This window comes from Rhizobium sp. R711 (assembly GCF_002211365.1).
Taxonomy (GTDB): Bacteria; Pseudomonadota; Alphaproteobacteria; order Rhizobiales; family Rhizobiaceae; genus Rhizobium.
Genome location: NZ_LOKZ01000001.1, coordinates 460,865 through 576,207, shown reverse-complemented (window position 1 = coordinate 576,207; position 115,343 = coordinate 460,865). Strand labels below are relative to the sequence as shown.

General features: G+C 58.5%; 100 protein-coding genes and 3 pseudogenes (2 of these 103 running past the window's edge). 49 read left to right on the top strand and 54 right to left on the bottom strand.

Annotation, left to right across the window (positions count from 1 at the left end; genetic code table 11):
• The 4 genes from ATY80_RS02680 to ATY80_RS02665 all read left to right on the top strand — a co-directional run.
• Window positions 1-593: the 3' portion of a GntR family transcriptional regulator gene (locus ATY80_RS02680; RefSeq protein ID WP_088690926.1), read on the top strand. Its footprint begins 127 nt before the window's first position; only the last 593 of its 720 coding nucleotides appear in the window; the start codon falls outside the window, past its left edge; its stop codon occupies window positions 591-593.
• 410 nt (window positions 594-1,003) lie between these two features.
• A complete protein-coding gene (locus ATY80_RS02675) occupies window positions 1,004-1,843 on the top strand; it encodes a DUF6030 family protein (RefSeq protein ID WP_088690925.1) in 840 nt (279 codons plus the stop codon).
• 571 nt (window positions 1,844-2,414) lie between these two features.
• Window positions 2,415-2,780, top strand: coding sequence for a hypothetical protein (locus tag ATY80_RS02670; protein WP_141105533.1), 366 nt, complete (start codon window positions 2,415-2,417; stop codon window positions 2,778-2,780).
• Window positions 2,781-3,211: 431 nt separating this feature from the next.
• Window positions 3,212-4,489 carry a DUF3422 family protein gene (locus tag ATY80_RS02665; RefSeq protein WP_088691471.1) on the top strand — a complete coding sequence of 426 codons (1,278 nt, stop codon included), beginning with the start codon at window positions 3,212-3,214 and terminating at the stop codon, window positions 4,487-4,489.
• Window positions 4,490-4,588: 99 nt separating this feature from the next.
• Here the strand turns inward: ATY80_RS02665 and ATY80_RS02660 are convergent, their stop codons facing one another.
• The 4 genes from ATY80_RS02660 to gabD form a co-directional block, all read right to left on the bottom strand.
• Window positions 4,589-6,130 carry a SpoVR family protein gene (locus ATY80_RS02660; RefSeq protein WP_088690923.1) on the bottom strand — a complete coding sequence of 514 codons (1,542 nt, stop codon included), beginning with the start codon at window positions 6,128-6,130 and terminating at the stop codon, window positions 4,589-4,591.
• Window positions 6,131-6,139: 9 nt separating this feature from the next.
• Window positions 6,140-7,456: a YeaH/YhbH family protein gene (locus ATY80_RS02655; RefSeq protein ID WP_088690922.1), complete on the bottom strand. Its 1,317-nt coding sequence runs from the start codon at window positions 7,454-7,456 to the stop codon at window positions 6,140-6,142.
• A gap of 25 nt (window positions 7,457-7,481) precedes the next feature.
• Window positions 7,482-9,431, bottom strand: coding sequence for a PrkA family serine protein kinase (locus ATY80_RS02650; RefSeq protein ID WP_088690921.1), 1,950 nt, complete (start codon window positions 9,429-9,431; stop codon window positions 7,482-7,484).
• 408 nt (window positions 9,432-9,839) lie between these two features.
• The gene (gene gabD / locus ATY80_RS02645; protein WP_088691470.1) at window positions 9,840-11,294 is read right to left on the bottom strand and encodes an NADP-dependent succinate-semialdehyde dehydrogenase; all 1,455 of its coding nucleotides are present in this window, start codon (window positions 11,292-11,294) and stop codon (window positions 9,840-9,842) included.
• Window positions 11,295-11,521: 227 nt separating this feature from the next.
• Between gabD and ATY80_RS02640 the strand changes: the two genes are divergently transcribed.
• The 4 genes from ATY80_RS02640 to ATY80_RS02625 all read left to right on the top strand — a co-directional run bounded on the left by ATY80_RS02640 (window position 11,522) and on the right by ATY80_RS02625 (window position 13,845).
• Window positions 11,522-12,214, top strand: coding sequence for an RNA polymerase sigma factor (locus tag ATY80_RS02640; RefSeq protein WP_088690920.1), 693 nt, complete (start codon window positions 11,522-11,524; stop codon window positions 12,212-12,214).
• A gap of 87 nt (window positions 12,215-12,301) precedes the next feature.
• On the top strand, window positions 12,302-12,826 hold the full coding sequence (locus tag ATY80_RS02635; RefSeq protein WP_088690919.1) for a DUF4142 domain-containing protein: 525 nt from the start codon (window positions 12,302-12,304) through the stop codon (window positions 12,824-12,826).
• Window positions 12,827-12,837: 11 nt separating this feature from the next.
• Window positions 12,838-13,155 carry a cupredoxin domain-containing protein gene (locus ATY80_RS02630; RefSeq protein ID WP_088690918.1) on the top strand — a complete coding sequence of 106 codons (318 nt, stop codon included), beginning with the start codon at window positions 12,838-12,840 and terminating at the stop codon, window positions 13,153-13,155.
• A gap of 102 nt (window positions 13,156-13,257) precedes the next feature.
• Window positions 13,258-13,845: a YigZ family protein gene (locus ATY80_RS02625; protein ID WP_088690917.1), complete on the top strand. Its 588-nt coding sequence runs from the start codon at window positions 13,258-13,260 to the stop codon at window positions 13,843-13,845.
• Window positions 13,846-13,862: 17 nt separating this feature from the next.
• Here ATY80_RS02625 and ATY80_RS02620 read toward each other — a convergent pair whose 3' ends face one another.
• The 14 genes and pseudogenes from ATY80_RS02620 to ATY80_RS02555 all read right to left on the bottom strand — a co-directional run bounded on the left by ATY80_RS02620 (window position 13,863) and on the right by ATY80_RS02555 (window position 30,175).
• The gene (locus ATY80_RS02620; protein WP_088691469.1) at window positions 13,863-14,885 is read right to left on the bottom strand and encodes an LLM class flavin-dependent oxidoreductase; all 1,023 of its coding nucleotides are present in this window, start codon (window positions 14,883-14,885) and stop codon (window positions 13,863-13,865) included.
• 129 nt (window positions 14,886-15,014) lie between these two features.
• Entirely contained in the window at window positions 15,015-16,559 is a 1,545-nt protein-coding gene (locus tag ATY80_RS02615; protein WP_088690916.1) for a DHA2 family efflux MFS transporter permease subunit, read from the bottom strand.
• A 46-nt stretch (window positions 16,560-16,605) separates the two neighbouring features.
• Window positions 16,606-16,983 (bottom strand): VOC family protein, encoded by a 378-nt coding sequence (locus tag ATY80_RS02610; RefSeq protein ID WP_088690915.1) that lies wholly within the window; start codon window positions 16,981-16,983, stop codon window positions 16,606-16,608.
• Window positions 16,984-17,370: 387 nt separating this feature from the next.
• Window positions 17,371-17,592, bottom strand: coding sequence for a hypothetical protein (locus ATY80_RS02605; protein WP_088690914.1), 222 nt, complete (start codon window positions 17,590-17,592; stop codon window positions 17,371-17,373).
• 439 nt (window positions 17,593-18,031) lie between these two features.
• Window positions 18,032-19,126: a helix-turn-helix domain-containing protein gene (locus ATY80_RS02600; RefSeq protein WP_245306765.1), complete on the bottom strand. Its 1,095-nt coding sequence runs from the start codon at window positions 19,124-19,126 to the stop codon at window positions 18,032-18,034.
• A 138-nt stretch (window positions 19,127-19,264) separates the two neighbouring features.
• Window positions 19,265-19,603 (bottom strand): hypothetical protein, encoded by a 339-nt coding sequence (locus tag ATY80_RS02595; RefSeq protein ID WP_088690912.1) that lies wholly within the window; start codon window positions 19,601-19,603, stop codon window positions 19,265-19,267.
• Window positions 19,604-19,621: 18 nt separating this feature from the next.
• A complete protein-coding gene (locus tag ATY80_RS02590) occupies window positions 19,622-20,176 on the bottom strand; it encodes an ATP-binding protein (RefSeq protein ID WP_088690911.1) in 555 nt (184 codons plus the stop codon).
• A 4-nt stretch (window positions 20,177-20,180) separates the two neighbouring features.
• Window positions 20,181-22,538 carry a SpoIIE family protein phosphatase gene (locus ATY80_RS02585; RefSeq protein ID WP_088690910.1) on the bottom strand — a complete coding sequence of 786 codons (2,358 nt, stop codon included), beginning with the start codon at window positions 22,536-22,538 and terminating at the stop codon, window positions 20,181-20,183.
• Window positions 22,535-23,713: a class I SAM-dependent methyltransferase gene (locus tag ATY80_RS02580; protein WP_088690909.1), complete on the bottom strand. Its 1,179-nt coding sequence runs from the start codon at window positions 23,711-23,713 to the stop codon at window positions 22,535-22,537. Before ATY80_RS02580 ends, ATY80_RS02585 begins: the two co-directional genes overlap by 4 nt.
• Complete coding sequence (locus tag ATY80_RS02575; protein WP_189637091.1) at window positions 23,710-24,168, bottom strand: ubiquinone biosynthesis methyltransferase UbiE; 459 nt, start codon at window positions 24,166-24,168, stop codon at window positions 23,710-23,712. The genes ATY80_RS02580 and ATY80_RS02575 overlap by 4 nt, the downstream gene beginning before the upstream one ends.
• 59 nt (window positions 24,169-24,227) lie before the next feature.
• The gene (locus tag ATY80_RS02570) at window positions 24,228-25,970 is read right to left on the bottom strand and encodes an EAL domain-containing protein (RefSeq protein WP_088690907.1); all 1,743 of its coding nucleotides are present in this window, start codon (window positions 25,968-25,970) and stop codon (window positions 24,228-24,230) included.
• 428 nt (window positions 25,971-26,398) lie between these two features.
• Window positions 26,399-26,529 (bottom strand): annotated as a pseudogene (locus tag ATY80_RS29375) (LysR family transcriptional regulator); the annotation flags it as partial.
• Between the two features lie 364 nt (window positions 26,530-26,893).
• Window positions 26,894-28,090 (bottom strand): 2-oxo acid dehydrogenase subunit E2, encoded by a 1,197-nt coding sequence (locus tag ATY80_RS02560; RefSeq protein WP_088690905.1) that lies wholly within the window; start codon window positions 28,088-28,090, stop codon window positions 26,894-26,896.
• A 3-nt stretch (window positions 28,091-28,093) separates the two neighbouring features.
• Complete coding sequence (locus ATY80_RS02555; protein ID WP_088690904.1) at window positions 28,094-30,175, bottom strand: transketolase C-terminal domain-containing protein; 2,082 nt, start codon at window positions 30,173-30,175, stop codon at window positions 28,094-28,096.
• A gap of 345 nt (window positions 30,176-30,520) precedes the next feature.
• Here ATY80_RS02555 and ATY80_RS02550 point away from each other — a divergent pair, with 345 nt between their 5' ends.
• From ATY80_RS02550 to minE, 4 genes are all read left to right on the top strand, one after another.
• A complete protein-coding gene (locus ATY80_RS02550) occupies window positions 30,521-30,658 on the top strand; it encodes a DUF1127 domain-containing protein (protein ID WP_088690903.1) in 138 nt (45 codons plus the stop codon).
• A gap of 359 nt (window positions 30,659-31,017) precedes the next feature.
• Window positions 31,018-31,740: a septum site-determining protein MinC gene (gene minC, locus ATY80_RS02545; RefSeq protein ID WP_088690902.1), complete on the top strand. Its 723-nt coding sequence runs from the start codon at window positions 31,018-31,020 to the stop codon at window positions 31,738-31,740.
• 32 nt (window positions 31,741-31,772) lie between these two features.
• The gene (gene minD, locus ATY80_RS02540) at window positions 31,773-32,591 is read left to right on the top strand and encodes a septum site-determining protein MinD (RefSeq protein WP_088690901.1); all 819 of its coding nucleotides are present in this window, start codon (window positions 31,773-31,775) and stop codon (window positions 32,589-32,591) included.
• The gene (minE, locus tag ATY80_RS02535) at window positions 32,588-32,848 is read left to right on the top strand and encodes a cell division topological specificity factor MinE (RefSeq protein WP_088690900.1); all 261 of its coding nucleotides are present in this window, start codon (window positions 32,588-32,590) and stop codon (window positions 32,846-32,848) included. Before minD ends, minE begins: the two co-directional genes overlap by 4 nt.
• 57 nt (window positions 32,849-32,905) lie before the next feature.
• Here the strand turns inward: minE and ATY80_RS02530 are convergent, their stop codons facing one another.
• Window positions 32,906-33,499, bottom strand: a complete 594-nt coding sequence (locus ATY80_RS02530) for a TetR/AcrR family transcriptional regulator (protein ID WP_088691468.1) — start codon at window positions 33,497-33,499, stop codon at window positions 32,906-32,908.
• A 231-nt stretch (window positions 33,500-33,730) separates the two neighbouring features.
• On the opposite strand from ATY80_RS02530, the gene ATY80_RS02525 reads away from it, so the two are divergent.
• Genes ATY80_RS02525 through ATY80_RS02515 form a run of 3 tightly spaced genes read left to right on the top strand, consistent with a single transcriptional unit; the run spans window position 33,731 to window position 37,475 of the window.
• Complete coding sequence (locus ATY80_RS02525; protein WP_088690899.1) at window positions 33,731-34,204, top strand: (2Fe-2S)-binding protein; 474 nt, start codon at window positions 33,731-33,733, stop codon at window positions 34,202-34,204.
• Entirely contained in the window at window positions 34,204-35,187 is a 984-nt protein-coding gene (locus tag ATY80_RS02520) for a xanthine dehydrogenase family protein subunit M (protein ID WP_088690898.1), read from the top strand. Before ATY80_RS02525 ends, ATY80_RS02520 begins: the two co-directional genes overlap by 1 nt.
• Window positions 35,184-37,475, top strand: a complete 2,292-nt coding sequence (locus tag ATY80_RS02515; protein WP_088690897.1) for a xanthine dehydrogenase family protein molybdopterin-binding subunit — start codon at window positions 35,184-35,186, stop codon at window positions 37,473-37,475. The genes ATY80_RS02520 and ATY80_RS02515 overlap by 4 nt, the downstream gene beginning before the upstream one ends.
• 307 nt (window positions 37,476-37,782) lie before the next feature.
• Here the strand turns inward: ATY80_RS02515 and ATY80_RS02510 are convergent, their stop codons facing one another.
• Window positions 37,783-37,992, bottom strand: coding sequence for a cold-shock protein (locus ATY80_RS02510; RefSeq protein ID WP_088690896.1), 210 nt, complete (start codon window positions 37,990-37,992; stop codon window positions 37,783-37,785).
• Window positions 37,993-40,146: 2,154 nt separating this feature from the next.
• Here ATY80_RS02510 and ATY80_RS02500 point away from each other — a divergent pair.
• From ATY80_RS02500 to ATY80_RS02475, 6 genes are all read left to right on the top strand, one after another.
• Window positions 40,147-40,614: an MEKHLA domain-containing protein gene (locus ATY80_RS02500; protein ID WP_088690895.1), complete on the top strand. Its 468-nt coding sequence runs from the start codon at window positions 40,147-40,149 to the stop codon at window positions 40,612-40,614.
• Window positions 40,615-40,750: 136 nt separating this feature from the next.
• A complete protein-coding gene (locus ATY80_RS02495; RefSeq protein ID WP_088690894.1) occupies window positions 40,751-41,896 on the top strand; it encodes an extracellular solute-binding protein in 1,146 nt (381 codons plus the stop codon).
• 11 nt (window positions 41,897-41,907) lie between these two features.
• Window positions 41,908-42,786 carry an ABC transporter permease subunit gene (locus tag ATY80_RS02490; RefSeq protein ID WP_245306741.1) on the top strand — a complete coding sequence of 293 codons (879 nt, stop codon included), beginning with the start codon at window positions 41,908-41,910 and terminating at the stop codon, window positions 42,784-42,786.
• Window positions 42,786-43,610, top strand: coding sequence for an ABC transporter permease subunit (locus tag ATY80_RS02485; RefSeq protein ID WP_088690892.1), 825 nt, complete (start codon window positions 42,786-42,788; stop codon window positions 43,608-43,610). The genes ATY80_RS02490 and ATY80_RS02485 overlap by 1 nt, the downstream gene beginning before the upstream one ends.
• A 37-nt stretch (window positions 43,611-43,647) precedes the next feature.
• The gene (locus ATY80_RS02480; protein WP_088690891.1) at window positions 43,648-44,730 is read left to right on the top strand and encodes an ABC transporter ATP-binding protein; all 1,083 of its coding nucleotides are present in this window, start codon (window positions 43,648-43,650) and stop codon (window positions 44,728-44,730) included.
• Entirely contained in the window at window positions 44,723-45,574 is an 852-nt protein-coding gene (locus ATY80_RS02475; RefSeq protein WP_088690890.1) for a glycerophosphodiester phosphodiesterase family protein, read from the top strand. Before ATY80_RS02480 ends, ATY80_RS02475 begins: the two co-directional genes overlap by 8 nt.
• Here the strand turns inward: ATY80_RS02475 and ATY80_RS02470 are convergent.
• From ATY80_RS02470 to ATY80_RS02445, 6 genes and pseudogenes are all read right to left on the bottom strand, one after another.
• Window positions 45,565-46,410: an inositol monophosphatase family protein gene (locus ATY80_RS02470; RefSeq protein ID WP_088691467.1), complete on the bottom strand. Its 846-nt coding sequence runs from the start codon at window positions 46,408-46,410 to the stop codon at window positions 45,565-45,567. The genes ATY80_RS02475 and ATY80_RS02470 overlap by 10 nt on opposite strands.
• Before the next feature lie 92 nt (window positions 46,411-46,502).
• Window positions 46,503-47,081, bottom strand: coding sequence for a L,D-transpeptidase (locus tag ATY80_RS02465; RefSeq protein ID WP_088690889.1), 579 nt, complete (start codon window positions 47,079-47,081; stop codon window positions 46,503-46,505).
• Between the two features lie 311 nt (window positions 47,082-47,392).
• Window positions 47,393-48,530, bottom strand: a pseudogene (locus tag ATY80_RS02460) (IS3 family transposase).
• Between the two features lie 82 nt (window positions 48,531-48,612).
• On the bottom strand, window positions 48,613-49,320 hold the full coding sequence (locus ATY80_RS02450) for a DUF3471 domain-containing protein (protein WP_189637066.1): 708 nt from the start codon (window positions 49,318-49,320) through the stop codon (window positions 48,613-48,615).
• A 95-nt stretch (window positions 49,321-49,415) separates the two neighbouring features.
• Window positions 49,416-49,697, bottom strand: a complete 282-nt coding sequence (locus ATY80_RS28835; RefSeq protein WP_189637065.1) for a MerR family transcriptional regulator — start codon at window positions 49,695-49,697, stop codon at window positions 49,416-49,418.
• Between the two features lie 447 nt (window positions 49,698-50,144).
• Entirely contained in the window at window positions 50,145-50,807 is a 663-nt protein-coding gene (locus ATY80_RS02445; RefSeq protein ID WP_088690888.1) for a DUF4157 domain-containing protein, read from the bottom strand.
• A 450-nt stretch (window positions 50,808-51,257) separates the two neighbouring features.
• Here ATY80_RS02445 and ATY80_RS02440 point away from each other — a divergent pair, with 450 nt between their 5' ends.
• From ATY80_RS02440 to ATY80_RS02410, 7 genes and pseudogenes are all read left to right on the top strand, one after another.
• Window positions 51,258-52,493: a DNA repair exonuclease gene (locus ATY80_RS02440; protein WP_088690887.1), complete on the top strand. Its 1,236-nt coding sequence runs from the start codon at window positions 51,258-51,260 to the stop codon at window positions 52,491-52,493.
• A gap of 3 nt (window positions 52,494-52,496) precedes the next feature.
• Complete coding sequence (locus tag ATY80_RS02435) at window positions 52,497-55,943, top strand: YhaN family protein (protein ID WP_088690886.1); 3,447 nt, start codon at window positions 52,497-52,499, stop codon at window positions 55,941-55,943.
• A 150-nt stretch (window positions 55,944-56,093) separates the two neighbouring features.
• A complete protein-coding gene (locus tag ATY80_RS02430; RefSeq protein WP_088690885.1) occupies window positions 56,094-56,354 on the top strand; it encodes a transposase in 261 nt (86 codons plus the stop codon).
• Window positions 56,282-57,119, top strand: a pseudogene (locus ATY80_RS02425) (3'-5' exonuclease). Before ATY80_RS02430 ends, ATY80_RS02425 begins: the two are co-directional and overlap by 73 nt.
• A gap of 1,024 nt (window positions 57,120-58,143) precedes the next feature.
• The gene (locus ATY80_RS02420) at window positions 58,144-59,892 is read left to right on the top strand and encodes a type I secretion system permease/ATPase (protein ID WP_088690884.1); all 1,749 of its coding nucleotides are present in this window, start codon (window positions 58,144-58,146) and stop codon (window positions 59,890-59,892) included.
• The gene (locus tag ATY80_RS02415) at window positions 59,889-61,196 is read left to right on the top strand and encodes an HlyD family type I secretion periplasmic adaptor subunit (protein ID WP_088690883.1); all 1,308 of its coding nucleotides are present in this window, start codon (window positions 59,889-59,891) and stop codon (window positions 61,194-61,196) included. The genes ATY80_RS02420 and ATY80_RS02415 overlap by 4 nt, the downstream gene beginning before the upstream one ends.
• Before the next feature lie 58 nt (window positions 61,197-61,254).
• Window positions 61,255-62,691, top strand: coding sequence for a family 16 glycosylhydrolase (locus ATY80_RS02410; RefSeq protein ID WP_088690882.1), 1,437 nt, complete (start codon window positions 61,255-61,257; stop codon window positions 62,689-62,691).
• Window positions 62,692-62,753: 62 nt separating this feature from the next.
• On the opposite strand, the gene ATY80_RS02405 is transcribed toward ATY80_RS02410, so the two are convergent.
• On the bottom strand, window positions 62,754-63,545 hold the full coding sequence (locus tag ATY80_RS02405) for a FadR/GntR family transcriptional regulator (protein WP_088691466.1): 792 nt from the start codon (window positions 63,543-63,545) through the stop codon (window positions 62,754-62,756).
• A gap of 227 nt (window positions 63,546-63,772) precedes the next feature.
• Between ATY80_RS02405 and kduI the strand changes: the two genes are divergently transcribed.
• From kduI to kduD, 3 genes are read left to right on the top strand one after another with little or no spacing between them, the layout of a single operon-like run.
• Complete coding sequence (kduI, locus tag ATY80_RS02400) at window positions 63,773-64,615, top strand: 5-dehydro-4-deoxy-D-glucuronate isomerase (protein ID WP_088690881.1); 843 nt, start codon at window positions 63,773-63,775, stop codon at window positions 64,613-64,615.
• Between the two features lie 9 nt (window positions 64,616-64,624).
• Window positions 64,625-64,963 carry a cupin domain-containing protein gene (locus ATY80_RS02395; RefSeq protein WP_088690880.1) on the top strand — a complete coding sequence of 113 codons (339 nt, stop codon included), beginning with the start codon at window positions 64,625-64,627 and terminating at the stop codon, window positions 64,961-64,963.
• Between the two features lie 7 nt (window positions 64,964-64,970).
• Window positions 64,971-65,723 carry a 2-dehydro-3-deoxy-D-gluconate 5-dehydrogenase KduD gene (kduD, locus tag ATY80_RS02390; protein WP_088690879.1) on the top strand — a complete coding sequence of 251 codons (753 nt, stop codon included), beginning with the start codon at window positions 64,971-64,973 and terminating at the stop codon, window positions 65,721-65,723.
• A 405-nt stretch (window positions 65,724-66,128) separates the two neighbouring features.
• On the opposite strand, the gene ATY80_RS02385 is transcribed toward kduD, so the two are convergent.
• Both ATY80_RS02385 and ATY80_RS02380 read right to left on the bottom strand, forming a co-directional pair.
• Window positions 66,129-66,341 carry a hypothetical protein gene (locus ATY80_RS02385; protein WP_088690878.1) on the bottom strand — a complete coding sequence of 71 codons (213 nt, stop codon included), beginning with the start codon at window positions 66,339-66,341 and terminating at the stop codon, window positions 66,129-66,131.
• Window positions 66,342-66,450: 109 nt separating this feature from the next.
• A complete protein-coding gene (locus ATY80_RS02380) occupies window positions 66,451-67,530 on the bottom strand; it encodes a glycosyltransferase (protein WP_088690877.1) in 1,080 nt (359 codons plus the stop codon).
• Window positions 67,531-67,813: 283 nt separating this feature from the next.
• Between ATY80_RS02380 and ATY80_RS02375 the strand changes: the two genes are divergently transcribed.
• The gene (locus ATY80_RS02375) at window positions 67,814-68,593 is read left to right on the top strand and encodes a WecB/TagA/CpsF family glycosyltransferase (RefSeq protein ID WP_088690876.1); all 780 of its coding nucleotides are present in this window, start codon (window positions 67,814-67,816) and stop codon (window positions 68,591-68,593) included.
• 15 nt (window positions 68,594-68,608) lie between these two features.
• Entirely contained in the window at window positions 68,609-69,469 is an 861-nt protein-coding gene (locus tag ATY80_RS02370; protein WP_088690875.1) for a DUF6492 family protein, read from the top strand.
• A 6-nt stretch (window positions 69,470-69,475) separates the two neighbouring features.
• Here ATY80_RS02370 and ATY80_RS02365 read toward each other — a convergent pair whose 3' ends face one another.
• The 3 genes from ATY80_RS02365 to ATY80_RS02355 all read right to left on the bottom strand — a co-directional run bounded on the left by ATY80_RS02365 (window position 69,476) and on the right by ATY80_RS02355 (window position 73,358).
• The gene (locus ATY80_RS02365) at window positions 69,476-70,405 is read right to left on the bottom strand and encodes a glycosyltransferase family 2 protein (RefSeq protein ID WP_088691465.1); all 930 of its coding nucleotides are present in this window, start codon (window positions 70,403-70,405) and stop codon (window positions 69,476-69,478) included.
• A 120-nt stretch (window positions 70,406-70,525) separates the two neighbouring features.
• A complete protein-coding gene (locus ATY80_RS02360; protein ID WP_088690874.1) occupies window positions 70,526-71,881 on the bottom strand; it encodes an O-antigen ligase in 1,356 nt (451 codons plus the stop codon).
• Window positions 71,874-73,358 carry a GumC family protein gene (locus tag ATY80_RS02355; protein ID WP_088690873.1) on the bottom strand — a complete coding sequence of 495 codons (1,485 nt, stop codon included), beginning with the start codon at window positions 73,356-73,358 and terminating at the stop codon, window positions 71,874-71,876. The genes ATY80_RS02360 and ATY80_RS02355 overlap by 8 nt, the downstream gene beginning before the upstream one ends.
• Window positions 73,359-73,565: 207 nt before the next feature.
• Here ATY80_RS02355 and ATY80_RS02350 point away from each other — a divergent pair, with 207 nt between their 5' ends.
• The 4 genes from ATY80_RS02350 (at window position 73,566) to ATY80_RS02335 (ending at window position 78,647) form a co-directional block, all read left to right on the top strand.
• The gene (locus tag ATY80_RS02350) at window positions 73,566-74,648 is read left to right on the top strand and encodes an endo-1,4-beta-xylanase (protein WP_088690872.1); all 1,083 of its coding nucleotides are present in this window, start codon (window positions 73,566-73,568) and stop codon (window positions 74,646-74,648) included.
• The gene (locus tag ATY80_RS02345) at window positions 74,645-76,063 is read left to right on the top strand and encodes an oligosaccharide flippase family protein (protein WP_088690871.1); all 1,419 of its coding nucleotides are present in this window, start codon (window positions 74,645-74,647) and stop codon (window positions 76,061-76,063) included. The genes ATY80_RS02350 and ATY80_RS02345 overlap by 4 nt, the downstream gene beginning before the upstream one ends.
• A gap of 156 nt (window positions 76,064-76,219) precedes the next feature.
• Entirely contained in the window at window positions 76,220-78,010 is a 1,791-nt protein-coding gene (locus tag ATY80_RS02340; RefSeq protein WP_245306740.1) for an alpha/beta fold hydrolase, read from the top strand.
• A gap of 277 nt (window positions 78,011-78,287) precedes the next feature.
• Window positions 78,288-78,647 carry an SPW repeat protein gene (locus tag ATY80_RS02335; RefSeq protein WP_088690869.1) on the top strand — a complete coding sequence of 120 codons (360 nt, stop codon included), beginning with the start codon at window positions 78,288-78,290 and terminating at the stop codon, window positions 78,645-78,647.
• Window positions 78,648-78,773: 126 nt separating this feature from the next.
• On the opposite strand, the gene ATY80_RS02330 is transcribed toward ATY80_RS02335, so the two are convergent.
• The gene (locus tag ATY80_RS02330; RefSeq protein WP_088690868.1) at window positions 78,774-79,904 is read right to left on the bottom strand and encodes a calcium:proton antiporter; all 1,131 of its coding nucleotides are present in this window, start codon (window positions 79,902-79,904) and stop codon (window positions 78,774-78,776) included.
• Window positions 79,905-80,259: 355 nt separating this feature from the next.
• Here ATY80_RS02330 and ATY80_RS02325 point away from each other — a divergent pair, with 355 nt between their 5' ends.
• Together ATY80_RS02325 and ATY80_RS02320 are read left to right on the top strand one after the other, a co-directional pair.
• Window positions 80,260-80,706, top strand: a complete 447-nt coding sequence (locus ATY80_RS02325) for an SRPBCC family protein (protein WP_088690867.1) — start codon at window positions 80,260-80,262, stop codon at window positions 80,704-80,706.
• Between the two features lie 54 nt (window positions 80,707-80,760).
• Window positions 80,761-81,819, top strand: a complete 1,059-nt coding sequence (locus ATY80_RS02320) for an adenylate/guanylate cyclase domain-containing protein (protein ID WP_088690866.1) — start codon at window positions 80,761-80,763, stop codon at window positions 81,817-81,819.
• 11 nt (window positions 81,820-81,830) lie between these two features.
• On the opposite strand, the gene ATY80_RS02315 is transcribed toward ATY80_RS02320, so the two are convergent.
• The 6 genes from ATY80_RS02315 to ATY80_RS02290 form a co-directional block, all read right to left on the bottom strand.
• Window positions 81,831-82,268, bottom strand: coding sequence for a GFA family protein (locus ATY80_RS02315; RefSeq protein ID WP_088690865.1), 438 nt, complete (start codon window positions 82,266-82,268; stop codon window positions 81,831-81,833).
• A gap of 121 nt (window positions 82,269-82,389) precedes the next feature.
• Complete coding sequence (locus tag ATY80_RS02310; RefSeq protein ID WP_088690864.1) at window positions 82,390-82,968, bottom strand: sugar transferase; 579 nt, start codon at window positions 82,966-82,968, stop codon at window positions 82,390-82,392.
• A 43-nt stretch (window positions 82,969-83,011) separates the two neighbouring features.
• Entirely contained in the window at window positions 83,012-83,923 is a 912-nt protein-coding gene (locus tag ATY80_RS02305; protein ID WP_088690863.1) for an NAD-dependent epimerase/dehydratase family protein, read from the bottom strand.
• Between the two features lie 53 nt (window positions 83,924-83,976).
• Window positions 83,977-85,902: a nucleoside-diphosphate sugar epimerase/dehydratase gene (locus ATY80_RS02300; protein ID WP_088690862.1), complete on the bottom strand. Its 1,926-nt coding sequence runs from the start codon at window positions 85,900-85,902 to the stop codon at window positions 83,977-83,979.
• 5 nt (window positions 85,903-85,907) lie between these two features.
• Window positions 85,908-87,200 (bottom strand): O-antigen ligase family protein, encoded by a 1,293-nt coding sequence (locus tag ATY80_RS02295; protein ID WP_245306764.1) that lies wholly within the window; start codon window positions 87,198-87,200, stop codon window positions 85,908-85,910.
• A gap of 74 nt (window positions 87,201-87,274) precedes the next feature.
• The gene (locus tag ATY80_RS02290; protein ID WP_189637064.1) at window positions 87,275-88,054 is read right to left on the bottom strand and encodes a glycosyltransferase family 25 protein; all 780 of its coding nucleotides are present in this window, start codon (window positions 88,052-88,054) and stop codon (window positions 87,275-87,277) included.
• Window positions 88,055-88,513: 459 nt separating this feature from the next.
• Between ATY80_RS02290 and ATY80_RS02285 the strand changes: the two genes are divergently transcribed.
• The 3 genes from ATY80_RS02285 (at window position 88,514) to ATY80_RS02275 (ending at window position 90,883) form a co-directional block, all read left to right on the top strand.
• The gene (locus ATY80_RS02285) at window positions 88,514-89,287 is read left to right on the top strand and encodes a DeoR/GlpR family DNA-binding transcription regulator (RefSeq protein ID WP_088690860.1); all 774 of its coding nucleotides are present in this window, start codon (window positions 88,514-88,516) and stop codon (window positions 89,285-89,287) included.
• Window positions 89,288-89,338: 51 nt separating this feature from the next.
• Complete coding sequence (locus tag ATY80_RS02280) at window positions 89,339-89,797, top strand: YbaK/EbsC family protein (RefSeq protein ID WP_088690859.1); 459 nt, start codon at window positions 89,339-89,341, stop codon at window positions 89,795-89,797.
• Window positions 89,798-89,887: 90 nt separating this feature from the next.
• Entirely contained in the window at window positions 89,888-90,883 is a 996-nt protein-coding gene (locus tag ATY80_RS02275; RefSeq protein WP_088690858.1) for a Tim44 domain-containing protein, read from the top strand.
• Window positions 90,884-90,903: 20 nt separating this feature from the next.
• Here ATY80_RS02275 and ATY80_RS02270 read toward each other — a convergent pair whose 3' ends face one another.
• The gene (locus tag ATY80_RS02270) at window positions 90,904-91,569 is read right to left on the bottom strand and encodes a J domain-containing protein (RefSeq protein ID WP_088691463.1); all 666 of its coding nucleotides are present in this window, start codon (window positions 91,567-91,569) and stop codon (window positions 90,904-90,906) included.
• A gap of 432 nt (window positions 91,570-92,001) precedes the next feature.
• Here ATY80_RS02270 and panC point away from each other — a divergent pair, with 432 nt between their 5' ends.
• Both panC and panB read left to right on the top strand, forming a co-directional pair.
• Window positions 92,002-92,880, top strand: coding sequence for a pantoate--beta-alanine ligase (panC, locus tag ATY80_RS02265; RefSeq protein WP_088690857.1), 879 nt, complete (start codon window positions 92,002-92,004; stop codon window positions 92,878-92,880).
• On the top strand, window positions 92,877-93,698 hold the full coding sequence (panB, locus tag ATY80_RS02260) for a 3-methyl-2-oxobutanoate hydroxymethyltransferase (protein ID WP_088690856.1): 822 nt from the start codon (window positions 92,877-92,879) through the stop codon (window positions 93,696-93,698). Before panC ends, panB begins: the two co-directional genes overlap by 4 nt.
• Window positions 93,699-93,762: 64 nt before the next feature.
• Here the strand turns inward: panB and ATY80_RS02255 are convergent, their stop codons facing one another.
• The 10 genes from ATY80_RS02255 to ATY80_RS02210 all read right to left on the bottom strand — a co-directional run bounded on the left by ATY80_RS02255 (window position 93,763) and on the right by ATY80_RS02210 (window position 104,522).
• Complete coding sequence (locus ATY80_RS02255) at window positions 93,763-94,974, bottom strand: TIGR03862 family flavoprotein (RefSeq protein WP_088690855.1); 1,212 nt, start codon at window positions 94,972-94,974, stop codon at window positions 93,763-93,765.
• A 170-nt stretch (window positions 94,975-95,144) separates the two neighbouring features.
• Window positions 95,145-95,693, bottom strand: a complete 549-nt coding sequence (locus ATY80_RS02250; RefSeq protein WP_088690854.1) for a sugar O-acetyltransferase — start codon at window positions 95,691-95,693, stop codon at window positions 95,145-95,147.
• Window positions 95,694-95,989: 296 nt separating this feature from the next.
• A complete protein-coding gene (gene atzF, locus ATY80_RS02245) occupies window positions 95,990-97,822 on the bottom strand; it encodes an allophanate hydrolase (protein WP_088690853.1) in 1,833 nt (610 codons plus the stop codon).
• Window positions 97,819-98,172, bottom strand: coding sequence for a cupin domain-containing protein (locus ATY80_RS02240; RefSeq protein WP_088690852.1), 354 nt, complete (start codon window positions 98,170-98,172; stop codon window positions 97,819-97,821). The genes atzF and ATY80_RS02240 overlap by 4 nt, the downstream gene beginning before the upstream one ends.
• Entirely contained in the window at window positions 98,165-98,833 is a 669-nt protein-coding gene (locus ATY80_RS02235; RefSeq protein WP_088690851.1) for a cysteine hydrolase, read from the bottom strand. Before ATY80_RS02235 ends, ATY80_RS02240 begins: the two co-directional genes overlap by 8 nt.
• Window positions 98,833-100,383 (bottom strand): ABC transporter ATP-binding protein, encoded by a 1,551-nt coding sequence (locus tag ATY80_RS02230; protein ID WP_088690850.1) that lies wholly within the window; start codon window positions 100,381-100,383, stop codon window positions 98,833-98,835. Before ATY80_RS02230 ends, ATY80_RS02235 begins: the two co-directional genes overlap by 1 nt.
• Complete coding sequence (locus tag ATY80_RS02225; RefSeq protein WP_088690849.1) at window positions 100,380-101,081, bottom strand: isochorismatase family cysteine hydrolase; 702 nt, start codon at window positions 101,079-101,081, stop codon at window positions 100,380-100,382. The genes ATY80_RS02230 and ATY80_RS02225 overlap by 4 nt, the downstream gene beginning before the upstream one ends.
• Window positions 101,082-101,323: 242 nt before the next feature.
• A complete protein-coding gene (locus tag ATY80_RS02220; RefSeq protein ID WP_088691462.1) occupies window positions 101,324-102,250 on the bottom strand; it encodes an ABC transporter permease in 927 nt (308 codons plus the stop codon).
• Complete coding sequence (locus ATY80_RS02215; protein ID WP_088690848.1) at window positions 102,250-103,380, bottom strand: ABC transporter permease; 1,131 nt, start codon at window positions 103,378-103,380, stop codon at window positions 102,250-102,252. Before ATY80_RS02215 ends, ATY80_RS02220 begins: the two co-directional genes overlap by 1 nt.
• A 17-nt stretch (window positions 103,381-103,397) precedes the next feature.
• A complete protein-coding gene (locus ATY80_RS02210; RefSeq protein ID WP_088690847.1) occupies window positions 103,398-104,522 on the bottom strand; it encodes a BMP family ABC transporter substrate-binding protein in 1,125 nt (374 codons plus the stop codon).
• A 340-nt stretch (window positions 104,523-104,862) separates the two neighbouring features.
• On the opposite strand from ATY80_RS02210, the gene ATY80_RS02205 reads away from it, so the two are divergent.
• A complete protein-coding gene (locus tag ATY80_RS02205; protein ID WP_088690846.1) occupies window positions 104,863-105,555 on the top strand; it encodes a GntR family transcriptional regulator in 693 nt (230 codons plus the stop codon).
• 63 nt (window positions 105,556-105,618) lie between these two features.
• Here ATY80_RS02205 and ATY80_RS02200 read toward each other — a convergent pair whose 3' ends face one another.
• From ATY80_RS02200 to ugpC, 4 genes are all read right to left on the bottom strand, one after another.
• On the bottom strand, window positions 105,619-106,416 hold the full coding sequence (locus ATY80_RS02200) for an ABC transporter ATP-binding protein (protein WP_088690845.1): 798 nt from the start codon (window positions 106,414-106,416) through the stop codon (window positions 105,619-105,621).
• 11 nt (window positions 106,417-106,427) lie between these two features.
• Window positions 106,428-107,321, bottom strand: coding sequence for a nitrate ABC transporter permease (gene ntrB / locus ATY80_RS02195; RefSeq protein ID WP_088690844.1), 894 nt, complete (start codon window positions 107,319-107,321; stop codon window positions 106,428-106,430).
• 57 nt (window positions 107,322-107,378) lie between these two features.
• On the bottom strand, window positions 107,379-108,692 hold the full coding sequence (locus tag ATY80_RS02190) for a CmpA/NrtA family ABC transporter substrate-binding protein (RefSeq protein WP_088690843.1): 1,314 nt from the start codon (window positions 108,690-108,692) through the stop codon (window positions 107,379-107,381).
• 893 nt (window positions 108,693-109,585) lie between these two features.
• Window positions 109,586-110,653, bottom strand: coding sequence for a sn-glycerol-3-phosphate ABC transporter ATP-binding protein UgpC (gene ugpC / locus ATY80_RS02185; RefSeq protein ID WP_088690842.1), 1,068 nt, complete (start codon window positions 110,651-110,653; stop codon window positions 109,586-109,588).
• Window positions 110,654-111,006: 353 nt separating this feature from the next.
• Here ugpC and ATY80_RS02180 point away from each other — a divergent pair, with 353 nt between their 5' ends.
• The 4 genes from ATY80_RS02180 to ATY80_RS02165 all read left to right on the top strand — a co-directional run.
• Complete coding sequence (locus ATY80_RS02180; RefSeq protein WP_088690841.1) at window positions 111,007-112,653, top strand: extracellular solute-binding protein; 1,647 nt, start codon at window positions 111,007-111,009, stop codon at window positions 112,651-112,653.
• Between the two features lie 64 nt (window positions 112,654-112,717).
• A complete protein-coding gene (locus ATY80_RS02175) occupies window positions 112,718-113,836 on the top strand; it encodes a sugar ABC transporter permease (protein WP_088690840.1) in 1,119 nt (372 codons plus the stop codon).
• Window positions 113,836-114,747 (top strand): carbohydrate ABC transporter permease, encoded by a 912-nt coding sequence (locus ATY80_RS02170; RefSeq protein WP_088690839.1) that lies wholly within the window; start codon window positions 113,836-113,838, stop codon window positions 114,745-114,747. The genes ATY80_RS02175 and ATY80_RS02170 overlap by 1 nt, the downstream gene beginning before the upstream one ends.
• A 16-nt stretch (window positions 114,748-114,763) precedes the next feature.
• On the top strand, window positions 114,764-115,343 hold the 5' portion of the coding sequence (locus tag ATY80_RS02165; protein ID WP_088690838.1) for a LacI family DNA-binding transcriptional regulator. 446 nt of this gene lie beyond the right edge of the window; the window shows 580 of its 1,026 coding nt (coding positions 1-580); it begins with the start codon at window positions 114,764-114,766; its stop codon lies beyond the right edge, outside the window.

The following is a 115,343-nucleotide window of genomic DNA, read 5'->3' as shown; positions in this document are numbered from 1 at the left end:
GTTTCAATGTCAGCCGCGTGACTGTCCGCCTCGCACTCGATCAGCTTGATAAGGACGGGCTGATCGAGCGCAGGAAAGGCAAGGGCACTTTCGTGGCCGGCAAGCAGGTCCGCCATCAGATCGATACGCTGCGCAGCTTTCACGAGTCGCTGAAAGTGCAGGGCTTTGATGCCACGATGCGGATCGTCGAACTGACAGCGATTGAAACACCGTCGGCGTTTGTCTCGTTATTCGGAGCAAAATGCGCCCTTTTGGAGCGCCTTCACCTGGTGGATGACGAGCCCATTGCCATGGGTCGAAGCTTCTTGCCCGCCGTCATGTCCGAACTGGATTTGGAAACGGTCGAACAACGGCCGACCTATGCACTCCTTCGCGACAAAGCAGGCGCGGATATTGCGTCTGCCGACATCGCGATTGGCGCGCGCGCCGTCCCCTCTCGAATATCGTCACTGATCGGCGCTGCCACGGATGCGGTCTTGCTTGTCCTCGAACGAACCTCATATTTCGATCATGGCGCCTGCGCCGAGTGGTCGGAATTCTTCATCCGGCCCGAGCGATACAAGTTTGTCCTTGGCAGTCGAATGTCCGCCTGATCGAGGACCTTGAGAAAAAAGATCATCTGCCAGCGCGCCTCTGGCATCGCTAACTCAAGATCAATACTTCGTATCCGCTCAAGGCGAGAAAAGAACATACACATAATAGTGGCGAGACCAGAAGTTCGCGAAAATTCACCGAGAAGACCGACGGAGCGTCATCGCCGATTCCCTGTTTGATCAAGCTGACCATGTTGTGACGACGGAGCCACTGCATTCGCGGTAACATCGGCCAGATGTTTGGCCAAAGTCGATGGAATCTCCCTGAAAATGCCTGAGGATGTCGGACACCTTAAGCCAGAGTGCGAACGCCTTACGCAGAGGTTCGCTTGACGGTGGATACGTTCAACACCAAACTTCTGGTGTTGAAAGGTGAGTCGGCTTGCTTAGCTTGGCTTTGGAGGTTCCTCATGCGGAGCAACCGCCGCTGGCTGCTTTGGCCAGCGCTTTTGATACCCTTTTTGCCGCTTTGGGGTATCGTCGTTCATCATAGTGAAATCCGCCAACTCGAAGATACTGTCGGGCTCTTTCAACACGGAACCCTTGACAAGACTGCTCGATCATCTCGCATGGCGGTCCGCCCCGATACGGCCGCTCCTTTTGTGTTTCCCTCGATGGTTATATCGCCGTACCTGATGGAAACCCCGAAGCAGGAGTTGGCAAGTCAGTTTTTGCGGATGTGGCGGGTCTCGGGGCCTCACATATGTGGCGCACTTCGAGAGGCAGGCATCGAGATGAGCGAATGGAAAGCCGCATCGATTCGCAATCGCAATTACGAATGTTATTTTCAACGCATCTATGAGCGGAACGAGACGCGTCCTCTGAGCTCGATCTTCCTCAGGGTTCGCGGAAATCAAATCGGCGATATCCTTGAAATCGGCGCCAAGCTCGTTGGGCCAGACACAGACGCTCAGGGGCGTCTCTCCCCGGCCGTCCTGCGCATTTTCGAGATCATTGTGAAGCAGGCGTGCTGGCGTGATTTTGAGGATGCACTTACGTCGATCCAAAATCTTCGCGCTGTCGAATACGAACGATTCGGGGTGCATCTTAGCTTCATGCGCGAAGCTGGCAGCGAAAATAGCTTTAATTTTGCTCTTGGTCTGAAGGCGACTTCTGGTTCGCAGATGAGGACCAAGACGTATTTTTCGACAGACCGACGGCTGGTCACGAGAGACCCCCGCAGTGTTCCTGCGAACATCATTCCCACGGACAGTCTTGTCACATCCCTATCAGCCAATTGCGTTCATTAACGCGCAAACACCGTCACAATCTGAGATCGAGCTGGGATATCGCCAGCTCCAGCGATCATAAGCGATGAAAGCGTCACGCAGGCCGATCGCTACTCGCCCCTGATTGGGATCGCTCAGTTGCGCTATGGTTGGTTGGCGGTTTCCGTTCCCGATTAAAAGGGAAGAGAATGAATCGATTGATGGACTGATCAACAGAGATTTTTCGCTTTCATAAAAGCAAAAATTCATTCGAGTTGTTCGTCGGGGCGATCCCCCGCGTCTGACTTTTTTCCCTCAGCGTCGCTGAAGGAGGATGTATTTCATATAATGAGATTGTCGACAAGCGAACGGATCTGGCAGTGGCCCCGTGTCGCCGGTTAGCCCTCCTATGCGATCGGTAGGGCAGCACGCTGGAAGGCGGGTTGCTAAGTGCCATGGGTTTTCACAAAACGGCGGGAGTAACAACCGTCGTCGGTGCCGGTAATTGGTCTTGTGACCGCGCTTTTTTGCAACTGACAGGAACCAAATCTTCGTACGGCTGTTGAACTCGAAACGGCAGGGTAAGACCCGGCACCAGGCGCAAGAAGCATTATTGGGCGTTTCGACGCCAAAGAGGCTGGTAAGGCGGCACAGAAAACAAGCGCAACTTATTTCGGTGCTGCAAAAGGGAGCGCAGTGCGGGTTTGATATGACAACCTTCTATTTTACCACGCAGGACAGTGAACGCGCGTTGGACGACGGGGAGAGCTACGATTTGCCTGATCTGCTCTCCGCAATCGATGAGGCGAAAAACGTTCTTTCGGAAATGGCTGCGGACGGCATTCCGCGAAACGACGGCCAACAGCTGCTCGTCGAAATCCTGAATAGTGAGCGTGTTCCGGTGGTGCGTCTGACGTTGGGCTTGGAGATCGCCTTCATTGCAGTTGAAAAGGGAGACGAAGAGCATATTGACCGCTAGCTAGCCGCAATTTCAAAGGGGGCTCGGTTGTGGTTTTGCGGTTGCCTGCCTGGGCGGAACGCCCTCTTGGATATATCCGGGCCCGGGCCGACCGGCACCATGTCAACGACTTCCGGGCAATCCTCATTCGCCAGATCTCACCATGAACGCGAGGCTCCCGGCCTCTGCGCAGACTGTGGCAAACGGTCGCGCGACCTGATCGTGCTAGACAGGCATATGAGGAGATGCTTGCATGCAGCCGGCTGAGGGGCCTATATGGGGATATCATCATGGACATCCGGAATCTCCTTGCGAATGGCAAGGGGCGCACGAACGTGTCAATGCGTATCGAAAGCGAACCGGTCCAGCCTGTCCAGTTGCACTCGAGACCCAAGCCCGGCTACAGCATTGACAGTGATGATCGCAAAACACGCACCGAAAGGAACGCGCGCATGACGCAAGGAAGCTTTGGCTTTCCCCCTGCGGAACTTCGAGGAAGGGCTTTGGGGGAAATTCATGCGCGACCCTATGCGCTCGTTCAGGCACCACGCGTCATCTTACAGCTGGCTTTCTTGACGGAGAGCGCCGGGGATAATGACCATGAGATGCTTGCCGATCTTTCCCGCTCCAGCGGTGTTGCTCCGCCTGCCCGCGAAACCAGTCATCATGCGATAAGCTGGGGCCAGGGAACGCTGCGGTGGGAGCGTCATACCGAGTTTTCGACGTACTTTTGGGATTGTCCGGCACCCGAAAGGTTCGGTGCCGCCATCGCCGTTCATCCGTTCGGAGACGGTTTTTCGCCGCCGGGGCCTTTCATATCGGGAATCCGTCTTGAAATCCGGCCCGATACATCGGAGACGGCGCAGGAGATTGCCGTCTTCGATCCGACGAGCCTGTGTAGAAGCGAACTGAGAAACGGCCAGGCAACGATCCTCACCGACTTTCGCCAGGATGGCGACGGATTGACGAAATTTCTGGTAATCGATCGTGGTATGTCTGACAGTGCGCGCGGCGCCTTGGTCCAGCGCTTACTCGACATCGAAACCTATCGCACGCTGGCAATGGTGGGCCTGCCGCTTGCACAGTCCCTTTCACCCGAAATACGCCAGATCGAGTCTGGCTTGACCGCCATTACCCAGCGCATGAAGCTGCATGCGCGCGACGAGGCGGACCAGATGCTATCGGAGATAACGCGTCTGGCGGCCGAGCTGGAGGCGAACGCGGCGCTCAGCCTCTATCGGTTCGGAGCAAGCCGCGCCTATTACGAGATCGTCCAGGAACGCATTCGAGCGTTGGCCGAAACCGCGATACCAGGCAGCGAGACGCTTGGCTCCTTTCTTGAACGGCGACTGGCTCCGGCGATGCGAACCTGTCAGTCCGTCGAAGAGCGCCAGGCCAATCTTTCGCGCAAACTGGCCCGGGCAACGGCCTTGCTGCGCAGCTGGATCGATGTCGAACTCGAGCGTATCAATACGACGGTGCTAAACTCGATGGATCGTCGGGCGCAGTTGCAGCTACGCCTTCAGCAGACGGTCGAAGGCCTGTCGGTGGCGGCAATCTCTTACTACGTCGTCGGGCTCTTCGGTTACGTTGCGAAGGGTGCGCACAATGTCGGCTTTGAGGTGTCTCCAGAAACGTTGACCGGTATCTCCGTTCCGGTCGTCGTTGCCGGCATGTGGCTTGTCGTGCGAAGCATCAGGCAAAGACATGCCGAAGAGGACAAGCATTGACGCTTCTGTGTCGTCCGCCGCCCGCAAAAGGTGGTCCATTCGGGGACACCAACGCCATTCGCTGATAGAAGACACAGATGTCGGTTTAGCCGCTTGGCTTCAGATCTGCGCTGTCGAACACTCATAGAGAACCGCGCCGGTTGCGGCATCGACTCCGCTCAGGCTGACGTCGTAGCCCCAGAGATGGCGAATATGGCCGAGCGTCGCATCACGGCTGTTCTCTTCCAAGAGGATGCCATTCGTCACGTTGTGCTGAAGCCGAAGCTGCCGATCACCAAGCAAGTCGACGTCGACAACTTGAATGTCGGGCTGTCTAGCGCCGACATCATAGCTGTGGGCAAGTGCCGATCGGATCTTTGAATAGCCGCGCTCGTTGTGGATTGCCGAAACTTCGCAATAGCTGTCGGTGGAGCGGTCGGAGAGCAGGAAGAGGCGGAATTTACGGATCATCGCCGGGCTGAGATATTGCAGCATGAAGGACTCGTCCCGGTGGTTTGCCCAGGCATCGAGTAGTGTCCCCTGCCAATCGCCATTGCCGGCAAACGATGGAAACCAGTCGCGATCTTCCTCCGTCGGTTCCATGCAAATGCGCTCGATGTCCTGCATCATTGCAAAGCCCAAAGCGTAGGGGTTTATGCCCGGAAAACGCGGATCGTCGAAAGCGGGCTGAAACACGACGTTGGAATGGCTCTTCAGCAATTCCAGCATCGCTCCCTCGCTGATCCGGCCCTGATCGAACAGGCGGTTGATGATCGTGTAGTGCACGAAGGTCGCACATCCCTCGTTCATCACCTTGGTTTGACGCTGCGGGTAGAAATATTGGGCGATCACGCGAACGATCCGGAGAAGCTCGCGCTGCCACGGATCAAGGATGAGGCTGTGCTTTTCGAGGAAATAGAGCAGGTTCTCTTCCGGAAGATTGAGAACCTTCTTGCGTTCGGATGCATCGCGTTCGGCGTCTTCCGAGTCGCGGCTTTCGGCTGCCAGCGGCAGCGTGCGCCACAAATCGCTGTAGGTCTGCTCTTCGTATTCCAATCGCTCCCGGGCGCGCTCCCTGACCCTTTCGGAGGAAAGGCGCGGCGGACGACGGTAACGGAATACCCCCTGATCCATCAGGGCGTGCGCTGAATCGAGGATCGCCTCCACCGCGTTCAACCCGTGCCGTTCTTCGCACTTGGCAATGTATTTCTTCGCAAAATCCATGTAGCTCAGAATTGCGCCGGCATCGGTCCATTGTCGGAAAAGATAGTTGTTCTTGAAGAAATGGTTGTGGCCAAAGGCCGCATGTGCGGTCACCAGCGCCTGCATCGCCATGGTGTTTTCTTCCATCAGATAGGTGATGCAGGGATTGGAATTTATGACCAGCTCATAGGCTAGACCGCGCTGGCCCTTCCGATACAGGTTATCCTCGAAGATGAAGCGTTTGCCGAAGGACCAGTGTTGATACATCAAAGGCATGCCGACCGAGGAGTATGCATCCAGCATCTGCTCGGAGGAAATGATCTCCAACTGGTTGGGATAGACGTCCAATCCCATCTCGTCGAGTGCAACCGTCTCGATAGCATCGTAGGCGCGTGAAAGGGTCGCAAAATTCCAATCGGAACCGTCAAACAGCAGGCCTGAACTCGAGCGTCTCGCCATTGGTCGTCCTTACTTGCGCGTGCGCAGGGCTGGCTGTCGGGTAAAGAGCTTGCGGAACACGGGATAGATGTCTGCGGGTCGGGAGATTCGCGTCATCTGAAAATTCGGTACCTCCCCGTCGACGGTGCGATAGGCGCGCCACAGCGACGTGCCGTTGTCGGTCGTTCCGAAGATCTCGGTTTCGCGCTCGTCGATGATCTCGACATAGGCATAATATTGACAAAGACGCATCAGGTGATCGCGAAGCAGCGCCGCACAGCGTTCGGAATCACCGCTGATGTTGTCGCCGTCGGAGGCCTGCGCAGCGTAGATGTTCCACAGATGCGCCGGATAGCGTTCCTCAATCACGCGAAGCATTTCCTCAAGCGCGGTCGAGACGACCGTCCCGCCACTCTGCTTGCTGTAGAAGAACGTCTCCTCGTCGACCTCATGTGCCTCGTCGGTATGGCGGATGAAGACGATCTCGATCCGCTCGTAGCGGCGGGTCAGGAAAAGGTGGAGCAGGACGAAGAAGCGTTTTGCAAGATCCTTTTCCCGCTCTCCCATCGATGCCGACACATCCATCAGGCAAAACATCACGGCGCTGGCATTGGGAAGCGGCTGGCGCTCAAAGCGGTTGAAGCGAATGTCGACCGGATCGACATAGGAGATGCGCTTACGTCGACGCTCCAGCTGCTCCAGTTCCTCACGCAGAGCCTGCAGACGCCGGCGGTTGGCTGCAGACAGCTCCTTGTCGGCCTCCAATGCGGCGATTTCATCGGCAAGTGCTTTCACTGCAGCTTCGCTCGGCCGCTGCAAAGCAATGCGACGGCCGAAGCTGTTGCGCATGGTGCGCCCGACATTGATGTTCGTGGGTGTTCCGGCGGTGCTGAAGCCGACGCGGTGCGACTTGTAGGTCACCGTCTCCTTCAGGTTCAGCTTGACCATGTCAGGCAGCTCAAGATCCTCGAAGAAGAGATCGAGCACTTCGTCGCGCGACAAAATGAACTGGAAGTCATCCTCACTTTCGCCGCGGCCCGCGCCATGGCCGCTGCCGCCCCCGCCGCCCTGGGGCCGCGACAGCTTGTCGCCAGCCATGTATTCCTTGTTTCCTGGCAGAATATACTCGCGCTCTCCGCTGTCCGAGGCGGGCTGAAAGGTCGGCTCGCCCGCGCCGCGTTTGGGCATCGGGACGCCATGGGCAGCGTCCACGTCGGCAATCTTGTCGGACTTGACCTGTTCCTTGATGGCCCGCTTCAGTTCCTCGCGGGCACGCTTCAGGAAACGCTGCCGGTTGCCGAGGCTCTTGTCCTTCGGGTTGAGCCGGCGGTCGATGAAATTCGGCATCTGCCAATCCCTCGGTTCAGCATCGTCAACCGGCCTTGTTGACCCTCATGTACCAATCGACGAGCCGCCGAACCTGCCGAACCGTGTAGCCACGCTGTGTCATGCGCTGGACGAATTCGGCGTGCTGTTTTTCCGTCGAGCTGTCCTTCTTGGAGCCAAAACTGATCACCGGCAGGAGATCCTCCACCTGACCGAACATGCGCTTTTCGATCACTTCGCGAAGCTTTTCATAGCTCGTCCAGGCAGGATTGCGCCCATGGTTCTTGGCACGGGCGCGTAGCGTGAACTTAACGACTTCGTTGCGGAAGTCCTTGGGGTTGGCGATGCCGGCTGGCTTCTCGATCTGCGACAACTCGCTGTCGAGTATCTCCCGATTGAGGATTTGTCCGGTATCGTAATCCTTGAAGTCCTGGTCCTCCAGCCATGCATCGGCATACGCGATATAGCGGTCGAACAGGTTCTGCCCATATTCGCTATAGGATTCCAGATAGGCCTTCTGGATTTCATGGCCGATGAATTCGGCGTAGCGGGCAGCAAGCTCCGACTTGATGAAATCAAGATAGCGCGCTTCTGTTTCCTTCGGAAACTGTTCGCGTCGGATCGCCTGCTCAAGGATGTACATCAGGTGTACGGGGTCAGCAGCCACCTCCTTGGTATCGTAATTGAAGGTTTCCGAGAGAACCTTGAAGGCAAAGCGCGTGCTGATGCCGGTCATTCCTTCGTCAACACCGGCCGCATCACGATACTCCTGTACGGACTTGGCCTTGGGATCGGTGTCTTTGAGGTTTTCGCCGTCATAAACGCGCATCTTGGTGTAAAGCGGTGAGTTTTCATGGACGTGCAGACGTGTTGCAACCGTAAAGCGGCTGAGATTCTCCAGCACCTCGGGGGCACACGGGCTCTTTGCCAATTCGCTTTCGCGTAGCAGCTTCTCGTAAATTTGCCGCTCTTCGGTGACCCGCAGGCAATAGGGCACCTTGACCACGAGGATACGGTCGAGGAACGCCTCGTTGTTCTTGTTGTTCTTGAAGTGCAGCCACTCGGACTCGTTGGAGTGAGCAACGACGATTCCCTGGAAGGGAAAGGCGCCAAAGTTCTCGGTGCCGTTATAACTGCCCTCCTGTGTTGCAGTCAGCAAAGGATGCAGCACCTTGATGGGCGCCTTGAACATTTCGACGAATTCGAGAAGCCCTTGCGTCGTTCTGTTTAGTCCGCCGCTGTAGGAGTAAGCGTCCGGATCGGCCTGGCTGAAGTTTTCAAGCTGGCGGATGTCAACCTTGCCGACGAGCGCCGACACGTCCTGGTTATTCTCATCACCCGGTTCGGTCTTGGCGATTGCGATCTGCCGCAAGCGGGAGGGCGTCAGCTTGACGACACTGAACTTCGAAATGTCGCCGCCGATCTCATCGAGCCGCTTTGTTGCCCAGGGCGAGATCAGGCCGGTGAGCCGCCGCCGTGCAATCCCATACTTGTCTTCCAAAAGCCCTGCCATGCGTTCAGGATGGAAGAGGCCGAGCGGGGACTCGAATATCGGACTGACCTTGCCGTTGACTGCCAAGGTGTAGATCGGACGTTGCTCCATCAGCCTCTTGAGGCGCTCGGCAAGTGACGATTTGCCGCCCCCGACCGGCCCAAGCAGATAAAGGATCTGTTTTCGCTCCTCGAGCCCTTGCGCGGCATATCTGAAGTAGCCGACAATTCGCTCGATCGTATCTTCCATTCCGTAGAAATCAGAGAAGGAAGGGTAAATCTTGACGGTGCGATTGGCGAAAATCCTGCCAAGCCGCTCATCTGCGCTGGTATCAATAAGCCTCGGCTCGCCGATCGCTTCGACCATGCGTTCCTGGGCCGTCGCGTACAGGCTCTTGTCATCGCGGCAGGCGAGCAGGTATTCCTGTAGGCTCAATTCTTCTTGCGCGGCGCTTGTGTAAATTTCCGAAAAAAGATCGAAGACGTCGCTTTCACCTTTTTGCATGATGCTCTCCCGCGGCCGGCTGATTGAAACGGGATCGCTGCCCTGTCGGCGCGCCTGTTGAGAAAACGGCAGAACCTAGTATTCGTTCCTTCAAATACTTAGAGGTGTTCGAAATTGGCTCGGGAAGGCCATAGAGCATCTTGATCGTCTCCATTCTAGCGCTTAATCGCGACTCAAATGATGAGCAGTGCTGATTGCTAATATGGCACGAAAGACGTGCAATAACCATGGCCAAGGTAATCACGCTATCAGTAGGAACAGCGTAATTTCGGTTGATAAGACGCTACGCCGGCGAACAAAATTACACTTTTGACTGGCCGCATTGCTGTGGCGGCAGCCTCAGACCCGCTGCCGTCTCGACTAAAGGAGAGTATCGGGACCGTGCTACCACGGCCCCGTTTCGGGCGTTCAGCTGATGGCGCCGAGGCAGACGTATTTGATCTCCATAAATTCCTCGATTCCATATTTCGAGCCCTCGCGTCCGAGGCCAGACAGTTTGACGCCGCCAAACGGCGCTTCGGCCGTCGAAATCAGTCCCGTGTTGACGCCGACCATGCCGTATTCGAGAGCCTCCGCCACGCGAAAGACGCGGGAAAGATCCTTGGCATAGAAATACGAAGCGAGGCCGAACTCGGTATCGTTTGCCTGAGCGATCACATCGGCCTCGTCCTTGAAGCGGAAAAGCGGCGCCACGGGCCCGAAGGTCTCCTCGCGCGCAACCACCATCTCCTTGGTGACGTCGGCAAGCACCGTCGCCTCATAAAAAGTGCCGCCCAGCGCATGGCGCTTTCCGCCCTGGATGACACTCGCCCCCTTGGCGAGCGCATCGGCAACGTGTTCCTCGACCTTGGCAAGAGCCGGCGAGTCGATCAGCGGTCCGAGAATGACGCCTTCATCGAAGCCATTGCCGGTCTTCAACTTGCCGACGGCTGCCGCAAGCTTCTGCGAAAAAGCATCATAGACGCCATCCTGCACGTAGAGCCGGTTGGCGCACACGCAGGTCTGGCCATTGTTGCGGAACTTGGCGATCAGCGCACCTTCGACGGCAGCATCGAGATCGGCGTCGTCAAAGACGATGAAGGGCGCGTTGCCACCGAGCTCCAGACCGAGCTTCTTGATGGTCGGCGCGCTCTGTCTGTAGAGCTCGGCGCCAATTTCGGTGGAGCCGGTAAAGGTCAACTTGCGGACAGTCGGATTGGCCGTCATTTCGGCGCCAATTTCGCGTGCCGAGCCGGTGACGACGGAAAACAGGCCCTGCGGGAGGCCGGCGCGCTCGGCAAGCACGGCAATCGCGATGGCCGAAAATGGCGTCTGGCTGGCCGGCTTCAAGACCATGGCGCAACCGGCAGCAAAGGCAGGTCCGGCTTTGCGCGTGATCATCGCGTTCGGGAAATTCCAGGGAGTGATGGCGGCGACCACGCCGATCGGCTGCTTCATCACCATGATGCGCTTGTCGGGCTGGTGGCCAGGGATGAGATCGCCATAGACGCGCCGGCCTTCCTCTGCGAACCATTCGATGAAGCTTGCACCATAGACAATCTCACCGGTTGCTTCGCCAACAGGCTTGCCCTGCTCTGATGTCAGGATGCGGCCAAGATCATCCTTGTTGTCGATCATCAGCTCGAACCATTTGCGAAGAATGGCCGAGCGTTCCTTGGCGGTGCGTGCCGCCCAACCCTTTTGGGCAATGCGTGCGGCCTCGATCGCAGCTTTTGTCTCTGCCATCCCAAGCTTCGGCACACGACCGATCACCTCACCGGTCGCAGGGTTGTTGACCTCGATCGCATTCGAAGGTTCGGCCTCGATCCATTTGTCGCCAATGAGAGCTGCCTGACGAAAGAGTGTCGGGTCCTTGAGGTCCATCTTGTCCATCCCATTCAGAAATTATAGCGGTCCGCTTCTGTGAAAGCCTTTAGGCAAGGTCGGCATCTTTTTCGCCGTGTCAAACTCATCCACCTAAAAACGGCTGCTGTATAGAGACAAGCCGCAAGCCTCACGGGGGGGGAGGGGACAGACTGAGGACAAGACGTACGATTTTTCGGGAACCTTTCGGACCGGACGCCATCTACAGTCATGCGAAGGAGATGACGATGTCGCACGCCCGAACCAACCGAGAAGGAGGCGATACGCTTGCCGATGTCGAGCTTGCGCGTCGAGCGATCGCGCGTGATCGCCAGGCATTTCGCGCCATCATGACGACCCATAATCAGCGGCTTTTTAGGCTCGCAAGAAGCATCCTTCGCGATGACGGCGAGGCCGAGGACGTCGTTCAGGAAGCCTACATGCGGGCATTTGCAAATCTCGAGCGCTTCCGCGGAGAGTCGTCACTGGGGACCTGGCTATCACGGATTGTGATCAACGAGGCACTTGGGCGTCTGCGCAAGAAGCGGCGGGCAGCCATTAACGTGAATTCCGCCGAACAAGGCAGCGGCGCGACGATCCTCCAATTTCCTGTCGACGACAGCAGCAGCGATCCGGAGAGGACAATGGCGCAGCGACAAATCCTGCAGCTGGTCGAACAGGCAACCGATGCGCTCCCAGACACCTATCGAACCGTGTTTGTCGCGAGAGTGATCGAGGGGCTGAGTGTGGAAGAAACGGCGCACCTGCTTGGTTTACGCGCAGAAACCGTCAAGACGAGGCTGCATCGCGCCAGGCGCCTGGTGCGGGAGCGCCTCGATGAGCAGATTGGTCCAGTGCTGCTTTGCGCATTTCCCTTTGCTGGTCGCCGTTGCAAGCGTCTGACGGCTGCGGTGATGAGTCGCCTTGGTTTTGTCGACTGATGTTGGGAACCTAATCGTTTGACCAGCATCCAATGTTCGTACCAGGCAATAACACCCGGCCTCGCGGTTCGGGCCAAGGAGGTTCCCATGCATACTCGACAGATTGCAATTCTCGCCGCGCTTTGTCTGCCTGCAATTGCGCCATCGGCATGGCCTGCAGACAAGCCGACGGACGCGCAGATCGCACATATTGCCTATACCGCCGGCAACATCGATGTCGAGGCGGCAAAGCTTGCAATCTCAAAATCCAAGAACAAGGAGGTTGTCGCCTTCGCCGAGGATATGGTGCGCGATCATGAGGCCGTGAACAAGCAGGCCCTCGCATTGGTCAAGAAGCTCAAGGTTACCCCTGAAGACAATGATACAAGCAAGTCGCTGACCAAGGCTGCGACCAAAGAGCGAGCCAACCTTGCCAAGCTTACCGGAGCGAGCTTCGACAAGGCCTATGTCGCCAACGAAGTCGCCTATCACAAGCAGGTCAACGGCGCGCTGGAGACCCTGCTGATCCCGTCTGCAAGCAATAGCGAGCTCAAGGACCTGCTGCAAACCGGGCTCAAGGTCTTCCAGGGGCATCAACAGCACGCAGAACATGTCGCTGCCGACCTGAAATAGGAGATATCAGCATGTTGAAGCGGCATTTGTGGATCATTGCGGTCGCTGCCTCAATCCTCGGTGCCGTTCCGGTGCGGGCGGAAACAGTCACGGTGACCATCGAAAAGATGATGTTTTCGCCCGCAAGGATCAGCGCAAGACCGGGCGATACCATCGAGTGGATCAACAAGGATGTTCTTGCCCATACGGCGACCGCAATGGGTGACTGGGAGGTGATCATCCCTGCGGGTAAATCGGGAAGTGTGGTATTGAAGACAGCCACTTCGGTCGATTATTACTGTCGCTTCCACCCGAATATGAAGGGTCAAATCTCGGCACCGGCGCACTAGCGGGCTTAAGCACCGCTTAGATGCATACGCGACCTCGCCGCGGTCCGCAATCGTTGGACAAACCAGCTTCGCGCAGCGGTCAAGCTGTCCTATAAAGCATTCATGTATTCGCTGGAACGTCCCACATCTTTCGAGCAGATCGTAAAGAAGAGCCGCTTTCTCGCAATCGGCTTGCCAATATCGAGCGAGTTCGAGGCGAAGGAGGCGCTTGGCCGGTGCGCCCATGGCGACGCCAATCACAATTGCTGGGCCTGGCGCATTGGCAAGGCATATCGTTTCAGCGATGACGGAGAGCCAAGCGGAACGGCAGGAAAACCCATATTGCAAGCAATTGACGGTCAATCCGCTGACAAGATACTGGTGATCGTGACGCGCTGGTTTGGCGGCGTTCTTCTCGGCACCGGCGGGCTGATCCGGGCCTATGGGGGTACGGCTGCGGCTTGCCTACAGGCTGGCGAACTGGTCGAGATCGTCCCAACCCTGGAGGGAACGATCAGTGCGGAGTTTTCCGACCTCGCGATCCTGAAGGCAAGGCTCAAGGCCTTTGGAGGCGTGGAGGTCCTCGGCGAGACATTCACCGATTCCGGTGCCCAGATCAGGGCGAGCTTTCCGGAAGCGAAATCGCAGGACATTGCCCGGCTGATCGCCGACACGACAAGCGGCCGCAGCGCGCTTGCCTTGAACCAATAGGGCAAGCGCGTCGGGACTTAACGCCAGCCGAGAGCAGGTGCTACGTACTTGAGGATTGCCTCGATCACGTGGGCATTGTATTCGACGCCAAGCTGATTGGGGACCGTCAAGAGCAGGGTATCAGCTTCAGCAATGGCTTGGTCGTCGGCAAGCTGTTTGACCAGCGCCTCCGGTTCGGCCGCGTAGGAACGACCAAAGATCGCCTTGGTGTTTTCATCGATATAGCCGATCGAATCCTGCTCCTTGCTGCCGCGACCAAAATAAGCGCGATCGCGGTCGTCAACGAGCGCGAAGATGCTGCGACTGACCGACACGCGTGGGGTGCGGTCATGGCCGGCTTCCTTCCATGCCCCGCGATAGGCGCGGATTTGCGCGGCCTGCTGTATGTGGAAGGGTTCACCGGTTTCGTCATCTTTCAAGGTCGAACTTTGCAGGTTCATGCCGAGTTTGGCTGCCCAGATTGCGGTTGCGTTGGACCCCGCACCCCACCAGATGCGCTCGCGCAATCCTTCCGAATATGGTTCAAGTCTGAGCAGGCCTTGTGGGTTCGGGAACATCGGACGCGGGTTGGGCTGAGCAAAACCATCCCCTTTGAGCGCTTCGAGGAACACCTCGGCGTGGCCGCGCCCCATATCGGCGTCTGTCGAGCCGTCACCGGGCTGGTAGCCGAAATAGCGCCAGCCATCGATGACCTGCTCCGGTGAACCGCGGCTGATGCCGAGCTGCAGGCGCCCGCCTGCAATCAGATCCGCGGCTCCGGCGTCTTCAGCCATGTAAAGTGGGTTTTCGTAACGCATGTCGATGACCGCAGTGCCAATTTCCAAGGTCTTTGTTTTGGCCCCGACTGCCGCCAGCAACGGGAAGGGGGAGGCAAGCTGCCGGGCAAAATGGTGAACGCGAAAATAGGCCCCATCCGCGCCAAGTTCCTCCGCGGCTACGGCAAGGTCGATCGACTGGAGCAGCGCGTCGCCCGCAGAGCGGGTCTGCGACTGGGGCGAAGGCGTCCAGTGGCCAAAGGAGAGAAAGCCGATTTTCTTCATGATTTTGCCCTGTTGAATAGCGCCGTTTGCCATGGGATTTGAGACTGCCATAACATGGGAAACGGTGTCTGCGATGAAAAACGATTGAACGCTCTGTTCACGCTTTGGCGTTGGCGCCGGCGAGCCAACTCACTGCGGCGGTGCGACCGGTCTTGCAAACGGCAGAAAGAGCAGTGCGCAGCCTGTCAATACAGCGACGAAAAGCCACGCCTCGTTGATCGCCTGGACGCTTGCTGCCGTCTGGACCAGCGGATCGAGAATGGCGGTGGTGTCTTGATTGAAAGCACCTATGCTATCTAAGATCGTTCCAGACGGAACCCCGATAAACGCTGCCGTGTCCTGGTCGCCGGCACGCAGCTTCTCCCATAATGCCTCCTCAAGCGGCTCCGATCTCGTGTAGATGATCGTATCGATCACAGCGATGCCGATCGCTCCGCCGAGGTTGCGCATCAAGTTGAAAAGCCCGCTTGCGTCAGGCACTCGTGCAGCCGGCAAGGTGCCAAGCGCCAGCCGCGTTGGTGGGAGCAAGCAGAACATGATCGCTGCACCGCGCACCAGCTGCGGCCAGAACATGGCATCATAGTCTGAGCGTGGATCCTGGAATGCGCTCATTGCCAGTCCGATTGCGAACAGTGCGAAGCCTGCCGCCGAAAGCAGGCGTGGATCCGTTCGCTTTTCCAGCAAAACGGCGATCGGTGCGGCGATCAGCTGCGTGATGCCCGTGACCAGCATCGTCGTTCCAATTTCCAAGGCATTGTGCCCTCTGATGAAGGCAAGGAAGACCGGCATCAGATAGACCGAGCCGAAGAGGCCTGTCCCCAGCACGAAGCTGAGGGCAGAGCCGACCAGGAAATTCCGGTCGCGGAAATGATGGAGGTCGACGATCGGGCGCATCGCGCGCAGCGATCGGTATGCAAATGCGCTCCCGGACACCAGGCTGAGCGAAAGCAGGCTCAGGACGTAAGGCGAAGCCCAGCCGCTCGTCGGCGCTTCCTTCAGTCCCAGTTCGAGGCTGGTCAGCGCCAGCGCCATCATGAGGAGCGACAGGGCGTCAAGATGCCGAACTCCGGAGGATTCGTCCTTTTGTCGTGGTAGGAACCGCCATGCCACGAGCGCCGAGATAATCCCGGGGATAATGTTGATGAGAAAGAGCCAATGCCATGAATAGGTCGCGGTCAGCCAGCCGCCGATGATCGGGCCGACCGTTGGGGCAAGGACGGCCAGCACGCCAGCAATGGTCGTGGCAACTGCCTGGCGCTCATTTGGAAACAGGATGAAAACCGCCGAAAACACCGCTGGAATCAAGGTGCCGCCGGAAAAGCCCTGAACCGCTCGCCAGGCAACCAATTCGCCGAAGCCGCTGCTTGCCGCACAGCCCCCGGATGCGACGACAAACAGACCGATCGAGGCGACGAATAGCCATCGCATCGTTAGGATGCGCATGAGCAGACCGGTGAGCGGAATGGCGACTACCTCCGCGATGAGGTAGATGGTCTGGATCCAGCTCATTTGGTCAGGATCGATATTGATGGCTTGTTGGATCGTCGGCAGCGACGTGGCGACCACCTGCACGTCCAGGATCGCCATGAACATGCCGACGCACATCGCAACAAAGCCCACCCAAATCACCGTTGAAGGCGAACGAGAGGAGGTGGGCTCAAGGTGTTGCGACATGGGTTACCTTGCGATGCGTCGTCTTCCCGTCAACCGGCGCCAGCCTTCATTCAGGGTGGTGGAAAAAAGCTTCCAGGCGATAGCCATCGGGATCGATGACGAATGCGGCGTAATAGAACGATGCGTATTCAGGACGTATGCCGGGTTCGCCATTGTCCGTCCCGCCATTGGCTATGCTTTTTGCGTGAAAGCCTCTGACACCTTCCTCGCTGTCGGCAACAAAACAGAAATGCAGTCCCGACTCCATATCAGGCACAACCGGGCGCTCCGCGAGCTTGATCCAAAGCTGTGGCTGTTCTGCGCCGTAACCCAGCCACTTGTCACTCGTTGAAAGCCTCGCATAGCCCAATGGCAAAAGTGCAGCATCGTAGAACTTGCGGGCGCGCTCAAGATCGGACACGCCGATAGAAACGTGATGAAACATCATTCCTCCTTGTAGGCGCGGCGCCATCTTACATTCGAGCCGCGGCCATTGGCTGCTCGCAAACTGTACAGCGTGATATCTGTAAAGCAAATGACTGCATAGCCGGTCTTTCGCATCGATATGGCCAATCGCTCTGATGACCCGCCTGGCCAAACCGGCAGTGAAGCAACAACCGGGCAGACGACGCGATCGCCTACGACTATATCCAATCGCTGCCACACTTAAACTCGAGGGGAGGGCTCGAACAGCTTTGAGCGGGATTTATGCAGTCAAACGACCAAGGCCCACCGCCTCGCATCAATCGCGGAGCGGTGGGCCTCGGCTGCGTTGAAGGGATTGGCATGTCCGCGATCGCCCCCAGCTGCGATACGCGCACGGTACTCAAGACTAGTTTGCCGTAACCCTTCGAGCGAGAGCCATTACATAGTCGTCGGCGATGTCGGCCAAGGTCAGAGCGACCTCCGATTCCTTCCAGCCCGCGGATACGGCTCGCTGCACGAAAGCCCGAAAGGCCTGTGCGAGGACTTCTTCGCGCTCGACGACGCGGTATGGATCATTTGCAGGATATCGAGGATTGCTGATCCGGATCGTAGGATTGGTAGGTTCCATGACATTCCCCTGAAGTTGCTTCAATTACAAAGGACCGCATTGCGATGCGCTCCGGCTACTGACTGCACTGCGATTATGCTTCTTTATTAAGGGCTTACAGGGCGCCTGTCGTTAGCTGCGCATCCAGAAACTTGCAGCAGCGTACATTTCTGCGGCGGTTTGGACCGCGCCACCCCGCTCTTGCCGCTAATCGATACTGGAACGCGAATGCAGGTCAGGTGCGGCCTGGCATGACTAAAGCACGGGCGGGGTCTTCAGCTTCGCTTGTCGCCTTTTAGTGCTTTGTTGTCCCGGATGCCTTTGGCCCGAGATCGGTTCCTGCTTTCGCAAGACGTGCTCTGGTCGAACGGACGCCGCCGCGAGCCGGACCTTTGCATTTGCGGATTGAGTTGGGAAGGCAACCATTGCGCTTCAGCGTCGGACGACACCCTCAACGCGATCAAGATCGGGGACTGTGCCCGAGCGTTCTCAACCATTTGTCGAAGGATTGCGCGCCGTCTGCCTGGCCTGCCGACTCGACCGTGTAGCCGAGATAGGACGGCATGGCCACGGTTCTCGCCTCACGCGGGCTGTAACCGAACTCCTTGCTAAAGGCGCGGCTGAAATGCGCGGGCGAGGAAAAGCCTGCTGCAAACGCGATGTCGACGATCTGTTGCCGGTTGGAAGTATCGCTCAACGCTGCATGGGCCGAAAGCAGCCGTCGTCGTTGAATATAGTGGTGGACCCCCCCGTCTGCCTCGAAAGCCTGATAGAGCCGTGTGCGGGAAATGCCCAGCTCCCGACACAAACGATCGGTCGTGAGGTCAGACGACGTCAAATTGTGCTGGACGAAGCGGTAAACGCGCTCCTTCAGCGGCAGATTGCTATGTGTCTCTTGCGATGAATGGTGGGCTGGCGATGAGGAAACCCAGGTCAGGATCATGTCGCGAATGGTCTGGACAACGTGCGGAAGATCGACCTGCGCCAACTGCGCGAGCTTCGCCTCCACCCCATCCAGATAGTCGACGAGCAGTTTGGCGCGTGTTCCGGAAAGTGCGATGTTGTTCTTGATCCCAGTGGAGGCAGGATGGAGCAGTTCCCGCGGCAGATAAAGGGACAGGGTCTCCGCGTCCGTCGATCGACCGCGAAATGGATGTCCCAAGCTGCGCAACTCCACAGTTCCAGGCTCGCCCTCAGAAACGTTCCCGCCGACTTCCGTCCATGTGCGACCGCTGCGCAACACGGCGACATGCCAGTGGTCGATGGGGCTCGACCTTACCTTCGCTTCCGAACGCATGTAGCTGTGGGCCGGCGTGTTTTGCTGTACCATGAGGATGCCGCCGAGGTTCCAGGCTACGTGGTCGGCCGCAAAGCCCATGGCAGAACCATCCGGGCGCCGGATATCGACAAGCGGCGCGACATAAGCCTGCCATGCGGCAAATTGCTGTTCCCGATCGAGGTCGCGCGTGGAAAACCGCAACGGCCGCAATGCTGGTGGTGGTGCCGGGTGCTCGTCCTGTGATTTCGCTTCTCGAGGAAAGCGACGACGTTCCATCTGCACAGCCCTGCCGTCGTCGCCGACGCCGGCATCGGCTTGTGAAGGGGCGGAGCGCGATCGTTCGTCGTCTGGCAATTCGGCCTCCATTTTCGATCAGGCGAGCACTGCCCTCTCTTTTCACTCGGTCGTCTGCCGTCAGGTCATCCGCAGGTCCACGCCCGGATGCAGTTTCTTCAGGTTGGGCAGTGACTTCGTCTGCCATGAAATCTGCGATGACCCCAAAACAGTCAGGTGAATATCCGGGCGCTTGCGGGCTTCGATCGTCAGCTTGGCGAGCAGGTTGATGCCGGAGGAATTAAGGAACTCCAGGCCCGTCAGGTCCAAGGTGGTTTTGTCGCCTCCATTTTCGAGCGCCTTCATCGCGAGTGCTTGGACGGGCGCATACGCATCCGGTCCAGACAATCGCATTGTCCCATCAAAATAGACGGTGCTGCCTTCAGACCAGACGCGGTAGGCTTCTTCTTTAATTTCCATGGCGCACCTCTTGCCGTTTCATGCCGGAATTGCCATCGCGGCATAGGTTTCAAGCCTTGTTCGTTCGCGAGAACCATCCTCCTCGAAGAGCCAGGCAAACTGCACCTCGTAGTCGCTCATCAAGGTCAGCAAACCCAATCCAGACGCATCACCGGTTGCGGCCGTGGCATTTGCCTCGATCTGCCTGATAAGCAGATCGCCCGGGTCGCCGCTTGTGACCTTGCCGAGCAGCTGCTTAAATCTGTCAGCCGTTTCGCTATCGACGAAGTTTGACACCCTGAGTCGAAAGCAATCTGGTTGTGCAAGTGCTTCTACCACGACTTCTCCTCGAAGGCGAAACTTAATGGCGTTTTCGATCAGTTCGTTGGCGAGATAGCCGATGTCCTGTTTGAGCTGATTATGGATGCGCCTCGAGGGACGAAACCTCGGCGCCATCATCTCGGCGATGAAATCGGACGTCATGCCGGAGTGCTTCCAGGCAAGATCAAGCGGACCGTCAAGCAACCGAAGTCGGAAGGCGTGGGTCGCATCGGGAATAGTGAGATGTTCCTGCCCAAAGACCATGATCGTCATGTCATTACCTATGCCGCATGACAACCAACGTGATGTCATCATGTATTTTTTGTGTTCCGATATAGGCCATCAACCCGTCGATAATGCCGTCCTTTACCTCCTCGGCGGTTTGGCCGTGCAAGCGCTGAGCGCTTTGACAAAGCCGATCGATACCGAACAACTCGCCCCGTGTGTTTTCGGCTTCCGTGACACCGTCCGTGTGAAGCACGATGAGGTCGCCCTTCTCGAAGGCTATCTCGCGGGTATCGACAAAAGGCGAAATATCCGATTCAAGTCCAACCGGTAGGCCGAGGTCACCGGTATCGATCCGCTCGACCTCGCCAGTCTGGCGAATGACAATCAGATCCTCATGCTGTCCGGAAATTGTGAGGCGCTCACCATCGTAGTCGAGAAAAGACAGGCTGAGGTGCTTGTTGGTCCTCGTCCGCTCGATATTCTTGAAGATTGCCCGGTTGAGATGTGCGAGGAATTTCGAAGGATCCGTTTCGCCAGCCTCCAGCAAGGCTCGCGCGACCGATTGCACCATCAGCATCAACACGCCGCTTTCAAGGCCGTGACCTGTAACGTCACCAATGCCGATCTTCAGGCTCCTGCCATTTTGCAGGACGTCGTAGTAGTCGCCGCCAACCTCGTCAGCAGGACGCATGTAGGCGGCAATCTCCAGATGCGCAACGGCGCCGAGCTCGCTTGCGCGCGGCAATACCATCATCTGGATATGCCTGGCCACATCGAGTTCGGCGCCCAGCCGCAGGTTTTCGCTCTTCAGCTGCGTATTCAAGACCGAGATTTCTTCCTTTGCCGCTTCGATCTCCTTGGTGCGCTCCTCGACCAGATTTTCGAGGTTCTCGGTGTGGAAGCTGATCTGTTCGGCCATGCGATTGAAGGCAAGTCCGGCCTGGGCGACCTCATCCTTGCTGGTGATCGCCACACGCACTGAATAGTCCTTCGCTTCAATGCGCTTTGCGGCGGCCGCCAGAGCACTGATCCCGCTGGTAATGCGCTTGGAGGCGGCAAATACCGCAATCGCAACGATGAGCAATGACACGAGCACTGCGAGGATCTGGTAGAGCAGAATGCGGTTGGTTGCCCGCGCTATCTGTTCCCTGGCAGCGATAAGCGAGGCGTAAATCTCCCGCTCCGGTACGACAATGCCAAGCGACATGACCTCGCGCTGAACGGGCCCCTTGACCCATAGATTGGATGGACGAAGCTGCTTGGTGACCACCAGATAGGGCACGTCCTCGCCGTTTTCGCTGAGTGAAATGTGTTGAACGACGCCATCGGCGTCGAGCGGAAGCGAGGCGATGGCTTTTTGCGAACTTTTTCGCAGCGAGCGGTCAACCCCGGTTACGCCTTGGTTGGTCGCCTCGCTTGCCGCGCGCAAGCCGATGATCTTTTCTCCAGTTCGGTTGATTGCGGCAACATTGCCGTTTGACATGGCGAGGAAGCCGAAACCGCTTTCTGCGACCTTCACGTGTTCCACGATTTCGGCCAGCTGATCGAGCGTTATATCCGCGCCGGCGATCCCGGCTACGTCGCGGCGGTCGGCCGTCCACAGAGGGTGGAAGAAACTGACGATCAGCTTGCCTGTGATGGCATCCGTGTAGGGGGCAGTCTGGGTGATGTCTTCGGGCACGGGGCGCGAGGCTGGATTGCGCGCCCACTGCTGCCAGGACTCGTAGATGCCAGGAAAGAAGAAGTCCCAGAAGTTCGCCCCATTGTGGCCGGGATAGAGCTTGTCGAAGGTCTGCGCCTGATCTGTATAGGGAGCCGTCCTAAAGATCGGCCGCTCTTTCGGGCCGATATAGTACATCTGAAGCTTGGAGGCCCCGTTTTGCAGGAGGTTCGGGGCCACGAGATCAAGAACGGCGCTGGTTTCGATGTCGGCCTGCACTTGCGGCAGCGGACGATGATCCTTGTCGAGAAGGTAACCCCAGACACTGACGACGGATGGTGAACCGGGTGCGTTCTGGGCCCAGCCGCCGGCGCTGTCGAAAGCGACGGTTACAGCATCGGGATCAGCTTTGGCCATTGCCGCCCCGATCACATTGTTTCTCGTCGGCCGATCGATCTGCGCCTGTAACACGCCGGCAAGTGCCTTGACGTCGGAATGCACCTGGTCGAGAAGCAGGCCAACCTGCGCAACCGTCGAATCGGTGGACGAGCGGATATAATCCTGGCTTGCCCTTTCAAGGCCTTCGCCGACCTGAGTGGTCGCGTCGCGCGACAGCCGTTGCACGTTCCAGAGCGCAAGGCTGCCGCTGACAAGAAGGTCAAAAAGCACGGCGCCGCCGACGACGATGATGAATTTCGTCCGAAACGAACGCAATCCGAGGCTTGGCTTTGTTGACGTACCAGTCATAGCGGCTTTTGCCCCGAAGCTGCCCAGATAGGCCAGCCGGTATAGCCTCTCGGGTGAAGTGCCGCAAAGATATGATCCCTGAAGCCCTGCCGGAATCGTGCGATGAACTCAGGAGAGTCGCCGCGCCTGACGGACATCTCGCCTGCGTAGACATCCTCCCATGCTTCGATGACGTCCGCAAACTCCTGTGGGTCGCCGTCGAGGTTGGTGACCATGAAACTTTCGATCCTCACATCCTCGAAACCAGTATCCAGCAACAGGCGCGAGCCCTTCGGTCCCATTTCCACGTCCATGTCGAAATGGCGGAAGAGCTTGGCAACCTCGTTATAGGTCCACTGAATGCTATCGGCGCGTGGCTCGCCCAGGCAATGAGAGTTCTTTTCGTTCGTGATATAGACCCGGCCGCCTGGCTTGCATATCCGATAAAGCTCCCTCAAGAGGAGTTCGGGCCGGTCGAAGATCTGCAGGGAGTGCCGGCACGTCACAAAATCGAACTGGTCGCTTTCAAACAGCATCTGCGATGCATCGCCATAGGTGTATTCGATATCGCGGACACAGAAGTCGTCCGCAACAGAGCGCGCATAGTCGAGGCTTGCCGTGGAATGGTCGAGCGCCACGATTCTCGCCGGATCGAATTCCTTCCTGACAAGCATCGCGAAATCACCGATGCCACAGCAAATGTCGGCGATTGCCATGCCGCCGCGCAGTCCATGACGCGGCAAAATTTCCCGTTCGTGACGCCATGTCATTTTTGTCTGGGTCCGGAGAATCGGGATAAAGCTCTTGTCCTCGACAAATGTCTGACCTGGATAAAAGGCAGAGTCATAGATCTCCATGGAGATATTCGGCGAGAGCTCGTTCAGATGCCGAAACATCTGCGTCGCCCAGGTGACAACACTCGATGTGAGAACCACAATCTTGAGTTCCGGCCGCGATCGGGAGGCGTCGACCAGGACCCGCGCCAGGGCGCGGAATGCCATGCTGTTCATATGCGTGACGCGTTTCAAATTGACGTAGAAGACCCCTTGGACCGTTTCAATCTTGTCTCGCAGCAGCAAAAGATCATCCGCGATGTCGGCGACCGAGCGGGGCCGAAAAACGCCGGTTGCTGCAAATTCCTGATTGCTGGTATCGAATCTCGTCGTGAAGCCGGGTGACGAACTGTTCGGGGTCAATTGAGAAGCCTCGCAAGCGGTAGGTCGACCACGAAGGTGAGCGCGTCGGCTTTCGAAGCGCGCAACTCTATGTCTGCGTCATAGTTGACCGCCAATCCCAACAGGATTGCCTTCTCCAGGGGAACTGTCTCGTCGGCGATGACCTCCACGTAGTTTGCCAGATTTGCGCCGTATTTCAGAGCCTCGACAAGTTCAGAATAAAAGCGGTGCTGTTGCGACGGGCACGGAAAGCTCAGCTCGATGCGCTCGATTTGTTCATGACGATAAAAGGCGCATATCAGTGCACCCTCTTGCGCGTCCGAACGAAACGACATCTCGAGGAGCTCGTTAAGGGCCGAGGAAAGAAGGTTGGAATGGCGCAGCGGATCACGGCGGTCATGACTGACCATTCGGGCGACATAGTTCGAGAGCTGGTCGCAATGCAGCCAGTCGGCGGTGAAGGTTGCCATTTCCATTTCCAGATTGAGGAGTTGCTGGAAAGCCGCCTCTGCCGTCGCCGTCGCCTCCTGCTTTTTCAACCCGCACCTCCTTGGCCGATCGCCATCCCGGCCCCCTCCGGTCCCGTCATGGCTCTCGACCCGCCGCTGTTGCCCCGCCGCACTTTCGGCGGACCGAGGAATTGGCCAATACGATCCACATGCATCGGTGGGCTCAGGAAGTGCCCCTGCAGTCTGTCACAACCCTCCTCCAAGAGCCATGCGGCCTGTTCGGCCGTCTCCACCCCTTCGGCCGTGACGCGCATGCCGAGCCCGTGGGACAGGGCAATGACGGACCGCACGATCGTCCGGCTCTTTTCGTCGCCCATGAGATCGTTGACGAAATACTTGTCGATCTTGATATTATCGAAGGGAAAATTCTTCAGATAACTTAAGGATGAGTACTCCGTCCCAAAGTCATCGAGGGATATTTGGATGCCAAGGACGTTGAGGATGTTCAAGGTATCGAGATTGTTGGTGGTACGCTCCAGAAGGACGGTTTCGGTAATTTCGAGTTCCAGACGTTCGGCGGGAAAGCCGATAAGATCGAGCGTTTGCGACACGCGGTCCGTGAAGCCTGCTGTCAAGAACTCCGCCGGGGATAGATTGACCGCAACTGTGTAATGGTCCGGCCAGTTCAGAGCCTGCCGACACGCCTCTTCAAGCGCCCATTGGCCGATTTCGCTCATTAGCCCATCGGCCTCTGCCATCGGGATGAACGCGATCGGAGGAATCACACCGAGCCTTGGATGGCGCCAGCGCAACAGAGCCTCGAAGCCGGTCACCGTGCGTGAACGGTCGAAAAGAGGCTGATATTCGAGGAAGAACTCGCCATGCTGGAGCGCGACCCGGAGGCTGCGCCTTAGCAACTCCCGCTGTTCCAGCACCACCAACATGCTGGGGTCAAAGGTTCGCGCGCGACGGCGTCCCTCCTTTTTGGCAGCGTAGAGCGCGACGTCGGCCGCTTTCATCAATTGCTCGCCCTCATCACCATCGCGAGGCGCAATCGCAATGCCGATACTGGCTCCGACAAAGACAGTGATACCGTCTACGACGAACGGCTTTTTGAATTCCCCAACCAGTGCATCAGCCAGCCGCTCCGCCTTCCCCGGCTGCTCTTGAGCCGTCTGTATGATTGCGAATTCGTCTCCGGCAAGACGAAAGGCTGTCTCGTCCATGCCGAGCACGCTCCGGATCCGGCCGGCGGCAAGCTTCAGAACAATATCTCCAGCGCCGTGCCCAAGCGTGTCGTTGACCGGCTTGAAGTCGTCCAGGTCGATCTGCATCAGCGCAAGACCGCTCTTGTCGTTGGTAGGGAGAAGCCGCCCCAATTCATCGCTAAACTGCCGGCGGTTGGGCAGTCCCGTCAGCACGTCGTGGGTTGCCTGATGCAGAAGCAGCGCTCGTTCCTGCTCGTGCGCCGTTGCCGTCTCGTTGCGATCGGCAGCGCCGATCTCGACGATGGCCAATCCCTCCTTGGCCGGCAACAGCAGCAGGTCATAGCGATCGTCTGTCGATGCAGCCAATCGAACGGATTGCGGACGGCCGGTGCTGATGACGCGTTGTACGAGATCTGCGGCGGGAGGTTTTGCCAGCGCTGGATAGATATCACCCAACTTCGTTGGCGACTGCTCACTGAAGGCCGAGCGCGCCGCGAGCTTTTCGGACCAATCGACAAGAACGAGATCAAGATCCCAAAGCGAGAAGGCTGCCTCCGCGCGGCGAAAGAATTCGGATCCTTGTGGAACCAGCTTAGGCCAATTCGCACGATTTTCCGGCATATGGGTTAAGCCTCCTCGTTGCGCCTGCGCCTAAGTGCGATAAATCCCCACCAATGCGGAATCAGTCATTTGTATAACAGCTAGCGCATGCCGTGTTGTAGTCAATCAAAAACGCTACCATAGGGCACCATTGTGCCTATTCATCTGTTGAAGATGTGGAATGTACGCAAAGATTGCCCTCACGGTCATGAGAACGACCACACGAGAGCAACGGCCACGCCGCCAGCAGTCTTTGCGTTGGAGCACTCACATGTTCGCGCTTATGTGCCCGCAAATTCTTGGGATCTAAGGGTCTGTCTTGATGCGATCGCCCGGCTGCAGTCGTGACCGGCGTCGGATAAATGTGGCTGAATACCGCATGTCGACAATCTGGCCGATCGCACCTCCGCCATCAGCAAGTGCAGTGATACCTGCCTTATGCGAGGCATTTAGGCGGGGAATTCGCGCAGGCACTTCATCACTTCCCGCAGCCTTTGGTGAGGTGCTTGTCCCGTGGCAAGACAATACCGAGTTGACGCATGAGGCGTGGCCTGACCGGCGACGTCGTGAGAAATCCCGAGCCCTTGCTTCAAGGCAAGAGAGAAAATGTCGACAGACCTCAGGACGGAACTGGATTGGAAACGCGATGGCGCTTCACTGCGAAGCGCTCTCGCAGACGTGCTGGCGTTTCTGTCTTCGCACTTGGAGAAAGGTCGAAGCCGACAAGCGATCGCGCAAGCGACCAGGGATCAGCTTGAAGATATCGCATGACGCCGCAAGAGGCTTCGGTCGAGATCGGGAAATCCTGGTTCTGGATGTCGGTACCTCCACCAGTCCGCCATGCGTGGCACATAAATCCGGCACTGACCGTCCGCCAGCCAAGTGACGGCAAAGCGCCGTCACTTCCTTATGCGCCCCTTTTTCTTTTTTGCGCAGTACCGATGCTACCCGCGCCAACCTTCCAGGGTTTCGACGAAGCGCATCAGCCAGGCATTTGTCTGATGCGCGTCAATCGCGCGATGGTCGATTGTCAACGATACATAGGCCATCGGTCTGATCTGGATGGTATCGACACCGTCGACCTCGCGAACGACAACACGCTTTTCCACCTTTCCGACGCCGAGGATCGCCGATTGCGGCTGGTTGATGATGATGGGGGTTGCGACCAACGAGCCCGATACGCCATGATTTGAGATGGTAAACGTGCCGCCGCCCATGTCCGCTTTGGTGAGGCCGCCCGCCCTTCCGCGGTTCGTTAGTTCCTGAAGTTTGGCGGCGATGGCAGACAGTGAAAGATTCTGTACCTGCTGGACCACCGGAACGACCACCCCCCTGTCACCGAGCGCCATGCCGATGCCGATGTTGATATCGTCGAAGATCTCCAGATGATCGTCATGCCAACGGCTGTTGATCTCAGGCACGGCCTGCATGGCCGCCACGCAGGCGCCAACGACATAGGCGGTATAGGAAAGGTTGATCCCCTCGGCTGCAAACGCTGCCCGGTTGCTTTCGCGATGCTTGATGACTGCGGTGAAATCCGTCTCGAAGATTGATGTGACATGCGGGGCCGTTGTGATCGATTCCAGCATGTGCCGGGCGATCGAGAGCCGCATCGGCGTATGGGCAACCATGCGCGAGCGAGAGCTGATCGGATCGCGGGCTACGATACGAGACCCGGATGGCTCTTGATCGCTCGGCTGCGCTGCCTGAACCGCGGCATCGATGTCGGCGCGTGTCACGCGACCGTCCTTGCCGGTGCCGGCCACTTTGGCAGGATCGATACCGTATTGCTTTGCGGCGCTTCGAACTGAGGGCGAGAAGCGTTCGCTGCCAGCGTATCCTGTGTCGCCAGAAGCCGAGCGCCGGGCCTCCGGCCGGCGAACCTCGCCGGCGGGCGCTGCATTCAGACGAATACGACCGAGAACTGAACCCGGCACGACATCGGCGCCTGAGGCCATGACAATCTCGTCTAGGATTCCGGCTGCGGGTGCAGAAATCTCCTGCGTGACCTTGTCGGTTTCAAGCTCGACGAGCGGATCGTCCAGCGCGACAGTGTCTCCAGGTTGCTTCAGCCAGTTGCGCACAACTGCCTTCGTGCCCTCCTGCTCGGCGGGGACGAGGACTTCGGCGAAATCGACCATGTTTCAGTACTCCAAGAGCGTCGTGATTTTCTGTCTGATGCGGTCGGCCGATGGCAGCGCCCAATCGAGGAGGGCTGGGTTATGGGGGCTCGGGATATCTGGCATCGTCAATCGCGAGACCGGCGCGTCCAGATCGATAAACGCTTCGTCCGCAACAACGGCGGCAATTTCCGCGCCGAAGCCAGCCGTTCCAAGATCCTCATGGACGATCAGACAACGCCGTGTGCGGCGAACTGATGAAATGACGCTTTCGTGATCCCAGGGCATCAAGGTACGAAGATCGATGACATCGGCGTCAATGCCGTCAGCCGCCTCCTCGCAACGCGGAACCATCGCGCCCCAGGTCACGATCGTGATCGCATCGCCTTGGCGTGTGAACCGCGCCTTTCCAAAGGGAAGGGCATAATTGTCACCGGGGTAGGGTCGGCGTGCCCACTGATGATCAAGCATGGCACGGTGCTCGAAGAAGATCACCGGATCGTTGCCGCGCAACGCAGTGCGTAAGAGCCCGACGGCATCTTCTGCGTTCGAGGGAACGGCGACCTTCCAGCCTGGTTGATGGACAAAGGCGACCTCGTTTGTCTGGCTATGCCAAGGATCGCCACACTTGAAGAAGCCACCGGGCATGCGCAGGACCACGGGCGCCGCGAAGCGGTTGTTGGTGCGCCACCGTATCGTGCCGCAGTCGTTAATCTGTTCCGTTGCGGGCTCTGCATATTTCCGGAACTGAATTTCTGGAACAGGAACAAGCCCGGCAAGCGCCATCCCGACTGCGCGCCCGACGATGCCTTCTTCCGAGAGCGATGTGTCGAAGACCCGTTCCGTGCCGAACTTTTCCTGGAGCCCCAGCGTGACGGCGTGGACCCCGCCCTTTGCACCGATGTCCTCGCCAAACAGGACCACACGCTCGTTGATCGTCAGTTCATGCTCGAGCGTGCGCCTGATCGCCGTGACCATATTGACGCGCTGGCCATCCGCCACCATCTCGGCGCTGCATTCAGGGGGCTGGTAGCCGTCGCTGTGCTGGCCACCCATTGTCTGCATTGCGCCCTCGAAGAACACATGTCGGGTGACGGTTTCGACGGGTGCCACGCCACGGCCTTCCGCCTCGAAACGCGCTCGTTCTGCGTTGTCGCTTGCCTCAAGCCTGCAGGCTTCCCAATCATCAGCAGTCATCACCGATGGAACGAGGTAGTCCCGCAGACGTGGCAGCGGATCGCGAGCCCATTCTGCCTTGACGGCAGCTTCGCTCTTATAGGACTGCGTATCCTGGAAGCTGTGACCCTCCAGTCGTGGAACTGTCAGCCGCAAGAGCGCGGGCATTCGATGCTCGCGAACGAAGCAGACGGCTTGCTGCGTGAGGCGAGCCACATCGGCGGGATTGCAGCCGTCACCTTCGAAGATTTCAAGGTCGCGCCAGCTCGCGAGATTGGCCGCGATGTTTCCGCCGGGCGTCTGCACATCAGAGGGTACGGAGATTCCGTAGCCGTTATCTTCGACATAAAACAGCATCGGCAGCTTCTGCGTCGTCGCTATTGTCAGCGCCGACCAGAAGCCGTTTGACGCGACCGAACCATCACCACCAAGGACGACTGCAATCGCCCCACGGTATTCGGGCTTTCCAAGCACGGCCGCGTGGTACTGCAGCGCCTGCGCCCAGCCGGCGGTAGGCGTGTATTGGGCGCCGACGCCGCCACACATCGGCAAAGCAGAGGCTCCGTCGCTGTTTGGATAGTTGAAGACCACACCAATATCGCGGCCATCGGAGTAACCGCCGGCGCGGCCCATTGCAGAACCGAGCGCATCGGCCGGGTCGACACCGAGCGAAAGAAGCAGCGGGCGCGAGCGATAATAGCCGCAGGTGGCGTCGTGGCGGTTCGTCAGTTGCAGGCCGAGGATGATCTGCGCCATGTCATGGCCGCGGGCAGAGAATTGATAGAGCACCTTTTTCTCAGGAACGAGCCGCATCTCCTCCATCTCGTCAAGAATGCGCGAAAGGTGCAGGAGGTAGGTCACGCGTTGCCAGTCAATTCCTTCATCGGGTGCGTTCCTGCCACGCAAAAGTAATGCCGTTGCCTGCGCCATCTTCGATCCTCCGAAATATTTGAAAAGTTTAGTACGGCATGGCAGCGAATGCGTTTCAGTTTTTGGGTAAAAATCGCATTTGGTGAAATGTTGATTTCACCATTCCCGGGAAATTGCCGAGGTTCATTTCGAAACGCTTGTTCCGAGTTCCCTGGGTATCCGAGGTTCTGCACCGGGGCGCTGGTGCATTGGGGGAAACAACGTTTGCGGCAGGATCCAAGCGTCTTACCCTCCTCAACCTCAAGGTCGAGCTTGCAAATTCGAGATGCCTCTTATGCGGTTTTTGAAGTGCTCATGGAAGGAGCGATGAGCTATATAATTGTGCAACGCACAAGGAGATATGACATGAAAATAGGCAGCAGGATCGGAGAATTTCTTCAGCTCCGCAAGGCATACCGGGATCTTTCCAGATTAGACGACGCAGCACTGAAGGACATCGGCGTTACCCGCGGCGATATCAAGCGCCTGGTTTATGGTCGCTAAGACATAGAGAAGACGAAAAGATCAAGGCCCGCCCGCGCGGGCCATTGTCATTTTTGGGTGTAACATTACCCTGGCGGATGGTTGTTGCCGATCGGCGCATTCCTCATGTTCCGACCCGGTCCTCGGCCGGCAGGCGCGCGCTTGAACCTATCGAAGCGAGTTCAGTGCCAGGCCGGCCTCGAGCAAAAAATTCCCACCAAGACTTGGCTGCCTGCGATGCTGTGTCGAGCGCGCATCAGACACCGGCTTGCAGGGTTTGCCCTGCACGAATTGAGACCTGTTAACGATCCGGGCGTCAGAAATTAACCATTTGTTAACCAAATCAGAATTAGAAATTGGTCAACGATTTCTTAACCTAGATGACCAAAGTGCTAACAGACGCTCGCTCGATCCGCATCAAGGGCCGCTCCTTCCTGGCGGTCATGCTTTCGCCAGATCTTCCCTTCGATGACTGGCTGATAAGACTAGACGATCTTGCCGCCCGCTCCGCCGGCTTCTTCCTGGGGCGACCGGTCGTGCTTGATGTCGGTGACCTGGAGATCGACCGGGCCCAGCTCAAGGGCTTGATCGGTGAGTTGGCGCAGCGCAACGTCAGCATCATGGGGATCGAGGGTTGCCGGCCTTCGCTGATCGGGCCTGGTATGCCGCCGGCACTCAAGGGTGGGCGGCCGGTCTCGGACTTCGAGGTGCCGCAGCAGGAGCCGGTCATCGATGTGCGCACACAGCCAGCGGCCGTTGAAGCCCGACCGGCGCTGCAGTCGATCGTCATTCGCGAGCCGATTCGCTCCGGTCAGTCGCTGATTTTTCCTGAAGGCGACGTCACGGTCATCGGTTCGGTCGCATCCGGTTCGGAAATTATCGCAGGTGGTTCGGTTCATGTCTACGGAACGCTCAGGGGGCGCGCGATGGCGGGATCGGTCGGGAATACTTCGGCACGCATTTTCTGTCGCAAGCTCGAGGCCGAACTGGTTGCGATCGATGGCATCTACAAAATGGCCGAAGACATAGCGCCGAACCTTCGCGGGCAGGCTGTTCAGCTCTGGTTGGAAGGCGACTCGATCAAGGCAGAGAAACTTATCTAGGCCCGAAGCTGGCTATCACACAGGAGAGAAAGATGGGGAAAGTCATCGTCGTCACTTCGGGCAAGGGCGGAGTGGGCAAGACCACATCCACCGCAGCCCTCGGAGCGGCCTTAGCACAGAGGAACGAGAAGGTCGTGGTGGTCGACTTTGATGTCGGCCTGCGCAATCTTGATCTCGTCATGGGCGCTGAGCGCAGGGTCGTCTACGACCTTGTCAATGTCATCCAAGGCGATGCCAAGCTGTCCCAGGCGCTGATCCGCGACAAGCGGTTGGAAACGCTCTTCCTGTTGCCGGCCTCCCAAACGCGCGACAAGGACAACCTTACAGCCGAGGGCGTCGAGCGCGTGATCAACGATCTCAAGCGCCATTTCGACTGGATCATCTGCGACAGCCCCGCCGGAATCGAGCGTGGTGCGACGCTTGCGATGCGTCATGCCGATGTGGCCGTGGTCGTCACGAACCCCGAGGTTTCGTCCGTTCGCGACTCCGATCGCATTATCGGCTTGCTGGACTCAAAGACTGCCAAGGCCGAGCGCGGCGAGCGGATGGAAAAGCATCTGTTGCTGACGCGCTACGACGCCAGCCGTGCTGACCGCGGTGACATGCTCAAGGTCGATGACGTATTGGAGATCCTCTCCATTCCGCTGCTTGGCATTATTCCAGAAAGCACGGATGTGCTGCGCGCCTCCAATATTGGTGCCCCAGTGACCCTGGCCGATAGCCGCAGCGCACCAGCCATGGCCTATTTCGATGCTGCGCGCAGACTGGCCGGCGAGGAACTGCCGGTCGTCGTCCCGGGAGAGAAGCGGGGCATCTTCGGCAAGATCTTCGGACGGAGGGCAGCTGCATGAGCATCTTCAGCTTCTTTGGCAAACAACGGACCGCACCGGCGGCCCGCGAACGCCTGCAAGTGCTGCTCGCGCATGAGCGGGTTTCGGCCGGATCCGATCTGATATCGCTGTTGCGCGAGGAAATTCTCGCCGTTATCGCCAAGCATGTGCAGGTCGACAGTGAAAGGGTTCGCGTGACGATGGATCGCGACGAGCACATGTCGATCCTCGAAATCGATGTGGAAATTCCGCTGGGCTCGAGCGTCCGGGCAGCATGAACTGAAGGCGGCGCCTGGAGCGCCGCTTCCCCTTTGCCACAAGGCCCGGCGGCAGCATTATTTCTTCGTCCGCAATCCGTCCATCAACAGGCCGATAAGCCGGTTCGAGCGATCCCGCCACTCCGGTGACGCCGGCAGGGAATAGATGCTCGAAAGGGCGTGCAGAAGGTCCGTCGTATCGATATCGTTTCGAATAAAGCCCTGATTTGCCGCTGTGCGCAGGAGCCCGTCGGCGGCTTCACGCAGAATGCCGCTGCCGTCTGCGAATAATGAGGCATTTGAGTCCATCAGGATTTTCAGGCTGCCCGCCATGCCTCGTTTGGCGGCGATGTACCCCACAAAACGACGCATCCATTCTTCCAGCGCATCGTCTGGCGGGTGGTTCGCCGCCAGCTCCCTTGCCGCCGTGGCGAGGCCTTCAAGCTCTCGGCGATAGACAACCTCGACCAAATGTTCGCGTGTCGGAAAGTGTCGATAGAGCGTGCCGATTCCAACACCAGCCCTGCGAGCAATGTCTTCCAAGGAGGTCTCAACGCCACTTTCCGCGAAGGCAGCTGCCGCGATTTCGATGAGTTTGTCGCGATTGCGCCGTGCGTCGGCGCGCAGCGGTTGCGGTTTGCGCGGTGCTGTCTTTGCCGGGGCCGAGGCCAAAATGAGCTCCAAGCACTTTCTGGGCTTGACGCGATGCGGCAGGCCACTAGATTAAACGGAGGCTCCTCCGTTTCATTGGGGGTGCCTTTTACCTCTTAATCCAGAAGGAGGCAGCATGTCATGTTGAAACGTGCCGGCTTGCTTGTCGCTGGGTCAGGTAGCGCGCGCAGCCGCGGCGACCACCCTCTTTCTGGATTACCCTTAATCTCGTGACGATGGCAGGAGCTTATCATGACACGGACGGTTCATCTCTCCCTGGACATCAATGGACGGCGGCATGAGCTCGATGTCGAACCGCGCACCATGTTGCTGGATGCACTGCGTGAGAAGCTTGGTCTCACCGGTACGAAGAAAGGCTGCGATCAGGGGCAATGCGGCGCATGCACCGTGCATGTCGACGACAAGCGCGTGCTTGCCTGTCTGACGCTTGCAGCTCAGGTGGAGGGGCGCAGCATCACAACCATTGAAGGGCTTTCGCCCGACAGCGGCGACCTGCATCCCGTCCAGATTGCCTTCCTGGAGCATGATGGTTTCCAGTGCGGCTATTGCACGCCCGGTCAAATTATGTCGGCCGTGGCCTGTATTCGGGAGGGACGGGCCGGATCCGATGACGAGATACGGGAATACATGGCCGGCAACCTCTGTCGCTGCGGTGCCTATAACCATATCGTCGCGGCTGTGCGCGATGCAGCGGAGATGGCGTGATGAAAGATTTCAGCTATTTCCGGGCCAGCTCGACCGACGAAGCGCGCCAACGTGCCGCGCAACCAGATGCGATGTTGCTTGCCGGCGGCACGACGCTTCTCGATCTTGCCAAATGTGGTGTCGCAGAACCCTCATCAGTCGTCGACATCAGCCATCTCTCGAGCTTGTCGCAGATCTGGGCTGATGCCGGTGGTGTAACAATTGGCGCGCTTGCGAAAATGGAAGATGTGGCCAGAAGTCCAGGGATCCGGGCAGACTACCCCGCCATTTCACAGTCGCTTTTGCTGGCGGCATCTCCACAGTTGCGCAACATGGCGACGATCGGCGGCAACCTTCTGCAGCGGACGCGCTGTCCCTACTTTCGCGATCCCGGAACCTTTTTTGCATGTAACAAGCGTAATCCCGGCTCCGGCTGTTCGGCGATCGGTGGTGTGACCCGCAATCAGGCGGTGCTTGGCACCAGCGAGGCCTGTATTGCCTGCTATCCAGGTGATCTTGCCGTGGCGCTGGTTGCCCTTGAGGCAACGATCGATCTCGGTGACCGCAAAGTTGCTGCTGATGATTTCTTCGTGCTTCCCGGCAGTACACCCGAACGCGAAACGCTCCTTGAACGTGGCGAGATGGTGATGGCCGTCAACATTCCCGCGTCAGCTGTCGCTAGAAACTCGACCTACCTCAAGGTCCGCGATCGCAAGTCCTATGAGTTCGCTGCCGCAAGTGCGGCCGTCGGTCTGGAGCTGGAGGCGGATGGCAAAACCATCCGCGACATTCGCGTCGCACTGGGTGGTGTTGCAACCAAGCCATGGCGGGCGCGCTCGGTCGAGAAAGCGCTGCTCGGGAAGGTTCTTGATGCCGGCACGGTCGGTGCCGCAAGCCGACTGGCCGTGGAGGGCGCCGTTGCTCATGGCGGAAATTCCTACAAGATCGAACTTGCGCCGCGTGTCGTGGCGCGCGCCATTTTGACGATGGGAGGTATCGCATGACCATCATGGAACCACGCAAGCGCGGCGATGCCTCGGACGGTACGATCGGCGGTCGCCTCTCGCGTTTCGACGGGCACATGAAGATCACCGGTGGGGCGACATATGCTTTGGAGCAGCCGGTCGAAGGGCTCGCCCACGCGGTCCTGGTAGAGAGCCGGATAGCTGCCGGTCAGGTTGTGAAGGTTGACGCCACTAAGGCACAGGCGGTGCCTGGCACGCTATTGGTGCTGACCCCCGATGTCGATCTTGGCCTTAAGATGGCGTCGGACTGGTACGGAAACCGGCCGGAAAACCAGCCTTATCATCCTTTGTCCAAGTATGTCACCTTCAATGGCCAGGCGGTCGCTGCCGTGATCTGTGAAACGCTGGAGCAGGCCGCCGAAGCTGCCCGACTGGTCGACGTCACGTATGAGGAAACGTCGGCTATCGTCAACTTCGATGATCCCAAGGCGGGCAAGGGAACTCCGATCGATGCGCTGACGGTTGCCTGGGGCAATGCGCAAGCCGCGCTTGCCATTTCACCTGTCCGCATCGAGGCTGAGTACCGAACGCCGCGCGAATACCACGTGGCGATCGAGCCGCATGGCCTTGTTGCAAAGTGGGACGGCGATCAACTGACGATCTGGGAACCCAGCCAGTGGACGCATGGGATGGCTCGTACCTATGCCGAATGGTACGGGCTGCCAAATGAGAACGTGCGCATTGTCTCACCATTTATCGGTGGAGGTTTCGGTTCCAAGGCCACCGCCTATGCCTACGGCGCCATCGCAACGGCAGCAGCCCGCAAGCTCGGTCGGCCGGTGAAGCTTGCTGTCACGCGCCCACAGACATTCACCGCCTTCGGCGGCCGCGCCGCGACCAGGCAGACAATCGCGCTCGGTGCCAACGCCGATGGGGTGCTGCAGTCGATTGTACATGAGGGGGCGAGTGAAACCGCCGTCTACGCTGATTTTCCCGAACAGACTAATGCGGCGACCCCGTTGATGTATGCGGTGGATAATTTCAGGGCGAAACACAGTCTCGTACCGGTGAACACGGTCATGCCCGGAGCGCTGCGCGCGCCGGGTAAGAACCCCAGTACCTTCGGTCTGGAATGCGCCATGGATGAGCTTGCCTATGCGGTCGGCGTCGACCCCGTCGAACTCAGGCTTCGCAACCACGCGGAGCGTGATCCGCAGTCCGACAAGCCGTGGTCGACCCGCCTTCTTCGCGAGGCGCTTTTAGAGGGTGGCGAGGCGTTTGGTTGGTCATGTCGCAGCTTTGCTCCGCGCTCGATGCGGGATGGCAGGCAACTCATCGGCTGGGGTGTGGCGTGCGGCACATTCCCGGTTCTGCGCGCATCGAGCGAGGCACTGATCCGGATCCATTCCGATGGCTCGGTGGACGTCGTCAGCGGCGCGATCGACATGGGACAGGGTACCTATACGATCCTTGCCCAGACCGCCGCTGAAGTGCTGGGCGTTCCTGCGGCAAGCATCAATGTGCTACTTGGCGATTCATCGCTCCCTGGTGCCACGGTTGCAGGCGGTTCGATGCTTGCCGGCGCCATCACAGGAGCCGTGCACAAGGCCGCGTCGGCGGCGCGCGACGAACTGATCGAACTCGCCCTCAACGACGCCGCCTCGCCCTTTCGCGAAACCGGAGCCAATACGCTCATGGTTGCGGATGGCCGGATCTTTGTGCCCCGCGACGGCGGATTGTCCGTCTCCATTGCGGAACTCATGACAGCCCTTGGCCGTGACAGCCTCGAAACACGGAAAAACACCCTTCCAGAGGAAGAGCAGGGGCCGGAGGGGCACAAGAAGGCATGGACGACCATGGCAAGCATCCAGGGGCCTACGGCGGGCGAGTACTCCATGCACAGTTGGTGCGCGCATTTCGTCGAGGTTAAAGTGGACGAAGACTTTGGCACGATCCGCGTTTCCCGCATGGTCTCTGCATTTGATTGCGGCAGGATTTACAACCCCAAACTGGCCGAGAGCCAGTGGCGGGGCGGCATCATCATGGGTATTGGTCAGGCGCTCCTAGAGGAAGGCTTGGTCGATCCGCGCAACGGGCGCGTCGTCAACAACAATCTCAGCGACTATCTCGTTGCAACCAATGCCGATATCCCACCGATCCAGGTAATCTCGGTCGGCATTCCGGACCTCAATGCTTCTATACTGGGAGGCAAGGGAGTCGGCGAGGTCGGGATCGTCGGTGTCGCCCCGGCTATCGCCAATGCTGTCTTTCATGCAACCGGCAAGCGTGTCCGTGACCTGCCGATAACGCTCGAAAAGCTGCTATGATGTTGAGTTGGTCAGCGCTTGCGTCGTTGCCGGGTGACGGACCCTGCAGCATCAAGCCCATGCGCAATCGCCGAGTTCTCGCGCACCCTGACTGGCATGCGCCTGCGCAAATTCTCGAACGCCCGATAGGAACACGCAAGGTCGTTGTCCTTCATCTGTCGATCGTCGGGTGAACCCAACACGCTCTCCAAGCGTTGAGCGCAAAGGCTTCCTCGCTTTAAGGGACAGATCTAGCCAGACCGCCAGAAGAAGGACGCGGCTTGTACGCGCCTCGAAAGAGCTCGGGCGCTCGCCTTGTCATGGCTTTCTATAGAACTTTTATGTTTTCGGCTGCCGACTTGCCCGATCGGCGATCCTGGACAATGTCGTAACTGATCCTTTGCCCTTCGCGAAGGCTCTCCAGGCCAGATCGCTGGACTGCGGAGATGTGGACAAAAGTGTCTCCAGATCCATCCTCTGGCTGTATGAAGCCGAATCCTTTGTCTTGATTGAAAAACTTCACCGTTCCTTTAGGCAAATTCTCATCCTCGGTTCGATCCCAGCATCGCTGAGCATAGTTCGGATTGGTTTGACGGCAATAGCGATTTGATACGGCTCGCTGAAAACCCGGTTCGGCAGAGCCGATCCGTCGGCCGAACCAGTTCGCACGAATAGTCGTCTGCAGCTGTCGCGTCCATCATTGCCCAGTCCTGTCGAAGTTTGTTTCAACTCGGCCGACGTTCTGAAGTCAAGCGTGCATTGCCCATCACGGATGGTCGGCAGCGCCGACATCATGTTTGCGGAAGGCCAGTTTCACCTTTCGCCGTCTTGCTCCGGTGCGGGGCGGCTGTTGGCAACCACAATCAGGACATTCGAATGAGTGCTTCGTGTGGGGTAGGCGAAGCGTCTGTTCGGCAACGACACTGGACGAAACGAATCGCTTCTCCATTTATTAGACCTGGCAGGAAGTTTAGGAGATGGCTGGTGAGATCCCCGTTTTTCAGCCCGATGAAGGTTGGATTTCAAGGCAACACCGGCCGCTATCATGCTGATCAGTCGAGGGTCTCGCCACCATTCTCCTAAGCAGCAAACGGAATTGTTCCAATGCTTCATTCTTGCGTCACGCGCTCGTGTCGACGCTGGAGGTCTTGGAACTCGATGTGAACCGGCAAGTGCTCGAGCGGCCTTCGTTGTAACTGCTCACGAGGCGGCCTGCAGGTCTTGCCGGATGATGCGCGACGCCGGCTGAAAAAAAGAACCCCGCAGAGTGCAGGGTTCAAGAAATGATGAGCAGTGCCCTAGCGCGGGCAACAGGAAGACGATACGCCTCACGTTCGAGGCCTTCAAGGTAAGCAGTTCTCATCTTTGTTTCGTACAAGCACGAATGCTGCAATCAGCTGCGTTGGCGTTCGAACCTGCCCGTATCGAAGCTTCCCGTTGGCCGTTGGGCAAGGTGAAGTATGAGATTCCGACAATCGTGGTCGATGTATGAGTGCTGAAGTTTAGTGACGCCTAAATAAAAATGTTGCGGTGCCTGCGAGATCGCGTCATGGTCGCCGGTGCTGCAGGCGATTTGACGGCCGGCCTTCGATTTTGAAGGAAGCGTCAATTGAAGGTTGCTGCGACGTTTGGCGATGCCAAAAGGCTGAATGGAGGAGTGGCAAGAGGCGTCATGACATCCCGGCTCTCGAGCTGCGAGAGCAGGACATGGCGACATGAACGCGTCTTGGTGGAGTAGACGTGGTTGAAAGGCCATCTGAGGAGGGGCATCAATGAGTGATCGTGTGATTGGTTACCTGGTGGCGGCAGAGGTGTGCGCGCTTTTCTGGATAGCCATTGCGATGTTGGTCATTGAGAATATTTAGCGCCATTGACAGCGTCGAACCCATGAGCCGTCGGCACACGCTGCTTGTCGCTGTTTTGCGCGCAGGATTGGGTAGCGGGCGAAGATGGGCTCCGCGACGCGGGTTCCAAACAGGTGGCGACCTTGATAGGCTACTGAGAGATACTGAGTGTGCCACCTCCGGGTTCGATCGATCACATATTTGCTCGCTCCCTCCAAGCTTCGGCATCAGACCGGCCCCAACGGGCGCCGCCAAGGGGCGTTTGGGGCAATTTCTGAAGACCACGCCCAATTTGCCGACGCCAAAGATGTGCTCATGCATCACCAGTGGTTGTCCGATCGCAATCTCGGCGGTTTCACGCCTATTTGAAAGATATGGACGCGGATTTGAGAGCATACCCGCTGAGAACGATTTCGACCAAGATGCGCCATTTGCTCGTGCCAGTTTCGTACGCTGTCCCGAGTGCGTTAATCGAATGTTCAGCATGTCTACACGCCTGTTAAGCGCGGTCTCGGCGATCGCTGTAGATTCATGGTTAAGTGAGTCTTCAAGCAATCTCAGGTCGTGAGCACGTGAACCCACCTTTTTATGAAACCGCCCTGGGAAGGGAGTTTGATCTCTTTGCAGCTGAATTGGCAATGCTGCCAAGATCACCGGAGATCACTGCGTTGGAACTGCGCTTTGCCCTATTGCGGGAAGCCGTAGCAATCCGTCTCGAAGGACCGAGCCGAATAAGTGTTGAGTTGCCTTCGTCGCTATTTGACGCCTAGAATTGGTGTCGAATGGGGCTCGGCGAAGTTGTTCGCCGACGATGAATCTTCGATTACGCACAGACAATGGAATGAAGCATGGAAAATAAGCTGCCGGAGCCCCTCGATCTGGCGACGGACGTGGTGTTCTTCCAGCTGTTGACGGGTAGTTTCCAGCGGATCGTTGGTAAGACGCTTGTCGAACCGGGGGAGGGGCCTGGCTGGCTCTATCGTGAAGCGTCTTGCATCGTTTTAGCCCACAACATGGATCCTGATCCGCGTTTCATTTACGCCAACGTCGCTGCTCAGACGCGCTTCGAATATACGTGGGAGGAGTTCACGAAGCTGCCATCACGTTTGTCCGCCGAGGCTCCTGATCGAAAAGAGCGGCAATTGCTTCTCGACGCCGTTGAGCGTCGAGGATATATCGCCGACTATCGGGGGCTACGCGTCACCAAATCTGGAAAGCACTTCTGGATAGAAAATGGAATCGTCTGGCAGTTGACTGATGAGCGCGGCAGGACGCGCGGCCAGGCAGCAGTCTTCTCCAACTGGACCGATGTCTAGGGAACTTTCCACGCCGCCATCGCGGCAATGGGTTGCACAGCTGTGCAATATTCTGCCGAGACCGCTGTATTGTCATGACGCTGTTACGCTCGCGGCGTAGCACGGCCTTCTACATTCGCAGCCAATGGAGAGGGCTATGAACAGACGCGATTTCCTTGTCACCACCGCAGCAGCCGCGGGTATGCTGATGCTGCCACGCCTTGCATCGGCTACGGCAACGACGATCGATCTCTATAGTGGATCGGACGCAAACATTATCGACTTCTGGAATAACGTCGTGCGCCCGGCATTCCAAAAGGCTCATCCGGATCTGGCCGTGAAGATCACCGACGGCGGTGACAACACCGGTTTGCGCGCGATTGCAGATCGCGCCCTGGCGGCTCTGAAGACGAAGACGGACCCACAGGCCGATATCTTCGAAACTTTCGATCCGCGCCTTCCAGCCGGTGGTGCCGACGCCGGTCTTTGGATGGAATTCTCGGCGCAGAACATCGAAGGCATCGATCACGTCAACCCGCTCGCCTTCGACGGCAAATACTCGCTGCCCTACCGTGGCTCGCAGGTCCTGCTCGCCTACGACAAGACCAAGCTAGATCCAAAGAGCGCTCCGAAGAGCTGGGAACAGTTGACGGCTTGGATCAAGGCCAATCCAGGCCAGTTCATCTACAACCGTCCCGATAAGGGCGGTTCAGGCGGGAACTTTGTTCGTCGCGCCATCCATGAAGCCAACGGTCGTGACCCGAAAAAATTCACCGTCGACAACTTCACTGCCGACTACGCCAATCAGGCATTGACGCCCGCCTGGGCGCTTCTCAATGATCTGGCACCGTCGCTTTACGAAAAGGGCGCCTACACGGCTGGAAACACGCAGTCGATCCAGCTTCTTGCGCAAGGCGTTGTAACAATGACGCCCGTATGGTCCGACCAGGTCTTGCAGGCGATCGCGCAGGGCGTCCTGCCGGAAACGACAGGCCTCGTCCAACTTGGTGACCTGGCGCTTTGCGGCGGTTTTTCCCGCATGACGGTATTTTCGAACGGCGCCCACCGCGACGCAGCGATGAAGCTTGCGGCCTTTCTGCTGACGAAGGAAATGCAGGAAGCGATCATTACCGAGATTGGCGGTTTCCCCGGTGTCTCCTGGAATCACATTTCGGATGAGCTGCGCCAGAAATATGCAGACGTCATTCCTGCGACGATCCCCACCTTCCCCGCTGGTGATTGGGAAACCACCATCAATGACGGTTGGTACCGCAACGTCGCGCCAGGCATCAGTCGCACGTAATGCGCCGGTCAATGACACTCCCGCAGCTGGCGCGACATTCCGGGCCAGCGAGCAATCGAGGTTGGATGGGGCTTCCGCTGGTGGCCCTGCCCGTGCTTCTCCTGGCCTGGCTCATCATCTACCCGATCCTGTCAGCAGTGGCCGGCACGCTTTTCGTCGCTCAGCCGGACGGCACCTCGGCGTTATCCTTCGCCTCCTATCGATTCTTCTTCAGCGACCAATATAGTCGTGCCAATCTTTTGATCACGCTTTGGACGACCCTGATCTGCGGCGTGTTGCTCCTGGCAATCGGGCTGCCGATCGCACTTTACCTTCGATTTTCACGTGGCCCGCTCTCAGCCTTTGTGCAAGGACTCGCAATTTTTCCGATGTTCGTGCCGTCGATCATCCTGTCCTACGCCCTGATCCGTACCATCGGCCCGAACGGCGCCGTCGACGTGCTGCTGAATGCCGTCGGATTGCCAAAGCTGCCGTCGCCCTATCTGACACCGTGGGGCCCGGTCATCGGACTCGTCTGGGACAATCTGCCGCTTACAGTGCTGATGCTCACGGCCGGTTTGGGAAATATTGCGAAAAGCTCGATCGAGGCCGCACGCGACGTTGGCGCCCCGCCGCTGCGCGTCTTCTGGTCAATCATTATGCCGCGGATGGGCAATTCGCTGCTCGTGACTACCTCTTTCGCGATCCTTGGCATATTTTCGTCCTTCACACTGCCTTACCTTCTTGGACCTGCCTCGCCGGAGATGATGGGTCCCTTCATGCAACGGACGTTCTCGGACATGAACGACCCCGTCAACGCCCTCACGCAGGCTGTTATTGCCTTCGGCTTCTGCCTTCTGTTCGGGATCTTCTACGTGCGCTCGATTGCCCGAAACAGGGGAGGAGTGTGATGGCTCCTGGAAGGACTTCCGTCGCAAAGACGGATTGGATCGGCGTTGTGCTGGCACTGCTGTTGACACTGTTCATCGCTTTGCCGCTCGTTGTCGTCGGAACCTGGGCGTTCACCGAAATCTGGCGCTATCCGGCCGTCATCCCGCAACAATTCGGGCTGCGCTACTGGTCGCTGACGCTGTCGAGAACCGATGTGTGGGAGGCCCTTTTCCTCAGCCTGCGCCTGGCGACAACGGTAACCATTCTTTCCGCCATCATTTGCCTTCCCGCCGCCTATGCCTTCGCGCGCATGACGTTTCCGGGCCGGAATATCCTTTTTCTGTCGTTTCTCGCGTCACATGCATTTCCGAAATTCGGGCTGTTGGTCGCAATTGCCGGCATCTTTCTACAAATCGGGCTGATCAGCACGTTCTGGGGAGTGGTTCTCATTCAGTTGGTCGGCACATTGATGCTGATGATCTGGATCCCGGTCGCTGCCTTCCAGAACGTCGATCGTCGGATCGAGGAGGCCGCACGCGATGCCGGGGCGGCTCCTTTGCGTGTCTTCTGGTCGATCACCCTGCCGCAGGCGGCGCCGACGATCGTGGCGGCCGTCTTGCTGACCTTCGTCGGGACATTCTACGAAACAGAAGGGGCATGGCTGATCGGTGCACCACAAATACGCACAATGCCGGTGCTGATGGTCACCTTCATCAACAACCAGATCGTCGTTCAATATGGTGCTGTGCTCTCCGTCATGCTGTGGTTTCCCTCCTTCATCGCACTCATGTTTGCGCGCAGGGTAGTCGGCACGGGAACCTTCGCAAGGGGGCTCGGAGCATGATGTTCGTTGTGGGGATCGACCCCAGGAAGGGATAAAGATGGCACGCTTGACGATAAGGGGTGTCTCGAAGAGCTTCGGCGCCACGCATGCGGTACGCGATGTCTCGCTCGATGTCGAAGACGGAGAACTTGTCTGCCTGCTTGGTCCATCAGGCTCAGGAAAGTCGACATTGCTTCGTATGATTGGCGGCTTCGAAGCGCCGACGGAAGGAAACATCCTGATCGACGCCAAGGATGTTACGTCAGTGCCGCCGGAAAAGCGGCCAACAGGCATGGTGTTTCAGAGTCATGCGCTGTGGACGCACATGGACGTCTTCAACAATATCGCATTTGGTCTCAAGCTTCGCCGCCTTCAAAGATCCGAGATCCGGGAACGCGTAGAACAGGCCTTGGCGCTTGTCGGCCTTGCCGACTTCGGCAAACGCATGACCACGCAGCTTTCCGGCGGCCAGCAGCAACGCGTTGCACTTGCCCGCTCGCTTGTGCTCGAACCAAAGATCCTTCTGCTCGACGAACCCTTCGCCAGCCTTGACCAGCACTTGCGGGAGCGGTTGCGCCAAGAGGTGCGCGACATCCAGCAGCGGCTTGGCATAACCACGCTCTTCGTCACGCACGGGCAGGATGAAGCGCTGGCAATTGCCGACCGGATCGTCGTCATGCGCGATGGCCGCACCGAGCAGATCGGGCCGCCCGACCGTATCTATCGGGAGCCAGAGACCGAATTCGTTGCCGGTTTCATCGGTTCGATGAACTTCGTTCGCACGACCGTGAAGGATGGTTTGAGCCAGCATGCAGCCTTTGCAGTTCCTGTTCCTGTTGCCGATGGCGAAATCGTGCTTGCCATTCGCCCGGAAGCCCTCTCGCTTGCGGTGACGAAGGATAAAGCGGGCGCCGCCATCGTTCATCGCAGCATCGATTTCGGCACCCACAAGGTCGTTGACGTCGACCTTGCCGACGGAGCAAGGGTGAAAGTCATGACTTCGGGCAACAGCGACTGGATCAAAGGTATGCCGGTGGAGCCGGTCGCCACGGCCTTCAGAGTGTTTCGGGACAATCGGCTTGTCTACGAGTTCGCCGCGGCATCGAAGCTAAAGAACGATCGGGTGTTTGGGCATGCTTGAAGCGCGTGGAGTTGCAATTGAGCGATGCGGGCATCGCACCTGGCTGAAATGGCATAGAGGACACCGTTTTGCCGGTGACATTTCCTTCACGGGCGAGCGCATCATCGAGGGTATGGAACTCGGAGCGAGCGTCGAGATTGATCTCGTGCGTTTTGCCGGGCATGGCTTTGCAGTTCTGCATGACGAGACCCTTGAGACGGCGACAAGCGGATCCGGTCCGGTTCGCGAGGCATCCGAGGCCTACTTGCGTACCCTCTATCTAAGGGACCCGTTCGGGGCGCCAAGTCAGCACAAGGTCATGATGCTTGACGATCTTGCGCTACTACTCGCTGAGATCAGCCGAGATCCTCGAGCTGGACTGCAGCTTGACCTGAAGGAGAGTTCGCATGCCATTCGTGACACCGACATTGCCGCGTTCGCGGCGGCGATTTCGCCGGTCTCGAGCTCCGTCATCCTTTCAGGCGGTGATCCGGTTGCTGTCGAGCGCCTGTCACGGGCCGTGCCCGGCATGGCGATCGGCTATGACCCGTGTCACGACGGTGCTATCGAACGGCTGATGGAAAGCCGCGACTTCGCAGGCTTCGTTGCTGGCGCTCAACGTGCTGCGCCGCGCGCGAAGATGATTTATCTCGATCGCCGACTGGTTCTTTTCGCCGATCAGGCCGGTTATGACCTGATCGGTGCTTTTCATGATGGGGGCCGGGTCGTTGACGCCTACACGATCAACTCGGCGGTGCCGCACGTTCTGCCATGCGTCAGGCGCCTGCTCGAGCTGAAGGTCGACCAGATCACGACCGACGATCCGGTTGGTCTGGAGCGGCTTTTGATGGAAGATCAGGCCTGAAAGCCTGTAACCAGCCAGGGGTGGAGGGCCCGGTTTGCGGCAAGTATGTCTCCACTTGCTGTAATAGGCCCACCATTGAAAGCAGAAACCACGCCACCCGCTTCGCGCACCAGCAAGGCAGAGGCGCCGTAATCATGTAACGAGAGGCCATCTTCGAAAAAGCCGTCCAGGCGGCCGCAGGCAACATAGGCGATCGACAGCGCCGCTGAGCCAAGCCGGCGTACCCCTGCGGTCGTGTTCATCAAGCGCTTCAGCGCGCTGAAGTAAAGATCCTCCGATACCGCCTTCAGCTGCCCGGGGACTGGCAAACCGGCGCCGACGAGCACGTCCTCGGTTCCCTTGGAATATACACACTCGATCCGCTGTCCATCGAGATACGCCCCGCCTCCAAGTTCGGCGCTGAACAGCTCGTCCAGCATTGCGTCGTAGACGACGCCAGTTACGAGCTGACCGTTGTCCACGATCGAGATTGTCATTCCGAAATGCGGAATGCCCCAGGCGAAATTCGTCGTTCCGTCAATCGGATCGATGTAGATCACCGGTGCTCCATCCCCGGCGTTTCGATTGCCAACCGCTTCTTCACCCTTGATCGCGTAGGTGGGAAAGCACCTGTTCACTTCGCCGACGATAATTTGCTCGACTGCGACATCGATCTCGGTCTGATAATCCCTCGGCGCTTTTGTCAGCAACTCACCCCCCATTCGACGGCGCAGGGATGAGCGCGCTTTAGCACCTCCGACAAGAACGGCTTCAGCCAACATGGCAAGGCGCGGCGAAGCGGCTGGTGAGATGCGGGATGACACTTCGGGATGTTCGGGAGGATTTGGATAAGACATCGTCAGTATGTCATGGCAGAGCCACATGAAGCTTTGATGACGAAGATGCCGAACTGCTAAGGCTACACGCCGGATACGCAGATCCGGCAATATCATCGCTGGACGATCACACGTGTTCCCGGTCGGACCATCTCGTAAAGCTCCTCGACATCCTCTCGGTACATACGAAAACACCCGCTTGATGCGTTCGTGCCAATAGAGGATGGATCGTTGGTGCCGTGGATGCGCAATAAGCCGTCGGCAAGATAAATGGCACGTGTCCCAAGCGGATTGGAAGGACCCGGCATCATGACGTCAGGCAGCTTTGGGTTCTTCCGGCGCATGCTCGCCGTCGGCCGCCACTCGGGATGTTTGCGCTTCGAGACGACATGTGTGGTGCCGTACCATTGCTTGCCTTCGCGCCCCACAGCAATCGGGTAGGCAAGCTGATCGCCTTGCGGGGTTGTATAGACGAGCGTGTGCTCTCGCGTGGCAATGACAATTGTTCCTCCGCCGCTCCTTGCTCGGGGTCGGTATTCCGGCATCGGCTCGCCATAGTCTGGCGGTCCATATGGCCCATAGGGATCAACGTAGCCGTAATCGCCGTAGTCGTCGTATGGTCCGTAAATCTGGGCCTGAGCCTGAAAGGTGATGAGCAAAAGCGCGGTTGCAAATAGAGCCACGAGTTTCATTTTTCGCTATCCGCTTGTTTTGCAAGCCAGATAACATCAAAATCTATGGCGTCATTGTGGCGGCTGTTGTTGCAACAAGCGCGGGGTCGAGGAAGGACTGATTGTTATCTTGCATTAGATCTGACTCAATTTCGCACGGACCTGACTCCGTGTGACTCGGCGGCTATAACTAACTGACTCGTCAACTACTATTGTACTCGCCAAGGCAGCGCCTTATTTGAGCGCTTTCGCTCTTAGCCGCGATGGGGTTAGAGGTGGCTCGGTTTGTCTGAACAGTTCCGGGCGTTTTGCTAAGTGGATTTCCGTCTCGATTATGCCGCCACCATCATTGGCGTCAGCGCGTTGAAGTGAGCCTGATCCGGCGTCTGCCGGTCAAGGGATGAATGCGGGCGTCGGGTATTGTAAAAGGTCAGATAGCGGCCGATGCCAGCGCTGGCCTCGGACACAGTCTTGTAGGCATGGAGATAGACCTCCTCGTATTTGATCGACCGCCAGAGCCGCTCGACGAAGACGTTGTCGCGCCATGCACCCTGCCGGCCTTCTTCAGCACCGCCGTGAAGTCGATGGAGGTGAACTGCGATCCCTGGTCGGTATTGAATATCTCTGGCCTGCCATATCGGCAAAGAGCTTCCTCGACCGCTTCAATACAAAAGGCCGTCTCCATCGTGATCGACAGCCGCCATGAAAGCACTCGGCTACTGAACCAATCGACGACGGCGCAGAGATAGACGAAGCCCCGCGCCATGGGGACGTAGCTTATATCCATTGCCCAGACCTGGTTGGGTCTGGTGACCGCCAGCTTCCTAAGCAGATATGGATAGACCCTGTGACCAGGTGCCGGTTTAGACGTATGGGGACGGCGGTAGATTGCCTCAATGCCCATCTTCCTCATCAGCGTCGCGACGTGAAGCCGCCCTGTCTGAAGCCCTTCCGCCTTCAAAAGCCCCTGCAACATCCGGCTTCCGGCAAACGGGTAATCGAGATGCAGTTCGTCGATCCGCCGCATCAAGGTCAGATCGCCGTCTGACACAGGACGCGGCGAATAATAGAGGCTGCCACGACTGAAGCCGAGAAGCTTCGCCTGGCGCACGACCGACAGCTTGTGCTCGCGGTTTATCATTTCTTTCCGCTCAGCAATCCGGCTTTGCCGAGCGCACCGGATAAAAAATCATTCTCTAACGTCAGCTCCCCAATCTTGGCGTGCAGGGTTTTGACATCGACGGTCGGAGCCGCCGGTTCCGCTTTGGCGTCATCGCCGAAAACGCCTGTCGCCCCCCTCAAGGAGCTGGTCTTTCCACTGCTTGATCTGATTGGCGTGCACGTCGAACTGCTGGGATAATTCCACCAGCGTCTGTTCACCCCGAATGGCGGCAAGCGCCACCTTCGCCTTGAAAGCCGGGCTATGGTTCCGGCGCGGTGTCTCGTCATGGTATCTCCTGTTCCCGGCATCTAAGCCGAAGTCAGGCAGAAATTCCACTTATCCATGCTGTCCAAATTTCCCGAGCCAGCTCTGTTTCGCCTGGTCCTTGATCTACAGCGTGGGGCGCAAATAGAGATGGCTTATCTTTCCTCGGCGGGCGACGGCGAAGCCCCATTCAATCTTGGCATTCTCGAATTCAGCGTCGTAGACATCAAGTCCGTCTTGTGAAACCCCCTTGAATGAAAGGGCCTTCAACGCAGCAGCCTTCTCCAGCTCGTCACGAATGAATTCCTTCTGTTCGTCCGCGAGAACTGCCAACGCTGGTGACATATTCTCAAGGTTGGGTTCACCGCGAGCGTGCTCGTCGATCACACGGCGCACAATGCGCTCGCTTTCGGGGAGGGGTTGCTGATCCTTAATGCGTTGTTGCACCTCGTCTTCGAAGTCCAAAACCTCGCCCAAATCCACCTTGGCGGCGTAATCCTCCCAGCCGTTTTGATGATGGGTCAGGTTTCGCACCCGGCGGTCTTGGTTCAGCTCGAAGGTTATCTGAACGGGCAAAGCCTTCATGAAGAAGGCGGTGTCGCTCTCGGGGAAAATCTCAAGATCGGACTGCCCGACAATTCGGTAGAAAAGCCGATGATCACGGTGAGACACGACAGAGAGAGTGCCGTCGACCGTTTCGTAGGCTCCAGAATATTCCTCGTACAGGGAGGGATCGACCGCAATCTCGGTCCGTGGCCGCATCTGTTCATAGCGACGCCAGGCTACGGTATCCTTCAGAGGCTCGGCCATGTTCGTTTCCTTTACCAGTTTCATGAGGTCGTCCATGCTGGCAGTCTGGCCGGTTCGAATCTTTGATTGCAGCGCGTCAATGGTGCGTAGCCCGCGTTCTGCTCGGCTTCTGGCCTCGGCTAAAGCGTCCCGCTGGAGGTGAGTGTTTGCACCAGGTCAGTGGGGTGTCCACGCAATAGCTTGGAGATGTCGCGCAGGGTGAGGCCGAGAGATTTCAGGACCAGTATTTCGTTCAACCGGGCAATTTCGGTGCTGCCGTAAAGCCGCCACTGCTTGGACGTGCGGCGGGGCGAGATCAAACCTTGCTGCTCGTAGAGGCGAAGCGCACGAATGCTCAGGCCAATCCGGCTGGCACATTCTTGTGCGGTCAATAGAACGTCCTCCTGAGCGCGACCATGCATTGAAAGCTCCTTCTCGAACCTTCTTACGGTATGACGCAGGGTCCGACTCAAGTGGTTTTTGCAAATGGCTATTTAAAAAATCTGTTGAGCGATCCCTTGCCTCGTTTCACACCCCGCACATCTAATGATTGCATCGATGGCTGACGCCTTCCTTTTGCGATCAACCCTGGAGGCGATCTTGTTGCCAGCCATTTTCTGAGGAACCCGATTTTGTGATCAGCCACTCCAGCCTCCCTTATGACAGTCCAGAGGTTTCAGACAAGAACATGTCAGCTACCTGACGGCCAACCTTGCCAACGTTACGACTGATCCTTGGCGAGCAATTCGTGCATGACACCGCCATCACGACCTTCAAAGAGGTCTAGACTCGATTGATCGCGTATGCGGCTTTGGGCTGTGGCGCTGGCTGGACAAACCCGCTGATAGGTGGGCCTGCTGAATGTGGCCTCAATTTGGTCTGCCTGGCACTTGTTGACAGCACGAGCAATGAGCGATGCCATCCCCTTTGGCGTAGGCGGAGTTCTCCACGGCTTGCCAGTTCTGGGCATATCGGATCGCGAAACCATGCACACCCCATTCTTGAAATTGGTCGACGTGGACCAGTTCATGAGCCCACAAGGAGATTGTCGCGGCCGCAATGGCGTCGCGAAACACGACAACATCGATCAGCGTGACAGCATCCGCATATCCTCCACGTTCCAGGAGAATGGCAAGATTCAGAGAGCCCACGTCACCAATACGGTATCGGACGCGGTTCATCGAATCTTCAGTCGAATAGTCGGTCAGCTCTTTTCGGATATCTGGTGGGATCGGTAATGCTCCCTTTTTCGCGACGTTTCGACCTTGAACCAGGACGCTTTCTAGAATCGGGCCGGTGAGGGTAGTGGCCTGAAGTTCATTTAGCGCACGAGCGATACCGTAGATTGGGTCTGCCACCGCGCTTGAGGGCTTCTGGAAATGGGCCTCTGATTGCGGATGAAAACGACTAAGATTTTTGGCCGGGCCGGACTCAGGTAGACGGCTGCAAGCATAGACATATGAAGTCGCTGTTACGGTCACCCCGACAACGAAAGTCGAAAGGACATGTCGAGGAACGAACGGACGTTGCATGGCCAGCCTCTCAGGACTGCCGCACACTATATATGGCAAGCAAATAATATGCAGTGGCTACGGCGCGAGATAACCCACTCCTTAGCGTCCGTCCCACGTTGGCCATAATTGTCGAGCGGTGCGCCTGGGCGCTGCACGAAGCCATCCGCACGTTCCGATTGCGCAAGCCTTAGCCAATCGGGGAAATCCACGGGCGCTGAAGTCAGCTTCAATTAGGCTATCAGGGAATTCATATGGGATGGCCGTCCGGCCTGAAAATGAATGCACCGAATGTGACAGAACATCCAAATTCCCGAGGACAAAGACTTGGGCCTGAACATCGATGCCGTCGTCGAAAGTTGTGAGTAACAGAGTGTGGGCCCAATCATCAAGGTTTCAGCACCTTGACATTGCAGCAAGGATGAACAAACAAGGAACATTTCGCTTTCAGTCATTCGCGAGGAGCAGCGCGTGTCGAGGTTTAGATTTATTCATTCGGCAGACCTTCACCTTGGTAGCCCATTTCACGGGCTATCGGTCAAGGATCCGACAATCGCATCCGTATTCATAGAAGCTAGCAGGAATTCCTTCTCCTCCCTAGTCTCCACGGCGATTGAACTAGCCGTCGACTTCTTTGTGATTGCTGGCGATGTCTATGATGGTGACTGGAAGGACAATAAGATCGGGCTGTTTTTCAACCGGGAAATGGCCAAGTTGGAGCGAGCGGGTATCCCGGTATTCCTTCTGAGGGGCAACCATGATGCCTTGAGCGTCATTACAAAGACAATCACGCTCCCGGCCAACGTTCACGAGTTCCCGACAAACAAAGCTGGGACCTTCAAGATTGATGAACTCAAAGTGGCGCTGCACGGGCAGGGTTTCGCTGAACGTTCCGCGATGGAAAATCTTGCTATCGGTTACCCAGCGCCGGTGCCGGGTTGGTTCAATATCGGCGTCCTTCATACCTCGCTAACTGGACGAGAGTTGCATGCTCCCTACGCGCCGTGTTCGGTCGAAGACCTCAGATCGCGTGGCTACGACTATTGGGCCCTTGGGCATGTACATGAATTTGAAGAAGTCGCTTCCGATCCGCTGGTAGTTTTCCCAGGCAACCTGCAAGGCCGTAACATTAGAGAGACGGGCGCAAAGGGAGCCGTCCTGGTGACAGTGGAAGACGGCCGCCCGCGATATGAGCGTGTCATCGTCGATGGAGCCCGTTTCGACGCGATCAAGATCTTCCTCGACGTGAACCACCAAGCCTCCGATGTGTTGGCCCTTGTTGAAGAGGCAGCACGCTCGCGCACCGTGTCCATGGAGGGCCGTGTCACTGCCGTCCGAATACACATTGGCGGCGAGAGTGACCTTCGCCGCGACTTCGTCCTCAACAAGCAGCAATGGCGCGACGAACTGCAGGCCGCGTGTCATCGCGCTCACGCGGATCTCTGGGTGGAGAAAATAGAAATCAAATTGTCTGACACACAAAGCTCTGTGGTTGCGCCGCAAATGGCAGGCATTGATCTTGAACAACTGCTGAACCCTCACGGGGCCGATAATATCCTAGATGAAGTTCACGAGCTGATTTCGACGATTACGCTCAAGCTCCCGGGAGGAGCAGGGGCATCACAATTGCCTCTCGACGTGTCTCCGGAAGCGTTGATCGATGAAGCTCGCCAGTTACTGCTGGCGCGTACGGGAGGTGCATCCTAACATATGCGTTTCGAACGAGTTGATATCCTTCGCTACGGGGCTCTGACGGATCGTAGCTTGACGTTCCGGCCGGACGCGAAGCTGCATGTCGTCTATGGAGCTAACGAGGCGGGGAAATCGTCTGCACTCCGCGCAATTTCGGACCTGCTTTTCGGATTTCCTCACGAAGTCCAGGATGCGTTCCTTCATGAAGCCTCTACGCTAAGGATCGCAGCCGCGATAAACGGCAAGGGTAGCAACAACCTCAGTTTCCGTCGCCGCCGTGGTCGCAAGAATACGATCGTCTCGCACGAGGAAAGCGAAGTAGCCTTTTCCGACGACGTGCTTTTACCGTTCCTGGGCAATGTAAGTCGGCAGGTCTTCGAACGAGCATTTGGGCTCAATTCCGGCAGACTGCGCCAGGGTGGAAAGGAAATGCTCGCCAATGGAGGCGAGATTGGAAGCCTCTTGTTCTCAGCGGCATCTGGTTTAACTGGCCTGTCGGCTCTCAGGAAGAATCTGGAGGCCGAAGCCGAAGGAATTTTCGCCCCCCGGAAGTCCAAAGAGCGGCTCTTCTATCAGATTTTGGATCGCTACGAACACGCACGGCAGACCGAGCGTGAGCATGAGCTGAGGTCGGGCGACTGGAAGAAGCTCGTCGACGCAATCGCGTCAACAAAGGCGGAAATCGATCGGCTAGCCGTGCAAAGGCTTGAGACGAAGCATGAACTTGAGCGCCTTAAATTATTGAGAACACTAGCGCCACTCATACGCGAGATAGACGTCGAACGCGCGGAGATCGCAAAGTTCATAGACCTGAACGGCGCGGCGCCCAGCCTTCATAAAGATCTGACGAACGCTCTTGATAGTGAGCGCAAGACCCGCGATGCGCTTGGTACAACACGGGATGAAGTCGCGAGACTACGGGGTGAATTTGGTGCGACGAAGGTTGATGAGCCAGTCCTTAAGGCGTCAGTCCGCATCATCGGCCTGTTTGCGGATAAAGGATCCCACCAACGGGCGAAATCTGACCTTTCCAGGGTTCGCGGCGAAGTCGAGAACTTTGATCTTCGTCTGCAGAACCATGCGCGACGTATCGGGATTTTTGTGGCCGGTGGCGATCTGGCGAAACATCAGCCGCCGGATCATGCGTTGGCTCTACTAGCGACGCTCGCCGCTGAGGGACGTGATCTGGAACGAGCTTTTTCAGACGTCGTTGGCCGCGTGGGCCAGGAACGAGAATACCTCAATGATATTGAGAGACTCAGCGTGTCCGGCCAATCTATCGACCCCAGGCCGATGTTGGATAGGCTATCGGCACTGCAGGCCGATCTCATCGAGATCGAAAGGGCTGATGGCATAAGGGTCAAGATCGCGCGAGGCACGTCGGACATTCAGTTAGCCGCTGGAAGGCTTTCACCTGCGGTCAACAACCTGGATGCTCTTTTATGCGTGCCTCTTCCAGATGTTCCTGCGCTCGTCGAACATCGGCGGTTGATCACTGCCGCCAATGACGCGATGCTCTCGGCTGAGGGCCGCCTTGTTTCGGTTGAAGAGGACAAAGCGACGCTTGAACGAGACATTGCCAGACTTGAGGTCGTTGGGAGTGTCGTCTCTCGTGAGAGGTTAGCGGAATCCAGAACGGAGCGAGATCGGCTGTGGCAGGCCTTCAAAGCAGACGAGGAAGGATCTGACGCAAACAACGTTGAATCGGCGATAGCGGAAACGGACCGTCTGGCGGATATCGCCCTCTCGGATGCAGATCGGGTCGCTCGGCACGCCCAGCTGAAAATGCGTCTGGCGGACGCCGAGATAGCCTTATCGAAGGCCCTGCGGGACGAAGACCACGCGAGGCAGCATCTCGATGCCGCACTCCACGATTTCCGGCAGTCATTCGATGCAGCTCAGGTCGCCCCATCCGATCCGGATACGATGGTTGAATGGCGGCGCGGAATCGATGCGCTCGCGATAAGGCGTATAGAGTTGCATGCCCTGGAGGACGAAATCGCCGAGCTGGAACTGGCCGAGAGGCGGGCTCTTCCAGTGCTATTGGAGATTGCATCTGAAATCGGCGTTTCCGCGAAGCCGCAATTGCCCGCAGTCGCACTTGCACGTTTGCTTTCAGGCAATCTTTCCGCTCTGTCAACGCGCTGGGACGAAGGCCGCTCGCTCCAGGAAAAAAGAGCAAGTTCGCTGAATACCATTCAGAAATTGGCGGCTCGCGAGGCTGAGATTGGTCAGGAAATAGAGACCTGGAAAGCGAGGTTCGCGGAAGCCGCTGCTCTGGTAGGCTTACCCGAAGGCACAACTGTTGAAATGGCCGAAGCAGCAATCGATGTTTGGAGGCAGGTGCCGGACATCCTCTTGGAACGCGAGAACCGTCAGCGCCGCGTGAACGGTATGCAGCGCGACATCGAGCAGTTTGCCGGTGAGGTTGGGCGGCTCGTCGGTGAGACCGCACCTGATCTCGTCACCTTATCTGCCGAAGCCGCTATCGATATCCTGCAGAACCGTGCTGTTGCAGCGCAGTCCGATCATAAGCGCCGGGGTGAATTGTCGTCTTCGGTGGACCAGGCGAGCCTTAGGCTTAGACGGCTCGAAGAAGAACTCAGCGTTGCTGAAGAGCGTATTTCCTCATTACTATCGAATTTCTCCGCTGACACAGACGCTACCCAGTTGATCGAACGTCTCGAACAGCGGGACAGCGCGGAGGCGCGGCTTGGGCTGTGCGGTCGCCGACTCTCAGAGCAAGCCCGTGGACTGGACGAAACTTCCGTTCGCGTGGCGCTCGAAGCCTTCGACGCTTCCAAGGCGGATCTTGAGATCGAGAGCCTTGAGGCATTGGAGACAGCGCATATCGAACGGTTTGCTGAATTGACCGCATGTCAATCTGAAAATGAGCGCCAGCGCAGGGTGCTTGAAACGGGCGAGAGCGCGGAACACGCAGTCTTTCAGCGGCTCGTAGCAGAAAACGAGGCCAAGGACCTGGCGCGGACTTGGGTTGTGTTGAAGTTGGCATCGAAGATGTTGACGGGCTCGATGGAAACGTACCGGGATAAGCAAACCGATCCGGTTATCATGCGGGCAGGTGCATTGTTTGAGGTGTTAACAAGAGGCGCGTTCACCCGATTGCTTCAGGAGTACGGATCGGACGACGCTCTGCAACTCATGGCTCAGCGTGCGAATGGGGAGCGTGTCGCGCTTGACGGATTGAGCGAAGGGACGGGTGACCAACTTTACCTGTCGCTGCGGTTGGCCTTTCTTGAGGATTATTGTGGTCGGAATGAGCCGATGCCATTGATCGCCGACGACATCTTTCAGACGTTTGATGACGATCGCACGGCGGCGGGGATTAGAGCCCTGGCGGATTCGGCGTCGCGATTTCAAACGATCCTCTTCACGCATGAGAGAAGCGTGGCCGAAATCGCTCGGGCGGAACTGCACGAGAGCGTGGATATCATCGAGATGTGAGCCGAAACGGCCACATCGGCTCCGTTTGTCGTATCAGACCCGCTTGCTGGTGGGGAACTTCAATGCTCCACGACTGGATTCATCACCAGCGTAACCGGTGTTCTGTTCCCACGTTGTCTTCGCCGCTCTGATCTGTGATCGCCTTGACGGATGAGCGACGGGAGTTTCTCCATGGAGAGTACATTGGAGGTTCTCACGACCAGGACGTCTGGACGTGAGGTGCATCGGCATTGGCCGGACGGCGTCAAGGCGCAGATCGTTTCTGAAAGTCTGCGGCCTGGAGTATTGGTCAATGAGGTTGCCGAGCGCCACGGGCTGAAGCCGAACCACCTGTCAACTTGGCGAACAATGGCGCGGCAGGGCTCGAGCCCCGCATTGTCGCAACGACGGCGCGGCCCGAGTTTGCGTTGAAGGGCGTTATTCTCGATACCGAAACCACTGGCCTCAACTATCGCAAGGACGAAATCGTCGAAATCGGCGCTGTTGCCTTCACATTGATGAGCGCGGCAATATAGTGATGTCATCGACGTCTATGGCGCTCTGCAGCAACCGAGTATTCCAATTCCGGAAGAGATCACGCGCCTGACCGGCATTACTGACGAAATGGTGGCCGGCCAGATCATCGATCTTCATAAACTGCGCTCGCTTGTCGAAGGAGCCGATCTCATCATCGCCCACAACGCAAGCCTCGATCGGCCGTTCTGCGAGAACTTTTCGCCCATATTCGCGGGCAAGGCCTGGGCCTGCTCGATCTCGGAAATCGATTGGGCGTTACGCGGCTTCGAAGGGACCAAGCTTGGATATTTGATCGGCCAGGCGGGTTATTTTCATGAGGGGCATCGGGCAGTGGATGACTGTTTCGCGCTGTTCGAAGTTCTCGCAGACGATGACATCGGTCTCGGGCAAACACCGTTTGCCGAACTCTATCTGGCCAGCCAGCGTTCTCGTGTTCGCATCTTCGCGGAAAACAGCCCGTTCGACATGAAGGATCACCTGAAGGCGCGCGGCTATCGATGGTCGGATGGCAGTGACGGGCGCCCGAAGTGCTGGTGGACCGAGATTGCGGAAGAGGCTCTTGACGACGAGCTTTGCTATCTGCGCTCGGAAATCTATCGGTGGGCTGAAGCCGATCCACCCATCAGGAGCCTCACGGCATTTGACCGTTTCAAGGCGTGACCACTGCTGGTGTCTTGACGGTATCGCAGGGTCTGCAGTTCGAATTCCAAGGCGCCTTTACGTCAGGGACTTTCTCAACTCCAGGCTCGGCATCTATCGCGCTCAATTGCGCATACATCGTGAATGACGACTGGATGTTCCACCCATCGCGGAGCATCTTCGCGATAGGGCGAGGCGAGTTCTTGAATGTCCGTCGAGCGCTTCGGCGTCGTCGCCGTGAAGGGAGAGGGGCATTGGCATCCGGCAGTTCAATTCCGGCTCGGCGTTGCGGCCATGCGATGAATGAGGGCGCGCCAGCATCCGCATTTCACGCATCGCTTTGACGTGCGGATCGTGACGAGGATCCGACTGGCCGTCTTCGGCGCGATTAGAGTGTGGCGTGTTTCCGGGAGTTCCATTTCCAAGTGATCATCGATCCTCTCGATAAGCGGATGGAGAGGTCGCCGGGATGTATTGTTGCGGTCGTTCTTGCAATGTTGGGGCACAGATTAATGCCGTTTATGGATTGATACCAAAGTAAAGCTCTCAGCCACGCGTCGCCGCGGCCAAGAAAATCTAGTCGAAGGTCGAGATACAGCCCGATACTTGGTTCAATTCTACCAACGTGTTCGATCGCCTGGGGGGCGGCGTTTGGGTTCGCCAATCTGCTGCATCGTACAGATCAGTCGAGCGCGATTGCGCTCGGCGAAACTTGCGAGGCCTCGAAACCACGGTTTGAAACGCATATCCAGACGCAAACGCAACGGTAATTGAACTCGCTTCATGAGGTGAGGCCCTAAGTACTGATCGGCCGGGCGGCAAGCACATGGTTTCACTCGGAAGTAGACAGTCGATTAACGACGTGACTGGACCATGACTTGGCATTTAACGCCTGGTTTGGCGCTTTAGCGCTCAGTGGAACAGAAGCTGCTGTTTGCGGTCGTCATCCGATCCCTTTTGGCTCAGTCTACGCAAATGATCTCGATTTCGCGGACCACCCGCGCTTCGGCAACCGTGCATCGGGACACGACCCCAAGGAGCCCATTTGTCTGAAACCGGCCCTCTTTCGTCGCCTCGACCTCTCTTTGGCCTTTTCTCGTCGTTGCGTGTCGGCGCTTTGGGACTTGCCGTGACGAGTTGCCTCGTCAACGTCCTGGCGCTCACTGGCTCGTTCTTCATGCTGCAGGTCTATGATCGCGTCATTCCGAGCCGCAGCCTGCCGACCCTTGTCGGTTTGATCGTAATCGTCGTGGCCCTCTTTGCCTTCCAGTGGCTGCTTGATCTTACGCGATCGCTGCTTTTGGGACAAATCGGACGGGCAGTTGACGAGCGGTTCTCGGGGCGTGCCTTTCTCTCAGTCGCCCTATCAGCATCGCGCAAGCCAGCGCACGGAGACGGTCTACAGACGATCCGCGATGTCGATACCGTTCGCGGGTTTCTGTCTGGCCCGGGACCAGGAGCGTTGTTCGATCTGCCGTGGATGCCGTTCTATCTCGCGCTCTGCTTCCTGTTTCACCACTGGATTGGCGTCACAGCCGCGGCTGGCGCCATGATCTTAACGGGCCTGGCGCTGCTTGCCGAGGTCAAGTCGCGCCAACCGACGAGGGAGACGGTCGCGATCCTGGCTGAGCGAATGGCATTTGCCGAAACCGCGAGGCGCAACTCCGAAACGGTGGTCGCAATGGGCTTTGCGGCTGCGCTTTCGACGCGTTGGGCTGGGGTCAACCGACGCCACCTCGACAGTCACTTACGCACCGCCACTGTCGTCAACTCGCTTTCAACGCTGTCGCGCTCTGCGCGCATGTTGCTGCAGCCCGGGGTACTGGCGGTGGGCGCCATACTGGTCATTCGCCAGGAAGCAACCGGCGGCATCATGATTGCAAGCTCCATTCTCGTTAGCCGTGCGCTCGCCCCGATCGAGCTTGCCATCGCACATTGGCGAGGTTTTGCAGCTGCGCGTCAGGCCTGGTCCAGGCTCGACCGCGAGGTCCGCCTCTCTGACGAAAGACCGCGTGTCGCGCTGCCTGCACCTCGCCAATCGCTGTTGGTGGAGAACCTTCATCTCGGAGCTCCAGGCTCGAAAATGCCGATCATTCGCGGCATGTCTTTCGAGGTCAAAGCGGGTGAAGCCGTTGGCATCATCGGTCCGAGCGCATCGGGCAAGTCTTCGCTGGCGCGCGGTCTCGTCGGGCTATGGTCGGCCTTTGGCGGAGACATCAGGCTGGACGGAGCGTCGCTTTCGCAGTGGACGCCGGCAGCGCTCGGGCGCCACATCGGTTACCTGCCGCAGGAGGTATCGTTGTTCGAGGGGACCATTGCCGACAACATCGCCCGCTTCGACCCCCAGACGTCTTCGGAGTTGGTCATTGCAGCTGCCCGGGCCGCAGGTGTCTATGATATGATCGTGGGCTTTTCCGATGGTTTCGACACACTGATCGGCGCGCAGGCAACGGCGCTATCGGCGGGCCAGCGGCAGCGCATCGGGTTGGCCAGGGCACTCTATGGCGATCCGTTCCTCGTCGTGCTCGACGAACCGAATTCCAATCTCGACGTTCAAGGCGAGCTGGCACTCGCCCAGGCGATCGAGAGTGTTCGCTCCCGCCAAGGCGTGGTGTTGATCATCGCCCACCGGCCAAGCGCACTTTCTGTCGTCGACAAGGTTCTGGTTCTCGAAGACGGTCGCGCCAAGGCGTTCGGTCCGAAGGGTGATGTCCTCAAGACGGGACCAAAGCCAGTGGCCGCAACTGGTTCCTTCGTCCGACTGTTACGTGCTGGCGAGGGGACGTCGCCATGATCAGAACCGCCGCAGCATCGACAGAAAGGGCGGTTCGTCGCCTCACTCTGCTTGCCATTGCCACCGGGATCCTTCTTGTCGGTGTGCTTGGCGGCCTTGCTTCGGCGATCCGCATCAACGGCGCGGTGATTGCACAGGGCACGCTGGTCGTCGACAGCTATGTCAAGCCGGTGAAGCACCAGAAGGGTGGCACGGTTGGGCAGGTCTTCGTCGCCAATGGCGATCGTGTCAGGGCTGGCCAGATCCTGATTCATCTCGACGACACCCAGGCGAAGGCGAACGTGGCGATCATATCGCGGCGGTTGAGGGAGCTTGCGGTGCGATCCGCAAGACTTTCGGCAGAGCGCGACGGCCGTGATACCATCGTCTTTCCGGCTGTGGTAAACGGCACCGATGCGGCGCAGGCTGCGGCCCTCGCGCGTGCCGAGCAGCGGCTGTTTGATGACCGCCGGGCCTCGTTGAGGGGAAAGACGGCACAACTGCGCGAGCGGGTTCACCAGCTTGACCAGCAGGCAGAGGGCCTGACGGCGCAGCAGGACGGCAAGCGTCGCGCGATCGCCATCATCAACAAGGAACTTGCAAGTCTGGAGCCCTTGCTTCGAGAAGGCGTCATCCCGGCGACACGGGTCTATTCGCTGCAACGCGATGCGGCCGATTTGACCGGAGAGCTCGGCAGCCTCCTTGCCTCCACAGCCGAAATCAAGGGAAAGATCGCCGAAACAGAGTTGCAGATCATCCAGGTCGGCGACGATAACCGAAGCGAGGTGTCCGAGCAGCTCAGGCAGGCCGAGGGCGACAGCGGCGAATATCAAGAGCGGCGCGTTGCAATGGAGGACGAGTTGCGGCACGTCGACATCAGGGCACCGCAGGACGGTATCGTCCATCAACTCGCCGTTCATGCATCGGGAGCGGTGGTCGCGCCGGCTGAGGCGATCATGCAGATCGTCCCCGATCACGACCTGCTCACACCCGAACTGAAGCTGTCGCCACAGGACGTCGACCAGGTCGCGGTCGGCAAGGAAGTCAGCCTGCGGTTTACCGCCTTCAGCTATCGCACCACGCCCGAATTGCGGGGGCACGTTGCTTCCATCTCCGCCGACCTGACGACGGACGCACGTTCCGGTCAATCCTACTACACGCTTCGCGTCGCGGTGCCTGAGAGCGAATGGCAAAGGCTTGGCGCGCTGGCGCCAGTTGCCGGAATGCCCGTCGAAGCCTTCATCGAGACCGGCGAGCGCACGGCACTCGGCTATCTCGCAAAGCCGTTCACGGACCAGTTGGCCCGTGCATTTCGGGAGGAGTAGCGACAACCACAGGAGGGGAAAAGACCTTGAGACGCATCAAAACCCGAAGGAGTTGATAATGGCAAAGTCAATACAGAACGCCGTCGGCCAGCCGCTGTTTTACAGCGGCGCCTCAACCGCATGGTTCTCCGCGACCGGTTCGGGCCCCGTGCTCGACGGCACGTCGGGCAACGATTCCATATGGGGTGACAGCTCCGTCAATGTGACGATGCACGGGAAAACAGGCGATGACATCTACTATCTCTACTCCAGCATCAACCGTGCGGTAGAAGAACCCGGTGCCGGCGTCGATACGATCAGCACCTGGATGAGCTATACGCTTCCGGAGAATTTCGAGAATCTGACTGTAACAGGCAATGGGCGTTATGCCTTCGGGAATGCGCAGGACAACATCATCTCCGGGGCCTCGGGAAGCCAGACGATCGATGGCGGGGCTGGCAACGACGTGCTGATCGGCGCAGGCGGGGCGGACACGTTCATCTTCACCCGGGGTCACGGGAGCGATCTGATCGTCGATTTCGGCAGTGATGACACCATCCGGCTGAACAGCTATGGGTTTTCGTCGTTCGAACAGGTTCTGGCTCATACCACTCAGGAAGGCGCCAACCTGCGGCTGGATCTCGGTGCTGGCGAGAGCCTCGTCTTTGCCAACACCGAGGCGTCGGATCTGCATGCCAGCCAATTTCAGTTGACGCTCGACCGTTCCAGTCTGGCCCTGACCTTCGACGACGAGTTCAATAGCCTGTCCTTGCGCAGCGGCGACCAAGGAACATGGGATGCGAAATTCTGGTGGGCGCCGGAACGCGGCAGCTCATTGACGAGCAATGGCGAGCTTCAATGGTACATCAATCCGTCCTACGCGCCGACCGCAGCGGCAAATCCGTTCTCGGTCAGCAACGGCGTGCTGACGATTTCTGCGGAGCCGGCCTCGCAAGCGATCCAGTCGCAGATCGACGGCTATGACTACACATCCGGTCTTTTGAACACACATTCATCCTTTGCGCAGACCTATGGCTACTTCGAAATTCGCGCCGATATGCCGACAGAGCAGGGTGTTTGGCCAGCCTTCTGGCTTCTGCCGGAGGACGGGTCCTGGCCGCCAGAACTCGATGTCGTCGAGATGCGTGGGCAGGACCCGAACACCGTCAATGTCACGGTTCACAGCGATCATAGCGGCGCACACACGATGACGTCCTTTCCCGTCAAGATGCCAAGCACGGAAGGGTTCCACAACTATGGGGTCCTTTGGGACGAAGATCACATCACCTGGTATTTCGACGATGTCGCCGTTGCCCAGACGGACACGCCAGAGGACATGCACGATCCCATGTACATGCTGGTCAACCTTGCCGTCGGCGGGGCAGCGGGAACGCCCTCGAATGGTCTCGTGACCGGTTCGGAAATGCATATCGACTACATCAGGGCCTATGCCCTTGCTGACAGCCCGTTGCAGGCGACCGCCGAGACCGGTACGGGCACCGACTGGCACATTTGATGGACGGATTCCAGCCGTAGGATCAAGGCAAGCCGACCGGAACCGTTACAGCGACCTGTCTGTCAGGTCGTTTCGACACCGCTTTGATATCGCGTTCGCCGATCACGCAGGCGTTCGCGATATCGCTCCTGGCTTGCCGAGAGATGAGCGCGCATGGCGTCGCGCGCGCACGCCGCATCGCCTGCAGAAATTGCGTTCAATATTGCGAGATGCTCTCTCTGCAATCCGGCCTGATAGGCAAACGAGAGCACCTCTTCGGTGGCGTGGGGCGAATTGACGTCGCATGGAATCGTACGCTCGCCGAGCGCGTCGAGTACTTCGACGTAGAAAGGATTGTTGGTCGCCTCGGCAATGGACCGGTGGAAGGCGAAGTCAGCCTGGCCCGTCGGCTTGCCAAGCTGAAGGAGCCGATCGAATTCGAAAAAGTTCTCCTGGATCTGCGCTTCCTGCGATGGATTTCTGCGGGCTGCAGCCAGCGCTGCACTTTCTGTTTCAAGCGCGATGCGAACTTCCAGCACGTTCAGCGCGTGCGATATGTTGCTTGATCGGTCCTGCCTTAAGATCGGGCCGTCCAACGGCTGATGGCGCTGAAGGCCGATCACGAAAATGCCTGCACCCTGCCGCGTCTCCAACATTCCATCAGCCACGAGGGCGGCGATTGCTTCGCGAATGACGGTTCTGCTGACACCGAAGCTCAAGGCGAGCTGGCTTTCTGTCGGCAACTTATGGCCAACGGAGAACTGGCCCGAGAGAAAATCCTGGCGAAGCGAACCGGCAATCCGTTCGGAGAGCTTCTGCCTTCGGGATGAATTGAGGTTGGCCGGAGGGGGTGCGGTGTTCAAGTGTGTCGTCATGTCCGTGAATGATGTGTGAGCATACAGCGATCGAACAATCAAGACAACTATTGCAAAAGTCATCATACAAAAATAGGTACGAAAATGCACGGTGTCACAAATAAACAATATAATCAATGATATAAATCGATGCTGGTCGATCCGATCTCCGATACGATTTGAGCCATCTGTTGCCAAGGCGTCATCAATATGTATGATGAATTTAGCCAAAGATTCTGGGAGGCACGATGAACCACACCGATTTCACCAGCCGCTTCGCGATCGACCCGAAGACGGCGGCAAGGTTCAGCACCGGCGAGCTGCGCGAGAATTTCCTGTTGCCACCGCTCTTCGTGCCGGGACGTATCCAGCTGCACTACACCAACTACGACCGGATGATTGTCGGTGGCGCGATGCCGACCTCTGCTCCACTGGCACTCGAAACGATCAAGCCGGCCGGCACCGACGCGCTTCTTGCCCGGCGCGAGCTGATCGCAGTCAACATTGGCGGTGCAGGTATCGTTGCCGTTGACGGCGAGGCGTTTGGGGCCGGCACCCGCGACATGGTCTATGCCGGCATGGGGAGTTCGGTGACGTTCCAGTCGGTTGCCGCCGATAAGCCGGCAAAGTTCTACTTGTTGAGCGCTCCGGCCCATGTCCGCTACCCTGCCAAACACATCGACATCGCCGCTGCCAAGCGGGTCGATCTGGGCTCTCAGGCGACCAGCAACGAGCGCTCGATCTTCCAGTTCATCCATCCGGAGGGCGCCAGAACCTGTCAGCTCGTCGTCGGCATGACGACGCTTGCGGTGGGATCGGTGTGGAACACCATGCCCTGCCATGTGCATGACCGCCGGATGGAGGCCTATCTTTACTTCGATCTGCCGGAAAAGGCCCGCGTCTTGCATCTGATGGGCGAACCGGGGGAGACGCGTCACCTCATCGTCAAGAACGAGGAGGCCGTCCTGTCGCCGGGCTGGTCGATCCATTCCGGCGCAGGAACGTCAAGCTATGCATTCATCTGGGCAATGGCTGGCGACAATATCGACTACACCGATGTCGATCTCGTCGCCATCGAAGATCTGAAGTGAGGATCGACGATGACAGCGAGTGATCTGTTCGTATCGACGAAGGGCGCCAAGTGGGTCAATCCGGAACCGGGCGTAATCCGCCGTGTCATGACCTATCTGCCAGAGATGATGATGGTGGAGGTCGTCTTCGAGAAGGATGCCGTGGGGGCACAGCATTCGCATCCGCATATTCAGGCAAGCTATGTGGCAGAAGGCAGTTTCGAGGTGACGATCGACGGCCGCACCGAAATCCTTGATCAGGGTGGAAGCTTCATCGTTCCTCCCAACCTCATGCATGGGGTCAGGGCGCTAAAGAAGGGCCGCTTGATCGACACCTTCACGCCGCATCGCGCCGAATTCCTGAAATGAGGCTCGGATGACCATGTTCGACCTTTCCGGCCAAGTGGCAGTGATCACTGGTGCCAATACCGGACTTGGCAAGGCGATCGCCATCGCGCTGGCTGCAGCCGGTGCTTCAATCGTTGCCGTCGGTCGCTCGGCGATGGATGAAACCGAGGCTGCGGTTCGCAAGACCGGCACAGGCTTTCACGCCATCAAGGCCGATCTCGGTTCGATCGAGCCGGTAAAGGCAATCGTCGACGAAACGGTGGCGACCTTCGGAAAGCTCGACATCCTGGTCAATAATGCCGGCATTATCCGCCGCGCCGACGCCATCGACTTCACGGAGGCCGATTGGGATGCGGTCATCGACATCAACCTGAAGAGCGTCTTCTTCCTGTCGCAGGCTGCTGCCCGCCATATGCTCGAAAGAGGTGGCGGCAAGATTATCAACATCGCCTCCTTATTGTCCTTTCAAGGCGGTATTCGCATCCCCTCCTATACGGCCTCGAAGAGTGGACTTGCTGGATTGACGCGTCTTTTGGCCTGCGAGTGGGCGTCTAAGGGCATCAACGTCAATGCCATTGCGCCGGGCTATTTCGTGACCAACAATACGACGGCCTTGCGAGAGGATCCGGGCCGCAACGCGGCAATCCTTGCCCGCATCCCGGCGGGCCGTTGGGGTGATCCTGAACAACTCGGCGGCGCAGCGGTCTTTTTGGCGTCACAGGCCTCCGACTATGTCCACGGCATCGTCCTGCCCGTTGATGGCGGCTGGCTAGCGCGGTAGCGCTTCGCCGTTTATTCATTCGACGGGGTCGTTCTCGAATCTCGCAAAGCTCTGTCCACCCTATACTGACAGCTACGCTTACGATTCCAGTGGCATGACGCTGTACTCAACCGTTTCGCGGACAGAGCCATCATTGTTGTCGCGCGTAACCGCGCTCACCCGACAATCACGATATTGCTTGAACAGCGCGTCTCGTTCGCCAGTGCCCTCGACCTATCTGTCCCGTCGCGGTCGCAACATTGAACGCGTCGTACTCGCCGGAATTAACTCGCCGGAAGGCAGTTCAGTGCGTCGGCGATTTCAGTCCGTGTCCTGTCTGACGGTCTATCGGATAGGCTTTGGCAACAGTTGGTTGGCCCGGCTCGACCGGTCGGACCAATGAAGCCAGCTGCCGGTTCCCACCGGTTATGGGGAGTTGATCGATGGCAGGAAGAACTCGACCTCTCTGCGGCGGCGTGCTTCCAGACCCTCGACATGATCGTGCCAGAACTGCTCTGCAGCCGGCGGATCGGCCTCCCAAGCGCGTACAGTTTGCTGGTTGTCGTCAATCTTGACGCGTCTTTTTCCGCCAAGCCGGAGATATTCCTCTGCAATTTGGCGGCCCTCCGTCATTTCCATGTCGAACCACGTCCTTTCAGCTGATTTCGCGACGCACAGGTCGCTAAGTCACGGAACGCTTCTTGCGAGCCATTTGTTCCCAAATTTCAGGTTCCGGGATGGCGAACATCTAAGAATGCGTCGCCCGCTCGTCATCAAGTGCATCGACGACGGTGCCCCACAAGGCGTCGACCTCCGCCTTTGCGTCAAAGGACGCAACATTGCTCCGGCTTGCCTTCAACACCGCCTCGGCCATCATGTCGGCGTCGGCCCGGTTGTCGACCAAGCGTATCGCACCGCCATCGATGAGCTTGCGAAAGAGGTCATGGTGGAAGAGGGCGTCGCGCCGCTTTGGTCCGTTGACGATGACGGGCTTCCCCGAAAAGCTTGCCGCCAGCACGCTTGCCCGACGCGCTGTCAGCCCCTCGGAGAACAGATAGCAGAAGACGTCGACCTCATTGAAAATCCCGAAGAGTTCCTCGGCTCCGGCAACGTAGCCTGTCACGGCGACCCGGCTGGAAATGCCAAGCCTGTCGGCCACCGCATAAAAATCGCGCTCCACATTGTCGCCGCCACGGATGAACGATCCGACGAACACGACGCCGACATCGTGACCGCGGGCTAAAAGGCGCGCGGCGGTTTCCAAAACCGCCGTGGATTGCTTCTTCGGGTAGATCGAGCCGAACTGTCCAAGGATCAGTCGCCCCGCCTTGCTCTGTTGCCTCAGTGTTCGAGCAACCGAGCCGTCCTGCAACTTGGTGGGCAAGGCAAGATTTGGTGGGATGGGAACGACGCCACGCCGTCTGGTTGACCAGGCAGACAGCGGGCTTTTGGCAAATTCGGCGGCAATTTCTGGTGCTGAAAACAGGATCCGTGTCGCGAGCATCACCACCGGCACCAGCACCAGGCGGCGCTTCCAATCAAGCGCGTCCCATTCGTGAAGAACAACGACAAGTGCTTTCCGATGCAGCCGTGTGGTGAGTGCTGCGATAATCGGTTCGGCAAGTTTCTTCTTCCAGGCAACAACAGGGAAGTTGAGGATGGCGGCGTCCGTATGGACGAGCGCTGCCTTGAGCCGGCGGATATTGCCCTCAAGCACATGCCGGTCAGCCCGTTCGGCGAGCCTGAGGCCAGTTTGGCGCGCAAACTCCTCGACACCGCAGGTTTCGGCTGCGTCGGAGACCACTGCAAGATAGCGGCGTTTCGCCATAGGGGGAACCTTTTGAAGAGATGGCAACAGCTGCGCCACACAGCGTTGATAGCGCCTTTTCGTAAAAGGCGGCTTACAATTTTCAAGGTCTAAGCTTGCGCATCTTTTGCCAAAGCTCCTGCTGATACCACACGTGTAGCAGGGGTTAACTATAGTGCGAGGTTTTGCAGCGATCCTTCCAGGAAACGGCTACCTATCAGCTCTGTTCTTGAACTGATACCCCCGTTTCGAAGGTAGATGAATGACTAGGCATAGCAGTGCGTCGGCACGTCTGAGTTATTCGATGAACGAGTGGCCGACGAACCGGCTTGGAAGCTTGCCGATCGTGCGGGCCGGCATGGAGGATTCCGCTGATGCCTTCGTTCGCCTCGCGCTCGAGCGCAGGGGCGCTGGCGGGCGTCCCTTCTATTCTACCTCCGCAAATGGTCAGGTGATCGCGCTTTGCGAATATGATGCCAATTTTCGCTTGATGACCCGTGAAGCGGATCAGATTCATGCTGACGGCATGTCGGTCGTGCTGTTTTCGAAGCTGTCCTCGGCCGAGCCTTTGCCGGAGCGCGTTGCGACGACCGATCTCGTGCATGCCGTTGCGGAGCGCGCGGCGCAAGCCGGGGTCAGTTTCTACTTCCTCGGCGCCAGTGAAGAGGTGAATGCCCAAGCGGTCGAAAATATGTCCAAGACCTATCCGGGGCTTCGCTTTGCCGGTCGGCACAACGGCTATTTCGACCGTGCCGAGGAGGAAGCGGTGGTCCAGGCGATCAATGCGGCAGCTCCCGACATCTTGTGGATTGGTTTCGGCATACCGCTGGAGCAGCAGTTTGTCGTTCGTAACATCAACAAACTACACAATGTCGGTCTGATCAAGACCTCCGGCGGCCTGTTCGATTTCCTGGCCGGGAGCAAGAGACGCGCACCAGGCTGGATGCAAAAGATCGGCCTTGAGTGGCTCTACCGCATGTTCCTTGAGCCGCGTCGGCTGGCAAGGCGCTATCTGACCACCAATCCGGTTGCCATCTATGCCATGCTCCGGCATTCGCTGCGGGCTTTGTCTACAGGTCGTTGATCGGGGCGACGGTTCATGAGCCCTTCAATTTCGCTGATTACACCGAGCTATCGCGGCGACCTGGATAGTTGCCGTCTTCTCTGCGACTCGATCGATCGATACGTCACCGGCTACGATATGCATTACATCGTGATCGGCGACGAGGACGCCGAATACTTCGCACCCATGGAGGGACAAAGGCGTCAGGTCATCGTCTCGTCCACCCTGCTTCCATCGCTCTGGTCCCTGCCAAAGTGGCGCGGACGGCGCTACTGGTGGGGACCGCACCTTCGCCTGCCCGTCTATGGTTGGCACCTGCAGCAGATGCGCAAGATCGCCATGAGCCTGGCGCAGCCGAGCGACCGTGTGATGTGCATCGATTCCGACAATTGCTTCTGCCGCCCGCTCGATCTCGGCGTGATCGCGTCAACGTCGAAGCTTGCGCACTATGTCGCGCCGGGCGATGTCAATCCATCACGGCCGGGCCATGTCCGCTGGTGGAAGAATGCCCATCGGTTGCTTGGCCTGACGCCGCCGGCGCTGCCCGGTGACGATTTCATCAGCCAGATGGTGCTGTGGGATCGGCAGACGGTCGCCTCCATGGTCAGGCGCATTGAAGGTGCAAGCAGCCTTCCCTGGTGGCTCGCGCTTGCCCGCCTAAGGCATTTTTCCGAATACCTGATCTATGGCGTCGCCGTGGCCAACGACGTTGAGCTTGCCGAGCGGCACGAACGTATCTCGCAAAGCCCATGCCTGACCTACTGGGAAGGGCCGCCTCTCGATGCGGCTGGATTGGAAACCTTCATGGAAGGACTGAACCCCTTTCAGACCACGATCGCTGTTCAGTCGCATACGCGCACACCAATCGAGGTGATCCGCAAGGTAGCACTTGGCTGATGTGGCTCAATTGCTTGCCCGGTACGGGGCAGGCAGAAACCCGAGGCTCGCCAATGTGCGGCCGAGCGACACCAGCAGCGGATGGCTTGCCGGCAGCAGTCGCCGGGTTTTTATAAACAGAGCTATCGATCTGAAAACGCCGGCGCCAAGACTGAGAGCGTTCTTTGCGAGAACACGTGTCGCCGATGTGCTGTGGAGTCGATCGATCACATAGTTGATGCTGCCGGTGCGCAGCGAGCGCGTCATCAGGAAGCGCGCCGATACACGCTCCTGCGGTACGAATTCGCGGATTACCGCCTCTGCACACCACCAGGTCTTGAATCCGGCCTTGCGGCATCTGGTGAAGAATTCCATGTCGCCTCCGCCCAAAAAATTGAAGCGGACATCGAAGAGCGGTGAGCCAAGACCGGTAAATACCTGCCGCCGGATCAGGCAGTTGCCGGAACCGTGGATCTGATCGACTGTTCGCGTCTTACCCTCGATCGAGCCAAAAAGCAAATGCTGGGTGACAGCGTCGGATACCGGCACTTCGAACTCCCGCACGACCGGTCCTCCGACGATATCGGCGTTTTCGCGTTTGGCTGTCCCGACGATTGCGGCAAGCCAGCCGGGCAGGGCCATTTCGTCGTCATCGATCATCAGCAGAAACTCAGCGTCGGGAAACGCCGCCATTGCCTCGCCGAAGGCGCGGTTGATGGCATAGCAATTGCCCTGTCGCTCCTCCGTCAGGACCAGGAACGGCCGGTCTTTAGTGGCGAGGAATTCGCGCGCATGGCGTGCCCCGGCCGGATTGGCCGCGTCGTTGTCGACAACGACGATGGCAAAGGCAAAATCGGTGACCTGATCGACCAGGGATGTCAGCGTGCGGGCAAGCCAGGCCGGCCGACGGAACGTCGGGATGCAGACGACAGCCTCAACGCCCTGGTGTTGCTGCATCATCCAAACCTCGATCGACAAAGATTGTTGTCGTTGCCACCGAGGACAACGTCGCCGACAATCGGCGGTGAAGCTGTAAATGCCTAGCGTGCATTCTACAATTGGCGGCTGAGCATGAGGTTAACGGGCCTTTCTAAGGACCGCTGCGTCGTGCGGGGAAGCGGGATCGAAACTGGCTTTGAGTGCGGGCGCGTTGGCCACGAGACCGGCATTGGCCTGCAATCGCAGGCCAAAGACGGCAATCAACATGGTAAACCAGATCGGTCCGCTGTTGCCGAAAAACGGGCTTTCAAGGCAGGCGAGAAAGAGCGAGAAGAGCCAGATCCGCAAGAACAGCCGCGTCAATGCGAGGTCGTTCTTGCCGGCAAGTGCGCGATGGGCATGGACGATGGGCAGGATCACCAGCCAGATGACGACCATTGTCAAGGCCGGGATGCCGCCATTGATCAACTGCTCGACATAGCCGTTGTGGGAATTGGCGGCGGTCACGGCCCATGTGGTCATGGCCTGGCCGCTGTTAAACAATGCATCGGTCTGCCAGAACGACTGGAAACCGTAGCCGAGAAGCGGCCGCTCGGCGATCGCCGAAAGCGCCAGGCGCCAGATGGAGCCGCGATCGGTGAAGGTCGCATCGATCCCGGCAGAGGCAAGCAGCGCACTGAAACTTTGAGAAATTGCCGCAGTCAGCAAGATAATATTCAAACTCGCAAGGCCGCCAACCAGGATCACCGTTCCGAAGCTGGTCCAGCGCTCGAAAATCCAGGCAAGCAAAAGGATTGCGGGAAGCATGGCAGCCGAGGTCTTGCCGCCTGCATGAAGAACGAAGAAGCCGGCAGACAATGCAATCAGCATCCCAAGCCGGCCGTGTCCAGCCTTTGCGATGTAAAAACCGAAGAACACGGCATAGACCATCGCCGCAGCGGCAACGTTCTTGTGACCAAAATGACCGCGCCAGTCTCCCGCCAGCGACTGCTCCAATGCGTCACTCGCCTGGTGTATGGCAAGGTGTGGCAGGGCAATGACGCCCATATAGGAGAGCCCGATGGTGAAACTCAGCCCAATGCACATCAGCTTTGCAAACTGCTGACCATCTCGTGGTATGAAGAGCAGCGCATTCGCGCAGAGGCAGACGAGGATCGCAAAGACGATGCGCCGGAAGGCGGCACTCGGATCCCCGGCAAAAAGCCCGGTGAAGAGCAGCCAGACGAGCAGGCAAATCAGCAAGCCATAGGGGCGCAGCAGCAGATGGCGAGCCGGGTTTTGCAGCATCGTTGCAAGTACCACAGCCGACATGGCGATGACGATCAACTGGTTGAGCACGTTCGATGTACCGCCGTAAGGCGTCGCAAGGCTGATGGCGTTCGGATCGGGAAACGGGTTCAATCCGACCCAGAAGTAGCCAAAGACGGCCAGGAAGAGCAAGGCTGCGAAGGTGGTGCTCCTTTCTACCTTGGCCGTCTTGCGCATGTCAGCCATTTGCATGGCCCTGTGCTGCGCTCAGCCGACGATAGTCGCGCCAAAGACCCGACAGGACTGCGATGGCAAGGCCGAGCGCCAGACCAACAACGCCACCGGCGCCGGCCAGCACGTAGCCGCGTGGTGGGAAGCTACGGGCAGTCGGGACGACTGCCGGCGAAACGATCCGCACATTGGTCGTGTCGATCTGCTGACGTTCGGCGGCTTCTCCGGCCCTGGCCATGAAGGTTTCGTACACGGTTGCCTTGGCGCGCGCTTCGCGTTCCAGTTCGCGCAGATGGATCTGCGCGGCGGTGTCCTGGAAGACCGAGGACTTCATCTGGTTGGCTTCAGAATTCAAGGCATCTAGGGCCGACCTTGATTGATCCAGCTCGGCTTTCGCGGCTTGCACAATGCGCGCCGTCTCGGCGTCGATCTGACCCTCCAAGGCTTTCAACTGAGGCTGTAGCGACAGGATCATTGGATGGCGCGGCCCAAGCACGGCGGATTGAGAGGTTACGCGTTGTCGCAATGTCGAATATTGCGTGCGCAGCATAGTCATCGTTTCCGATTGCAGCGCAGAGGCATTCAGCCGGTTCTTCGGGTTGGTCGAAACAAGTTCGTTATAACGTGATTGCGCCTGTATAAGGCGTGCTTTGGCGTCGATCAGCTGCGTGTTCGTCTGGTTTGACATGAGCGTGCTGACAAGCTCTCCTGAACTCGACTGCAATCCCTGTTCGCGCTTGAATGCCTCAACGGCGGCTTCTGCCTTGGCAACCTCTGTCTTCAGATCTGCGAGGCGCGCAAACAACGAGCTTGCCGCACGCCCGGCCCCTTCGGATTCCGCCTTGGCAAGTTCTTCCTGGAATGCGCTTGCGATGGCATTTGTGATGGTCACGGATTTGCCGGCGTCTTCTGTCCACAGGGCAATGTTGACGATGAAAGAGCGTTCGTCACGGCGGGCCGTCACACGCTTTGAGAGCGCGCGAAGGGCGTCGCTCGCCGGGTCCTTGGAATTCGCTTGAACGAACTCCGGATCAGCGGTGAGCTTCAGATCACTGATCACGCGGCTCAGCACGTTGCCCGACGTTAAAACCCGCAACTTGCTCTCGACATCGAGCAACTGCGTATCTCTCTGCATGCTTTCGGAGAAGATATCGTCAGCGACCACCCGCAGGTTTGACGGGTCGACGAGAAGATCGATCCCGGCTGTAAAGCGCGGCTTGATCACGAAAACAACGCCATACCCGGCGACCATACCGAGGATGGCAAGGGCAATGATTAAGACAAGGCCTGAGCGCAGCCAGTCGAGGATGCGTGTCAGGTCGAACTGGACGAGCTCCTGGAAGACGTATGAACCGGTTTGATTGGAAGAGGGCTCGGCAAGCTTTAGTATTGGCTTTGGCTGCGTGACAGGACCGTCGTCTGGCTCCCGGCTCCTTGCCCAGCCTCGCGTACTGATGACCGGCGTCTGATGTCGGGGGGCAGCTTCGTACATGGGCGGCGGGGTTCTGATTGACACGGCGCGAAAAGCGCAAATCTATGGTTAAGAGACCTGATTTTCCTTAAGTATCCATTAATAGCGATTTCAAGTGTCGCGTGCGCGCAAAGCAAGTCTCGACTAAACAGTAGACGATGAAGGTCTTGCCCGCCCGCGCGGTCGAATTTCTGGTTCATTTATACGCAATCTCAAGGATATCCATTCATGCGCAGGCGGGACTTCGTTCTCGGCGCATTGGGTGCCGGACTGGCATCCTCCGGCGCACTCGACCCTTTTGTCCGAACGGACCGAACTGCCAAGGCAGCTTTCTCAGGACGGGGCATTCCTTACGGCGCGGCGGTACGCACCGATCTTCTCGATACCGAGTTCGACTACAGGGCGGCCATCGTCGACCATTGCCAACTCGTCGTGGGTGAAGGTGGACTGAAGTGGTTTGACTTGCGGCCGAGCGAGGACCAGTTCGTGTTCGATCAGCCTGACCGGCTGATCGCCTTTGCCGATCAGAACGGCATGAAAATGCGTGGACACACGCTTGCCTGGCACGGCGCCATGCCGGAGTGGACAAATACCATCGCGAGCACGGCGCAAGCCGAGCGCCAGCTGGTCCATCACATCACCACGGTCGTTGGACGCTACCAGGGACGGATTCCAAGCTGGGATGTCGTCAACGAGGCGATTGCCGAAGACCCCAAAGGCGGAGCTGCAATCCGCGATTCGATCTGGCAGGAGCGTCTCGGCAAGCGATATATCGACCTTGCGCTGCGCACCACGGCCGCGATTGATCCCTCCGCGCAGCTCGTCATCAACGACTACAATGTCGAGAACCCGACACACCAGTGCCGGGATCGGCGCCAGGCGTTGCTTGACCTCTTGCGCGATCTCAAGGATCGCGACGTGCCCCTTCATGCCGTCGGCATCCAGGGCCATCTTCCGGGCGACATGGAAATCGACAGGGAGGGCCTGTCGAAATTCGTCGAAGCGGTGAAGGAACTGCAGCTCGACGTTGTCGTGACCGAACTTGATGTGATCGACAATAAGCTGCCGGCCCTCGAATATGACCGTGATCAGCTTGTCGCGACACGAGCGCGCGACTTCCTTGGCGCAATCTTCGACGCGGGACGGCCGAGTGCAATTCTGACCTGGGGCATCACCGATCGCTATACCTGGGTGCCGATGTGGTTCAAGCGCGACGATGGCAAGCCCAACCGTCCGCTGCCGCTCGATGCCGGATGCCGGCCAAAGGCGCTGATGCAGGTGATCGACGAATTCACGCGTGCGGCCGAATGATGTTTCGCCAGATCTCGACATATATGGTTGCCAACGCCGTTTCGGCGTTGTTCGGGTTCGTTTCGGTCGTGCTCTTCACCCGAATGTTGAGCCCTCACGAATACGGTATTTATGTCGTGGGCACGGGCGTTGCCGGCGTCATAACGACCTTGCTGTTCGGATGGATAAAATTTTCCGTGCTGCGGTTCGATTCCGAAGGTGGATCGAAAGACGTCCGCGCCACCGCGCTTTGCGGCTATATCGGACTGATGCTGCTCAGTCCGCTCGTTATTGTCGTGACGTGGCTGATAGCCGAAGATTCCTCGACCTATGTCGTACCTGCCGTCTTCGTCGCGTTTATGGTCGGGTTGTTCGAGTTCGTGCAGGAGGTGTTCCGCTCTCGCCAGCAGACCGGCGCCTACATGTGGTCGGTCATCCTGCGCGCCATCTTGACGCTCGTCTTCTCCACAACCCTGGTGATGGTCTTCGGCATGGGCGGGCAGGGCCTGCTCGCAAGTGTTGCCTGCTCCTACCTCGTGACCCTGTTGATCTATGCGCCCGACGTGTGGCGCCGACCGCGCCATCCCTTCGACCCCGGATTGCTGTGGGATATGCTGCGCTTTGGCCTGCCGATGACAGCCTCGTCCTTTATTTTCGTGCTTCATACGGTTCTCGACCGCATGATCATCGTCACCTACATCGGCGAGACGGCCGCGGGCGTCTATGGTGCCGCAGCAGACCTGGTCCGGCAGATCATCCTGTTTCCTGGAGTTGCGATCGGTTCGGCGACAATTCCGGTCGCAATCCGTCTTTTGGCGCAGGAGGGCCACAAGGCCACCAACCGGCATCTGATGGAAACGGCTGAGGTGCTGTTGACGGTGCTCATGCCAATGGTCGTTGGACTGGCGCTGGTCGCGCCGGGCTTTGCAAGCCTGATCCTCGGGGCCGAGTTTCGTGATGCTGCGGCAAGCCTTATCCCTATCCTGGTCTTTGCCTGGCTGTTCCGCTCGATCTCGTATCAGTTCGTGCATGTGAGCTTCCAGCTGGCGAAGAAACCGAGCTTGATGGGCGCACAGGGTATGGTCATTCTGGCGATCAACATCATTGGCATGTTCGTCCTTGTTCCGCGGTTCCAACTGCTCGGCGCTGCATGGGCGCTGTTGATTGCCGAAATTGGTGGCGTCATCGCCGGCTATTTCCTGTCCTATCGTGCCCATCGCCTGCCGCTCGATCTTCGCCCGATCGTCAAGGTCAGTCTCGCAACCGCAACAATGGCGGTGCCGACATTCATCGTGGGCAGGCATCAAACCGGCAATGCCGTCTTCGACCTCAGCGTGCCTATCGTGACAGGTGTCGTCGTTTACGCATCAGCCGCGTTCGCGCTCAATCTATCCGGCGTGCGCCTGGCGCTCACCCGGCGGCTGCGGCCAGCCTGATTAGAAACGCGGTTTATGAGTGCTAACCAATAGCCAGGGTAACACTGTCGAATTTCGGTAATTTCTTAACGCATCAAGTATATCAGTCAGGAATACATTCGATCTCGCATTTGATCAGGACGTTCTGCAGGCAAAACGGTGGTGAAACAGACGGCTATGAATCAGGAACATGGCAAGGCGCGCTTTGCCGCCCAGCCGATAGCCTTCGGGGCTAATCTTGGTCTGTTCACGCCAGCCGATCGTGACGCACCACAGAGCGATCTTGCGGTGCTTTTCCTCAACCCCTGGGGCATGGAGGAGATGTGTACGCGCAAATTCTACCGCATCCTGGCGGAACGGTTTTCAGACATCGGTGTTGCAAGCCTGCGCTTCGATTACCCTGGAACAGCAAATTCGCTCGATGACGCCGCAACCGAGCGCGGCCTTTCGGCCTGGTATGAGGTGATCGGAAAGGCGGCTGTCGAGCTCAAGATGCTTTCGGGCACCCGCAACGTGGTGTTCGTCGGTCAGGGCATTGGCGCGAGCCTTGCGCTCATGCAGGCGCACGTTGAGCCATCTCTTGCAGCAATTGCCCTTCTGGCGCCGGTCACGAAAGGGCGTGTCTATCTGCGTGAGCTTTCCCTGTTTTCGAGGCTCATCGACGATGGCCTCGCCATTAAGCCGGAGCTTCGCGACACCGCACCTGGATCGATCGCCGGATTACGCATGCCGCCGGCCGTTGCAGACGATATCAAGGCCATCGACCTTAACGGCCTCCAGATCAGCCGCACCCCCCCCGTTTTCCTCGCCGAGCGGCCAGGATTCGAGAGCGACACCACATTTCGCGACAAGCTGGAGGCTGCCGGCTGTAAGCTGCGCCCGACAGCGTTTGCGGGATATGATGCGCTCGTTTCCAACCCGCTGAACCAGACCATTCCCGATGCACTTGTCGATGAACTGATCGACTGGCTGCAATCGCTGCCCCACTATCTGGGTCGCAGTGCAGTGCCGGCAAAAAAGCCCAGCTCGACTGCATCGGTCCGACTGGGCGCAATTCGTGAAACTGCCGTTCGCTTCGGTCCAGATGATCGGCTGTACGGGGTCTTGTGTGAACCGACCGGTGGATCCGTCGGCGTCAGCGCCGTGATACTAACGACGGCTTACGATCATAGCGCCGGTTGGGCCCGTTCTGCAGTTGAGCTTGCACGCGAACTTGCGAAGGTTGGCGTCGCGTCCCTGCGCTTTGACAGCGCCGGTGTCGGGGACAGTCCACCGGTCCCGGCGCGGCGCAAACAGGTCCTCTACGACGAGGCTCAAATTGCTGATGTTGCAATCGCTCGCGACTACATGGATGGTCTCGCAGGCAGCCGACGCACTTTTCTTATCGGACGCTGCAGCGGCGCTTACGTTGCATTCAGAAGTACGGTCGACGATCAGCGCTGGGATGCCTGCCTGATTGTCAATCCGGTGGCTTTCCGCTGGCGTTTCAAAGGCTTGCCGAAAACCCTCAAAGCTTATTTCAAGAATGTGCTGGATCTCGAGACCGTTCGCCGTCTATGGGCCGGCGACGTGGATATCGGGGCGGTCACAAAGAATATCTCCATGCGTCTGATTGACAGGATGGCTGGCAGCCTCTCCCCCGTCTTTGCGCCGGCCAGGCCGCTCACGCAGCTCACAAGGCAGGTGCATGATGATTTTCATGCACTCGCCGATCGTGGCACGCAGCTGTCCATCATCTATACGGAGGGTGACGAGGGCCAGGAGATGTTCCGGGTCAACTTCGGGACCGCGGGCGAAAAACTGTCCGCTTACCCGAACGTGGAACTGCATCTCTTTCCTGACGCTGACCACAATCTGACGCCGCGCCCGGCGCGCGAAAGGCTGATCGAACTGGCAAAGCGACAAGCTCTTTCGCTGGCTCTTTTACTTGGCGAGGAGAAACGGGACAAACGCGCAGCCCGCGGCTGATCGGCGGCGTTGGGGCCGGCCGTGTACGACGGGTCAGTCGGTTCGGTGCGCGCCAGTTAGCTCGTCGTTTTGTCGCGGGAATAATATCCTTTAGATTGTCCATGGCCGCATGCTGCAACTTTTCCTGATGCAGCACCTTTGCCCGGCAGCAAACCGCAGATCGGAGCCTGAACTATTATCCGGTGACGTCTTGATTTAAGCCATACAGCTTACCAAATCATAGACTTAAGCGTGATGTTTCACGCGACGCCTAGTCGGCTTCAAATGGGAGGTCATCATGGCAATCACTCTGATGGAAGGAAGGAAAAGGCAGGATTGGGCTAACCTCATTCTGGCGGTTTGCTTGTTTGTCTCACCATGGATCATGGGGTTTGCGGCTGAAGCAATGCCGAGTTGGAACGCCTGGATCGTTGCCATTCTGCTTGGTGCGCTGGCCACAGCAGCATTGTCGGTATTTTCCGAATGGGAGGAATGGGCAAATCTCGTGCTCGGCCTCTGGCTGATCGCGTCGCCCTGGTTGCTCGGTTTTGCGGCCAGTGCGAGTGCGATGTGGACGGTTGTCGTAATCGGTATACTCGTTGCTGCCGTGTCACTGTGGGCGGTCTGGGACGTTCATCATCCGCACGCCCACGCCTGAGGCAGTCCATCGTCCGGCCGCGCGGCGGTGGGTATCTGAACTGAAACCCACCGCCCCGGTGATTGTGCGGCCTTAACGTGCGATCGGTGCTGATCGCGAAAGCATCGGGCGCGCGGTGATCAATCGTTAAACTTCAAAGATCAGCAGGACGTATGCCACGAACAGAACGAGGTGTACGGCACCTTGCATGAGATGCGTGCGGCCGCTCGCAAAGGTGATGATGCTGAGGGCCAGTGTCAGTACGAGCATCACAGTGTCGGTGCGCTCCAGTCCAAGCACGACGTGATGACCGGTTAGGTGGCTGATGACCAGCATCGCGGGCACAGTCAGTCCGATCGTGGACAGGACCGAGCCCAGGAAGATGTTGACCGACCGTTGCAGACGGTTGGCAACCGAGGCTCGCACGGCGCTGATTGCCTCCGGTGTCGCGACAAGGACAGCCATGATGACGCCGCCCAGTGCTGCCGGAGCACGAAGCGTCTCGATGAAATAATCGATTGGCGCGGCGAGCTGCTCGACCAGGAAGACGACGAGAGCCATATAGGCGACCAGCAACATCACTGGAAACCACAGGGGTCCTTCTGCGGTTTTGATGTGCTCTGCCGTTGCCTCCCCCGTATCATCGATGAAGAAGCCTTTGTGGCGGCCAGTCTGCAGGGTCAGGAACACGCCATAAAGACCAACGGATATGAAGGCGAGCACCGTTTGCTGAACGGTTGAATAGGGCGGCCCGTTTGTCGGATGTGTAAAATTCGGCATGATCATGCTGAGGGTTGCCAGAGGCACGATGACGCCCAGATAGGCGTTGGCGCCCTGCAGATTGTGGTGCTGCTCATGACGTCGCCAGCCACCAACCAGCAGGGACAGGCCGACCATGCCGTTAAGGATGATCATTACGACGGCAAAAAGAGTGTCGCGCACCAGCGTTGGGTTGTTTTCGCCATGTCGCATGACCGCCGTAATGGCCATCACCTCGATTGATGTGATTGCAAGCGTCAGAATGAGCGTCCCGTAAGGCTCTCCCAGTCGCTCCGCGAGGTGGTCGGCGTGACGCACGACTGACAATGCGCAACCAAGCACAATTGAAAAAAGCCAGGTAAAGATAGCCGAAAGCCATAGGGGATTTGACAGCAGTCCAAAGATCGCGTCGCTGAAAAGCAAGAACACGGCACTCGTCGCGATGCTGGCCGCAAGCAGCCATTCCCGGCGCAGGAGTTCCAACCTTACGCGTTGCGACAAGGCCACGACCGAGTTCATCCTTCAGTTCCTTGCGATCTCGTGGAAGAATACGCCACAACACGGCCCGGCGGTCTACTCCCCATCGTGAGATAGAGGGCGAGCGTGCCGCCTTCGGCCGACATGAAACCTTCACCTGAAAAGCCCAAGGCGTGCTTGTGATTGGGAAAGCGAGCATGACCACCTTACAGCGACTGGCGGCAGGAGCGGGCGTCAGGCGTTAAGCTGATGGCAACCTGCGGTCGAGTTGTCGACCCATTTTCACGAGATTGCGCCCTTGCTGAGGAAACTGTCATTCCTATCTCCTGTCATGGAGAGCTCTGAGAGGAGCGGTTGGTCCATCCGTTGTCATAGCATACAGTCGAAGGAGGAGTTGATGTCCGAGCCCCTTGTCGTCCACCGCGAGACGCATATCTCGGCGCCGCCTTCGGCGGTCTTTGCCTTGCTCACTGATCCGGAAAAGATTCTGCGCTGGATGGGAACCGAGGCACAAGTCGAGCCGCAGCCTGGAGGCCTTTACCTCGTCAATGTCACCGGTGCCCGATTTGCAAGAGGCTCCTTTCGCGAGGTTGTACCTGTCCACCGGCTTGCCTACAGCTTTGGATGGGATGGAAGCGAGATCGTCCCGCCCGGCTCAAGTCTTGTGGAAATCGACCTGATCGAAAAGCCGGACGGAACCCTGTTGCGCCTGACCCATAGCGGGCTGCCCAATGCCGAGCAATGTGCAGGCCACGCCGAAGGCTGGGAACATTATATCGGCAGATTGGCGCAATGCGCCGCTGGACGCGATCCCGGTCCAGATCGCTTTGCTGGTCGGACGTAGCGGAGCTTCGCGCTGGCCGATGACAGTTCACATTCGGAATGGCATGATCGAGGCATGGATCTGCCCACCGTAATCGCATGGCTGGTCGATGAAGCCGGCACATCACCCGATCCCGAAAGCTTTCTGGCTGAAATGGGACGTCGGCTGCTGGCGGATGGGTTACCGCTGGCCGGCGGCGCCCTGACGATTGCGGCGCCGCACCCGATCATCGCCCGCCGGACATGGTTGTGGCGGGTCGAAACCGGCGCCGTTATCGAGGCGCTAAGCTTTGTCGATACCGTGCCCACTCAGGCCGGGCATGAATGGCTGAGCGGGCTTGGGGCTGTTCACGAGGATAGAGTGGGGCTGGAGCTGGATGGTCCGGTGCTCGGATGGGCGGGAACACGTGCGTTTGCCCCTGACGAAATAGCCGAATTGCGCCTGGCCGCACGCTTTGCCGCTCCTTCCCTGGCGGCACTCGCGGCAAGGGCAGGATCAGCCGCGCTTCTCGAAGCCTATCTCGGCCGGCGGAGTGCTTCCCGGGTTCAGGCCGGTGCCCTATCCCGCGGCTTGGGCGAGACGATCAGCGCCGCGCTGCTGTGTGCAGATCTGCGAGATTTTACGGCGCTCTCTGAAGCGACAGAACCGGCGGTGATGATCACCACGCTCGACGCTTGGTTTGATCGGATCGCCGGTGCAGTGCACGCCTTCGGCGGAGAGGTGCTGAAGTTCATGGGGGATGGCGTGCTGGCGATTTTCCCTGTCACAAGCACGCCGGGGAGCGCCTGCGAGGCGGCACTGCGTGCGGCAGGCTCTGCTCGCGCGGGCATGATGCATCTCGATACCATTCGAAACGGCCAGGGATTGCCGTCATTGCCCTTTGGTGTGGCGCTTCATTTCGGGGAAATTCTTTGGGGCAATATTGGTGCTGCAGACCGGCTGGACTTCACCGCGATCGGGCCGGCGGTCAATCTGGTCAGCCGACTCGAGGGCTTGTGCAAACCTCTCGGACACACCGTATTATTGTCCGGCGCAGTCAAAGCGGAGGTCTCCGCGACCCTGGTTTTTCTGGGCAGGCACACCTTGAGGGGCATTGCCGAGCCCTGCGCCGTCTTTGCCTTGCCTGACAACTGAAAAGCCCTGGCCTAGAACAAAACATCAGCTACCTTGCGCGCATCGGGTGGCAGATCCTCGAAACTATGAAGACCATCAAAGCGTTGCAGGCGAATATCGCCCACCTCATCAGGTTCGGCGAGACGAAGGTTGACTGCAATTCTCGTCTGGCCGTTTTGGCTCGGCCTCAAGGCGCGCCAGCTGACGAGGTTACCGCAGTGACGACAGAAGTTGAAGGATAGCGCCCGTGAACCGCGAATATAAGCCGTGAGTGCATCAGACTTGTCCTCTACGTGAATTCCCTGGCCGTCGTACGCATAGGCCCACAAAACACCATAGCGCCGGCAGACAGTACAGTTGCAGATCGTCGCGTCAGGAATGGTGCCTCGAAACTCCCAGTGAACCGCTCCGCAATGACAAGAGCCCCGCGTTGTCATCGGCATGGGTTTTTGTACTTCCAAGGGCGCCATGGCAATTCTTTCTCCGCTACCCCTCATTGCTCATTCTTTTAACGCAGATGGCGCGGGCCCGATAGCGTCGTTGTCGACGTTCGGCTTTAAGGTTGGTGGCCGGCGCGATCTTGGGCTGGCTCTATTTTGCGGCAGCGTCTCCGGTGCCACGGCCTGCCAGAGTGCCAAGTACGAGAATAACATCCTGCCAAAAGCCAGCCTTTTGAATGTAGCGGGCATCGGCTTCTGCGAGAGCTTCAGGCGTTGACATGTCGATTCCCTGAAGCTGGGCCAGTCCGGTTATGCCGGGTCTTACCGAAAATACCTGACGTTTGCGCCGTGCAGCGATCACGTCATGTTGCGATGGCAGACACGGGCGAGGTCCAACAAAACTCATGTCGCCGCGCAAAACGTTGATCAATTGCGGCAATTCGTCGAGCTTGTATGTTCGCAGCTTCCGACCAAGCGGCGTGATCCAGGACGACGCGGCATCATGAGAGCCGACGTTGGGAGAGCCTGCGGCCATCGTTCGGAACTTGATGCAGACAAATGGCACCTCGCTCCTGCCCACGCGCTCCTGAAGAAAAAGCGCGCCGCCGGGGGATGATTTGCGCACAAGGAACACGAGGACAATGAAGACCGGAGAGAGAACGACAAGTCCGAGGCCTGCAGCGCAGATATCAAACAGTCGCTTCAGAAATCTGTTAAAGCCGTAGAGCATCGGGAGATTTGAGTTCCTAGATCAGAATTTGCCGGCCAAGCTCTCAAAACGAGCGCTTCAGGGCGGTCCGCATGTCAAGGGGCGGCGTCCAGTCCAATAACCCGCGTGTATGCGACATGTCCACCTCCAGCCAATCGGTAAGGCGGCTTACGAGGTCCCCTTTGCCAGTTGCCCTGCCCAGCAGATGCAGGATGGCAGGAGGACACGGAACCAGTCGTGGCGAACGGCCCATCGCAGCCGCGAGCCGCCTTAACAATTCGGGCGTCGAGACTGCCTCGTCGTCGCTTGCCAGCAATATCTGACCTGCTGCCGCCGGATGAAATGCTGCTGTCATGATGAGATCGGCAAGATTTTCCACATGTATCATGGATCGTCGATTGGCGATCGAGGCCACGGGCAGGGGAATCCCGCTTTGAAGGAGCTTCGTCAGAGCTCGGAAGCTTCCGACTGCTCCTCGTCCATAAACCAGCGTCGGACGAATGATGACGATCTCGATGCCAGATGTTCTGGAGAGCGCAATCAGTGCCTGTTCGGCTTCAAGCTTTGAGGCAGCGTATTCGCTCGCCGGATCCGGTAAATCGTGTGGAGTGAACGGACGCCCTTTGATCGATTGTTCTCCATTCACCTTGATGGTGCTGATGAAGACGAACCGTTTGACCCCCGAGGCGGCGGCTTGCCTGGCAAGGTTGATGGTCCCGTCGGTATTCACGTTTCTGAAAACGTCGGCCCCAACGCTTGCTGCATCGATGACGTTCTGGTTTGCCGCGGCGAGATGGATGACGCAATCAATGCCAGGCAAGGCGGCCGTCCAATCCGTTGCGCCATCAATCTCCCCGACGCAGGCACATCCTGGCTGAGCTGAACGGCAAGCGGCCCTATAGGCGACGTCACGGGTGCGAAGTACCTGCTGAAGATTTCGACCGACAAAGCCGGTTGCGCCGGTAACAAGGAGCATTTTTCAGCCCCGAACCGACGGCAATATGCAACCCAATTCCTTAGTGCAGGCCGTCATTGGGAGACGCCCTGGCGAAGGGAGACGAGATCGACCACTCCATCGAACGGGCGATAATCCTGCACAAGCTCGCTCAGGATGCGACGCAGCTCCTCCACATCTCCCCCGTCGGCCGCTGAGCCCAATTGCCGAAGTTTCGGCGCCAGAGTCTGCCAGGCGACAAATCGTTCCCGCGCACGCATTATCTTGGGATGTTCGGTCGGCTCGGGATTGTCGCCAATCAGCAATTCTTCGTACAGTTTCTCTCCCGGACGCAGGCCAGTCGTGACAATACTGATGTCGCCACCCGGATTTCGCTCGTCTTTGATGGTGAGGCCGGATAGCTCTACCATCCGACGAGCAAGATCGATAATCTTCACCGGTTCGCCCATGTCGAGAACGAAGACGTCGCCGCCCCTGGCCATGGACCCCGCCTGGATCACGAGTTCCGTTGCCTCCGGCACCGTCATGAAGTAGCGGATGATCTCGGGATGCGTCAGCGTAATGGGGCCGCCCTGGCGAATTTGTTGGCGGAACAAGGGAACAACCGATCCGGACGATCCCAATACGTTGCCAAATCGCACCATGGTGAGGACGGTTTTGGCGCCTTCTGCCGCCAATCCCTGGAGCGCCATTTCCGCCAGTCGCTTGGTCGCGCCCATGACATTGGTCGGCCTGACAGCCTTGTCCGTGCTGATCAGAATGAACCGTTCTGCGCCGGTATTGATCGCCGCTCGCGCCACCGCAGCAGTGCCAAAAACGTTTGTTTTCACCCCTTCGACTGGATTCTTTTCGACCAACGGCACATGCTTGTATGCTGCTGCGTGATAGACGGTGTTTGGCCGCCAGGTCTCCATGATCTTCTGAATACGAAGCTCGTCGCAAACGCTTGCAAGCAGGGGCACGATCTGCAGCCTGCTATCGGTGTTGGAGCCCAGCAGTTCGTTCTCAAGGGCGTAAAGCCCATATTCATTCTGATCGAGGATCAGCAACGCCGCCGGCTTCAGGCGTGCGAGCCCCCGGCAGAGTTCGCTGCCGATTGATCCGGCTGCGCCGGTTACCATGACCACCCGACCGCGAATGTTGCGTTCCAGCAGTGCCTGATCCGGGCGAACGGGCGCGCGGCCAAGCAGATCCTCGATGTCGAGTTCCTGCAGGTCCGTGAATTCTGCCTGACCGCCGGCCAGAGCATTCAAGTCGGGGACCGTGCGAACGGCCACACGGGCGCCACGAAGCTGCTCCAGGATTTCGTTGCGGCGCGACCGATCGATTTTAGGAAGAGCCAGGAGGATCGTGCGTACGTTGAGCCGCGCGGTCAGTTCAACGATTTTCTCGGGATCGTAGACCGTGGCGCCGCCGATGAGGCTTCCATGCAGGCTCTTGTCGTCGTCGAGATAGCCAACGACCTTGAAGTCAGCGCTGCCGCTGAGCGCGCCAGCGACCTGCCTGCCTCCGGATCCAGCACCATAGATAAGCATGTTGGTCTGCTTGTTCTGTCGCAGGATCCGCTTGTAGGCCTCACTCAGGAAATATCTCGCCATAAAGCGGGACAGACCAATAGCCAACAGCAACAGCAAGGGCTGCATAATGCCGATCGTGCGCGGTATTCCCGGGAAGCTGATGGCGGTAAAAATGACCATGAATGCAAGGCCATAAATCGTGATCGCCTTGATGACCGTGATGAACGCCGACCATCCGAGAAAGCGGAAGATTGCCCGGTAAAGCCCCATCGTGATGAAGATCGGCAGGGCAATAAGAAGCGACACCGGGATTGTGACAAGCTGCATCCCTGTAAGCGTCACCCAATCATTCAAGCGAAAGCAGAAGGCCAGCCAGATCGTCAGGATGCAAAGGCATGAATCGACCAGCAGCGCCAACACACGCTTGGCGGGCCGTGGCAAATCAAGAATGCTTCGAACGTACCTGTCGGAAACCGCTCGCATCGGTCCTATCCCTGCACGCGGGCGGTAACTGCTTCAGGCAAGCCGTCGGTGTGCAAAGATGCGTGACCGCTCTCGGCGACGGATCCTGAACGCAGCCTTATCGAACAGGCGAAACACGTCGCCGCAAACAGCAAGGCATAGCATTCGCCCAGAGCAAGCCGGTTATTCGAATTGCTGAGGATCGTGAAGGCGAAGTAGACTGCCAATGTCAGGTAGCACGCAAACGCACTCTTGCTGATTACGCCTTGGGATGAAGCCCGATAAACACGATAGATGGCCGAAACAACGATCAGCGCCAATATCGCGAGACCCGAAAAGCCATACCGGATGAGGATTTCGAGGTAACCATTGTGCATCAGCGTGTAAGTGACGCCGCGATAAGGGGTCGTTTGCCATAAGGTGAGCCACGAGTTGCCACTGCCGACCACCGGTGCGGCGGAGATAACGTCGATTGCATCGGCCCACAACTGCAACCGTTCGTCCAGGGACGCCGGCGTCTCTGGAGAGGCGATCGCATCATGCAGGACGCCTTCCACGGAGACGCCGCTGTCGAGCTGTCCAACGATCTCCACAACGGACGTGAATGTCGCGGCTCCGAAATGCGCCAGGTTGTCGCGAACCTCATAGATTCCCCAGGACAGCAGCAAAAGACCGCTGATGGCGGCGACGAGGACTGTCGTTCGCCGCAGATAGAAAAGCGTCGCGGCAGTCATCAGACCAACAGCCGGCAGCAGCGCCAACCAAACGCCCTTGGACTTGGCGCCGTAAATATTGAGAACCGCAAGACCGATCACCATCACGGCAATCGCCGAAACGATCGCTTTGATGCGTGCAGAACAGCCGATCTCCCATTGATGCAGGGCCCAATAAAAGGCTCCGATAAAGATAAAGCCGCATCCGACCGCTCCATGAATCGAATTATGGTGGAAAGCCGGGGAGATCCGCTCTCCTGCCAAGATCGTGGATAACGGCGTCGAGATGATCAACAAGATGAGCGCGCCGCAGAAGAAAGCCACCAGGATTGGCCTTATGAGATTCCAGCTCGTATGCAGCGCCACACCCATCGCAGGAAAGAAGATAGCAAAAGCGTACAGCCACTCCGAAGCGCCTTTTTCACCCTCTGCGATCAACCCGAAGAGAAATCTGAATAAGGCCAAGAAACCCCAGGCCACGCAGACGATCGCCAACCAGTCGTTCAACGATGCGCGTAGAGGCGCCCTACGAAGCGTAAGGGTGAAGACCATGAGCAGGATGGCAGCATATCGATAGACATCGCTTTCTATCAACGTGACTGACATCATCGCTAGCCATAAAATGGCGATGACGACGTCGAGGGTCGCCGACCTCGTCTGGCTGCGCAGTATCGATATTGTCATGAGAGTGCATACCTTATTCGGCGCGCATATTCGATCAAGCGAAGAAAATGCGTTCCCATCTTGCGGGCGCCTCGCAACTTCACCGCACGGTACTGAGCCCTGTTGGCGATCTGGCTCACGGCTGACCGCTCGGACAGCTCGACGATATTTTGCCGAACGGTATAGATGTTGATTCCAGTCTTCCATCCGCGCTCAAGCGTCATATCGAAGGGGAACTCAATATCGCCGGCGCTTTCAAGCAGCTTTCTCGCTCCCTCACGGGTGATCAGATAGCAAGCCGCAGAACCCTGGGGACCGTGCAGACAGCGCCCGACAACATCTCCATACTGCGAGATGGCGACCGTCCTGCACCATTTTGACCTGTGATTAAGCAACTTTACCACCTCGGCGGAGGGGACTGCTGTTAAGATCGCAGCTGCCCTCAGCGTGAAATCCTCACGCAATTCCACGTCATCTTCCATAATGATGGCGCTTTCGTAGCTGCTTGATAAAAACGTCTCCAATGCCTTGATATGAGCACGATAGCAGCCATATTCCCCAGGCAGCATCTGTCTGCCGTTTCGACGCAGAAATTCTTTCTCGTTAAACCCGGACCTCTGTGCTGCAGGAATCGAACGTCCGTCCACGCCTGGAACTCTGTCGATCTGCATCCCGGCAAGCGCTGCTTGCGACGAAACCTCCGCCCATCGCTTTGAAGAGCTGTCCATGTTGATCACATAGGCGCCGATCAACCGCTGCAACCGCTTCGTCCCTTTTGCCGTGTTCAATTGAAGCATCTGATCCGCGTCATTTGTGGCACTCTCTAGACCGTTATCTTGCCTTCTGGTTCCAAGGCCCTCAGGGAGACCGCAATACTCGACGGCTTGGACGGATCATATTTCCGCTCATTCTTATCTACAACATCTTCTGCGTGTGGATCCACAATTGTGGCGACAACGTCTCCCGCTTCGGCCAGTCCAAACGAAGAAGCGTATCGCACGCAGTTGCAAATTCAAACGCGGCTGTCTCCTATCTTCGTATCGACGCTTCTTGCAAGCATAATGTGTACCGGACGCTCAGATTCCGAATGGTTTTGCAGATCTGGTGCCGGCTGGTCGGGCGCCGGTTTGCGAACCAAATCGGGCCGCTCCCCAGACCGGAGACGTCGTCTTCCTTGAGACTGCTTGCGCAGGCGTGAACCTCTGTTTAGCATTCTCATTCGGCGAAACGAAACACAAACGAAAGACACCGGACTCATGTTCCTGAGCGACCGTCAAACCGAAATAGTCGCGATGGCCAAATCGAACGGCCGCGTTTTCGTCGAGGAGCTGGCTGGCCATTTCTCTGTCACACCGCAAACAATCCGAAAGGATCTGAATGATCTCTGTGACGCACAGATTTTGACACGGGTCCATGGCGGCGCCACATTTCCAAGTGGCACTGAGAATGTGAAATATGAGGCGAGACGCCAGATCGCGGCGATCGAAAAGCAGGCGATTGGTATCGCCGCAGCTGGGCTCATCCCCAACAATGCCTCGCTTTTCATCAATATCGGTACGACAACCGAGGCCGTCGGTGAGGCGCTGATGAACCATCACGAATTGATGGTCATTACCAACAACATCAACGTTGCCAATCGACTAAGGCTGCTTCCAGCGATTGAGGTCGTCATAGCCGGCGGCGTCGTGCGCGGCTCTGATGGTGGGATTGTTGGCGAGGCGGCCGTCGATTTCATCAGGCAATTCAAGGTGGACTACGCCGTTATCGGCGCATCCGCAATCGACGAGGACGGCGCGCTGCTCGACTATGACTTTCGCGAGGTGAAGGTCGCGCAAGCGATCATCGCCAATGCGCGGCACGTCATTCTGGTGGCCGATTCGACGAAGTTCGAGCGCACCGCGCCCGTCCGCATCGCGCAGCTTTCGCAGGTGCATACGTTCATCACCGACCGGTGCATGACGCCGTCGATCCGTCGCCTCTGTCAGGAAAACAGCGTGAAGTTGATCGAGACTGGATTAGCCGATGCATAGATGCCGCAATTTAGGGTTCAACTGCGTGCGATCCTGCGCTAGCTCTTGTCCATGACTCTAGAAACTGTTCGCGCGTTTTTGAGCGCACATGCTCCCGATATCGAAATTATCGAAACCGTTAAAAGCTCGTCGACGGTGGCGCTCGCTGCTGAGGCGCATGGGGTCGATCCCGCTCAGATCGCCAAGACGATCTGCCTGCGTGTCGGTGAAGAAACCATGCTGATCGTGGCCGGCGGCCTGGCGCGGCTCGACAACAGGAAATTCAAGCACACATTCGCAGGCAAGGCTCGGATGCTTGGGCCCGAAGAGGTCATGAAGGTTACAAGCCATCCCGTCGGTGGCGTTTGCCCCTTCGGATTGCCGACGACCTTGCCGATCTATTGCGACGTCTCACTGAAGCGATTCGATCAAGTCGTTCCGGCGGCCGGCTCCGCCAATTCGGCCGTTCGCATATCGACCGAACGCCTGGCCGAACTCACCTCGGCGACCTGGGTCGACGTCTGCCAGTAAAGATCGGCGCATCGCAAAGCTTCAATCCGGCAAAGCAGTCACTATATAAGCTTCCGACATACGTTGTTTGTCGTGACAGGAGAGATTTTGATGCCTCGTGCCGTTTCGCGTTTTGCCAAGGTTGCGGCGATTGCCGTTCTGACAGGCGCAACCGTATTTGCCTCGATCGGCGAGGCCGATGCGCGTCGTGCGGGCAGCTCCGGGTTCGGCAGCCGCGGCACGCGGACCTTTCAGGCGCCGCCCGTCACAAGCACCGCACCTTCGCCGGCCGCCCCAATCGAGCGCTCGATGACGCCCCGGACGCAAACCAACGCTCCATACGCCGGTCAGCAGCCGCTCGGAACGCAGAGGCCGGGCCTTTTCAACGGTTTTGGCCGGTCGATGATCGGAGGCCTTGTCGCGGGTGGCCTTCTCGGGATGCTGCTCGGCCACGGTTTCGGTGGCGGCTTCGGCTTCCTCGGCATGATGTTGCAGATCGCCCTCATCGCTATTGCGATATCCTTTGCCGTGCGTTTCTTCGCCAATCGCCGCCAACCAGCCTACGGCGGTCCCAGTCGGGCAACCGCCAGTAACATGGCCCCTGGCGGTAGCGCGTCATTTCACATCCCGTCGATTGGATCGGGGGCAGGTTATCAACAGCGCCAGGCGGACACCAAGCCGAATGACGAACTTGGATTGAGCCCACGCGATCTTGACCGCTTCGAGCAACTGCTGACGCAGGTGCAGACCGCCTATGGTGCGGAAGACTACGCCACCTTGCGTCGCCTGACGACGCCGGAGGCCATGTCCTACCTTGCCGAAGAGCTCGGGGAAAATGCGACGAACGGGGTGCGCAACGATGTCTCGAACGTCAAGCTGCTGCAGGGCGATATTGCCGAAGCCTGGCGAGAGGACGGCGCCGACTATGCGACGCTCGCCATGCGCTACTCCTCCATCGACGCGCTCGTCGAACGCGCCAGCGGCAAGATCGTCAGCGGGGACAACCATCGACCGACGGAAACGACGGAAGTCTGGACCTTCGTGCGCAGAGGGGCCGACGCGTGGAAGCTAGCCGCAATCCAGGGCACGGAACAGCGCGCCGCGTAATCGCGGCGGTGTCGGTCCCTTCACCCCTCCTGGGCAGTCGGGACGACCCAAAGCGGACGATCCTCGCGCTTGTTGCGCAGGGCTGGCGTTGACTGATCTTCGACGGCGAGGCCCTCCTCGCCGTCCTGAACGTCCACTTCATAAGTGTAGTCGTAAAGCATCTCGCATGCCCGCTCGCTGGCCTTGATCTTGGCTTCCGTTTCGCCGATCGCGGTCGAAATTGCCTTGATACGCGCACGCAACATGGAGCCGAGAATGTCGGTCACCGGTCGCTTTTCCAACCGTTCGAGATGATGCTCGATGCGCGAGGCATGGCGCTCGAGCTCGCGCTTGCTGAAACGCGCCTTGCGCATTTCTTCCGACAGATCGGATCGCATGCGGGCGAGCGGATCAAACGTGCCGGGCTCGCGCTCGTCCAAGGTCAGCTGATTGACCAGCCTTTCGATGACCATAAGGGCCTGCAGGTCGACGGGATCTGCGAGCTCGACGTCGTAGCCCGTATCGTCGAAGACCTTCCTGCGGACGGGATCCAACAACAGCTCGTAAGCCCTCTGCACACGGCTGAACGCTTCGGGCTCACCGCCCGAATCGGGATGCGTCGCTTTTGCGCGACGCCGATATGCCGCCTTCACCTGGTCATCGGTCGCATCTCGCCGGACGCCGAGAATCTCATAAGGATTGGTCACCATCCCTCCGTCGCTGTTCGGACATTGCCGTCACACCCATGAAGGGCATTCGTCCATCGAGGCCTTCTTCTACCATCACTGGGGCGGAGTTTGGACAAAAAGAATAAACAAAGTCACGTACGAGCGGGCGCAGATCGGGGTAGCGCCGTCTGACGACTATTGCGAGATAAATTGGCGCGACAAGTCCCCGTGACTCTGTCCACATGAGGTGCGATTGGGGCAGGCCTGTCGTCGCCATCCCCACAACATGGATCCAGAGAAGTTCGCCATTGTCCCGATCGCATCGCGTGCCGCGCGGCAAATAGCGTGCCCAGCCGACGACTTAATCGTTATAATGGCGCCGCCTGCGTTGACCCTTTTCGTCAAATCGCGTTCTATCCGCCACCATTTGTCCGGTCCGCTTGATGGCCAGAGGAATTCGGAGGAGGTTTTATGCGCATTGTCAGCACGATGGCAGAGTTGCGCGCTCAGCTTGGCGCCAACCGGCGCGACGGCAAGACGATCGGCTTTGTGCCGACCATGGGATTTCTGCATGTCGGGCACTTGGAGCTGGTCTCCCGTGCGCGCGCCGAAAACGATGTCTGCGTGGTTTCGATCTTCGTCAATCCGTTACAGTTTGGCGCCAACGAAGATCTAAGCAAGTATCCGAGGGATCTGGCGCGTGACAGTGCGATGCTTGGGGCTGCTGGCGTCGATATCCTGTTTGCACCCGAGGTCGGCGAAATGTACCCGCGCCCGATGCTGACAGTGGTCGATGTCCCAATACTTGGAAATCAGTTGGAAGGGGAGGTGCGCCCCGGACATTTCGCCGGGGTGGCGACTGTCGTTACGAAGCTTTTCAATCTCGTGCAGCCTGATCGGGCCTATTTCGGCGAGAAGGACTATCAGCAGGTGGCGCTGATCAAACGAATGGTCGAAGATCTCGCCCAGCCGGTTCTGGTCGTTGCGGTACCTACGGTGCGGGAGGTCGATGGGCTTGCCTGCTCGTCGCGCAACATCTACCTCAGTGATCGTGAGCGGGCTGCCGCCGTCGTCGTGCCGAATGCGTTGGCAGAGGCAGAACGGCTCTATGCCAAGGGTTGTGACAGTCCCGACGAAATGGAGGGGGCGCTCAGGGAGTTCATCGCGACAGAGCCGCTTGCCACGCCCGAAGTGGTTGCAGTACGCCATCCTGAAACCCTGGAGCGCCTGTCCTCGCTGCAGTCTGCCCCTGCCGTTGTCGCCCTTTTCGTGCGCATCGGCACGACGCGGCTTCTCGACAACAGGGTGATCGGTATTAAATCAGCCAAGAACTCGAGGGCAGCACAGTGAGCATTCATGGCAAGCAGAAGCGGCTGACAACGGTAGCGATCCAGGCGATGAAGGGCAAGGACAAGGTGGTCTGCCTGACAGCCTATACGACGCCGATCGCCCGCCTGCTCGATCAGCACTGCGATCTTCTTCTGGTCGGCGATTCCCTCGGCATGGTGCTTTATGGCATGGAAACGACAGTTGGGGTGACACTTGACATGATGGCGGCCCATGGCCGCGCTGTCATGCGCGGCGTGTCGCATGCCTGCGTCATCGTCGATCTGCCCTTCGGCAGCTACCAGGAATCGAAAGAGCAGGCGTTTCGCAACGCTGTCAGGCTGATGCAGGAGACGGGTTGCGACGGCGTCAAGCTGGAGGGTGGCGAGGAAATGGCGGAGACGATCGCCTTCCTGACCACGCGAGGGGTCCCGGTTTTCGCCCATGTCGGCCTGATGCCACAACTGGTCAATACATCAGGCGGCTTCCGGTCACTCGGACATTCAAATGAAGAGACGGCAAAAATTCGCCGTGACGCGCTAGCAGTTGCAAAGGCCGGTGCCTTCGCGGTTGTCGTCGAGGGGACCGTCGAGCCCGTCGCGCGCGACATTACGGCCTTGCTTGAGGTACCAACCATCGGTATCGGGGCGTCGCCGGCCTGTGACGGCCAGGTTCTGGTGTCGGACGACATGCTTGGACTTTTTAACGATTTCAAGCCGCGCTTCGTCAAGCGCTTTGCCGACCTTGGCCCGCTGGTATCGCAAGCCGCCGAGGCCTATGCCGACGAAGTTCGAGCCGGTCAGTTCCCGGCCAAGGAACATACGTTTCAGCCGAAACGCTAGTGTTGGCAGCTATGTCACGCATGTCTTTGGCGCGAAACCGGTTGCCGCTTTCGGCAGACATGCCTTAGCTGCGGCCGAGCCAGGCTACGATGCCACGGGCGGCCACCCGGCCGGTGGCAAGGCATGCCGTCAGGAGATAACCGCCGGTCGGCGCTTCCCAGTCGATCATTTCACCGGCGACAAACAAACCGGGCAGCGCCTTCAGCATGTAGTTTCGGTCAAGCTCGTCCCAGGTAATGCCGCCTGCAGAGGAAATCGCCTCGGCGATCGGGCGGGTTCTGCGGACGGAGATAGGCAAAGCCTTGATCAGAGAGGCCAGTTCATGGCGATCGCTAAGGTTTGTGGCGCCAGCAAGCTCGCGTATGAGCGCTGCCTTTACGCCGTCGATGCCAACAGCCTTTCGCAGGCGGGTCGATAGACTTGCCTTCGGATCCTGTTTTCCAAGTTCACGGACGATCTGCTCCTGTGTCCGTCCGGGGATCAGGTCGACGTCAAATATTGCGGCTTCGCCGGCCATCAAACTGTCCCTCAATGCGGCTGCATGAGCGTAGACGAGGCTGCCCTCGATACCATGCCTTGTGATCACGAATTCTCCGGGGATTGTCCCCGCCGACGAAGATGCCGTGACCGATTTGACGGGTTCGCCTGAAAATCGCTCCCGCAGATGCTCGCTCCAGTCGACATCGAAGCCGCAATTGGCGGGCCGAAAGTCGTCGACAGCGATGCTCTTGTCCCTGAGCCACGGAAGCCAGCGCCCGTCGGAACCGAGGCGGGGCCAGCTCGCCCCGCCGAGCGACAGAAGCGCTGCGTCCGGCTGGATCACACAAACGCCGCCAGGTTTTTCGATGAGGTAGCCGCCATCTGAAAACCCCATCCAGCGATGGCGGGTCAGGATCTTGACGTTTTGGGTCTCCAGTCTTCGCAGCCAGGCGCGCAGAAGCGGTGAAGCCTTCATTGCCGTTGGAAATACCCGCCCCGAGGATCCCACGAATGTTTCAGCACCCAGTCCGGCTGCCCAGGCTCTGACATCGGACGGCTTGAAGCCGTCCAGTGCTTCGCGCAGGCGGTCATCTGATGCGCCGAAGCGTGACGCGAAGCTCTCGTAATCCTCCGAATGGGTGATATTGAGCCCGGATTTGCCGGCAAGAAGAAATTTCCGCGCGACTGTCGGCATCGCATCATAGACTGTGACTGCATATCCTTGCGAAGACAAACTTTCTGCCGCCGCCAGACCCGCTGGACCGCCGCCGAGGATTGCGATTTGCTTCTTCACCATCAAAAATCGCCCGGGATCGATATCGAGGGCCCTCTCATGGCTTGCGCAAGCACGATGCGCAAGAGGATCCCGGTTGAAACGGACGGTTTCTCGGGGCGCAAGTCGTGCTCGCAGCAGTCGGAGGAAACCCGCGTCGCAGCCTTGCCGTCTAGTCATAGTGCAGCGCTTCGTCAGACCTTGCGCGCCGGGTTCCCAACCACAGTTGCACCTTCTGAGATGTCGCGGGTGACGACCGAACCCGCGCCAATGATGGCGCCGTCTCCTATCCTCACGCCGCCGAGGACGATGGTACCACCACCGATCCAGACATCGGCGCCGATCGACACGGGCCGATCGAGCTGCAGTCCGCTGCGGCGAAGAGCTGGATCCCTGTGATGGTCGGCGCAGTAGATCTGGACACCAGGCCCCAGCATGGAGCCTTCGCCGATCTGCACGCTCGCAGTGTCCAGGATGGTGCAGCCGGCATTGAGATAGACACGATGGCCGAGCGAAATGTTCATACCATAGGCGCAATGGAACGGCGCCTCGATGAACGCATCGTCGGGCGCTTCCGCAAACAGCGCTTTCAGCGCTGGGGCGACATTGCCACGATTTTCGGGATCAAGTGTATTGTGCTGATGCACTGCCTTGCGTGCAAGTACGCGCAGGGCATCGAGCTCCGGATCGAAGCAGCAATACCACTCTCCGGCGGCCATCTTCTGTCGTTCACTAGTGCTCACCGGATGCTCCTTAAACTGTTCCAATATCGCAGCTTCGATGATGGACGAAGGAGGAGCGTCGTCGCAAGAGCTGCAATCACGCCGCTTAAAATGGGCCCGAATTTGCGATTGGGGCGTCGCCCCCCTCGAAGCAATCGATAGACAGGCGACAAGCCCCCCGAACAGCGCGATGAGGGTCGCCGTTCCTTTCCAACAGCTTAACAAAGCGAACGTCCAGCTTACGTGCGTGATGCGGGACGTCTATTGCAAGGCGCTGGAAGAAAAATGCGTAACCGCATGTTATTCCAGCTGGCCTGTTAGCCGGCCTTGTCGACCCTGTGCGATGGCGAAAACCTGCTCTGATAGGCTCGCCAGCCGCCATAGTTGGTTATGTCTGCTGCTCCGACGAGCGCCAGCGGTTCGACCAGAAAACCCTTTGCCGAAGTGCTATCCGATAGCATGATGGTCCCGATGCTCATCGGAGCGGGGATCGCAGCCACGAAAGAACCGAAGGACGTGGGCGTGAGCTTCCAGACTTCCACTTCGATTTCGCTTCCTTCGTCCTCGCCAACGCGTGTCATGCCGGGTTTGGGCGGCACGGACCCTGTGAGCGAAAAAAGCCTGTAGGCGCTCGATGTCCGTGCGAGCCGAGAGAATTTTCCCCCGAGATCGGTAAGCTGATGGTTCAGGGGCATGCCGGAAAGATGCGCGCCGACGACAACGATATCGATCAGATCCTCGTCCCGGGTGGTCGACGTTGGAGGAGCCGAGCGGGGCTGTGACCAACCCGTCGCCCCAAGCCTGAGGCCGCTTGCCCGATGGAGATCACGGGCAAGCGTTGCGGTCAGCCCGTCTCGGCCGGAAAGAGCAAGCAGTGTAACGCTCGCAGGAAGCCCGTCGGAGCGGGTGCCGGTCGGCACGGCAATACCGCACATGTCGAGCAGGTTGACGAAGTTCGTGTAAGTGCCGAGGCGGGAATTTTCGCGGATCGGCTCCGCCTCAAGATCGGCCAGGGTATAATGGGTCGGCGCGGTCGGTACGCATAACAGATCGACTGATGCGATCAGCGGCCCGATCTCTTTCTTCAGGGCCTGCAGCGCGTAAAAGCCGCAAAAGGCGTCGGTGGCCGATAGTGTCCTGGCGGCGCCATAGATCCTGCGGGTGACCGGATGGAGGCTCTGCTCCTTTGTGTCGAAAAACGGCTTGATCGCAGCATAGCGTTCGGCCACCCAGGCGCCCTCATAGAGCAGGCTGGCGACCTTGTAGAACGCCGCGAAAGGTATTTCGACGAGCTTGTGGCCAAGTTTTTCCAGCGCCGACAGCGCGTTGAAATAGGCCGCTTCCATCACGGCGTCGCCAAAGAATTGCAGCTCGGCTTTCGCAGGCACGCCGATTGCAAGTACCGGCAAAACCGCTCCAAAGCCGGTCGCGGCAATGGTTTTCGAATAAGCGTCCGCCTCATCATGTCGAGCGGCGACGGAAAACACCGCCCATGCGTCATCAACCGTGAGCGCGAAGACCGAGACACAGTCGAGCGTGCGACACGCGGGAATGACACCTGTCGTCGAAAGCGCGCCGACACTTGGTTTGAGGCCGACGATATTGTTGAGGCCGGCTGGAATACGGCCCGAACCGGCCGTGTCCGTGCCGAGCGCAAAGCTGACGATGCCCTGTGCTGTCGCAACAGCCGAACCGGAGGACGAACCGCCTGGCACGAGTTCCGGGTCGATGGCGTTCTTCGGGATCGGATAGGGTGATCGTATACCAACAAGCCCGGTCGCGAACTGGTCGAGATTGGTCTTGCCGATCACCAGCGCGCCGGCTTTGCGCAGCAGGTGCACAATGGTGGCGTCCTTTTCCGGCAGATAGGCGTAGTCCGGGCAGGCCGCGGTCGTTGGCATGCCAGCGACATCGATATTGTCCTTTACCGCGAAGGGAATGCCGAAAAGCGGTCTAGAGGCATCGAAGCTGCCGAGCTTTTCTGCCTCAGCCAGCACAGACCCCTTCTTTGCCAGATGAATGAAGATGCCAGGATCGTTCACGGCAGCAATACGGTCGAAGACCGCTTCGACGATCTCCGCAACGCGGCCACCGTTGCGATAAAACTCGTGCAGCGAGGCAATGTCGAAGGCTGGTATCGTCGAATTCATGCTCTTTCCTCGTTCAGTATTCTTACGGGCCGGTCCCACTGGATGAGCACGACACAGCCGGTATCGCTCCAGACCGAATGCTCGCTACCGGGTGCATTGACGATATAGCTGCCGCGGCCGTAGTCGCCAGCCTCGTCGGATTGTACTCCGTCGAGGACCAGGATGGTTTCCAGCCCTTGATGCAAATGACGTGGAACGGAAGCGCCGGGCTCATATTTGAGGAGGGCAACGCCTGGCTGATCGCCTGCGAAGGGGCGGATCCAGTGAATTGCCACCTTCTCGCGAAACGGAGCGAATTCCAGTTCCTTCCATCCGCCTGTGGCAAGCCGGTGTCGGATCGTTTCAGGCATCGGCGATGCTTTCCAAGATGTCGTCGACATGGGCCGTCCAGCCAACGATCGCCCCCTGGGCACGTATCATGGCGATGGCTGCGGCCTTGAATTCGGGAAAATAGCTTTCCGTCGCCTCCTCGGCGAGCAGGCATTCATAGCCCCGGTCGTTCGCCTCGCGCATCGTGGTCTGCACGCAGACCTCGGTCGTCACACCCGCAAAGACGAGCTGCTTGATACCCTTCTGCTGCAGCACTTCGCCCAACTCGGTGGCGTAGAAGGCGCCCTTGCCGGGTTTTTCGATGACGACTTCCCCTTTTACGGGAGCAAGCTCCGGCAGGATAGCAGTGCCGGGCTCGCCCGAGATCAGGATGCGACCCATCGGGCCTTCGTCGCCGATGCGCAGCGTCGGGCTGCCACGATCGCGCTTTGCCGCCGGCAGGTCCGAAAGATCAGGCCTGTGGCACTCCATCGTGTGAATGACCGGCAGGCCGGCATCGCGGAAGCCCTGGATAAGGCGTTTGACATCAGGCACGATCCTGCTGATGCGATCGACATCATTGCCGAGGCTGGCGCCAAAGCCGCCGGGTTCGGCGAAATCTCGCTGCATGTCGATGACGATAAGGGCAAGCTGGTCGCGCTTCACCTTGAAGGCGAAGGGTTCTGCCTTGATCCTTGCCATCAGTAATGCCCCGCCATGTGGGCGCCGATCGCACCGATATCGGCAAAGCGCGCCTCTGTCTCGTAGACCAGCCTGCCTTCGGAAATGACCATGATGCGGTCGGACAGTTCTAAAAGTTCGTCGAGGTCCTCAGACAGCAGCAGGACCGCCGCGCCAGAATTGCGCGCTTTCATGATACGGGCACGGATTTCGGCGACGGCCGAGAAATCGAGGCCGAAACAGGGGTTCGAAACGATCAGCAGATCCACCTCGCCGGTCAGTTCACGGGCGAGAACCGCGCGCTGCACATTGCCGCCCGAAAGTGCCGCGATCGGCGAGGAAGAAGAGGCCGTCTTCACCTTGAAGTCGGAGATCAGCGCTGTGGCGCGTTTTCTCATCCTGCCCTTGTTCAGCCAGATCGCATCCTTGCCGTTGGCCTTCAGATCGAACGTACGAAAGGCGAGATTTTCACTGACCGTCATGCGTGGGACGCAGGCATTTTGCAGCGGCTCTTCGGGAATGAAACGGACCCTGTTCATACGGGTCTCCGGACGAGTAGCGCCATAGGCTTGGCCTTTGACGGTGACGCGGCCGCTGTCGGTGGGGCGCTGCCCAGCCAGGATTTCCGTCAGCTCCTTCTGGCCGTTGCCGGAAATGCCGGCGATCCCAACGATCTCGCCTGAGCGCACCATCAGATTATCGATCTCGATCGTCTTGAGGCCGGAGCGGTCCGCCGCCTTGACCTTTTCCATCTTGAGGACGGGCTTGGCCTTATCAGAAACCAGGGCGCGGGTATCGAGCTCGGCGAGTTTCACATCGCCAATCATCATCGCCGCCATGTCTGACGTGGAGAGCTCGTCGATCTTGCCGCGACCGACCAGTTTGCCGCGACGCAGGACCGAGACGGCGTCTGCAAACTTCGTCACTTCATGGAACTTGTGTGAGATCATCAATACCGTCAGCACGCCGTACTTTGTCATGTCGCGCACGAGGCTAAGCATTTCGTCCGCTTCGGCAGGCGTCAGCACGGATGTCGGCTCGTCCAGTACCAGGAAGGAGCGGCCGAGATAGAGCTGCTTTATGATCTCCAGCTTCTGCTTTTCACCCGCGGCAAGGTCTCGTACGGGCCGGTCGAGCGGGATCTTGAAGGGCATGCGCTCCATGAATTCGGCCAGATCCTTGCGTTCCTTCGTCCAGTTGATGATAGCGGGCACTTCGGCGCGGCTGATGACGAGGTTTTCGGCGCCCGTCAGCGAAGGAACGAGCGTGAAATGCTGATAGACCATGCCAAGGCCCTGGGTGGCAGCGTCCCTTGGCGAGGCGATCGCCACCTCGTGGCCGTCGACAGAAAGCGAGCCTGATGTCGCGTGGTAAAAACCCATGATGCATTTGACGAGCGTCGACTTGCCAGCGCCGTTTTCGCCGAGCAGCGCGTGGAAGCTACCGGCAGGCACCTTGATCGATACATGGTCGAGTGCGGTGAAGCCGCCAAAGCGCATTGTCATGTCGATCGTGTCGATGCCGATGGCCTTGCCAGGTTGGGGGAGCGGGATGTCGCGGACGATGCTCATGGCAGTTGGCTCACCAGCGTTTCGCAGTTGGTAACGGAGCCGAACACACCGCCTTGCATCTTCACCATCTTGATGGCGGCGAGATGATTGCCGTAATCGGTGGCGCCACAGCAGTCCTCGAGCAACAGGCACTCGAAGCCGCGGTCGTTTGCCTCGCGCATCGTTGTGTGAACGCAGACGTCGGTGGTGATGCCGGTCAGGATGATGTTCTCGATCCGCTTCTGGTTGAGAATCAGCTCCAAATCCGTGGCGCAGAACGAGCCCTTGCCGGGTTTGTCGATGATCGTCTCGCCCTCGATCGGCTTCAACTCATCGATAATGTCCCACCCTGGTTCTCCACGAACGAGGATGCGGCCGCAGGGGCCCGCGTCGCCGATGCCAGCGTTGATGCGCTTTGAGCGCCAGCGCTTATTGGCCGGCAGATCGGCAAGATCGGGCCGGTGGCCCTCGCGCGTGTGGATGACGTGGTAGCCCTTGGCGCGCATGGCCAAAAGCACTCTTTTGATCGGCTCAATCGGCGCGCGCACCAGCGAAAGGTCATAGCCCATATGATCGACATAGCCGCCCGGTCCACAAAAATCAGTCTGCATGTCGATGATGATGAGCGCCGTGTTGTCGGGTCTTAACGCGCCATTGTAGGGCCAGGCATATGGATCGGCATTGATGTAGTGGCTCTTGGTTTTTACCATCGCATCCATCGTCTTCTCCTATTCACCCGCAGGTTAGAACGTTTCGCCATGGCGCCGCTTGTCGAAGCCGCGAAATGTGCCGTCGACGACCGCGACCGCCCAGAAGAACCGACAGCTGCCGCGAGGTGGTCGTGCATGGCAGGTGGGCGAGACGTGAGCGCCGCATCGACAGCCACGTAATCGCGGCGGCCGAACTGGCCGGCGCCCGGGCCGGTTTTGTTGAAGCTGCCGAACCATTCATGGCGGATCCTTTATTTGGTGAGCGACAATGCGCCAGGAGCTCCGGCGAGCGAACGGGTGGGCGAGGAGGTTACAATCAGGATGACGAGCGTCAGAACATAGGGAGCCGCATAGAACAGGTAGTAGCCCTTTGTGACGCCAACCGACTGCAGGGCAGGACCAAGCGCACCCGCGCCACCGAAGAGAAGCGCCGCCAGAAAGCAGCCGATCGGGTTCCAGCGCGCGAAGATCACCAGCGCCACCGCCATCAGGCCCTGTCCGGAAGAGATGCCTTCGCTCCAGGAGCCGGGGTAGTAGAGTGAGAGATAGGCACCGCCGACGGCGGCGAGCGATCCGCCGACCGCGGTCGCCAGCAGGCGGACACGCTCCGGATCAATCCCCATCGCTTTCGCAGCATCGGTGCTGTCACCGACAACGCGCAGGACAAGGCCGATCCGGGTGTTCTTGAACGCCCACCACAGAAAGAGTGCAAGTAGACCGCCAATGATAAAAAGGGCATTGATGTTCAAGGCGGCCCGAACCTGCGCGAGATTGGACCAGGCGCCGAACGGGATCGACGGCAGGTGTGGGGCTGCTGGCTGGATGAAGGGCTTGCCGAGAAAGAAGGCAAGCCCGAGCCCGAATTGCATCATGGCGATGCCGATCGCGATGTCGTTGACCTTCGGCCACTTGCAGATCCACCCGTGCAGCAGGCCGAAGACCGCGCCAGTGCCAATGGCCGCCAGCACACCGAGCCAGGGTGAACCGCTTTGCACGGCGATCGCGTAGGCCGTCATGGCGCCGAAGACGAGCGTGCCCTCAAGCCCGAGATTGATGCGGCCGGAGCGTTCTGTGATCGTCTCGCCAAGACTGACGAAAATGAAGGGTGTCGAGACGCGGATCGCGCCCGCAAGGATCGCGAGGGGGACGCCCCAGATGCCAATGCCGCTTGCTTCCATCATGCGCGCCTTTTCCAGAGGTCGGGATTGAAGATCTTGAAGCGGCCGTAAAAGGTCTCGCAAAAAAGGATGACGACGAAGAGCGTTCCCTGCAACACCAGTACGGTCGCGTCGGGCAAGCCCATCCGGCGCTGGATCAACCCGCCCGATGCATCGATGCCGCCAAGCAAGATGGCGACCGGGATGATGGCCAGCGGATTGTGCCGCGCCAGGAAGGCGACGAGGATGCCGGTATAGCCATAACCCGCCGCCAGCGAGGCATTGGCGCTGCCTTGGACAGCTGCGACCTCGATCATGCCGGCAAGACCGGCAAGGCTGCCAGCAATGGCCGTGAAACCGACGATCAGGCGGCCGACAGGCAAGCCCTGGATCTGAGCGGCGCGAACGTTGCCGCCGGCAATACGCGCCGCAAAGCCATAGCTCGTGACCTCGATCAGGACCGAGGAGACGATGCAGGCGGTAACGCCGATGGCAAGCCCCCAATGCACGTCCATTCCGGGGATCTTGCCGAGCATGTACTCGGCGGGCAGGGGAGCGGTGGAGGGTTTGTTCAGGCTCGCCGGATCGCGAAGCGGCCCTTCCACAAACTGGTTCATCAACGCGATGGCGATATAGGCGAGCAGCAGTGAGGAGATGGTCTCGTTGACACCGCGATAGTGTCGCAGGAAGCCTGCAAGGCCGATCCAGATGCCGCCGACGATCATCGCCGCCGCCGCCATCAGCATGAGGACGAAGAGGGCAGGGAATGTTCCGACCAACGGTAACGCGGTGGCCGCAGCAGCAACGCCACCCAAGACAACGGCACCCTCGCCGCCGATGATGACGAGCCCCAATCGGGCCGGCAAGGCGACGCAAAGCGCTGTCAGAAGAAGCGGTGCGGCCCGGCTGAGGCTGTTCTGGATTGAGAACCAACTGCCGAAGCCGCCCGTGTACATCAGTTGGAACAAGGTGGCCGGTGATTTGCCGATCACCAAGACGAAGAGGCAGAACAGCGCCAGTCCGATGAGAATTGCGCCGAAGCTGATGACAACGGGTTCCGCGCGCCGTGCCAGCCACTCGAGAATGGGCCTGAATACGGAGGATCGTTCGGAAGCGATGATTATCTGGGACGTGTTCGCCTCGACTGTCATGACGCTTCTCCCCTGGCTCAGGCCGTGGATCCGGCGACGCCTTCCACAAGGTAGGCCATGCTCTCGAGCTCGATGGCATCTTCGGCATAGCTCTTGTCGGCCGTGACGACGACGTTGCCCTTGTTGTCCTTGATCGGTCCCTTGAAGACGGAGAACGCGCCGGTCATCATCTCGGCCAAGGTGGCGTCGAATTTCGTCCGTCCCTCGGCGGGCACGGCAGGCCCTAGCGGGCTCATCTTGACGAAGCCGTCCTTGAGGCCGCCGCGCACGAAGTTGCCAAGCTTCTCGCCGGCCTGTGCCTTCTTGACGAAATCGGTGTAGACATTCCCCCAGGCCCATTCGGCGCCGGTCAGATACTTTTCCGGCGCCAGCGGGCCCTGGTTTGCGTGATAGCCGCAAACGAAAGCGCCGCGGCTGGCAGCCGTTTCGACAACAACCTTCGGGCTGTCGACATGGCAGGTGATGACATCAGCGCCCTGGTCGATCAGCGCGTTGGTCGCTTCGGCCTCCTTGACGGCAAGCGACCACTCGCCGGTAAAGATGACTTGGCAGGTGATTGTCGGATCGACCGAACGCGCGCCGAGGAGGAAGGCGTTGATGTTCTGAAGCACCTGTGGAATGGGCTTGGCAGCGACGAAACCAAGTTTCTTGCTTTTTGAGGTGTAGCCGGCTGCGACCCCGTTCAAGTATTGCCCCTGGAAGATGTAGCCGAAATACGAGCCGGTGTTTGCCGAGTTCTTGCCTTCCTGCCAAAGGCCGCCGCAATGGCGAAACTGGATGTCCGGGTACTTTGCCGCCATCGCCAGCATGTGCGGGTCGAAATAGCCAAACGACGTCGGGAATATCAGACTCGCGCCGTCGAGGTTGATCATCGATTCCATCGTCTTCTGGACATCCACCGTTTCCGGGACCTTTTCCTCTTCGACGATCGTGACGCCGGCAACAGCCTTCAGCGCCGCCGCACCTTCGGCATGCGCCTGGTTGTAGCCGTAGTCGTCCTTGGGACCGACATAGATGAAGCCGACGGTCAGCGCGCTCTGGGCGAGAGTGCGGCCAGGCAGCAGGCCCGGTGTCAAGGCGATGGCGCCGGCTGCTGATGCCTGAAGGAAATGGCGGCGGTTCATGGAAAGGAGTTTGGTCATCGGAATGCTCCTTGCGGCCGAGGGCCGGTTCGAAAAAGTACTGCAGAAAAGTGCATGCAATACGCGTGCCAAATAGTAACATGCTGGTTTTTATGGAAGTTTACCGAGATGAGAGGATACGCTGCGAAAAGTGTATGCAGATTAAGCAAGTCGATGCGTAAGAATTAATCACTGAAAAATTATTGTTCATTCTTATTTGCCATATAAAGTTTTTCTCGTTCACGAGGCGGCTTTCCGAGTCATAAATATGAAAATTAACAACAACATCACCGCTGCATTTGACTTATTGAGCCGAGGGCGCCATCTGTATGCAGAGTATTAAGGTGAGCAGATTCGCATCGTGAAGCAGGCCGGCCGCAGAGAAGTCATCCGTACCGGAACCACCGTCGAACAGATGGTGCGGGCGATTTCCGACATGATCGTCACTGGTTCAATCCTGCCGGGCGCGAAGCTCGACGAAGTCTCGCTCGCCACGCGTTTCGACGTTTCGCGTACGCCGGTACGAGAAGCCCTGCGCGAACTGGGCGCCATGGGATTGATCGAGCGCGAGCCGAACCGCAGTGCCGTTGTTGCAACCGTCACCGAGGCTTATCTGCATTCAATGTTCGAAGCGATGGCGGAACTCGAAGCCATCTGCGCCAGGTTGTCGGCCGAGCGTATGACAGTCGATGAGCGGCGCACGCTGGAAATGGTGCACAAGGCGTCGATGAGGCTCGTGCATGAAGGCGCGGAAGAGCAATATTCGGTTTACAACACCGAGTTCCACACAAGGCTTTATCGCGGCGCGCATAATGATCATGTCTTCGAGATGGTGACCCAGACGCGAGCACGGCTTGCTCCCTTTCGGCGAGCGCAGTTCCGTCTGCCCGGGCGCCTGGCAAAATCCTATGAGGAGCATGGCCGGATCGTCACCGCGATCATGCGAGCGGATGCCGCAGCAGCAGCTCAGGCGGCATATTCCCATGTAGAGATTGTCAGCGATGCCAGCGCGGTGTTCGCAACAGGCGGGGCGCGGACAGAGCGGGGCGCGTAGATCAGATCCGCGGCAAGACCGAAAGCCACGGCGGCCAGAACGACCGTGGCTGTCTGGCGGCCTCTACTCGGCAAATTCTATGAAGCGGTGGCGTTCGTAGAGGAATTTCAACACGGCTTCGCGGCATCTGAGATATGTCCGATCGGAGGCAAGTTCGATGCGATTGCGAGGACGCGACATGATCACGTCCAGCACCTCGCCGATGCGAGCCGCCGGGCCGTTGGTCATCATCACGATACGGTCGGACAAAAGCACCGCCTCATCGACGTCATGAGTGATCATCACCATCGTGTTGCCGAGCCGGGCATGGATTTCCATCACCGCGTCCTGAAGGTGGGCGCGCGTCAGTGCGTCGAGCGCGCCGAAGGGCTCGTCGAGCAACAGGATCTTCGGCTCCATCGAAAGTGCGCGAGCAATGCCGACGCGCTGTTTCATGCCCCCCGAAATCTCCGAAGGCCGCTTGTCCTTGGCATGTGCCATCTGCACAAGGTCGAGGTTGGCCATGACCCAGTCGTGCCGCTCGGCCTTCGTCTTCGTTCTGTTGAAGACCTTGGAGACGGCGAGATTCACGTTCTCGTAGACCGTCAGCCACGGCAGGAGCGAGTGGTTCTGGAATACGACGGCGCGTTCGGGACCTGGTGCGTTGACTTCGCGGTTTTCAAGGAGCACTGCACCTGCCGAAACCGGGGTGAGGCCGGCAATGAGATTAAGCAGGGTGGACTTGCCACAGCCCGAATGGCCGATGATCGAAACGAACTCGCCCTTGGATATCGTCAAGTTGACGTCTTTCAGGACCTCGGCGCGCTTGCCGCCCCGATCGAAATGTTTGTCGATGCGGTCTAGCTTCAGATAGGCGTTCATGAATACGTTCCTCAGTTGGCCAGGGCTCCGCGGGTGACGAGTTTCCCAAGCGCGGCCACCAGCTTGTCAAGGGCAAAGCCGACGACGCCGATATAGGCGAGCGCGACGATGATGTCGGGAAGGCGCGACGAGTTCCACGCGTCCCAGATGAAGAAGCCGATGCCGACGCCGCCGGTCAGCATTTCGGCCGCGACGATGGCAAGCCAGGAGAGGCCGACGCCGATCCTGAGGCCGGTGAAGATGTAAGGCGCTGCCGAAGGCAGCATGATCTTCCAGAAGAATTCGAACTGGTTGAGGCGTAGCACTTCGGCCACGTTGCGATAGTCCTGCGGAATGTTGCGTACGCCGACGGCTGTGTTGATAATGACAGGCCAGATCGAAGTGATGAAGATAACGAAGATCGCCGACGGGTTGGAATCCTGAAAGGCTGCAAGCGACAGCGGTAGCCAGGCGAGTGGCGGAACCGTGCGCAGCACCTGGAAGATCGGATCGAGGCCGCGCATGGCCCAGACCGACTGGCCGATGATGGCACCGATGACGACGCCAATAATCCCGGCAAGCCCGAAGCCGTAAGCGACGCGTTGCAGCGAGATGAGCACGCGCCAGCCGAGCCCGATATCCTGCGATCCGTTGTTGAAGAAGGGATAGATGATCAGATCATAGCTCTCCTGCCAGACCTGGTACGGGGTGGGTAAAGACGCCTGCGTCGAAGAACAGAGCACCTGCCAGACGAGCAGGATGAGTGCCAGCACCACGGCTGGCGGGACGACATTGCGAAGCGCCGTCAGCCCCGCACGACGAAGGTCGATCTGCAATCCACGCCTGCGGGAAAACGGTACGACGCTTGCCGCCGGCTTGGCGCAGGCAGCCGTGGAGGAATTTTGTTTACTTGCCAGGGCGGACATCGAGGCGCTCCTTATCTGAAGACAGGCCGGCGCGCTCGTCGCGCGCCGAAGGCGGGCTCAGGAGACAGCCTTGATCGAAAGGCTGTCGAGATAGGCTAAGGGATTTTCAGGGTCGAAAACCTTGCCGTCGAAGAAGGTCTCCTTGCCGCGCGATGACGATGCGGGAATGTCGGCTGCGGCAACGCCGAGATCCCTGGCTGCCGCACGCCAGATGTCGTCGCGGTTGACCTCATTGACCAGTGCCTTGATGTCGGTATTCGCAGGCAGATTTCCCCATCGGATGTTTTCCGTCATGAACCAAGTATCGTGGCTCTTGAATGGGTAGGAGGCGCCGTCCTTCCAGAACTTCATATAGAGGTCGGTGCCTTTGACCTCGCGGCCGTTGCCATAATTGATATCGCCCTTGAGGCGGCCTAGCACATCCTTCGTGGGAACGTTGAACCACTGGCGCTTTCCGAGGATGTCGGCCATCTCCGCCTTGTTGTCCACGCTGTCGCACCACTGCTGGGCTTCCATGACAGCCATCAGCAGGGCCTTGGTGGCGTTGGGGTTCTTTTCGATCCAGTCGGCGCGCATCCCAAGCGCCTTTTCCGGATGACCCTTCCAGAGTTCGCCGGTGGTCGCGGCGGTGAAGCCGATGCCCTGGTTGACGAGCTGCTCGTTCCACGGTTCGCCCACGCAGAACACGTCCATGTTGCCGACCTTCATGTTGGCGACCATCTGCGGCGGCGGCACGACGATGGTTGACACGTCCTTGTTCGGGTCGATTCCGCCGGCGGCGAGCCAGTACCGGATCCAGAGGTCGTGGGTGCCTCCGGGGAAAGTCATGGCAGCCTTGACTTCCTTGCCTTCCGCCCTCTTCTTTTCGAATGCCGCCTTCAGCTTGGAGGCGTCGAGCTGTACGCCGGTTTCGGCATATTCCTTGGCGACGGAAATGCCCTGACTGTCGAGATTGAGCCGGGCGAGGATCGCCATCGGCACCGGCTTGTTGTTCTGCGTCACCTTACCGGTATGCATGAGATATGGAAGTGGCGACAGGATGTGAGCGCCATCGATCCCGTTGGCGGCACCGCCGAGCACCAGATTGTCGCGCGTCGCTCCCCAGGACGCCTGTTTGGCGACGTCCGTTTCCGGAATGCCGTGCTTGTCGAAGAAGCCCTTTTCCTTGGCGATGATAAGTGGTGCGGAATCCGTAAGGGCGATAAAGCCAAGCTTGACGCCGTTCACTTCAGGACCTGCCCCAGCGGCGAATGCGCCGGATGGAAACGCAGTCCTGACGGCGCCGACAAGCGCAGCCGTTGCAGTCGTTTTGAGTATGCTGCGGCGGGTGAGGCCGATTGTCGAAATGCCAGTCGTCGTATTCTTTGTCATGCGCCGGTTCCCTCTGCTGGCCGAATCTGGACACAAAAAAACGCCGCAGGAAATTGCGTCCGTTGGAACAAATCCCGGACTTCAAAAACCTCGCGACGTCGGTGTCGAGCGCAGGCGCTTGTGCAGCGCCTGTCCGCCCCGGTCGCCGTTGACCGGTGCACCTCGGAACTTGCAACGATCATGCCAGTTTCAATGCCGACGGATAACCATTTGAAACTAAACATGGAATCTGACAATCTCGCGATTGCCTAATTTCTATGCACACTTGTACGATGAAGAAATTTTGTGCGATATGTGCCGGAGCCGTAACCGCGAGAGCGCTTATTTGTGCAGTGCACAGTAAGTAAGCGGTTATAATGTAGGCGCAACAGGCGGCCAGGACGATCGCGGGTCTGTCCTAAACTGCGCTTCAGCGCGTCCTGGCAGTAGTCAATTCCGATAAACTCAGACGAGGAGAGTTCCACTGATCGTGCCGGTTCACAAAAGGGAAGTGGCCCCATGAAAACGTTGCGCAGCGTGCAGTTGCTTGCGCTGGAGATCTTTTGGACGCGCGAACCATTACGGAGAGACGTCCACTACGTCGACTGCCAACATCGCACCCGCACTGTTTTCCGGGCCCAGGCATGCTTTCGCAAGCCACGAACGGCAATCTTTGGCAACTCAACGCAATTCATATGTCAGTCGGATGTCGGCGGGCGGCATCGCCCACGCCGACCAGGGAAGGTGCTGACCTTTCTTGCGATCCCGGTTCCGAGCGCCAATTGATCAACGCCGGCAAGTCTGCTCCCCAAAAAGGGACCTGCGGCAAGACGCCGATATGGACCGCGCGCTGTTTGCTGCCATGGGGGTGCAATGTGAGTCCGATTGCCGGGGGTGCCCGAAAAGTCCTGCGCTCAACCGGGCCGCAGCGTCTTGCCCGACGTCGCATCAAAAAGATGAAGCTTGCCGACGCGGGGCGCTATCGTCACAACTTGGCCCTGTTCAAAATCGTGGCGTTCGGAAAATACCGCGACAAGCTCGCCCGGCCCGTAGCGCAGGAAAACCATCGTCTCATGACCAGTGGGCTCGGTGACGTTGACGGACGCCGTCAATCCGCTTTCATTAAGCGACAGGTGTTCCGGCCGGACGCCCAGGAGCACGGACTGGCCGTCGGAAGCGTTCGGGGTGAAGCCGAGTGCGATCTCGTCGCCGGTCTCGGTGACGAAGATTGCGCCATCGGCCTTGTACCGACCCGCCAGAAGATTCATCGAGGGCGAGCCGATGAAGGTTGCGACGAACGTGTTGCCGGGACGATCGTAAAGTTCCAGCGGTGTGCCGATCTGCTCGACATTGCCGCGCTGCATTACGACGATCTTGTCGGCCATGGTCATCGCTTCGACCTGGTCATGGGTGACATAGATGGTGGTGGTCTTCAGCCGCTGGTGCAGCTCCTTGATCTCCTTGCGCATCTGGACGCGCAGTTTCGCGTCGAGATTCGACAGAGGCTCGTCGAACAGGAACACTTGCGGCGACCTGACGATGGCTCTGCCCATCGCCACGCGTTGCCGCTGACCGCCCGAAAGCTGACGCGGATACCGGTCCAGGTAGGGGACGAGGTCGAGCGTTTCGGCCGCCGCTTGCAGACGCTGCTGAATGACGTCGGCTGGCTGCCTTTGCAGGCGCAGCGCGAAGACCATGTTTTCAGCAACCGTCTTGTGCGGGTAGAGCGCATAGCTCTGGAAAACCATCGCGATATCGCGATCTTTCGGGGGGAGATTGTTGACGGTCCTTCCCCCGATCGAAATCGTTCCGCCGGTGATGCTTTCAAGCCCTGCAACCATGCGCAACAGAGTCGATTTGCCGCAACCAGACGGGCCGACGAGCACCACAAACTCCCCGTCGCGAATTTCTATGTCGACTCCATGCAGGACATTTAGGCCGCCATAAGCTTTCTGTGCACCTGAAATATTGACCTCAGCCATCTCGCTCCCACTTGCTTGTCCGGCGACTACTCTTGAGAAACAGTCGCGGGAATACGCATCGCCGTGCCGCCGGTTTTTTCGATCATCGAACCGGGTAAAGCGACCCGACCCTCTGCCTCAAAAGCACCCGGCGATCTCCTCCATGAAACGTTTCATTTCTTATTGACTTTTGCCGGCCGCCGCCTCATCCTCGAACAGGAGACCGAGAGGAGCGGTTTCCGAAATCAGGATATGAAACGTTTCATTTCCTGCTTACCAGATAGTTCTGCAGGAGGCCAGCCTTAAAAGCTGGCGCAGCCGGGCCGGCAAAAGCCGATCAGGCGGCAGCGCAAACAAACGTGGAGGAGGATGACATGAAAATCGAAATATACGATGCATTGATGCGCCGTCAGGCAAGTCGCCGCGACGTCTTGCGCGGAACCGCGAGCGCCGCCGCCATGCTCGGCGTGTCGAGCGCATTGGCCGGAGTTCCCGGCATGGCCTTCGCGGCCGACGATGTACGCGCGCAGATCCTGCAAATTCCAGGTGTTGGCAAGGGTTCGCCAACGGATGCAGACTGGCAGAAGGTGGGCGAACTCTGCCTCGGCCCGACCAAGACCAATGTCAAGCAGGGCGAATTTGCCGGTGTCGAGCTGACCTTTATGGGTCTCAACAACCAGAACCTCCACAACTTCCTCTTCCGTGGCTTCCTAAAGCCGTGGGAAGCTTATACAGGCGCCAAGATCAATTGGATCGACCTTGCTCAGGCCGACTACAATGCCCGTCTTCAGCAGTCGATTGCAACCGGCACGGTTGATTTCGACATACTGGAAATGGGCGCGCCCTTTGAAGGTGATACTGCAGGCCGCGGGCTTTTGGACGAGATGCCGGATTGGGTCGGAAAGCAGATTGAGTCCGACGACCTGGTGAGTTACCTGAAACCACCGGTCGGCACCTGGGATGGCAAGACCTATCGCGTGACCATCGACGGCGATTGTCACACCTTCGCCTATCGCAAGGATTACTTCGGCGAAGGCTCGATCAGCGGCATGGCCAAGCCCCCGAAGACGTGGCAGGAAGTCGACGCTGCTTCCAAGGCGCTAATCGGCAAGATCGACCCGCTGACCGGCCAACCGGCCTACGGCTACCTTGACCCTCTCAAGGGTTGGGGCGGTTTCGGTTTCTACTTCATCGAGAACCGGGCGACGGCTTATGCCAAATATCCGGGTGATCCCGTCTGGCTGTTCGATCCCGAAAACATGAAGCCGTTGGTGAATAACCCTGCATGGGTCCAGGCGATCCAGGATGTCCTGGATCTGATTGCTGCCAAGGCATATCCGGCTGACCAGATCAATGCGGATCCCGGCACCACCGCCTTCTCACAGTTCCTGGCAGGCACTGGCTCCATGCTGATGTGGTGGGGCGACGTCGGTTCCAGCGCGCGCACCTCGGATACGTCCGTCGTGGGCAATGTGGTCGGGTTTGGCATTAATCGCGGTTCGGACCGCGTCTACAACCGCAAGACCGGGCAGTGGGAAGACAAATACAACGAAGCGCCGAACATGGCATATCTCGGCTGGGGCATTTATGTCACCAAGCGGGTTTCCAGCGACGAGAAGAAACGTAAGGCCGCCTGGTCAGCTGCCGCCCATCTCGGCGGCAAGGATCTGTCCCTGTGGACGTCGGCCTATCCGTCCGGCTTCCAACCCTATCGTCAATCCAACTTCAATTATGACGAATGGGAAAAGGCGGGCTACGATCGCGCCTATATCGAGGACTATCTGGGTTCGAACGCCGACAGCTACAACCATCCGAACGCCGCCATCGAACCGCGTATCCCCGGCATCTTCCAATATTATTCCGTTGCCGAAGATGAACTGGCAAAGGGCTATGCCGGAAAGTACAAGTCGGCCCAGGAAACCGCGGATGCGATTGCCGCCGCGTGGGAAAAGATTACCGACCAGATCGGCCGCGATAACCAGCTGAAACTCTACCGGGCGAGCCTGGGGCTGACTGGTTGAAGAAAACGCGCTGGCGGAGCGGAAGCGATTTCGCCAGCGCCCATTCTGCGGGGCGAGGAATATCATGTCGACAATCCAAGGCGATCTGCTTCACACGGTCGAGGCCGGCCTAATTTCCACGAGCCGTCGTTTCTGGGGCCGCACGGCTCTCTGGTTGAGCGCCATATGGTTCATCTCTTCCTTTGTGTTGCAGGCTTTCCATGAGTTGAGCTGGATCGGCTGGGGCTTTGAGAACTGGCGACCCGTTCTTTATGCGTATTTTCTCTGGGCCACAGTTCTTTGTGTCACCCGTGTCGTGATTTACGGCGAGGCCGGCAAGAAGGCGCTTTTTGTTCTGCCGGCGGCACTGTTCGTCGTGTCGATGGTGGTATTCCCGCTGCTCTTTGCACTTTGGATCGGCTTTTCTGACTGGAATCTTGCCTCATCGACCGGTCGGCGCTTCAACGGGCTCGACAATGCGCGCCGTATGATCACGGATCCGTTCTATGTCAACGCCTTGCTCAACATGGTCATTTATTGCCTGGCGATCGCGGTCGAATATGCGATTGCGTTCGGCTTAGCGCTGCTTCTCAATCAGGAAATCGTTGCCCGCAAATTTTGGCGCGTAACATTCCTTGTGCCGTTGATGCTCTCGCCGGTGGCGGTGAGCTGGATGGTCGGCAAATCGATGTTGGAGACCCGATTCGGCCCCGTCGCCCGTTTCGCGCGATGGCTCGGCTGGGAAAATCCCTCATTCTTCGGCGACCCGCTGACGGCAAGGATTTCCATCATGATAATGGATGCTTGGACCTTCATTCCCTTTATGATGATCATGCTGCTTGCCGGGTTGCAGGCCTTGTCGAGGGAGGTGTTGGAAGCGGCGGAGGTTGATGGCGCCACAAAGTGGCAACGCTTCTGGCAAGTCATTTTCCCGCTCATGCTTCCGGTTTCCGTGACGACGGTGATGATCCGCATAATCTTCAAACTGAAGCTTGCCGACATCATCATCACGGTGACTGCCGGCGGTCCGGGCGGGGCGACCGATTCCGTCACCAGCTTCATCTATCGCGAATACCGCGACCGTTCGAATGTCGGCTATGGCACGCTGCTCGCACTGGTTTATCTGGCGATCATCGTCTTCGGCATGACCGGGCTCATGAAGGCTTCTGACCGTATCGTGAAGCGTATGACAGGAAGGCTCTAATGACGTCGATCGATTTCGAAAAATACGCAAGAGGCCAGCGCGTTCGGTGGTGGGCCATGCGTTTGGTCGTCTACGGCCTGCTCGTCGTCTGGACCTTTGTCTGCATCTTTCCGCTGTTTTGGACCGTATCGACCTCGTTCAAAACTGCCGCAGATGTCATGCGTGGCAATCTCATCCCTTGGTTCAACTTTTCCCCCAGCTGGCTCGGCTGGCGTTCACTCGGGCTTTCCCCCGATACGATTTTCCAAATTTCGACGGTACGTGACGAGTTTATGCGCAGGCTCTGGAATAGCGTCATCATATCCGTCACGGCATCGGCTCTCGCAGTCGTGCTAGGATCACTCGCCGCCTACGGCCTCAGCCGCTTTTCCTACAAGTTCGGCTATATGCGCAACTCCGATATTTCCTTTTTCTTTCTGTCGCAGCTCATTATGCCGCCGGTCGTCCTCGCCCTGCCATTTCTGGTTCTCTACAAGCAACTGGCGCTGCTTGACACCTATGCAGGCATGATTGCCGTCTATACGCTGATGGTTCTGCCGATCGTCGTCTGGATTATGCGCGACCAATTCGCCACGGTGCCCGTCGAGCTAGAGGAGGCTGCGCTCGTTGATGGCCTATCGATCTGGGGCGCATTTGGCCGTATCATCGTGCCCCTTGTCCTGCCGGGGATGGTGGCCGCGTTTCTGCTGGCGCTGATCCTGTGCTGGAATGAGTATTTCTTCGCAGCACTGCTGACCTCGACCAATACCAATACACTCCCTGTCATGATTGCCAGCCAGACAGGCAGCCAGGGCATCAATTGGTGGTCGATGGCCGCCCTTTCCACCGCCGGCATCCTTCCGCTGGTCTTTGTCGGTGTCGTGCTGGAAAAGCACATTATCGCCGGAATGACCGCCGGCGCGGTGAAGTAGCTGCGGGACGTAGGCAATGTCAAAGATGCCCACCGTCAAGGATGTCGCCGAATATGCGGGCGTATCCGTGGGCACCGTTTCACGTGTGCTTTCTGGCGAAACCGCGGTCAAACCCATCTTGCGCGAAAAGGTAAACGGCGCCATTTCTGCGTTGGGTTACCGGCCGAATGTGACGGCGAGAGCCCTGCGCACCAACAGAACGAATGTCATAGGTCTCATTGTTCCTGACATTACCAATCCCTTCTTCGCGCAGCTTGCGGCAAGCGTGGAGCGGGCGTCGCTTGAATGCGGGCATAGCCTCATGCTTGCAAGCTCGCATGACGATCGCGAGGCGGAACAGAGCCACGTGATGGCTTTTCTCGACCGGTCGGTGCGCGGTATCATCGTGGTGGCTTCAAGCGACAGCCCGGGCCTGCACTTTGAAGCACCGGTTCCGATCATATCGCTGGATAGGCGCTTCGGCGCCTTTCCGCTGGTATCGACCAACCATGCGCAAGCGGCTGCGCTGATCGCGGATCATCTCTATGGGCTCGGTCACCGCCGCATCACCTACATCGCCGGCCCGGCCAATACCGAGGCCGGGCGCATGCGCCAGG

Bases quoted from the DNA above. Each gene is read 5' to 3' on its own strand.
- ATY80_RS02555 (WP_088690904.1), bottom strand. From the start codon at position 30,175: ATGGCGCAGGCAACGGCATTACTTTTGCGTGGCAGGAACGCACCCGAT.
- minC (WP_088690902.1), top strand. From the start codon at position 31,018: ATGACCAAAGTGCTAACAGACGCTCGCTCGATCCGCATCAAGGGCCGC.
- atzF (WP_088690853.1), bottom strand. From the start codon at position 97,822: ATGAATTCGACGATACCAGCCTTCGACATTGCCTCGCTGCACGAGTTT.
- ATY80_RS02525 (WP_088690899.1), top strand. From the start codon at position 33,731: ATGACACGGACGGTTCATCTCTCCCTGGACATCAATGGACGGCGGCAT.
- ATY80_RS02435 (WP_088690886.1), top strand. From the start codon at position 52,497: ATGCGTTTCGAACGAGTTGATATCCTTCGCTACGGGGCTCTGACGGAT.
- ATY80_RS02500 (WP_088690895.1), top strand. From the start codon at position 40,147: ATGGAAAATAAGCTGCCGGAGCCCCTCGATCTGGCGACGGACGTGGTG.
- ATY80_RS02215 (WP_088690848.1), bottom strand. From the start codon at position 103,380: ATGACAGTCGAGGCGAACACGTCCCAGATAATCATCGCTTCCGAACGA.
- ATY80_RS02575 (WP_189637091.1), bottom strand. From the start codon at position 24,168: ATGGAAATGGCAACCTTCACCGCCGACTGGCTGCATTGCGACCAGCTC.
- ATY80_RS02200 (WP_088690845.1), bottom strand. From the start codon at position 106,416: ATGAACGCCTATCTGAAGCTAGACCGCATCGACAAACATTTCGATCGG.
- ATY80_RS02385 (WP_088690878.1), bottom strand. From the start codon at position 66,341: ATGGAAATGACGGAGGGCCGCCAAATTGCAGAGGAATATCTCCGGCTT.
- ATY80_RS02490 (WP_245306741.1), top strand. From the start codon at position 41,908: ATGACACTCCCGCAGCTGGCGCGACATTCCGGGCCAGCGAGCAATCGA.
- ATY80_RS02360 (WP_088690874.1), bottom strand. From the start codon at position 71,881: ATGGCTGACATGCGCAAGACGGCCAAGGTAGAAAGGAGCACCACCTTC.
- ATY80_RS02335 (WP_088690869.1), top strand. From the start codon at position 78,288: ATGGCAATCACTCTGATGGAAGGAAGGAAAAGGCAGGATTGGGCTAAC.
- ATY80_RS02470 (WP_088691467.1), bottom strand. From the start codon at position 46,410: ATGTCTTATCCAAATCCTCCCGAACATCCCGAAGTGTCATCCCGCATC.
- ATY80_RS02640 (WP_088690920.1), top strand. From the start codon at position 11,522: ATGTCGCACGCCCGAACCAACCGAGAAGGAGGCGATACGCTTGCCGAT.
- ATY80_RS02625 (WP_088690917.1), top strand. From the start codon at position 13,258: ATGTATTCGCTGGAACGTCCCACATCTTTCGAGCAGATCGTAAAGAAG.
- ATY80_RS02375 (WP_088690876.1), top strand. From the start codon at position 67,814: ATGAACGAGTGGCCGACGAACCGGCTTGGAAGCTTGCCGATCGTGCGG.
- ATY80_RS02480 (WP_088690891.1), top strand. From the start codon at position 43,648: ATGGCACGCTTGACGATAAGGGGTGTCTCGAAGAGCTTCGGCGCCACG.
- ATY80_RS02230 (WP_088690850.1), bottom strand. From the start codon at position 100,383: ATGAGCATCGTCCGCGACATCCCGCTCCCCCAACCTGGCAAGGCCATC.
- ATY80_RS02295 (WP_245306764.1), bottom strand. From the start codon at position 87,200: ATGTCAGTCACGTTGATAGAAAGCGATGTCTATCGATATGCTGCCATC.
- ATY80_RS02310 (WP_088690864.1), bottom strand. From the start codon at position 82,968: ATGCTCTACGGCTTTAACAGATTTCTGAAGCGACTGTTTGATATCTGC.
- gabD (WP_088691470.1), bottom strand. From the start codon at position 11,294: ATGGACCTCAAGGACCCGACACTCTTTCGTCAGGCAGCTCTCATTGGC.
- ATY80_RS02370 (WP_088690875.1), top strand. From the start codon at position 68,609: ATGAGCCCTTCAATTTCGCTGATTACACCGAGCTATCGCGGCGACCTG.
- ATY80_RS02620 (WP_088691469.1), bottom strand. From the start codon at position 14,885: ATGAAGAAAATCGGCTTTCTCTCCTTTGGCCACTGGACGCCTTCGCCC.
- ATY80_RS02430 (WP_088690885.1), top strand. From the start codon at position 56,094: ATGAGCGACGGGAGTTTCTCCATGGAGAGTACATTGGAGGTTCTCACG.
- ATY80_RS02495 (WP_088690894.1), top strand. From the start codon at position 40,751: ATGAACAGACGCGATTTCCTTGTCACCACCGCAGCAGCCGCGGGTATG.
- ATY80_RS02380 (WP_088690877.1), bottom strand. From the start codon at position 67,530: ATGGCGAAACGCCGCTATCTTGCAGTGGTCTCCGACGCAGCCGAAACC.
- ATY80_RS02570 (WP_088690907.1), bottom strand. From the start codon at position 25,970: ATGCCGGAAAATCGTGCGAATTGGCCTAAGCTGGTTCCACAAGGATCC.
- ATY80_RS02475 (WP_088690890.1), top strand. From the start codon at position 44,723: ATGCTTGAAGCGCGTGGAGTTGCAATTGAGCGATGCGGGCATCGCACC.
- ATY80_RS02445 (WP_088690888.1), bottom strand. From the start codon at position 50,807: ATGCAACGTCCGTTCGTTCCTCGACATGTCCTTTCGACTTTCGTTGTC.
- ATY80_RS02655 (WP_088690922.1), bottom strand. From the start codon at position 7,456: ATGCCGAATTTCATCGACCGCCGGCTCAACCCGAAGGACAAGAGCCTC.
- ATY80_RS02315 (WP_088690865.1), bottom strand. From the start codon at position 82,268: ATGGCGCCCTTGGAAGTACAAAAACCCATGCCGATGACAACGCGGGGC.
- ATY80_RS02560 (WP_088690905.1), bottom strand. From the start codon at position 28,090: ATGGTCGATTTCGCCGAAGTCCTCGTCCCCGCCGAGCAGGAGGGCACG.
- ATY80_RS02340 (WP_245306740.1), top strand. From the start codon at position 76,220: ATGAATCAGGAACATGGCAAGGCGCGCTTTGCCGCCCAGCCGATAGCC.
- ATY80_RS02660 (WP_088690923.1), bottom strand. From the start codon at position 6,130: ATGGCGAGACGCTCGAGTTCAGGCCTGCTGTTTGACGGTTCCGATTGG.
- ATY80_RS02355 (WP_088690873.1), bottom strand. From the start codon at position 73,358: ATGTACGAAGCTGCCCCCCGACATCAGACGCCGGTCATCAGTACGCGA.
- ntrB (WP_088690844.1), bottom strand. From the start codon at position 107,321: ATGTCCGCCCTGGCAAGTAAACAAAATTCCTCCACGGCTGCCTGCGCC.
- ATY80_RS02240 (WP_088690852.1), bottom strand. From the start codon at position 98,172: ATGCCTGAAACGATCCGACACCGGCTTGCCACAGGCGGATGGAAGGAA.
- kduD (WP_088690879.1), top strand. From the start codon at position 64,971: ATGACCATGTTCGACCTTTCCGGCCAAGTGGCAGTGATCACTGGTGCC.
- ATY80_RS02350 (WP_088690872.1), top strand. From the start codon at position 73,566: ATGCGCAGGCGGGACTTCGTTCTCGGCGCATTGGGTGCCGGACTGGCA.
- ATY80_RS02615 (WP_088690916.1), bottom strand. From the start codon at position 16,559: ATGTCGCAACACCTTGAGCCCACCTCCTCTCGTTCGCCTTCAACGGTG.
- ATY80_RS02600 (WP_245306765.1), bottom strand. From the start codon at position 19,126: ATGGAACGTCGTCGCTTTCCTCGAGAAGCGAAATCACAGGACGAGCAC.
- ATY80_RS02220 (WP_088691462.1), bottom strand. From the start codon at position 102,250: ATGGAAGCAAGCGGCATTGGCATCTGGGGCGTCCCCCTCGCGATCCTT.
- ATY80_RS02325 (WP_088690867.1), top strand. From the start codon at position 80,260: ATGTCCGAGCCCCTTGTCGTCCACCGCGAGACGCATATCTCGGCGCCG.
- ATY80_RS02630 (WP_088690918.1), top strand. From the start codon at position 12,838: ATGTTGAAGCGGCATTTGTGGATCATTGCGGTCGCTGCCTCAATCCTC.
- ATY80_RS02665 (WP_088691471.1), top strand. From the start codon at position 3,212: ATGACGCAAGGAAGCTTTGGCTTTCCCCCTGCGGAACTTCGAGGAAGG.
- ATY80_RS02450 (WP_189637066.1), bottom strand. From the start codon at position 49,320: ATGAAACTGGTAAAGGAAACGAACATGGCCGAGCCTCTGAAGGATACC.
- ATY80_RS02320 (WP_088690866.1), top strand. From the start codon at position 80,761: ATGGATCTGCCCACCGTAATCGCATGGCTGGTCGATGAAGCCGGCACA.
- ATY80_RS02675 (WP_088690925.1), top strand. From the start codon at position 1,004: ATGCGGAGCAACCGCCGCTGGCTGCTTTGGCCAGCGCTTTTGATACCC.
- ATY80_RS02550 (WP_088690903.1), top strand. From the start codon at position 30,521: ATGAAAATAGGCAGCAGGATCGGAGAATTTCTTCAGCTCCGCAAGGCA.
- ATY80_RS02170 (WP_088690839.1), top strand. From the start codon at position 113,836: ATGACGTCGATCGATTTCGAAAAATACGCAAGAGGCCAGCGCGTTCGG.
- ATY80_RS02590 (WP_088690911.1), bottom strand. From the start codon at position 20,176: ATGACGATCATGGTCTTTGGGCAGGAACATCTCACTATTCCCGATGCG.
- ATY80_RS02585 (WP_088690910.1), bottom strand. From the start codon at position 22,538: ATGACTGGTACGTCAACAAAGCCAAGCCTCGGATTGCGTTCGTTTCGG.
- ATY80_RS02520 (WP_088690898.1), top strand. From the start codon at position 34,204: ATGAAAGATTTCAGCTATTTCCGGGCCAGCTCGACCGACGAAGCGCGC.
- ATY80_RS02225 (WP_088690849.1), bottom strand. From the start codon at position 101,081: ATGGATGCGATGGTAAAAACCAAGAGCCACTACATCAATGCCGATCCA.
- ATY80_RS02305 (WP_088690863.1), bottom strand. From the start codon at position 83,923: ATGCTCCTTGTTACCGGCGCAACCGGCTTTGTCGGTCGAAATCTTCAG.
- ATY80_RS28835 (WP_189637065.1), bottom strand. From the start codon at position 49,697: ATGCATGGTCGCGCTCAGGAGGACGTTCTATTGACCGCACAAGAATGT.
- panC (WP_088690857.1), top strand. From the start codon at position 92,002: ATGCGCATTGTCAGCACGATGGCAGAGTTGCGCGCTCAGCTTGGCGCC.
- ATY80_RS02345 (WP_088690871.1), top strand. From the start codon at position 74,645: ATGATGTTTCGCCAGATCTCGACATATATGGTTGCCAACGCCGTTTCG.
- ATY80_RS02515 (WP_088690897.1), top strand. From the start codon at position 35,184: ATGACCATCATGGAACCACGCAAGCGCGGCGATGCCTCGGACGGTACG.
- minE (WP_088690900.1), top strand. From the start codon at position 32,588: ATGAGCATCTTCAGCTTCTTTGGCAAACAACGGACCGCACCGGCGGCC.
- ATY80_RS02465 (WP_088690889.1), bottom strand. From the start codon at position 47,081: ATGAAACTCGTGGCTCTATTTGCAACCGCGCTTTTGCTCATCACCTTT.
- ATY80_RS02290 (WP_189637064.1), bottom strand. From the start codon at position 88,054: ATGCTTCAATTGAACACGGCAAAAGGGACGAAGCGGTTGCAGCGGTTG.
- ATY80_RS02255 (WP_088690855.1), bottom strand. From the start codon at position 94,974: ATGGTGAAGAAGCAAATCGCAATCCTCGGCGGCGGTCCAGCGGGTCTG.
- ATY80_RS02300 (WP_088690862.1), bottom strand. From the start codon at position 85,902: ATGCGAGCGGTTTCCGACAGGTACGTTCGAAGCATTCTTGATTTGCCA.
- ATY80_RS02405 (WP_088691466.1), bottom strand. From the start codon at position 63,545: ATGACGACACACTTGAACACCGCACCCCCTCCGGCCAACCTCAATTCA.
- ATY80_RS02175 (WP_088690840.1), top strand. From the start codon at position 112,718: ATGTCGACAATCCAAGGCGATCTGCTTCACACGGTCGAGGCCGGCCTA.
- ATY80_RS02365 (WP_088691465.1), bottom strand. From the start codon at position 70,405: ATGCAGCAACACCAGGGCGTTGAGGCTGTCGTCTGCATCCCGACGTTC.
- ATY80_RS02415 (WP_088690883.1), top strand. From the start codon at position 59,889: ATGATCAGAACCGCCGCAGCATCGACAGAAAGGGCGGTTCGTCGCCTC.
- ATY80_RS02395 (WP_088690880.1), top strand. From the start codon at position 64,625: ATGACAGCGAGTGATCTGTTCGTATCGACGAAGGGCGCCAAGTGGGTC.
- ATY80_RS02485 (WP_088690892.1), top strand. From the start codon at position 42,786: ATGGCTCCTGGAAGGACTTCCGTCGCAAAGACGGATTGGATCGGCGTT.
- ATY80_RS02330 (WP_088690868.1), bottom strand. From the start codon at position 79,904: ATGAACTCGGTCGTGGCCTTGTCGCAACGCGTAAGGTTGGAACTCCTG.
- ATY80_RS02235 (WP_088690851.1), bottom strand. From the start codon at position 98,833: ATGGCAAGGATCAAGGCAGAACCCTTCGCCTTCAAGGTGAAGCGCGAC.
- ATY80_RS02635 (WP_088690919.1), top strand. From the start codon at position 12,302: ATGCATACTCGACAGATTGCAATTCTCGCCGCGCTTTGTCTGCCTGCA.
- ATY80_RS02180 (WP_088690841.1), top strand. From the start codon at position 111,007: ATGAAAATCGAAATATACGATGCATTGATGCGCCGTCAGGCAAGTCGC.
- kduI (WP_088690881.1), top strand. From the start codon at position 63,773: ATGAACCACACCGATTTCACCAGCCGCTTCGCGATCGACCCGAAGACG.
- ATY80_RS02595 (WP_088690912.1), bottom strand. From the start codon at position 19,603: ATGGAAATTAAAGAAGAAGCCTACCGCGTCTGGTCTGAAGGCAGCACC.
- minD (WP_088690901.1), top strand. From the start codon at position 31,773: ATGGGGAAAGTCATCGTCGTCACTTCGGGCAAGGGCGGAGTGGGCAAG.
- ugpC (WP_088690842.1), bottom strand. From the start codon at position 110,653: ATGGCTGAGGTCAATATTTCAGGTGCACAGAAAGCTTATGGCGGCCTA.
- ATY80_RS02610 (WP_088690915.1), bottom strand. From the start codon at position 16,983: ATGTTTCATCACGTTTCTATCGGCGTGTCCGATCTTGAGCGCGCCCGC.
- ATY80_RS02285 (WP_088690860.1), top strand. From the start codon at position 88,514: ATGTTCCTGAGCGACCGTCAAACCGAAATAGTCGCGATGGCCAAATCG.
- ATY80_RS02410 (WP_088690882.1), top strand. From the start codon at position 61,255: ATGGCAAAGTCAATACAGAACGCCGTCGGCCAGCCGCTGTTTTACAGC.
- ATY80_RS02210 (WP_088690847.1), bottom strand. From the start codon at position 104,522: ATGACCAAACTCCTTTCCATGAACCGCCGCCATTTCCTTCAGGCATCA.
- ATY80_RS02190 (WP_088690843.1), bottom strand. From the start codon at position 108,692: ATGACAAAGAATACGACGACTGGCATTTCGACAATCGGCCTCACCCGC.
- ATY80_RS02275 (WP_088690858.1), top strand. From the start codon at position 89,888: ATGCCTCGTGCCGTTTCGCGTTTTGCCAAGGTTGCGGCGATTGCCGTT.
- ATY80_RS02650 (WP_088690921.1), bottom strand. From the start codon at position 9,431: ATGCAAAAAGGTGAAAGCGACGTCTTCGATCTTTTTTCGGAAATTTAC.
- ATY80_RS02605 (WP_088690914.1), bottom strand. From the start codon at position 17,592: ATGGAACCTACCAATCCTACGATCCGGATCAGCAATCCTCGATATCCT.
- ATY80_RS02280 (WP_088690859.1), top strand. From the start codon at position 89,339: ATGACTCTAGAAACTGTTCGCGCGTTTTTGAGCGCACATGCTCCCGAT.